Below are 115,343 nucleotides of genomic sequence, written 5' to 3'. Positions count from 1 at the left end.
TTCATTAATGGATGAGCCGTTAAAAAAGGCTATTCAGGAAAATAAGGCCCCTGCCCTAGCCTTCTTTTTAAAAAACGGCCAATATAGTAAGAATTTAGTGAGTTCCTTTCCAACGATGTCAGTAACGATCGACAGTTCTTTAATAACTGGTACATACCCTAATCAGCATAAAATCCCGGGACTCGTTTGGTTTGATGATGATAAGAAGCAGATCATTACTTATGGAAATGGTTTTTTTGAAATCCTGAAGCTCGGGTTTTCTAATTTTGCTGAAAATATTATGCACCGATATAATAATGTGGACCTGAATCCAAAAGTAAAGACCATTCATGAAGATTTAGCCCAGGACAAAAGGAAAACCGCATCCATTAATGCGTTAATTTATCGGGGATATGATCATCATACCCTTAAAGTTCCGAAGCCTATAGCAAAGGTAAGTGTCTTGCCTGAAGAATATGAAACCACTGGGCCCAAGATGCTGTCTTTAGGTGCATTTATTCGCCAGGATCCTAATAATAAACATATTGTAAAACGTTTAGGACTTAACGATGCCTTTGCGGTTCAAGAATTAAAATATCTATTGGAAAAAAATATTCTCCCTGAATTTACAATCATGTATCTAGGTGAAAACGACCATACTGTACATAAAAAAGGTCCAACTACGACAAAAGGGATTGAAAAACTTGATAAACACCTTCAGGAAGTTTTAAATATGTTTCCACAGTGGGAAGATGCTCTTAATAATTACATTTGGGTTATAATTGGGGATAGCTATCAATCATCGGTTAAAAAGGATAAAAAAGAAGCTTTAATTAATTTAAAGGAAATCCTCTCCGATTATAGAGTTTTAAAGCTGGGTAAGGCTGTTTCAAAGGACGATGACATTGTCATTACTGCCAATGAACGGATGGCTTATATTTATAAAATTAATGAAAGTCTTTCTTTAGAAAATATTGCCCAAACATTGCAAACAGATAGTCGGATTGGCTGGATTGCCTGGAAGGTAAATGAAATGATTCATGTGATATCTGGAGCACATGAAGGCTCTCTTATTTATAATTCTGGAGGACCGGATAAAGATGTTTATAATCAAACATGGTCTTTAAAAGGAAATCTCTCTATTCTCGATCTAACAATAAAGAACAAGCAAATTGAATATGGAGATTATCCTGACGGACTGGCAAGGCTATATGGAGCTATACATTCTCAGCAGGGGGAATTCCTAATTGTTGACGCTAAACCCGGGTATGAGTTCATTGGGGAGAGTTCACCTCAGCATTCCGGCGGTGCAGCTCATGGCTCTATGCATAAAGCTGATTCACTGGCACCTTTCATTGTTACCGGCACCAATAAAAGTATCGACGGCCTGCGGATGGTAGATCTTAAAAAATGGATTTTGGATATTTTGAATTAGAATCCATAATAGCTGGCATTATTATCCTTGCCATTATAAAAACCCACATTAAATGTGGGCTTTTATAATCTATTTGTTGTTGTTGTTTAATGGATTTTTGTTTAATGGATTGTTGTTTAACGGATTTTTATTTGGAGTCAATTCCTCCGCAAACTCTGTTAAACCAGCCATATTAGGTTTCTGAAAGTTTCCCATTCGAGTATTGTTCATTAAATTTTGAAGAGGGCGAGCCATATTTCTGTTACGGTTTCTGGTTAAACCATAAGCAGCTGCACTTAAGCCCAGGCTTAATAAAGATCCCCATAACATTCCCCTATTATTTCTTCTTTTTCTTCTTCCAAACATATTTAAAAAAGGCTGCATTCTCCCTGTCATTCTTCCTGTATTAAAAAGCGCATTTATCCAGTTATTCAAGGTCTAGCACTCCCCTTAATAGTAATAAGAAAGTAAGGTTTTTCACCTTCCGTTTATTAATTTGTACTTTAAGGGAAACGAATATGCTGGCAATATTTTTGTCTGATTTGTAAATAATATTTGCGGATATCCTCAAATTTTTTTGTGTTTTTCTAGAATGTTCTTCCACTTTGAAAAGACTTTGAAGAATAAAAAAACCTTGCTTATATTTGATGGCAAGGTTTTTTTATTGCATTAAGAAATTTCATGAAACGTAATTTCTGGGCGGCTCCCAATACGGATATTCACCCCCGTTTGTCCGAGTCCTTCACTTATATAGAACGGTTTTCCACCATGATAATGAAGACCTTTGACCATTTTCATTCGCACAAGCTTCCCCATTTTAATCAAATGGTATGGCCTCGGCCAATGAATTTGTCCCCCGTGAAAATGACCGGACAATAAGTAATCAAATGGAACATTCTCCATCTCAAGGACAACATTTGGATCATGGGTTAATACTAAATTGTAACCATCAGGTACACCTTTATAGGCCTTTTTTACATCGCTGTGTTTTGTACTGTGATTATCAATTCCAATGATATTTAAATTTTGCTCATTAATCTGAATAGTAACATGCTCATTTTGAAGAGTTATACATCCATTTTTTTCTAAAGTTTTTTTCAATGACTCAAAGTTCTTTCCTTTTAAGACATAATCATGATTTCCAAACACAGCATACATCCCATACTTAGGATTTGTATTTTTCAACACCTCAAGATAGGCTGCCAATTTCGGAATGCTGCGTTTCCGGTCGAGAAAATCCCCAGTAAGAGCAATTAGGTCAACCGGCTGTTTTGAAATCATCGCGTATAATTCTGCCGGATTGATTGATATATTTTCAAGGTGCATATCAGATAAATGAAGAATTCTTAAATTATCTCCCGAAACTGTAATGTTTGGACGGGCAACTGAAATCTTATTTATTGTGACTTTCTTTGTGTTCTTATACGCTGAAAATAAAATAAAAGTGAAAATAACGGATAATGTTAGAATAAAAAATAATAACATAGTCACATCCCCTCCCTTCTTAAAATTATAAGAGGAATGAGGGGATAGTCCTAGTGGGAGTTAGAGGAAACTAACTAACTCGGTTGTTTGTACTTCTCAATCAGCTTTTCTTTAGACATCATTAAGTATACTGTACGATGTCTTTTCACATTAGCAACTGAAATTTTTGAACATGATAAAAGAAAAATGGGTAATTGGAACGTTTTTTTAAACCAGCAATAGAGTTTGTTTTCAGGGAGTATACATTCAAATCCAAGTGGGCTGAATCCCTTGTTAATCAATGTTATTCCGATAATCCCTTTTATCTTAGCTTCTTCTGGATGTTTAAGAATAAAAGTAGTCAATACAGGCATAGATTCTTTAACTCGTTTAAAAATACCTCTCCCTTTTGATAATTCACTTTTAATGTTATTGAATTCATTTAGCAGCTTCACATTATGTAAATGAATTTTAAGTAAAAGATCGTTTTTACGAATAATAATCCCGTCTGATAGTTCTAAGTCCTTTCCCTTGTATTTTGTTAATCTTACACGAAAAACTCCCTCTCTTTCTTGATCTGATGCAGGATATTGCAAACGGGTAAATGGAAAATAGATTGGATCCAAATATCCCCATACTATTAATAAAATTGAACGTAACATCATTTTTAGGTTTTTCTCCTTTCATTAAGCTCTATAAATAGGATGTTAAATTTATGCCCATTTTAGAAATGGAAATGAACGGATTTAATAGTGGGAATGGAATATAAAATGAATACAAATACTAAGAAGAAATGTGGGTTCTAGAAAGAATGTAGTTTATTTCTAATTTGAAAATACCTTTAAGCAACAACTAAGGTAGACTTGAAAAGTTTTTTAGTAAAGCTTTCTTTAAATTACCATTAAGAAAAACACATAAACAAAAAATCAAAAGTAATACTACATGTGTAGTTTAAATTACAAAGAGAGAAGGAATGAATGAAATGACAGTTGGAACTCAGGTTAAGCAAACGATAGCAGGTTTAAAAAGTGCTCAAGCGAGCTTTGAAACTTTTGCATTGGGAACAGAGAATCAAAATGCAAAGCAGCTTTATCAAAATGCTGCACAGCAAACACAAACGATTATTGATAGCATTGAGCCTCGCCTGCAGGAAATTCAGAAAGAAGAGCCACAATACAACCAATAATTTTTTTCGGCTGGCTCCCTGCCAGCCCCTTATTTATTGTGAAAATAATTTTGATTGGGCGGATGTTAGAATGACTGTTGCTTCAAATGTAAATCAATGTCTGGCAACTATACGTGCGATTGAGGCACAACTATCAAGTCTGGCTTTAACTTCTCTCGATGAGGAATCTAAACGGTTATTTCATGAAACCATGCTTGAAATTGGAAACATAAAGAAAGATCTTCAAACGAGGAAAATAGAGCTGGAATTTGAAGAGCCGCAATATAAACCGAACTAATATTTTGGAGGTGAATATATGCCTGAATGGGTAGAAGTGGGTTTTCGTTCGATTTTATTTGTCGTAGTCTTGTTTGCCGTTACAAAATTAATTGGGAAAAAACAAATATCTGAGCTTTCCTTTTTCGAATATGTTGCGGGTATAACAATCGGAAGTATTGCCGGTGAGATTATTATGGGCCTTAATAATCATTGGGGAAGCGGTATTCTTTCCATCATGATATTTGGCCTTGTTACCTTTTTTGCAGATATACTTTCCCTTAAAAGTAAAAACTTTCGAAACTTTTTCGAGGGAAGAGGCACAGTTTTAATTAAAGATGGAAAAATTCAAGAGGATAATCTTAAGAAGGAAAGATATTCGATAGATGATTTAAATGCATTGCTAAGGCAAAGGAATGTCTTTAAAGCAGCTGATGTAGAATTCGCCGTGCTGGAACCAAGAGGAGACCTCAGCGTTATGCTGAAAAAAGAAAACCAGCCGCTGACCCCAAAAGATATTAATCTAAAGGTTGCACAGGAGAAAGAACCTCAAACCGTTATTATGGATGGAAATATCTTAAATGACCCATTGGCTGAATCCGGAAAAACAAGAAAATGGCTAAATATGGAGCTAGAAAAACTGGGGGTAACACTTGATAATGTGTTTGTAGGTCAGGTTGATTCATACGGGGAATTAACAATAGACATATATGATGATAAAATAAAGGTCCCATCTCCTCAGCAAAGGCCCCTTTTAATGGCTATGATGAAACAATGTGCAGCTGACTTGGAAGTATTTGCTTTGCAAACAGATTCTAAAAAAGCCCAAAAAATGTACAATAAAAACTCTGAAAAATTAAACCAATTAATACTAAAACTAAGTCCTTATTTAAAATGATGATTTGGCATAAAAATGCAACAATTTATTTAGAATATTTATTTGTTACTGGGACTACTCTACATATGGTCCCAGAAATTTTATATAAAAAGTGTTGAAAACTACTGTTCTTCCTCCCTTCTTCGTTACTTGATTTCTTGCCCCTTGCTTTACACCCATTTTTTATGCCAAAAATAAAATTTTCATATTGAACTAAAGAATTATCTGAAAACCTAAAGAATTTAAAAGAAGAAATTTAGAAAGATTCCAATTTTTGTGAATTCCCAAAGTTATCAAGAGTTCTGGCCTTTCTATTTAACCCAGCATAGCAATCCTCCACACGTGCCTGCCATTTTGTTGGGACTAGTTTTGTGTTTGATTTTATAGTGTTTTCATTATTGTCTTAAACTTTTAGCCATCCTTATGTCTCTTCTTGATTTCAGAATGAACGTTTAATCCTCTTTGCGACAGCTGCAGATTGAGTTAAATAAACAATTTAAATGCTAAAAGGAAGGAAAAACAAAAAACCAGATGACTCTGGTTTTTTGTTTTTCCTTTTTTAACCCTTCTGGCCTCCATTCTTCCAAACCTTCTTCTGCATAATTACTGCTACGATTGCTATTATAGCCACAAAAATTAAACTGACGAAGAAACCAAACCTAATCGATTTCTCAAGCAATGTCCCGCTCACAGCAGCCAAAATCAGTGCCAATCCAAGGAAGGCCATCAGTTTCCCGAAAACCTTAATCTCCAGAATACGAAGAGCAGAGATGATAATGAAAGACCAGTTAAATAAGATCAATATTCCAGCAGCGGTTGTGATATACTCATAAATTTTTCCGGGCAGCAGCAAAGCTGTGACAATCGAAGCTATTAACCCAGCTGTGGCCAACCCCAGAGATGGAAGCGGCAGGTCCTTCCACTTCTTGATTTTCTTTGAGAAAACTGCCGGGGCATCCCCATCGTCAGCCAGCGTAACAAGCAAAGCCGTTACACCAAACAGGGACGCTGTCATAGTAGAAAAACCGGCAATAATGATCGCCGCATTAAATACATGCGGAAAAAAGTCCAAATTGTATTTATCCATCGCAGTGACAAATGGGCTCTCCTTTTCGTTAAACGCTCCATGTGAGGCCATATAGACAGCTAAACTAAGTGAAATAACATAAATGATCACAAGCACGATTAGCATAATAATGCCTGCTTTTGGGGCATCCTCCTTCTGCTTTAGCCTGGTTGCCATAAGCCCGATTACTTCAATGCCCCCATAAGCATAAAAGGCATAAATTAAGGAAGACCAAAAGCCTTTCCACCCTTCAGGAAACAACTCACCTGCTGAACCGGGAAAACCAGGATGTTTGGCATTGCCATCTATTACCCCAGCCAGAGCTGCTATCGCCAAAATAATAAACATTATAATGGCAGCCGTTTTAATAATGGCAAATAGGTCCTCTACCTTGTCAAAGCCTTTGTTGCCTGTTAGCACAACAATAATGGAAAGGATTGCGTATCCAGAAGCAAAAATCCACAGAGGGACATGCGGAAACCAGAACCTTGTTAAAATGGATAGTGCCGTTAATTGACTTCCCATGATAAGAATGTTTGAACTCCAATAATTCCATCCGCAGCTAAAGCCTGCCCACTTTCCATATGCTTTATTGGCATAATAGCAAAACGATCCCTCCTGAGGGTCTTCAGCTGTCATCTTGGCTAACAGGTTATAGACAATATAAGTTCCGATTGCCGCCAGGACAAATGAAAAGACAATAGAGGGCCCGGTGATTTTGATGCCGATAGCAGACCCAAGAAAAAAACCGGTACCGATTGTACATCCGACACCTATTAAAGATAATTGCCACCATTTTAAATCACCGGATTCACTTCCTTTTGAAGAATTGCCGCTGGGAAGAAAAAAATCCATGATGTTCCTCCTTTTCTCGAAAAGTTTCCAACTTGATTCCGATTTCTGTCCGTTTAAGTAAGAGTATGACGCCTCTTCCACCCAAATAAATAAGCCGATTCCTGATGGTGATCGGCTCGGTTTCGAATCTGCAAAGGACTTGTTCCAAAGCGTCTATTTGTTTTTCTCTGCGCTTTCGCTTTTTAACCCAGTAACCGACCGGAACAGCTGGGTATTCATGCTGCCCTGGACAATATCCTCAAGGAAGAACTCCTCTATAAGCTTTTTATATTCTTCATCTTCAAACATCTTTTTATTTTGGAGCTCCATTTCTGCAAGGCCCTCATAAGTACATAAAAAAGCATAAGTATGGTCAGCTCCTGATATAGGAGACAAAAGTTCTATCTTATGTTCATAGTTTTCATTTCTATAGCTTTGAATCATTCTCAGGTTCTTTAATGCTTCCACAAATTTATCCTGTTTTACTTCAAAGGTTTGGTATACGAAAACAGACATACTAATCCCCTTCCCATAAGCTCTCAGAATGTATTTCTAGACTCCCTGACATTTAGGGAGTCTAGTTCCTAACTCTTTGCCTTACTCCTCATCATCTTGCCTTACTCCTCATCATCGCTTCTAACGTCCGGCCTAACAGGTGTCAAATCTTCAGAAGCTTCCGTGTTATATTGCAAGTTCCCCTGGTTCACTATGCCTGTTTCTGTACTTGCCTCGGTCATGTTTCTAACTAGATAACCATGGAAAAAGTACTCAAATAAAGCAACACCAGCAGCTGCAACTAAAGACATAAAGAGGTTATCTCCATATGTTAAAATCGAGCTTAAAAACCAAATAAGCACAAATGCCAATCCAAAATCAGCCACTGTGGCAACAGTGTTGCTGCTCCTCGGCAAAATTAGCATATCGCCTAATATATAGGAAACGATTCCTAATAGGGCGGTTATGATGAATACATTTCCAAAACTCATACCATAAATAAGGCCAAGAATGACAAAAAGAAGAACAAGACTGGCTATGAACTTAATAGCTAATGCCTTACTATGCTGCATATTACTCCTCCTTTTATGGTTAGTGTGTATATTTGAATGTGAATTATTCTTTATATAACTGTACATCCATTAATGTAACCGTAAGAGATCAATTTTCTCTTGGGATTTTTTGTATATTAAGGCTCCAAATTCAACCTGAGTTTGATTATCAAGGCATTTACACCCACTAATAGAAAAAAAACAGCCCGTGAGACCGGGCTGTTTTCATATGGTTAAACCATAACTTTGCAAATATCATTCGTAAATTCTACAGGATCGCTGATCGGAAGACCTTCAATTAACAGGGATTGATTATAAAGAAGGTTTGTATAAAGGCTTAGCTTTTCTTTATCTTTCTCCAATGCCTGTTTTAATGACTGGAAGACTTCGTGGTTTGGATTGATTTCCAATACCTTATTTGCTTTTACATTTTGGTTGTCAGGCATAGAGCTGAGGACTTTTTCCATTTCGATGGTTACTTCTCCATCAGCAGACAAGCAGACCGGATGGCTTTTAAGCCTTTTTGAAATCCTGACATCCGAAACTTTTCCTGCTAAAATCTCCTTCATGCTGTCAAAAAGCTCTTTATATTCTTTTTCTTCAGCTTCGGATGTTTTTTCTTTATCTTCCTCAATGCCAAGGTCGCTGCTTGAAACAGACTTAAATTCCTTTTCTTTATAGGACTTTAGCATCTTAATGGCAAACTCATCAATGTCCTCTGTGAAATAAAGGATTTCATAGCCTTTATCTGCGACCAGCTCTGTTTGTGGAAGTTTTTCAATTCTTTCATAAGACTCCCCAGAAGCAAAATAAATATATTTCTGGTCTTCCTTCATTCGTGATACATATTCTTCAAGTGTAACCATTTTCTTCTCTTTTGAAGAATAGAACATCAGTAAATCCTGCAGTGTTTCTTTATGGGTGCCGAAATCGCTGTACACCCCATACTTTAACTGTCTGCCAAATGACTTATAGAATTGTTCATACTTTTCCCTTTCGTTTTTCATCAGGCTTTGCAGTTCGTTTTTAATCTTTTTGCTGATATTTTTGGCGATAAGTTTCAGCTGGCGGTCATGCTGCAGCATTTCCCTCGAAATGTTAAGGGATAGATCCTCGGAATCCACCATGCCTTTCATAAAGCTGAAATAATCAGGCAGCAAATCTGCACATTTGTCCATGATTAACACGCCATTTGAATAAAGCTCAAGCCCTTTTTCATATTCCTTCGAATAATAATCGAAGGGAATGTTTTCAGGAATAAAAAGAATTGCATTATAGCGGATGGTGCCGTCAACACTGATATGGATATGCTTTAGCGGCTTATCAAAGCCATAATGCTTCTCCTGATAAAACTTCTCGTAATCTTCGTCAGTAAGCTCGTTTTTATTTTTTCTCCAAATCGGAACCATACTATTAATAATTTGTTCTTCTGTAACTTCTTCAAATTCGTCCTTAATGCCTTCTTTTGGTTTTCTGTTCTTACTATCCATTTTAATAGGATAGCGGATGAAATCAGAGTACTTTTTGATTATGGATTTTAAGCGGTATTCCTCTAAATACTCATCAAAGTTCTCTTCTTCTGTATTTTCTTTAATCTTAAGAGTAATATCGGTACCGACTGTATCTTTCTTATATGGCGTGATTGTGTAGCCGTCTGCTCCCTCGGATTCCCATTTATAGGCTTCTTCGCTGCCAAGTGCTTTACTGATCACCGTTACAACATCGGCTACCATGAAAGCTGCGTAGAAACCTACACCGAATTGGCCGATAATATCATGTCCATCTCTGATTTCATTTTCTTTTTTAAACGCCAATGAACCGCTCTTTGCGATAATGCCAAGATTATTTTCCAGCTCTTCTTTTGTCATGCCGATTCCGGTATCTCTGATTGTTAAAGTTCTGTTTTCTTTATTAGGTATTATCTTTATGTAATAGCTATCTTTATCAAAGGCTAAACCATCATCTGTCAGTGCTTTGTAGTAAATTTTATCGATTGCATCGCTGCTGTTGGAAATCAGCTCCCTTAAAAACACCTCTCTTTGAGAGTAAATGGAGTTGATCATCATTTCTAATAATCTCTTGGATTCTGCTTGAAACTGTTTCTTTTCCATATCAACCTCTCCTTTAAGAAATAAAATATTTAATTTTGCAATTTAGCACTCTGCTTTCTGGAGTGCTAACCCAATAATTTTAATATCATATTATTTTTCTGCTGTCAATAATGGAGAGAAATGCAATAAAAATGAAAAAACCTATAGCAATACGCTATAGGTTCAAGGTAGATGGGTAAACTCATAACCATTCCTTCGTGTTTCAGCAATTAAATCAGGAAGAGCTTCAACGGTCTGAGACAACTCATGCAGGAGAATGATTGCGCCGTCTTCGAGATTATCTGTCACATTTGTGATGATCTGTTCAGGCCTGTCCTTTAGCTCCCAATCCATTGACGAGATTCTCCACATAACAGGAGTTAACCCGAGCTTTTTTGCTGCAGAAAGTGTATCGTTGTTGTATTGTCCGAATGGCGGGCGGAAGTACTTCACTTCCTGGCCGGTAATGGATTCAATCTTTGATTGGCTGTACAGCAAATCTTGATGCTGTTCATTTAACTGCAAATTTACCAGGTTGTTATGTTTGGCAGAATGTGTGCCAATCATATGCCCTTCGTCTAATACCCTCTTCCAGGGCCGTTTAGGATATAAAAGCCTGGCTTGCCAGAAGAAGGCTGCCGGCACTTTTTCTTCTTTCAGGATATCGAGGATTTCCGGCAGAACTCTTCCAGGACCATCGTCAAAGGTTAATACTACTGTTTTCTTGGAAGTTGCCAGTTTATTATATACCATAACATTGGGATCATTCGAATCGTACACGACGTTCGAGCTATCGACCACTCATGGACAGTTTGCCATCAATTTTCCTCCTCCGCCTAGGTAGTAAGTGTGTAGGGCCTTTCGCTATAACCAGAAGCATCATACGTATGGACATACATGTCATCTGTAAATTGTTCAGGTTTGCCATCAAAGATGACTTCCCCTTCTTTCAATGCAATAATGCGGGTGGCATAACGTTTTGCCAATTGAACATCATGGACATTTATGATTGTCTGCAATTTATGCCGATGGTGCATTTCTTTTAACAAACTAAAGATCCGGTCTGAAGTACCTGGATCGAGGCTGGCAACAGGCTCGTCTCCAAGCAGAACACGAGGCTGCTGCAGCAATGCCCGGGCAATGCCGACTCTTTGCTTCTGCCCGCCGCTTAAATGCTCGACTCTCCGATCCATGAAGTCTGTTAGGCCAACCTCCTGAATCACTTGCTTTGCCAGGGATTTCTCTTCAGATGTAAACCAGCCAATCAAGTTTTTAAAGCTGCTTCTGTAACCGAACATGCCTGTAAGCACATTTTGGAAAACAGTCAGTCTGGGAACCAGGTTAAAATGCTGAAAAATCATTCCCATTTCCCTGCGGACCTTTTGGAGCTGTTCTTCATGAAGAGTGGATAAAGGAAGGCCATCCCAGACAATCTCACCTGATGCTGGTTTCTGCAAGCCATTAAGACAGCGTATCAATGTTGACTTCCCCGCACCGCTTTTACCCAGAACACAAATGAAATCTCCTTCATGGAAAGTGAGGTTTATAGAGTTTAATGCATTATCCTTCATACTAGGATAACGGACTGTTACATTTCGAATCTCTAGCATCTGCCTGGCCTCCATTTAGATTACTCTGTTCCTTACATAGCTTCCAAAAAAGTCAACAAGAATAACGATGATCATAATAACAAGAACATCAAGTGAAACAGCTGTATATTGAAAAGTTTTAAAGTCATTAAAAAGCCTTTGGCCGATTCCCCCGCCGCCAATAAAACCAAGTACAAGCGAAGTCCTGATCGCAACCTCAAATCGGTAGAAATAGTTGGATAAAACATTAGGCCAAATTTGCGGCAGTATACTGAAAAGAGAAGCAAACCAGTTCTTTGCTCCTACTGCTTTCATGGCCTCCTGCGGCCCCGGATCGGATGCTTCTATGAGTTCCGAGATTAATTTTCCCAATACACCAATATTGTGAAACATGATAGCCAATACAGCCGGGAAAGGGCCCAGCCCAAGTGCTGTTAATAAAATCAAGCCAAATACAATTTCAGGAATGGATCGTACAAAGCTAAGACCAACACGGGTTAAATGATAAACAAACGGTGCACCGGCTGTATTTTTGGCAGCCATAAAGCTTAAAGGCAAACCGATGAGAAGACCGAAAAAACTTCCCAAAAAGGCCATGGCCAGTGTTTCCAAACTGTCTTCCAAAATCTTCGGAAGAAGAGAGAAATCCATAGGGAACCAATGGGACAGGAAATCAATCATGTTACGGAAGTCTCTGAATTTGGATAAATCAAACTCTGTCAGCTTCATACTTAAATAAACGAATAAAGCCAATAGAGTATATGTGATAATGCTGCGTCTTTTAAACCACAATCTAATCAGCCCTATTCTTTAATGATTCCCTCTTTAAGGGCTGCCTGGCGGATGCTTTCGTAATCTTCGTTGCTGGCTTCTGTAAAACCGCTTGCCCCGAATGCATCAAGGATTTCTGGATCTTCAATAGCTAGAAAAGCCTCTTTAAGAGCGGTAATTGTTTTCTCGTCCGTATCCTTATGAACAGCCCATGGATATTGGAACAGCTTCTCTGATTCCCAAATGGTTTTTATTTGGTCGCCATCTATTTTTCCTGAATCGGCTAATTGGTTGTAAATTGCGCTGTCAATGGCACCTGCATCGACTTGTTTATTTTGGACAGCCAATGCCGTCGCATCATGGGAACCTGTAAATCTTACAGAGTTAAAGCTATGTGTATCTTCAGATTCGTAAACTTTCCGGTCCTTCAGCTCAATCGAAGGAATTAAAGATCCGGAGGTAGAGTTAATGTCACCAAAAGCAAAGTCGATTTCACCGCTCTTTTCGAGCAATTCATCAAGCGAATTCCATGGATTGTCCTTGTGGGTAATGATATAAGAGTAATAAAATGGTTCTCCATCAATCAGCTGTGTAATGATGGCTTTGGCACCGCTTTTTTCATGGGCAACCACATAAGTTAATGGCCCAAAGTAAGCCATGTCAATCTTATCGTAGTTCATGGCTTCAACCACACCGTTATAGTCCGGATACACTTCAACCGCTACCTCGCGATCAAGCTTTTCAGACAGTGTTGACTGTAATTTCTCCATTGCACCTTCCATGGATCCCTCAGTTTGAACAGGAATCACACCAATGGTAAAAGCTTCACCTGTTTCTTCTTTATTTTCTTTTGTACCCTCTGATTGATTTCCACCACAGGCGGTCAAAAGCATCAATAATAAAATAGTCATAAACAATAGCATTTTTTTCATGTTTTCCACTTCCCTATTTTAGATGTAAAAAATTAGTGTACATTTAGGAAAAATTACGATAAAAAGGACCCTTTGCGAGTCCTTTTTATCAGATAACAGTAATGCAGCCAGGCTGTTCGTCTGTCACTTTTCCAATAATGGCAGCTGACTGTACTCCTTTTTCATGAAGCTCTTTGAGGAGTGATTCAGCTTCTGCCTCCGGAACAGTTATAAGCAGGCCTCCGGATGTGATCGCATCGCATAGAATCCATTGGTCTACTTCGTCGATATTCTCATAGTGAATCCGTCCGGACAGCCACTTATGGTTCTTTTTTGAACCGCCAGGGATGATGTTCTGTTCGGCAAGATCCCGTGTCTTAGGAAGGATAGGAACTGTTTTGCTGTCGATAGTAATGCCTGTGCAGCTGCCTTCTGCTATCTCCATGGCATGGCCAAGCAATCCAAAGCCAGTAATATCTGTGCAGGCATTAACATGGTAGTGGTCCATTGCTTCGGCTGCTTCTTTATTTAGTGCAGCCATTACGTCCATAACACGGTCAATGCTTTCCTGGTCAAGCATGTCTCTCTTAATAGCTTGTGTAAGGATTCCAACACCGATAGGCTTGGTTAAAATCAGGCTGTCACCCGGTTTGGCAGCGGCATTCGTTCTTACCCGCTCAGGATGGACCGTTCCTGTTACAGATAAGCCGAACTTAGGCTCCTGGTCATCAATCGAATGGCCTCCTACTAAAACAGCACCTGATTCTCTCACTTTATCTGATGCGCCGGCCAATATGTCAGCCAAAATGCTCTTATCCAATTTATTAATCGGGAAGCCTACAATATTCATAACTGTTATTGGCTTACCGCCCATTGCGTATATATCGCTCAAGGAATTGGCGGCAGCAATTTGTCCAAACATATATGGGTCATCAACGATAGGAGTAAAGAAATCAAGTGTCTGCACAAGTGCAGTATCATCGTTAATTTTATAAACGCCTGCATCATCCGAAGTATCCAGCCCTACAAGCAGGTTGGGATCAGGTACAGACTTTGGCAAATGGCGCAGAACCTGCGCCAGGTCTTCAGGACCAATTTTGCATCCTCAGCCGCCTTTGGTAGATAAAGAAGTTAGTTTAATGATTTCTTCTTTAGACATGTTTCTCTCTCCTTGCTGAATTATTTTTATTTTTCACGTGAAGAAGAAGGGATCGTGCCGGACTCATCTAAAATACTCTCATAGATTTTCTGCAATGTTTTTGCTTCATATTCAGAAGAATGATTGCACTCTACATAGAATTTAGCAGCACGTCCAATTTTTATCCTCATTTCGTTATTATTGACTAGTTTCTCTGCATAATCAAGAAATTCGACCGGATTAGTATAGATTAAACCGGTAATTTGATGTGTGATGATATTTCTGTTCCCTAAATTATTGGATGCCAGCACGGGCAGGCTGTATTCCATGGCTTCTAAAATGGCGGCAGGCTGCCCTTCAGAATGGGAGGTATTTAAAACCGCGTCTGCCTGTTTGTACACCTCTCCCATAAATTGATGAGGAATCTGCCCAAGATATTGAAGCCATTCCTTATGCTTTTCTGCCAGTTCCATTATCATCCGACCTTCATCTTCTTCAATGATAGGACCCACCAGCCATAGTCGGATATTTTTTTGGTTCTTAAAAATATGTTTGAGGTTTTCGATGGCGAAAGGAATATTTTTTACCTTGCGGATTCCTGCCGGAAGAACAAATAAAAAGGTGCCAGGCTCCTTATTGAAAGCAGGTGCAGTTTCAGGGAATGCAACAGTTCCTTGAGGAATCACGATGATCTTTGCCTGAATGCCTGAAATTTCATTGCCCAGTATCTGCTTTGCTTCTTCGTCAAACACGTGAATAGCTTTTGCCTCTGTCAATGTCCGAATGACATTTTGTCTTTTCATTTTATCGAAAAGATCCACATTTAAATCAGTGCCGGTCATTGTAACCAAGTAGTTTTTCGGCTTTATATTAAGTTTTTCAATAAATTTTCCAAACCGGTAAGCATGAAAACCATGAACGATATCAGCGTCGGGTAAGTTTGCAGGCTTGCTGTCGTCTTTCATATTAATAATTTCAGTTTCAATGCCGAGTTTTTTTAGGCAGTCTGATATCCGTTGAACAGTTACGGTATTGCCTCTTGCCTGGTGAAAGTTCGGGCTAGCTAGAAGTACTTTCATGATTTCATCCTCTGTCATTAAAATTCTATAAAAAAGTCTTTCATCTAAAAGTCTGCATCAATTATTGCAGGAATATTTCTTTCTGTCCATTATTTGTATGTCAGCATCTGAATTGTTTGATAGAAAAAAGCCTGCTTCCTATCAACCTGGAAGCAGGCCTGTTTAAATACTTATAGCTCTCCGAATTCCTCTACTAGCTCACGGAATTCTTTTAGTGAGTTTTCAATCGGATACGGGGTAGTCAAATCAACACCAGTTTTCTTCAATAGTTCCAGCGGATAATCGGAACTGCCGCTTTTCAGAAACTCAAGATAGCTATTAAGCGTTTCTTTGTCTCCCTCAAGAATTTTTGTCGCCAAGTGAATGGCTGAAGCAAAGCCTGTTGCATATTTGTAAACATAAAAAGGACGATAAAAATGGGGGATTCTCGACCAGCCGTATTTGACTTCTTCATCAAAAATGATTTCATTGCCATTATATTCACGGAATAAGCGCTCATAAATTTGGTTAAAGACGTCGGCATTAAGCGGCTGCCCTTTTTCTGCCATTTCATGTGTCCTCATTTCGAATTCGGCAAACATGACTTGAGTAAAAAAGGTTCCCTTAAATTGATCAATAAAATGGTTAAGCAGATGTTTGCGGACTTCTTCGTCTTTTTCATTGTTTAATAAATAGTTAATTAGCAATACTTCATTTACGGTTGATGCCACTTCAGCGACAAAGATACTGTAGCGGGCGGTGATTTGCGGCTGATGCTGTGAGCTTAGTTTGCTGTGTACGCCATGGCCGCATTCATGCGCTAGCGTAAATAAGCTGTCGAGGTCATCGCGGTGGTTCAGCAAAATATATGGATGAACTCCATAAATGCCCAAGTTATAAGCCCCTGATCGTTTGCCTGGCGTTTCGCGTACATCAATGTAGCGTAAGGTTTTAAACTCCTTTAAGGTGCTGATATAATCTTCTCCTAAAGGAGATAAAGCTTTGCACATAGTCTCATAGGCTTCTTCATAAGTAATAACGGGCTTAACGCCCTTTACTAAAGGAACATTCATGTCATATTGGCGCAATTCCTCAAGGCCAAGCTTATCCTTGCGGATTCTGATATATTGATGCATTGGCCCGATATTGTTTTTTGTCGTTTCAATCAGGTTTTCATAAACCTCCTTTGGCACCTTGTCTCCAAATAACCCCTTTTCAAGAGCGGATGGATAGTTTCGGATTTTAGCCATTGTTACATTATTTTTGATTGCTGCTGATAGGGTAGACGCAATGGAGTTTTTTAGCTGTACGTATGGCTGGTAGTAGGCCTTATATGCCTCCTTCCTCTTTGAACGGTCTTCGTCTTCCATGATTTTTGCGTACATTCCACGGGTTAGTTCTACCCTATCCCCATCTTCTCCTGTTACTTCACCAAACTTAATATCTGCATTATTAATCATTCCAAACGTGTGGCTTGGAGCTGAAAGTGCTTCACCCAGGTGCGATAAAACCTCTTCTTTGTCTTTATTAAGGACATGAGGTTTGTAGCGGAAGGATTCAAGCAGGTCTTCCTCGAAGTATTTCAGCCCTTTTTCTTCTGCAACATACCCCTTTAATGTATCCTCCGCCAAGCTTAAAAGATAGGGCATGAAAAAAGACGTGGATGAACTGATTTTTACACTTAACTGTTTCGCTCTGTCCACATAAGATTGTGATTCAGTTACCCTCGTATCTTCGTCTGTTTTGAGCATGGCATAGGCATAAAGCTTATTAAATAGGTAAGATAGTTTTTCTTTTTGTTCAAGATATTGAAACAGAGAAGATCCATCTGTAATATGGCCATCATATTCCTTCAGCTTTTCAGCTATTTGCTCAATGTGCCGGTAGTCTTCCTCCCATTTTTCTAAACTTGGATAAATATCATTTAGATTCCATTTTTCATTTTCAGGCACTTCATTTCTGCTTTTGTATGTATTCACCTTTTAAACTCCTTTATACCATAGCTTTAATTCTAGTATTAACTATATTCAAAAGTTATCTGCAAAACCCTTCATCTTTTTTGATTTTATCTTCTTTGACCATTAAAATGTTCATGAAAGGATGTGGATGGCTTGGCCATTATACTGCCTCATATAGAAGATGCAAACAAGACGGTATATTTTCCTCCAAAGGGTGAATATGAAACCTTTGAAGATGATGCACACTATGAAGAGAAAGTCAGGGAATGGGGATTATCAACTACAAAGGAAGTTAAGAAAGAATTCTGGTATAAGGAAAAAACACATCAGCGCCTCGTTTCAATCAAGGGTTTTCAGGCTTACGGGAAGTCAGGAGATTACCATACCATTGTTATTGAATTTCAGGACGGAAAACTCAGCTGCATACACCCTGCTTATCTTAAAGAAATGCAGGCTCCGAGCTTTGGAAAAGCAATCATTGCCGATTTTGGTGAAATAGCTTCAGTTTCATCGGAAAAGAAAGCATTAACGGATGATAACGATAAACCTGCGGATGTGCCTAAGAAATCAGAGGAAAACAGAACAAAGAAAAAACCTGATGTCAAAAAGGCAAAGAAAGAAAAGCAGCCAGCTTTGGACCTTCCAACAGAGAAAGTGCATTTTACCGCGAAAGTAAAACAATTTGCTTTAAGCTGGAACCATTTTAATGAAGAAAATGATGAAGTCGTCGTTCTCGAGAATGTCGTCATTCAGCAGGATAATCCAGTTGAAGTAGGCCTTGCATGGTGCTCCCACTCAAAAACCTTGAAGAAGTTCGAATTGGAGACTGGTGAAACACTTGAATTTGATGGGAAAATCGTCAAAAAGAAACTGCCGAAAGGGAAAGAATGTGAAGAGGATTTCATTATTGAAGATCCTGTTCCATATAAAATCAACAACCCTTCAAAAATCAAAAAAAGCTAAAGAGCGCTTTAAAAGCTCTTTAGCTTTTTTGTAAGGTTATGAAAGAATCCTTTTCTCCCCTTCAATTTCCTGGATAGGACTGATATTTTGTGTGAATTCCAGGGTGCCTGCGTAGGAGCCGTTTTTGTCTCTTACGGCAAAATATCGAATATATACATACTTGTCTCTGAACTTGATCCAAAAATCCTCAGAATCTTTACGGCCTGCCTTAAAGTCTTCCAGCAATTCCTCGACAACATGCGCACTCCGTGGCGGGTGGCAATTTTGCACAGTGCGTCCAATAACTGCTTTTGTCCTGGCGAAAATCCTTTCTTTTCCATGTGAAAAATAGCGGACAACATCTTCATGATCAATAAAGGTGATATCAACTGGAAGGTGGTTCAAAAGCAGCTCTAGCTGCTTAAGGGATAATATGCCGGTTTCCATCTTGATATAGCCTTCTGAAATGGCTTTTTCGTCAATCGCTCTCCGTTCTGGCTTCCATTCCGCTTCAGGGCCTGTCAGACAGAAGCCTATCTCGTCGCTTTCATGCGCGATTTTTACCCATTCATCTTCTGTCAGGTTTTTCAGGGCCATTGGAAAAAGGATATGTTCCTCCCTATATATCATGGCACTTACTTCATTAAAGATAAATTGAACCTCTTCGATTACCTTCTGCTTGTCCCCATTGTAATTTGACAGGAGCTGCTTAGCTTCTTTGATGCCATCTCTTATAAAATCGTCAATACTCCACATATTGTTTGTTGGACCGTATATCCCGTATTTCTCCAGGTATGGGAAAAGTAAATTCTCTTTTCGGCTGTAATGCTTATCAAGATCAAGCAAAAGAGTGCAGTCCTCCAAAAGTTTGTATACATTTTCTTCAGTATCAGCATTTTTAAAAGCTTCCAGATGCACCCTGAGTTTTTCCCGAAGATGCTTATCAATCTCCCTGTTTTCCCGAATAAACGTGTGGATAGGATGCCCCGGCTCTTCTTCAGGCTTATTCAGCGGGCGTTCTCTTAGGCCGTTTTGCATAGGATTGCTAAAGTTTTTTTGATTTTCACGGTTATTAATAATCTCGCTCAATGTCCATTACCTCCTGTATACCAAACTTGAATTTTTGTTTTGATAATACTTCTCATTAGCAATGTAACACACGAAGAATGATTATTATGTGATGAACATCATATGTAAGGGGTATTTTAGTTCACAGCGTTCAATGTTAAGAGACTGGTTCAGAATTTAGAGAAGGAAAATAGTTGGTTTTAAGCGCAGAGCCAATAAGTTTGTGCGCGGGTTTGTAACAAATCTGCGCGGAAAAGCCTCAATCATGCGCGGCTGAACGGTTTACGCGCGAGTGTCTAGGTTTTATGAGCAGAGTCAATAGAATTGTGCGCTGTATTTAAATTTTCTGCCCTGAAACAGTAGGTTTGCGCTCGGTTTAACGACTTTTACGCTCACTGATGGAATGTAAGCCTGATATTACCACCCCTTATTCTCTCCTTTTTTGTTACACTTTTAAGGGATGAATAACGGAGGTTAACTTTTAATGAAGATAAAATATAAGATCCTTATTATTGCTATCATTTTTGCGGGAGGTTTTGCGGCAGGATTAATTTTTACAAAAAATAGTGCTCAGCCTGATTCTATAAAACTTGCAAAAAAAGCAGCTCAGTCTGTTAAAAATCCACTTCAAAAAAGTACTCCTGAGTTACCGGATGCACCTTCAAAGGTATTGATTGGTTATGTACAGGATTACCGTGATCCCAATGCTGTTGATTTTTCGAATCTGACGCATGTTATATTTTCATTCGCTCACCCCGAAAAGGATGGCAGCCTTTCTTTTAATGGCGATACGGCAGTGAATAATCTGCGCAGTATGGTTGCGAATGCACACAATCATGATACAAAAGCGATCCTGGCGGTAGGCGGATGGTTCCATAAAAAAGGCGGAGAATCCTATGAATATTTTAAATCAGCGATAGCAAACCCGGCTTCAAGGAACAAGCTGGTGAATGAACTTGTTAGTGTAGCTGACAGGGAAAAACTTGATGGCATAGATATTGATTTTGAGCATCCTCGTTCACAGAATGACGCGCAATATCTTTCTGCTTTTATAAATGATCTTGGTAAAAAGCTCCATGCTGGCAATAAAGAGCTCTCGACTGCTGTCCATTCAAAGATTCATAGTGTTACAGGCACTGAAACCGGCTATGTGGTTTACGATCCTTCCATGTTTCAGCATGTAGATTATGTTAATATCATGGCCTATGATGGACAATGGGATGGCGGCTATAATGCAGCCAATTTGTCTCCCTATCCTTTTACAGAGAATATCGTAAACTATTGGGCAAATCTCTTTGATAATCTCAGTATTTCAAAGGAAAAGCTTGTACTTGGGGTTCCCTTCTATGCACAGCCGGAAGACCCCGCAATTAAGCAAGTATCGTACGACGCTATTATAAACCGCAATCCGGAAAATGCAGGCAAGGACATCATTAGCATGAACGGGACAACTTACTATTATAACGGTGAATCCACCATGCAAAAGAAAACAAATCTAGCTTTAAACAACGGGTTTGGAGGGATGATGATTTGGGAGGTTGGCCTTGATGCAAAAGGGCCTTACAGCCTTACTGGAGCGATTGCGGAGGTTCTTAAAGACTTGGAAACAAAATCAGTGAAATACTATTCAGTAAAAAATTCTAATTAAATTTACTAGAACCAGAAGAAGAGCATGGTGTTTCCCATGCTCTTCTTCTGGTTCTGCTTTACCTTCCTACTGGCTCTCAATTACCTTAATCAGTTCCCGCAAATAATCCGGTAAATCTGGAGGACGGCGGCTTGAGACGAGGTGTCCGTCAACGATGACTGGCTCATCATACCAATTGGCACCGGCATTCTCCATATCGTCCTTAATCCCTGGGGTGCTTGTTACCTTTTTACCCTCTAATACTTTTGCCGATATGAGCACCCAACCCGCATGGCAAATTTGCCCGATTGGTTTTTTATTTTCCTCCATGTGCTTAATAAGGGACAGCACCTCCGGAAAACGGCGGATTTTGTCCGGTGCCCAGCCGCCAGGTACAAGGATGGCATCATAATCCTCCCCCTTCACCTCACTATAAGAATAATGGGAAGTTGCAGGCACTCCGTATGTATTTCTCGTTTGCATGCTCGCCGGTCAAATGGACATCTGCACCTTCTTCCTGCAGCCTGAGTATCGGATACCATAGTTCCAGATCTTCAAAGTCATAATCCACTAAACTTAATATTTTTCTTCCTTTTAAACGCATGGATCGATTTCCCCTCTTTTATTCGTTTTGATAACTCTTACCTTACAGTTGTATACCCTATTTTACAAATGATCCAATTCAGGAGAGCAAAAATTCCTTGATCTCCTCTCTCCTGTCCTTAAAAACCTTCTCTCCAAGCTTAATCAATTCATCCACAAACCGGATATCATCAAAAGGCATTTCTTCGCCAAGCTCTTCATTTAAGCGCAAATAATTGTCTGCCAACAGATGCTGGCAATGATATGTAACTGATTCAGATGACAGGTGAAGAGCAAGATCAAGCAGTTTTGGCATGACTTTCATGGATGGAAGCTGGAGCGGAAGCCAATGCCTCACTCCCCAGTATTTATTATGATCAATGGTAAAATCTATTTTCTGTAAACCAGTTCCTAGTGAAAGGATTTTAATGTTTTTCAAATCCTCTTTAAAATGATGCATCGCTTCTGTAATGCATACAAGCGACGGGTTATTGGCCCACAACCCGCCATCAATGGATAAGTAACTGTTATTAATATTGTTGGGAGGAAAGTATATTGGCGCTGAGCAGGAGGATAGTACAGCATCCCAAAGCTTCATGGATAAGCTTTCATTGCCCGGATGGCCATAGTTGGAACGGTGCACAAAAGGCTTGCCATGTGTGACGTCCACAGCAGGAATCAAAAGGGGCTTTTGAATTTCGGAAAGCGCTGTTTCCCCTAAGGCTTTCCGAAAAAAACGGCGTAAGTATTTATCGCTGTAGACGCTTTTAAAAAGACCAACTTTCGCCTGCTTTACAAAAATTTTCTTTCCATACGATTCATACCCTTTTAATACATTGGCCATATCCTTTTTTAAGGTTAGGGAAGATGCTATAATCGATCCGGTGCTGGTTCCTGCAATCATATCGAAAAAATCGCCTGCAGGCTGCTGAAGTTCGTCCTCCAAGGCTTTTAAAATACTTACAGCAAAAACACCCCGTATCCCTCCGCCATCTATACATAATATTTTCATATTCTCACCTGTTTTTTCTGATCCTTTTTGTATATAAAAAAGAGAAGGAATGATCCCTTCTCTTCTATTCTTCCTCAATCATGTTATCAAATACAGCAGAGACCTTGTTAAATTCCTCTTCACTCTCAATTGGAGTAAAGTCTCCATCTTCATCAAGCTTTAAGAAGAACACATCAATATCCTCTTCCGTGTCTTCCTCCAGATCTTCAACAAAGCTGACTGCAGCATAACTAATTCCCTCAACTTCGGCAGAGGCAAGAACCTCCACATCCATTTCCTGTCCGCTTTCGTCACTAATCGTAAAAACTTCGCCGACTTGGATCTTGTCCATGTTTTCCATCTCCTCTCCAAATTGTGTTCATTCTTTATTTTCCCATTTACAAGGGGTTTCATGCTTAAAAATAAAAAATGGACCGGCTCATTAAGCCGATCCTAACTCCGTTTTAAGTTTATTTAACAGCAGCAGCCTCTTTATTTTCAACTTTTACACTCCAGCCGAACGGGTCCGGCTCAGTGCCTTTTTGGATACCTGTTAATGTATCATAAATATTCTTGGATAATGAACCTGTCACACCATCGTTGACCACAATTTTTTTATTATCCCAGAAGAATTCGCCAATTGGTGAAATGACAGCGGCAGTGCCTGTTCCGAAGGCTTCTTCCAGTTGGCCGTCTGCATGTGCCTGATAAATCTCTTCAATCGAAATCCTTCGCTCAGATACTGGGATGTTCCAGTGTTTTAGTAGTTCAAGAACAGAATTTCGTGTAATTCCTTCTAAGATACTTCCGTTAAGGGCAGGTGTAACAACTTCCCCATTTATTTTAAAGAAAATGTTCATGCTGCCTACTTCTTCAATATACTTATTTTCTTTGCCATCAAGCCATAATACTTGCGAGTATCCTGTTGAACCTGCAAGCTCCTGTGCCTTTAAGCTGGCTGCATAGTTTCCGCCTGTTTTCGCCGTACCAGTTCCGCCGGCTACAGCGCGTACGTATTCGCTTTGTACGGCAATCTTGACTGGGTTGATGCCTTCTTTATAGTAGGCTCCAACAGGAGATAGGATAATAATAAACTTATATCTCTTAGAAGGTGCAACCCCCAGGTAAGGTTCAGTAGAGATAACAAACGGGCGGATATAAAGAGAAGTTCCTTCAACATTCGGAATCCATTCCCGGTCAAGCGCAATCAGCTCTTTTAACGCGTAAAGGGCAAGCTCTTCATCAATTGCCGGGATACATAACCGCGAATTAGAACGGTTTAATCTTTCCATGTTTTTTTCAGGCCTGAATAGCAAAACTTCATTATCGTTTGTAAGGTATGCTTTTAATCCTTCGAAGACACTCTGGCCATAATGGAAAATCATTGCTGCGGGATCCAGAGTTAGCGGCTGGTAAGGAATGATTCTTGGATCATGCCAGCCTTGGCCGGCAGTATAATCCATTACAAACATATGGTCTGTAAAGTTCTTGCCAAACTCCAGGTTGTCGAATTGAGGTTTTTGTTTTTTCTCTGGTGTGCGATTGATTTCAATTTTAAATTCTGTCATTGTGATTACTCCCCATCTGTAGATGATTTAAAAACCTAATGCCTGCTGTTCCTGCTGCTCTTAAGAGGGTAAATAAAAATGCCCAGTCATCCTCCGAGCGTGGACGAAAGGGCTTGCTTCCCGGCAACAACCAATATGGATGTTAAACAGTTTAAAAATCCAGCAGTGGCTTTTACAAGTTAAAGGACTTTAATGCTGTTTTCTCTTAGGAATGATAAGGTTTGCCTTTCGCTCTTTCTACTTCAAGGCAGTAGTGCAGTTATCCGTTAAAGTTTTTATAAGTTTTTCTAATATTATGATATTCTAATGATTAAATGTCAATAAGAATTGACAATAAATTTTGAATTAATCCGAAATGTTGAAAATTCTGTTCGCAATTACCGTTTCTATTAGATGAAATAGCTGGGATTTGAAACTATAATATATATATCAACCCATAAGGAGAAATATGATGAATCAAAAAGAGCTGGAAGAAAAAATTATTCAAAACTATCAGGGCGAAGAAAAAATGATGATTCTTGTTTTTGCCCAGTGGTGCGTAAATCATGATTTGAACCCTGAGGAAATTTATTTAAGAGCCTATCCCGGCCAGGCAAAGAATCAGGCTTTACAAGAAGCAATTGAGCTCACAGTCCCTAAGGAAGAAGCAGGTGATGTGCCTGACCAGACACTGCTTGGAGTCCTTTCCATGTTCGGCAATGATGATCTTGCTTTTGTTGTCATGGAAGAAATGAAAGAAATGAAAGAAATGAAAGAAATGAAAGAAATGAAAGAAATGAAAAAGGACGGCAAGGCCTAATAGGCTGCCATCCTTTTTTACAAATATCCCTTTTTATTTAAACCACCCCTTCTCCTTGGATTGAGTAATAGCTTCTATCCTGTTCGTTACTTCAAGTTTATCGAGAATGGCAGATATATAGTTCCGTACAGTCCCTGTTTTAATGCTGAGCTTATCAGCGATCTCCTTTGTGTTTTTGCCATCTGCTATGAGCTCAAGCACTTCTTTTTCACGGTCAGTCAAAGGGTTTTCTTCTCCATAGACATCGTCCATTAACTCGGGTGCATAGATGCGCTTGCCTGTCATTACGCTTCTGATGGAACTCGCCAGCTCCTCGCTCGGGCTATCCTTCAATAAATATCCCCTTACGCCTGCCTTCAATGCCCGCTGAAAATAACCAGACCTTGCAAAGGTTGTTAAAATAATGACCTTGCAACCTATCCCCTTAAGTTCTTCTGCTGCTTCCAGACCGCTTTTTTCCGGCATTTCTATATCCATTATGCATACATCGGGCTTAAGTTTTTTTACAAGTGAAATGGCTTCTTCGCCATTTGATGCCTTGCCGACAACCTCCATATCATCTTCAAGGCTTAGCAGGGATCCTAAAGCCCCCAGCATCATCCGTTGATCTTCAGCAATGACAATCCGTATCATGGACGCTCCTCCTTATCTGCTTGCTTTACGACTGTTGGCACTTTCATTATAATAGTTGTTCCGTTATTGGTAATAATATCAAGGCTTCCGTTAACAAAATCGAGGCGCTCGCCTAATCCCAGCAGTCCTGAACCCTTGCCGATATCCTCTGAGGGATCCATTCCGACGCCATTGTCCTGTACTGTGATCCTGACTTCATTCCAGGTTTGTTCAATGCTAATGCGGCACTCGGTCGCTTTACTGTGTTTGACGACATTGGTAACAGCTTCTTTCATGCACATGCTTAAAATATTCTCAAGAAATAATGAAACATTGTTTAATTTGATCTCTTCTTCACCGATGAAGTCGATCGAAGCGGCTTTCAGTATTTGTTTAACAAGAATAATTTCATCTTTAAGCCTGATGCCCCTCATCTGCGAAACCATTTTTCTTACTTCGTTCAAAGCCGTTCTTGCGGTTTGCTGGACGTCCACAAGTTCTTCCTTAGCCTGTTCGGGATCCTTGCTTATCAGCTTTCTCGCAAGGTCGCTTTTCAGGCCGATAAGAGATAGCTTTTGGCCAAGCGTATCGTGCAGATCGCGGGCAATCCGCTGCCTCTCCTCCTGCTTTACGAGGTCAGCAATTCTTTTATTGGCATCTTCAAGCTGTTCCTCAAGCCTCTCCTGCTTTTTCCTATTGTGTATGTTAAAAGGCAGTAAAATAACACTGATCCAGATGATGATAATAAAGGGCAATTGCTCTAAAAATAAGGGTTCAGGTGTAACGAAATTATAGTTGATTGAGATCGTGGTAGCGACCAAATGAATGACATAAAGGGTTAAAAAAGCAATTCTGTTTGTTATATGGCCATTATAATATGCGATATAAAACGCGAAATAAACAAACTGAAAAAGTATCGCCATCGTAATGGAAATGCTAATTAAAATGCCAGTCCAAAGATAGACCGGCCATTGCCGCGAGAGAAACGCAAAACGCAATGAAATAAAAAATAGGATTGTCAGTATAATCCCTACGGCAATTTCAATTTTAGAGGTGGATCTGAATATGAAATAAAACGGCAATATGCTAAAAACACTCCAAATATATGGAGAGATGCCTGAGCTTTTTAAATTGTTAAAGAATTTTTTGAACATAATGAGGACCTCTTTTGCTTTTCTTAATGGCAATGTTAAAGCCAATTGTTGATTTTTGTACTCTGTTGATTGGAGCGGAAGGCGCTAATCCCGCGAAAATGCATTTGCATTTCCTTCGTGCGATGTTTTTTCAAGGATGCTTATTCAAATTCCTGCGGGAGAAGCGTGTCAAAAGGAGACCCCGCTGGCTTAGTGCTTGAGGAGCGTCGGGCCGCCCGCCGTTCGCTGACCTTCTTGAGCGGAAATCAACAGGCAAGGTTAACAGAGCTTTCATAAAAATAAACAGCTCCTTTGTCATCATACCACAAAGGAGCTGTTCTTTAGTAAGTCAGTCTGGTTATTTATCCCATTTATTAACGTTAAGGCTTAACGGATGCAGCTTTCCCCGCTCTGTTTTGCTTTTTGCTGAGGGCTGCTTTTTTAGCAGCCTGATAGCCTGTGAAATTCTGTGAATCCTCATCCCATAGTCGGAATCTTAGAGACTGCAGGCTTGTAGAAAGTGTGATCGTTGGCACATTTTTAAGCTCAGCCGTATTATAATGTGCATCCTCCAGGTTATAGTTAGGCACACGTGGACTTAAATGGTGGATATGATGGAATCCGATGTTTCCTGTAAGCCATTGCATAACCTTTGGAAGCTTGTAAAAAGAGCTTCCTTCCACAGCTGCTTTGACATATTCCCACTTATCATCTTCTTCAAAATAAGAATCTTCAAATGTGTGCTGTACATAAAACAGCCAAATTCCGGCAGCTCCTGAAATTAAAAAGATTGGACCCTGGACCATCAGGAACGCTTCCCAGCCGATTGCCCAGCACATTAACGCGTATAAACCAACAATTGCGGCGTTTATCAGATAAGTGTTAGTACGCTCATTCTTTCTTGCACCTTTGCGGTTAAAGCGATTTTTTAACAGAAAAACATAAATCGGTCCTAATAGAAACATAACTAACGGATTGCGGTACATACGGTAAGCTGCACGAGTCGTAAGTGAAGCAGCCTGATATTCTTTCACTGTCAAAGTCCAAATATCTCCTGTTCCGCGCTTGTCCAAGTTTCCGCTTGTCGCATGGTGGACATTGTGGTCATGCTGCCACTGGTGATAAGGGAAAACTGTAATAATCCCGGTTATCGTTCCAACAATTTTATTGGCAGACCGATTTTTAAAAAAGGAATGGTGACAGCAATCGTGGAAGATGATGAATATTCTTACCAGAAATCCTGCCGCTATTACCGAAATGCCCAGAGTGAGGAAATAGGACACACTCAAGCTTTCAAACGCAAGAAACCAGAGCAGGAAAAATGGTCCAAGAGTATTGACCAACTGCATAATACTCCGTTTTAAATCTGATTTTTCATAAGGTGCCATCTGTTTTTTTAAGTTAAGTTGTTTTTGTTTAGAAGTCATTTTTTAATTCCCTTCATCATGACGTTACCTTTATAATAAAGGGTTTCCAGCATGCTTTGTAGACATAGGTGTCATGTCCAAACCATGATAAATGTCATGGTTGGCCAAATGAATTAGGAGCAGATCCTATAAATAGGCCTTAATTAAAGGTTTTTTCTTTAGAAATATAAAGAATTTTTTTCGATATTTCCAGCAGTTCATTTCCATATACATGGCTTTAAATCTCATAGGACATAATGAAATTGTTAATGATTTATAAAGGAGTGTTTTGAATGCAAGACCAAAATCTATTTAGTAAAAATGGTGCCAATTCTTCTATGCAAGCCTATGTAGAGGAAATATGGCAACAGACCTGCGGTACCTGGGACAACGTAAATGAATCGACAGTACAAGAATTTTTATCGCAATGTGATGAGAAAAACATTGATTCACAGTTCGCAATGAGCTGGGTAGAACAAAACAAAGAAAATATCCCGGATTGGCAAAGTGTTTCCAGGGTATCTCTTGATTGGATGAATCAGCATACATCGACTGGTTCTCCACTTATGGATTAGAAAGCTTGTAAGGTTCATTTTTCAGCTGGTGCAGAAAATGCAATGCAGATCTCTTTATCATCTAACACCGTATATAAGAGATCCCCTTGGTGAATAACCAAGGGGATTTTTTTAATGAGGGATATTATTGTTTGGCATCTGCATCTGTCCTTGAGCGGGACCATATGCATTTAACATTTGCTGCATATCTTGCTGTGTAAACTGTGGTACCTGATAGTAATGATTTTTATTTTGATAAATTGAAAGTTCATAAGCCATTTCGATGCAATTTGGGACTGAGTCAGCCAATACACGTCGAACAACAGGGTTTGTTGCTTCAAGGGCAGCCATTGCCTTCATGGATGCTGAAGATTTCATAGCTCCCAGCAGGCAGCCGGAGACTGTTTCTTCATTCATTTCCGAAACAGATTGAATTGGTTTTTTTGGCTGAGAAGGTTTTAAACCATAAATAAAGTCATTACCCTGGTTCATTTTATAGCTTTGTGTTGGCATAGATGGGTCTTGGCCTGTCTTAAAGCACTCAAGTGTAATGTTATACTCCTGCTGCATGAACTTATACTGGCGATCCATGATATCTGCCAGCTCCTGGTCCTGTACATGCTGACGCAGCAGAGAATACATGTTTAGATTCCCGACTGCCCCAGATAAAACCTCATGAACATCAAGCACTTCATGGGCACCATGATTAAGCTGTTGGGGGATATTTCCTGTATGCATATTTTGGTGCATTTGATTAGACTGATTTTCCATTTTGAATTCCTCCTTTTTGTATTCAACAAATTTTATGATGCAGAATTTCACAAAGAAATATTCCTTCATTTTATAAAAATAAAAAAACGGATCAATTTTCGACCCGCTTTTTTAGAAATTTATTATATACTCTTAATCTCTGCTTCAACTGTTTCCACCAAATGAAACAAATACCTGTAAATTAAAAGATACGCATTACCAATGGTCAGATCTTCTCTAAAGCCCTGTATATTATCCAAAGCAAAATTGAGATCCCATAACCCATCTTGCTGGTTGAACATGAGATCAAATGTGGGTGAATCGCCTTGTAACGTTCTTTCCATATATGACCTAATAGCTGCCTCCTTCTTTTTAGGCAGCTTTAAACCAAGCATAACATCGTAGGTACGGAACAAGTCATCCACTTCAAAAGAGATTGCGTCTGCACCAATTATATCGAACCAGTCTGATTCAAGGTACATAAATTCATTTATGTGTCTTTTAAAGTAATCGATTGGTTCATTCAAAAAATCAGCTGTTTCACTTCCGAGAACTTCTTCTGTTTCCTTGTTCCCTCGCTCAATATAAGCTTCTGTAAAACGGGTATCAGGGTCCTTTACTTCAAATGCATCAGCTTCAGATATTAACTGATGCTTTTCTGCATATTCTTTTTCTTCTATATAGATATTGTTTCCTTGCTCCTTTAGGTGTTTTGCGATCCGTTCTTTGAACATGGTGCACTTCCTCCTTTAAAAATGATTACCTTCCGCGCCTTTTTGAAGTATTTCTCACAGGCTTGGCAGCTTCAGTCCTCTTTTTTCCCTGTGACGTTCTGCGGCCTGTCCTAGTGGAACCTGATGTCTCCGATCGCTTGCTTTGCCCTGGCCTGCTTTTCTTATCAGGACCTCTGCTGTCTGTATCTTTCCTAGTTGCTTCTTCTCTGCTTCCTCTCTTTCCTCTTCGTTTTTGCGTTTGGCCGCTTTTTTCTGCAGTTCTGGAAGGTTTTCTATTTTCTCTATTATCTTCATTTTTGCTGGTATTTCCCAGGTTCTGTTTAGGGATCTTTATATTGAGCCCTTTTTCGATTGTCTCAAGAAGAGGCTTGTCCGCAGATGAATAAAAGGTAATAGCCAATCCTTTCGTCCCTGCTCGTCCTGTTCTTCCGATACGGTGAACATAGCTTTCTGGATCAAGAGGAATATCATAATTGAATACATGGGTGACTCCTTCGACATCAAGGCCTCTTGCAGCCACATCTGTAGCAATTAATAATTGGATTTCAGCATCTCTGAACCTTTTCATCACTTGTTCCCGTTTTGCCTGCGATAAGTCGCCGTGCAGCTCATCACATTGAAATCCATTCGATTTGAGCACCTCGTATAACTTGCTTACCCTGCGTTTAGTCCGGCAGAATATGACAGCTAAAAAGGGTCTGTGTGTTTGAACCAACTGCATGATCGTTGCCTGCTTGGCACGGTCTGTTATATGTATGGCTAACTGCTTTACTGAATGGGCAGGCCCTTGCGTTTTTTCAATTTGGATATACTCAGGGTCTTTCATGTGTTTTTTTGCCAGTTTTCTAATTTCTGCTGGAATGGTTGCTGAAAACAGCATGGTCTGCCTTTCAGGTGGTGTTTCTTTTATAATATCTTCTACTTCATCCAGAAAACCGATATGAAGCATTTGATCGGCTTCATCCAATACTAAAAAATTGGTGCTGGACAAATCAATTGTCTCCCTTTTAATATGATCCAGCAATCGGCCGGGAGTTCCGACAACGATATGGACATTTTTTTTGAGCTTTTTCAGCTGTTTATCCACATCCTGGCCTCCGTATACTGCCAAAACATCTATAGCATCATTGTCTGAAGTAAGCTTTAGAACCTCGTCTGTTATTTGTAAAGCCAATTCCCTGGTGGGCGTTACAATTAAAGCTTGGATATAAGTTGCAGATGGGTCTATCTTTTCCAGAATCGGCAGAATAAAGGCAAATGTTTTGCCCGTTCCAGTTTGCGCTTGGGCAATTAAATCTTTGCCCTCCATAACAGCTGGAATTGCCTGCTCCTGAATTGGAGTAGGTTTTCCGATGCCATGGCTCAGCAATGTTTTTGAGAGCTGTTTTGAAATGCCTAATGTTAAAAATTCCTGCAAATAAAACCCTACTTTCTTTTCCTGGCGTATTTTTTTGATGGCTCTGTTAAATTTGCCTGTTGATTTCCGCTCCAGGTACTCAGCGAACCGCGGCGGTCCGACGCTCCTCGGCGCATTCGCACCTGTGGGGTCTCCCGTTAACACGCTTCTCCCGCAGGACATTGAATAAGCTTCCTCGAATAAACACCGCACGAAGGAAATGTGTCAGCATTTTCCGAGGATCTCGCACCTTCCACTCCAATCAACAGGGTGCTAAAATCAACAATAAGCTTTAACACAGCTTTTTTGAAAGATATCTTTTAGGATATTATGCCCTTATCTATATTGTGTGTTTGCAGAAAAAATAGCAAGCATTCTACTATGATTTAGTACAAATAAACCTGTCCACATTCATTGATAACACCAATTAGATGAAAAATCCCAATCCAGACTTATATAAGTCTAAATTGGGATCTTCTAACCCTATTTCTTTTTAAAGTGAAGTTCATAATTTCCATATGACCGGGCTGAACCCCCTGAAAATGATGCCAATGACTTCATTCATTTTTTTAGCTTCCCCTGCACTCATATTTTTTCGCTATATTTGGAGAATTAGATCAAGCTCAAAACATTCCACATCTACTTGATCTCAATAAGGAATAGCGCTGCTTCTCAGCGGCGTTTCCCTATCTGAACAGAATGGACAAAAACAAAAGCCTGTGCCATTTTCATCAATTTATATAAAGAGATGCAAAGATTCATTCTTTTAATGGATCTTTTTCTTCCCCTGCTTCCATCCCGTAAGCGAGTCTTGGATTCATGGCCGATTCGCTCCGCTTTTTCACCTGGCTGACTTCCATTCTGTTTAACAGATAGCGGTGGACAAACACTTCTGAAAGTGTGATGATCCCAGCTGCAATAACACTCCCCCATGCAATCTGCAAATAACTGTTAAGCATTACACTTCCAAAAACCCATACAGCGGCATAAACTAAGAAAAAGTCAGCAATGAGGGCATTGCGATTCCCCAGCCGCGGAAGGATGATTCGATCACCAAGCATGTAGGACATAATCGTGACCAAAAGGCTGAATGAAACGATATCGGTAAAGGCAGCATCGAAAAATAAATCGAGAGCAATTGCAAATGCAATGACACTGGATACAAATTTAATTAATAATATCATCGTATTATTCATCTGTTTTCCTCCTTTATGCCTTAGTTTTTATCACTTGTCATTTTCCCATTCATGAATCGTTTTTCCTTTGTTAAAAGCATTTTCTTTAAAAAAATAAACAACTTGTTCGAAACCTCTCAATATAATGATAATAAAAGGTTTTTAATCTTAAGTTAAAGGTTGTTGAAATAGTGTTATTTCAAAACAAAATACTTAATGTGGTGATAACAGGTGAGTGCTGAATATAAATTTCAAAATCTCCAGGAACGGCATTTGACGTTCGATCAGGTGTTTAACCGTATTTTATTATTTATGAAAAGAAATCCGGACGGAAACTTCCGTTTAATGATCGGAACAGATTCCCAGGTCCATTGCAACCGCACAGTGTTCATTACTGGGATTGTGATTCAAAATGAGAGGAAAGGAGCCTGGGCCTGTATAAGAAAAACCATTATTCCAAGAAAAATGCTGCATCTGCATGAAAGAATTTCATATGAAACCTCGTTAACGGAAGAAGTGGTTTCTTTATTTACAGATGAGCGGAAGGATAGGATGTTTGATATTGTTCTGCCATTTATTTATAAAGGAGGATCCTTTTCGATGGAGGGGCATATGGACATCGGATCCGGCAAAAGAAATAAAACGAGGGAATTTGTGAAGGAAATGGTGTCCAGGATCGAATCCATTGGCTTGGAGCCAAAAATAAAGCCGGAAGCGTTCGTAGCCTCCAGCTATGCCAATCGGTATACGAAATAAGGGTTAAAAAAAGAACTCAAAAAATGAGTTCTTTTCACTGCTTGATTAAAATCCTGCAACTAAACGCCTGCATGCTCCTTATATTCCTGTTCCAGCTTTGCCGCGACGGCTTCTGTCAGCTCTGCTGTAATTTCTGGAAGAGATGTATTAAGCAAGGAATTTGCTACTTTAGCCATCATCCCCTCTGCCTTAATGTCCAGAGCACCAGTCATCAAGTTTCTATTATTGCTGCCTTTGGCTGCCAGAAAATATCCATGCCCTGTAAACCTCTCATTTAGCCCGGTTAAATTAAACGTTACCTTAGTCGGCTCCTGCCAGCTTGTGATGTCCACTTTTAATTCAATTTTTTTCTTCAGGATCCCCATATCGCTTTTAAAGCTCCATGTTGATTCTTTGTCACTAAGTACTTCATGTGTAATATAGCCGGGTACTAAGGGAGCCCAATTTCCAATATCACTGACAAAATTCCATATTTCGCCGATCGGCACATTCACTCCTGCCTGATGTGTACAGCTTGGCATTTTTACCGCCCCTTTGATGTTTTTCATAGTTGGTTTCCATGAATATGTATTCAAAATAGGCGGGCGAGATGCATCATTTTTATATTTAGCTCAGTACTTCTTCGGCTATTAGTTCGTATGAACGCAAGCGGTCCTCATAACGGTGAACAATCGTTACAATCATGATCTCATCCGCTTGGTACCGGTGCTGCATATCTCTAAGCTCCTGGGCAACATTCTTAGGATTACCTATAATTAAGCTGGATTTTTTATTAAAAGGGTCCTGATTTACATTGCGAAAAAAATAGCTTTTTGCTTCTTCAATCGAAGGGATTCCATGATTGCCTTCGCCTTTATCTGTTTTCATCCTCCACAGCATGCTGCTGAGAGCTAGCTCTTTTGCTTCCTCCGCCGTTTCTGCACAAATAGCGGATACTGTTAAAACCACTTTGGGCTGCTGCAGGCTTCCTCTAACTTTGAAATTTTTTCTGTATTGCCTTATGATTTCCTCTCCATCTTTTTCGCTCATAAATTGGCCAAATGCATAGGCTGCTCCATTTTCGGCTGCCATAAGGGCACTTTTGCAGCTGGTTCCCAATATCCATGGTTCTGGGCTGACTTTTGGAACAGGCGAAGCGGATATCCTGGAAAACATATGATCTTCCGGAAAGTCTTTATTTAAAAATTGAAGCAGGTCCTTCACTGTTTCAGGCATTTTCCGGACACCTTCCAAAAACTGATCGGAAAGTGCCATCGCTGCTTCAGCCGATCCGCCTGGTGCCCTTCCAATCCCCAGATCAATTCGATCAGGAAACAAAGTAGCTAGCATATTGAACAATTCTGCAATCTTGTATGGTTTATAGTGCGGGAGTAATATGGCACCAGCGCCGATTCGAATTTTCTCTGTTTTGGCACCAATATAACTTAACATAATTTCAGGAGCGGAGCAGGCTAAACCAGATAAATCATGATGCTCTGCAATCCAATACCTGGTATATCCCAGCCTTTCTCCAGCTTGTGCAAGTCCGGCGGAAGCCTCTAATGCTTCCTTTGGTGTATATCCTGAAGAAATGGGTGCCTGATCCAGAATACTTATTTTCAAGGTTTCCCCCTCTTTCAAAAGTTAATAATTTCCCGTGCCAAGCGGGAATCCTTCAGGATAGGAAGTATGATCAAACAGCTTCACAGGCATCTCTCCATCATAGATGATGGCTGTACGGCTGTATTTTAACCCTCTGGCTGCTCCCGCTTCTGCTTCCTGCAGGGTGCCGAAACGGCCTATATGCAGAACCTCTGCGCTTTGGTTATATAGTTTGACAATAAACATTCTATTTCCCTCCATGTTAAATAATACAAATCGAATAATTAACAGCAAACAGGCGAAACTTATATATTGAAAATAATTTTGCCAGTAAGCTTCCTTATTACATTGGCTCTGTTAAAGCTTATTGTTGTTTTTTAGCACCCTGTTGATTGGAGCGGAAGGCACGAACTCCTCGAAAATGCATTCGCATTTTCTTCGTGCGGTGTTTATTCGAGGATGCTTATTCAACGTCCTGCGGGGGTGCGGATCAAAGGGAGACCCCACAGGAGCAAAGCGAAGAGGAGCGTCGGACCGCCCGTGGAAAGGGAGTGCCTCGTGCTGAAACCAACAGGCAAATTTAACAGAGCCATTACATTAAAAAAATGCTTTCACAAAGTATAGCAAAACCAAACCCCTTTTTCATTTCATTGGACTGAATTAGGGCCAACAACCAAAATGGAGTGTTAGATATGAAGGCAGTCACTTATCAGGGGCCCAATCGTGTAGCTGTTACGAATGCGGATGACCCGAAGCTCGAAAAAAAAGATGATATTATCGTTAAAATAACGTCCACAGCGATCTGCGGGTCGGATTTACACTTATATCAGGGGAATATGCCTCTTCCTGAAGGCTATATTATCGGCCATGAACCTATGGGCATTGTTGAAGAAACAGGCCCTGAGGTGACAAAAGTGAAAAAAGGCGATAGAGTTGTCATACCATTTAATGTATCTTGCGGACAGTGTGTTTATTGCCAGCAGGATCAAACCAGCCAATGCGATAACTCCAATCCGCATTATGATTCGGGAGGTTATTTTGGATACACTGAAAAATTTGGAAATCACCCTGGAGGGCAGGCGGAATATTTAAAAGTTCCTTTCGGCAATTACACACCATTTCTCGTTCCGGAATCGTGTGAACTGGAGGATGAGTCCCTGTTATTTATATCTGACGTCCTTCCAACTGCCTACTGGAGTGTTGTAAATGCAGGCGTTAAAAAAGGTGATACTGTCATTGTCCTGGGCTGTGGTCCCGTTGGTTTAATGGCGCAGAAATTTGCATGGATGGAAGGCGCCGAGCGGGTCATCGCGGTTGATTATCTCGATTACCGGATAAACCATGCCAAGGCAACGAATAAGGTGGAAGTATATGAGTTCACAAAGTATCCGGATATGGGAGAGCATTTAAAGGAAATAACTCATGGCGGGGCTGATGTTGTGATTGATTGTGTCGGCATGGACGGGAAAAAGTCACCTCTTGAGTTTATAGAGCAAAAATTAAAGCTTCAAGGCGGTACTTTGGGGCCCATTCAAATTGCGACAAAAGCTGTCAGAAAAACAGGAACTGTCCAAATTACCGGGGTATATGGCGCAAATTATAATATGTTCCCGCTGGGTGCCTTCTTCACCAGAAATATTACGCTTAAAATGGGACAGGCACCTGTCATCCCATTTATGCCTAAGCTATATGAGAAAATCGTAAACAAAGAATTTGATCCTAAGGACATTATCACGCACAAGATGAACCTTGAGGATGCAAGCCATGGGTATAAAATTTTTAATGGGCATGAAGATGATTGCATTAAAGTGGTTTTAAAGCCTTAATCATGAAAAGCCTGCTGTTTTACCAGCAGGCTTTTTCAAATTGTATCGGAGCTATTACCCCATTTTTTTATAAGAAGCGCTACCTCATCTGCATGTTTAACCCCTTCATCAGACGGTGTCTCCAGAATAAAAGGCAGCTTTTTAAATGGCTCTGCTTTTACGAACTCATCAAACTGTTCTTCGGTTATATGTCCTGTGTTGAGTATATTGGCGTGCCTGTCCTTTCCCGAACCCGCCGGATATTTGGAGTTATTAAAATGAATAGCTTTTAAATGCTCAAAATAGTTCAGTTCTTCTCCTTTTTGAAGAAAATCTTCAAGGTTGTCCCCATTCCAAAGGTCGCTTGCGAAGGCATGGCAGGTATCCAGGCAGAAGCCAATGGTCCGGGTAATCACATAAGCTGCGGACCTGAACAAGTTCTTCTATTGTCGTTCCCATTGACCCTGGCTGGCCAGCAGTGTTTTCAAGCAGGATTAGACACGGTTCGTCCCACTGGCAAAGCACTTTATTCAGTATCTTTATCATTAATTGATAGCCTGCAAGCGGATCACTGCTTCTTATTGGGCTGCCGAAATGCACGACAACTCCAGCAGAACCACAGACATTAGCAATTTCAAGGTCATTCAGCAGAGACTTAATAGTAGGATCTTGTTTCTCCGGCTGCGGAGTCAGGCTTGTCGGATAGGGGGTGTGTGCAATAGAAAAAATCCCATGCTCTTCGCAAAAATCCCTGCAAAACTCAGCGTCCTCCTGATTAAAATTCTTCACAGTTAGGCTCCTCGGGTTTTTGGGGAAATACTGATAGGCGGAAGCATTCATTCTTTGAGCAGCTTTTGCAGCCCCTAAATAGCCTTCTCTAATGCTTAAATGGCAGCCAAATAACATTCTGATCGCATCCAATCATTTCTGGATTGTTTACCTTCTATAATAACTATATCTCTTGGAGCGGGTAGTATGGCAGGCATCACAAATTTGAAACTCATGTTCCCAAGGCAGCTTTTTGCCGCATCTTCGGCATTTTCTTGAGAGCTCTTTTATGTCTGTTTTCAGCCTTTCATGAACATGGTCGCTTATTTCTTCCCTTAACCTTTCCCAATATAATGCTTCGGTTCTCTGTTCAAGACGGTAAAGAAACAGAAGGTGCAGGCCAATAGCTTTGTATGTGAGTTCCAATTCCTCCAGGTTGCGGTTCTTGATCCGCGGCTCGGGCAGCTCAACACCTTCAATTATGGCATACATGGTCTCTTCCCATTGCCGTACAAGATCATGCTCTTTTTTTGAGAACGGAAGATGGAGAAAGCCGTAAAGATCCATAATGCCAAGCTTAGCTTCTATTTCAGTTCCGCGGATCCGCTCGTATAAATCTCTTTCCTCTGTTAGAGCCGCTTTTTTCGTACCTTTAGGGCTTTCAAACTTATCCCATAGCTCAAAAAAAGTGCCCAAATCACGATAATACCTTTGAAACCTTTCAAATACAGTATTTGTCGGGGCAATCGCAAAGGTATGGACAGGTTCATCTTCCATTTCAAGCAATGCCTTCATTCTTTTAATATCTTTCGTAAACGCTACTTTACCAATATTGTATAAGCCTTTGCGGCCGGCTCTCCCAGCAATTTGCTTAACCTCCTGTGAAGTAAGGATCCGCCTCTTTGTGCCGTCAAACTTCTCATTTTCGAGAAAAACGATTCTGCGGATTGGCAGATTAAGTCCCATCCCAATGGCATCAGTTGAAACGATCACGGAAGTTTCGCCATTAATAAAGCGCAGTACCTGTTTCTTTCTTGTTTCAGGCGGCATGGAGCCGTAGATCATACTAACCGAGTGGCCTTCCTGCTGAAGCCTTGAGGCTGTTTCCAGCACCCTTTTCCTGGAAAAACAGATAAGCGCGTCCCCTTTCCTAACATGCTTGAACTTAAATTCTTTCGCTTCCACTTCCAGAGGAATATCGCGGCTATATTCATTCAGCACGATGTCAGCATCACCAAGAAGCTGGAGCATCATGCTTTTTGCACTTCGGCTGCCGATAATATGCACTTCATTGGCATTTGCTTTTGTGATGGCTTTATACCAGGAGAAACCACGATCTTTATCCGTAATCATCTGGGCTTCATCAATAACAATCACATCAAAAAAATCTTTTTCATGGAACATTTCAACCGTACATGAGAGATGCTGCGAACCGGATACCAATTTTTCTTCTTCCCCTGTTTTTAACGAACAAGGTACATCGTCACGATTTAACTTATCGTATACTTCCAGAGCAAGGAGCCTAAGCGGGGCCAGATACATACCGCTGCTAGCCAGCTTCATTCCTTCAAGAGCGTGATGGGTCTTCCCTGTATTGGTTTCCCCAATGTGGAGAACATATCGTTTTGCCCGTTCCAGTGAAGGACTGTATTCCTGTCCGAAAACATACTCCAGCATGCGGGCCTCTTCTTCTTTTTTCCGCTGGTGTTCTGCCAGTTCCTCTGCTTTTTGTCGCTCTCTGTCTTCAAGGTCTTTCTCAAATAACTCTTTATGGATAGAGGGGTCAAAAGGGATGTCAGCGAGCTTTAGCAGATCTTCAACATATTCTTCCTGAATGCTTTCAAAAAAGCTCTCATTGATATCATGAAGAGTATGGGCAATCAGCTTTTTAACCGCCTTCCCAGTTAGCGGCTTACCGTAAGTTTCTTCATACTCCTCGAACAGCTCTTCCGGAAGGTTTCGCAGGGCAAGGGTTTGCAGTGTATCGGAAAGGTATCCGGAAATATTGTTCTTATACACATAGTAATAGGTTTCGTATTCAAAATAGCCCTTGCCCCAGTGGAAGGTTTTATGGATATTTCCAGTCAGTTCGCCAAGGAAATCAGCCATAGCATTATACGCGTCAGAATTAAAGCCTCCTGCTTCCTCAAGTTTTTCTTCCAGTGCAAAGGTATCAACCTGACAGTATCTTGTTTTGTTTTTAAAATCCGATGTCAATTGCTTTGCTGTCATATGTCTTATATATAAATAAAGAAGGCTATACTCCTGTTCAATGATCTCATCAATTTTCTCTTCAATCGTTTCGCGGATTAGATACTTTTTTCGCTGCAGCCTTTCTTCTTCAGCTTTTTGAAGAAAATGTGCTCTCGCTTTCTTATAGCGGTCAACCCATTCCTCATTTTTGCTTTCGAACCTATCATTAAGCCATTCTGAGGTATTAAAAGGCTGATAATCCCTCATTTCAGTTCTAAATAAATGATTGATCAATTTCCTGTCCACATTCTCTGTTTCGTATCCTTTGTCGCTTAAATACTTCTTTTTTTCGTGCTTTGAAATTTTAGTGGTAATTTTATTCAGCCAGACATTTACACAGATTTGGTCGATATAATGGAACCTTTCAGATAGGTATTCCTTATAAGTCGGCATGGCCTCTTGGCTCCCAAGATAGCGGTCGACATCTTCCAGTATTTTTATTTTCGTATGCTCTGCAGCATTATCGTAAATTTGATCAAGTTGATTCATGTTCCGTTCCCCTTTAAACATCACAATTAGTATGTGCTGTAATCATTATGTATTAGGTTATGTATCATAACGAAAAATTAAGTAGTCTTCATTTTACCATCTTTTGAAAAAATATCATTGACAGAAAACTGAAACGGTCATATAATTTATTTAGAATTAAAATATCTCGAATTAAAAACAAATGAATTCAAACAAATGGAGGAGAAAATAATGGCAAAAACAAAATGGGCTGTTGATCCAGCACACAGCAGTGTTGATTTTTCAATCAAACATATGATGATTGCAAATGTGAAAGGAAGCTTTAATAGCTTTGATGCAGAAATCGAAGCAGATCCTGCCGATTTAACGACAGCTGACATTCAATTTAATGTGGCTCTTACAAGTATTGATACACGCAATGAAGACCGAGATAATCATCTGCGTTCAGCTGACTTCTTTGATGTAGAACAACACGCGAAAATGACGTTCAAATCAACAAGCATCGCAAGCAAAGGTGACGATGAGTATGATGTAACAGGGGATCTAACGATTCATGGAGTAACAAGACCTGAAACGTTTACGGTTACTTATGAGGGTTCTGGAAAAGATCCTTGGGGAAATGAAAAAGTGGGCTTCAGTGCTGCAGGCGTAATAAAGCGCAGCGACTACGGTTTAACATGGAACTCTGCCCTTGAAACTGGCGGTGTCCTTGTTGGCGATAAAGTGAAAATTGATCTGCAAATTCAGGCTGCCAAAGCTGAATAATTCAGGAAAAGAGCAGGAATCCGAAATGGAGTCCTGCTCTTTTTATTTTGCTCTTTATTGGTCAGCTAATAATTTGGCAATTTGGTCTTCAATTAATTTTCCTTGAGAACCGTTCGTTAAGTTATTTAGTACAATGGAGAAGATTAGCTCTTCTCCGGTAGTTGTTGTGACATACCCTGATAATGAACTGACTGTCGAGATTGAACCGGTTTTTGCTTTAACATTTCCAACAGCATTAGAGTTTTTCATTCGATTCCTAAGAGTTCCCCCCTCCATGCGGTTTGTGTTCCCGGCGATCGGCAAGGAACTTAAATAGGAAGGGAACCATATTTTACCTTGTACTTCGAAAAGCAGCTTTGAAATTTCATTTGCCGGAATTAAGTTTACATGTGAAATGCCTGAACCGTCACGAAGTACTAGAGTTTCTTTATCCATGCCAAAAGTCTTGACCTTTTCCTCTAAAACCTCCAAGCCTTTCTCCCAGCTGCCTTCCCCTTTTTCGACCTTGCCCATTTCCTTGATGAGTGTTTCGGCATGTCCGTTATTGCTTAGTTTCATAAATGGAATAAGCAGTTTTGATAGGGGCATGGATTGATGCTCTGAAAGTACTTTGGCACCTTCAGGCGAAGCAGACGCCATAATATTTCCCTGCAGCTTGATGCCTTGTTCAGCAAGGGATCGTTTAAAGAGATCCAGTGCATAACCAGTAGGCTCCCAAACAGCAATCCATTCCCTGGAACGGCTTCCGTCAACCGGGATCTCTCCTTCAATGGTTACAGTGTTCGTGCCGTGGTCACGTTCAATGGAAATATCCTTGCTTTCTCCTTCTGCTACTGTCTTTGCTTTATTAACAATCTTTATGTAATCCGTTTCCGGCACCATTTTTACTACTGGCTCTTGTCCAGCTTTTTCTCCAGGATACACCTCTACAATCACAGTTCCTGCATCATAATCTTCGTTTGGAGAAGCAGTCAATGCTGAAACCTGTGCACCGTAATACCAGGATTCATCGCTCCAGGATAGGTCTGTTGAATAGCGCTCATCATCGTACCAGGTGTCATCACCGATCAGGTTGCCATGAATTACTTTGATGCCTGCTTCCTTCACCTTTGCTGCAAATGCATCAAAGTCCTCTTTTAAAAGAGTGGGATCTCCTTTCCCTTTTAAGATCAGATCACCTTGTAGAGTCTGCCCGTTCAGCAAACCTGTATGAAGAAGTTCTGTTTTGAACTTATAATCTTCACCCAAAGTATCCAAAGCTGCAGCTGCAGTCAGAAGCTTCATATTGGAAGCAGGCCGTAAGCGTATATCTCCTATATGGTCATAAATCAATTCTCCTGTTTCTGCATTGCGGATACTGACCCCGGCCAGTGCTCCCTGTAAAATTGGGTCATTGTTAAGGATGTGGTTTAGTTGCTGAACTAGGTCGCTTCCTTCTTCCGTTGCATTTACCTGCGGTGATTCTGTTTGCGAAAAAGGAACAAATGCTAGTACAAGAATCAGCAACATGCTAAAACTTATTTTCAGTGTTTTTTTCATATGTATAAGCCACCTTTCATTTCTAGTTCCTAACCTTTTCTTGTTTGAAAGGTGAGTTCCCTTTATTTCCAGTATGAGGAAAAAGATTCATTTTTCATCTACTTCACTATTTTATTCTCCTCTTTAAAAGTTATGAGGACTGGCTCATCATACCCAGATTTTTTTAAGTGAATTTAATATTGTTATTTAAAATAATTAATCTTAAAAATTTTTTATGAAAAATGGTATGATAGCAATAAGTGAATTTTTTAAGGGGTGGAAAAATGAGTGTACATAAAGCAATATCAGAACATGTTGGCAAACAAAATAAAATCATAAAGAGTTTCGCAGCTCTTGATCAGGAACGTGAAAATTATATTGAACAAGCTTTGGATAACTGTAAAAAGGGATTGCCATTTTCTGTGGATAAGATAAATGAAGTAACCTCAAGGATTAATGAATTATCTAAACAGGGCATTGTACCTGCCAGAAAGTTGGTAACAATTGATATGATTAAGGAATATGCATCAAGAACAAAATAGGTCTTTCTAATTAATGGAAACCCTGTATTTCTTTGGAATACAGGGTTTTTATTGATGATGCCACGTTAATCATTGATTACGAGTGATGGTATAAAGGGTCATATAAATACTCCTGCAAATCCAGTATTCCTTTTGAAGATACATAAATTTCTTCTTTTTCAAGCAGTTCTCTTTGAAGGTTAAAAGAAAGGTCATTTTTAAAGCCTATCTCCCCTTTCCCGTTTACAACCCGATGCCAGGGCAGCTGATGTTTTTCACTTAGGGAGTGAAGGATTCGGACTACCTGCCTTGCACCCCGCGGACTGCCGGCAAGTTTTGCAATTTGTCCATAGGTCATAACTTTTCCCGAAGGGATGTTTTGAATAATCTTAATTGCTTTTACGGTAAACGGCTGCATATTAAGGCTCCTCTGACTAGTTGTTTATAGCGGTATTATAAACGAAAAACCGCCTGAATTCAGGCGGTTTCTCTTATAAGCCAAGCATTTCTTTAGCGCGTTCAGGATAATCAATAAAGGGATTGCGGTTTCCCTGCAGATCCTGGATTGAAGCATTTCTGTGCTTTTCGTATAAAGTCACAGGATTTTCTTCATGCCATTTCAGCAAAAGGTACAGATCCATTTTGGTTTCCATCCTGATCACTTTTTTATATCTTACTGCAAAATAGAATACTGCCCGTGCGGCGATCCCTTTTCCGTATTCAGGTTCAAACTTCTCATTTTCTGCCATTCCGCAGCCATTTCTAATATTCTCTGCTTGGAATTCAGGAACATATGACTCAAAATCATAGTATGGATAGTTGCTTCTCATACTGTTGCATGCCGGTTCACAAGCAAAAAGATGATGAAGGTCCCCTTTCATCGGCTCTTTGCCTCCAAACCAGGATTGGGGCACAACATGCTCAGTATTAAAAATGATCCTCTCGCTGGTGGTAAACCCTTCTTCCTGAATCATTTGCAAGAGCTTTAAATCCTGATCAATTGTTTTGAGGGGATCGAGGCCAGTGCCTGAATATAGGCTCTTAAGCTTACGGTTTTCCTGCAAATCAACCCAAGGATATACATATTGATGCGGTGAATAATCCAATTGATGGGTGTGCGTACGTTCAAGCAGCGAATGGAGTTGTTCTGAAATATTTTCTTTTTCAAAATCCACCTTGCTGTAGTATTCCTCTTGCTTTTTTAAATCCTGCTGTGAATCATAATACGTTTCATTTTGAACACTATCAATATATTTCGTCTGAGCTGTCATCCATGCCTCCGAAATGCTGTTCACTTTAATCATATTGCATTCATAACCATGGTTTTAAAGTTCTGGTCAAAAATGCCGGCCAAATGCTCAGGGACTGTTAGATAGACGAGTCCGTTCCCCTCAAGCTTTGGTGAATTGCCCAGCGGAACAGTCCGCCTGATTAATTGTGCATAGAGCTCAGGTTCTGAAAGTTTTCTTTCAAAATGCCTGTTTGCATAATCTTTAATCAGTGCGAGTGCACCGGAGACATGAGGAGCTGCCATGGAGGTACCGCTAAGGGTTGCATATTTTCCATTTAAATAGGTTGATAGGATGCCTTCACCTGGTGCCACGCAATCAATTTCGTTATGGGAATTTGTGAATTCAGATGAGTCTCTTTCAAGGTTAATCGCTCCAACGCTAATAACCTCATTGTAGCAGCCAGGATAAGCAAACTCATCAGTTGAATCATCGCCATCGCCATCATTGCCTGCAGCGCAAACAACAAGGATATTCTTCTTGACTGCAGCTTTTATGGCATCGTACAGCTCAGGTACATCAGCCGGGCCTCCAAGGGACATAGAGATAATATCCGCGTTTTGTTCGATTGCATAATGGATGCCGTTGATAATCCACTCATATTGTCCGGATCCATTTTTGTTTAAAACCTTTACAATCAGGAGTTCTGCTTCCGGGGCTACTCCGATTACACCTGCATCATTTTCCTGCGCTGCAATTGTACCGGAAACATGAGTGCCGTGGCCGTTATAGTCTGTATAAATATCAGGGTTGCTGCTATCATCGTCTGTAAAATTGCGGCCGCCAATAATACGATCCTTTAAATCAGGATGATTTACATCACAGCCAGTATCCAGGACAGCAACTTTAATGCCTTTTCCTTTGGTTTCGTTCCAAATCTTTGGCGCCTGAATTAATTCGACACCTTTTGGCACCTCTTTAACTTCCTCTTCCTGCTGAATCACCTTGTAAGGAATAACGCGAACATATTGCTCCATTTCTTTCCCTCCTTAAGAGATTAAATTGAAGCTGGTTCTTGGTGTTATCTCTATTTTAACAATTCTGAATCTTTTATGACAGTATCGTTTGTAGGGGAATTTCCTAGACTTGGGTTAGAAAAAAGGAAGAATTTGTGCTAATTGCACTAGGTGCAGGGTTAGAAGAGTAGTTTTAAAAAAATTGTTTATCCTTTTTCCTTGTAAAGTGTTGGCTTTATATAGGGATTTGAAATAGACTCAAGGGTCCGTGAAATGGTCGTTAATTGAGAGGAATAACGCCCATGTTCCTAGGTTGGCGAGTGAAATAGTCGTTAATCGAGAGGAATAACGCCCATGTTTCCTACATGGCACATGAAATGGTCGTTAATCGAGAGGAATAACGCCCATGTTCCTAGGTTGGCACATGAAATGGTCGTTAATCGAGAGAAATAACGCCCATGTTCCTAGGTTGGCAAATGAAATGGTCGTTAATCGAGAGGAATAACGACCATGTTCCTAGGTTGGCACATGAAATGGTCGTTAATCGAGAGGAATAACGCCCATGTTCCTAGGTTGGCAAATGAAATGGTCGTTAATCAAGAGAAATAACGCCCATGTTCCTAGGTTGGCGAGTGAAATAGTCGTTAATCGAGAGGACTAACACCCATGTTTCCTACTTGGCAAGAAATAGGGGCGCTAATCAGGAGGAATACGGCCTTATACTCCCTGCCAGGATCGAAAGATAGTCATTAATCGGCAGGAGTAACAGAGACCCAATCTTCTTAGCCAGTAAAAATAATAAACTTTGTTTTGCTTACACCAAGGCTGCAAACTCACTTTAATGATGTTAATAACTTAGGAATCTCGGCATAGATTTGAATAATTTCATCAATTTTCATTCTGACTAGTCCTGAGGAAGATGGGGCCACAAAATCAATGGTCCCGGGCACCACCAATTCGTCCTGGATTCCCCAGGGGAGCTTTTTTTTGCGGCTGTATTCCTGGTATACTCCTTTTCCAACAAAACAAACAACCTTGGGCTTGTAGGCACAAATTTTTTTAATCAGCTCTTTTCTTCCTTCTTTATATTCTTCTTTGGTTATTTCCTCCGCTGCTTTGGTGGGCCTGGGCACGATATTAGTCATGCCGTAGCCTAATTCAAGTAATTTGTAATCTTCAGTGGAATCAAATTTCCTTGGTGTTAATCCCGACTCATGGAGGATTTTCCAAAAGCGATTATTGGGATTGGCAAAATGGTGCCCTGTCTCTCCTGAGCGAATGCTTGGATTAAAGCCAACAAACAGCAAATCAAGATTTTCCTTTAAATGGTCTTTGATCGGCTCCATTAAGCGATCATTCCTTTCATTTACGCTGGTATTGACTATTGTACATAACTTTAAATAGGAAATAAAAATAAAAAGGATAATTGAGGTGAATGAAGAAGCAGGGCGTCCTGCAATTGACAATGCCAGGACGCCGGATAAAGAGGAAGCTTACAATCCACGATTATTGCAGTAAGTATCAACGATTTCTTCAATTTTGTCATTTTCTGGAAACTTTCCAGTAAATTTAAATGAAATTTCTTCTATGAACTTTCCATTCTGATATACATGGATAGCCCCATTTTGGTTGATTACACTGAATTCCGGCTCAAAACGATAGCCGCTTCTTTCTATGGCGCCCATTTTCGTCATCTCCTTATGTATAACGCTATCTTTAGTATGAGAAATAACGCAATAGGCTATTTGCGAAAAAGCAAAAAAGAGCCATTGCGGCTCTTTTTTGTGTTAAACAAATTATCCTTCTAAAACTTCTACTTTCTCCATAACATCGCCATTTCTCATCGCTTTTACTGCTTCCATGCCAGAAGTAACTTTTCCGAAAACAGTGTGAACGCCATTTAAATGCGGCTGTGGTTCATGAACGATAAAGAACTGGCTTCCCCCTGTATTACGGCCAGCGTGAGCCATTGAAAGGGAACCTTCCTCATGTTTATGAGGGTTGCCTTCTGTTTCGCAGTTGATTGTGTAGCCAGGACCGCCTGTACCTGTTCCGTTCGGGCATCCCCCTTGGCTTACAAAACCAGGGATTACACGGTGGAAATTTAGACCGTTATAGAAACCTTCGTTCGCAAGCTTTTTAAAGTTTTCAACAGTGCCTGGAGCTGCTTCCGGGTATAATTCGAATTCTACCTTTTCACCATTTTTCAATAATATGTATCCTTTTTCTGCCATTCTAATCATCTCCTTATGTGAAAATCAAATTAATAATACCATTAATCTCTTCAGGAATAAAATTAAAAGGCGTATTTTTCATTGATTGAACATAAAAAAGAAAGGGTATTGCTAATAGAGCACTAATAAAAGAATTCATCTTAGAAAGAAATGCAATGACGGGAGGTTTAAAAGGATGAAAAAGTGGGCTTTTGTATCTGATTTTGATGGAACGATCTCGAAAAGGGATTTTTATTTAATTATGATGGATAAATATTATCCAGAGGGCAGGGAACTTATGCCAAAGTGGAAAGCAGGTGAAATGAGGGATATCGATTTTTTAAATAAGGTCTTTACCTCGATAGATCAGGAGGAAGATCAAATTATTGAGGATATTCTTTCGATTCCCATTGATGAAGATGTGCCAGAATTTATAAAAACTATCCAAGAAAACGGCGGGGATTTTTATATTTTGAGTGCCGGCACAGACTATTATATTCACCACATTCTAAAAAAGTATGGGATTAAAGATGTACAGGTTTTTTCCAATGAGGGCTATTATCGTGAAAAGAATGTCCATATGAATATAGATAAAAATCACCGGCATTATTCTGAAAGGTATGGAATTGATAAATCAAAGGTTATTCAGGACCTTAAGAATGAGTATGAAACGGTATTCTTTATTGGCGACAGTGAACCAGATTCACACCCAGCAGAGCATGCTGACACCACATTTGCAAAAAATGGCCTGCAGGATCTTCTTCGCAAAAAGAACGTACCATTTATACCAGTTGAGGATTTTAAAGAAGTTGAAAGATATATGATGGATAAGGGTTTGCTTTCTTAAGATTAGGGTCGGCTCCAGAGCCTGCTCCTAGCCTGCTCTGGAGTGTGGATTTAATATGTATGCAATCCATTCGCAATTAACTAAATAGCTCAATAAAAAGTATAAGTATAAAAATGATTAGTGCATAAAATGATAGATGCAGGAATACGGTTGTTAATGCAAATTTAAATTCTTCCACATTAAATGTTTGCTGTTTTCGGCTTCTTGCACGCACTTTACCATCACCTTCCTACTAAAATATGATCAAAATTTTAACTATTTTGACAATGTTTTACCTCCCTGCTAATAGTATTCTGCTTACTATGTGCGCTTCCCTTCTTTCGCAGGCTCGGAAAATAATGAACTGATTTCCTGGGGAAGCGCATAATAAGACAGAATACTTGTTTATTCCTCATTTTTTCTGCAAAAATTCATCAATTTTTTCATCGAGGATCTGCAGGCTTTTCATCGCCCTTTTAAAATCAAGTTCACGATAATGATGAGCGCCTCCTGGTTCTTCATCCTTTTCATCTGCCAGTTTGACAATGGATTGCAGCGGTGTTCTCACAACCTCTCCGCCTGGCAGAAAAGAATCTGTATGAAAGAGAATAGCCAAAGCTATTTCTTTCGCTTTTACTGGGTTTTCTCCAAGACGAATTAAGAGTTTATGTGCTCGCTCTGCCCCTTTAATGGCATGAATATCATTTTGCCTGTAAAGATCATAATCCCATTTACCATTTTTATACCAGGTGTAATGACCAATGTCATGCATAAAACCGGCTTTTGCAGCCGAGTCGACATCTTCATCTTGATTCTTGGCAAGCTGGAAAGCATGATAGGAAACAGCTATTGCATGAGCGATACCGGACCGGGTGATATATTTTTGGGCAATCCGGTGCTGAAAAATATCTGTTAATTTTACATCCCTCATAAAAATTCCTCCAATACTCCCATAAAAAATGAATCTGCTAAAATTTTTTATTCAGCTTTTTCTGCTTATTCATTACTTCATATGATTTTTCTATAATATCGGTTAATACATCGCCTTTATAAATTCTGCCAAGCTTCGTGTTTTCCTGATAGTATTCAACAATCTCATCCAGCTTATTAGATGTGTCTTTTGAAATGCGAACATTAAGCTGTATGCGGGTTTCTCCACTCATTAAAAAATCCTCCTAGCGAATAATATCTAATTGCTAGCTTTTCGCTAGCGAATGCTGTCGAAGTGTTAGGGGCTGCTATAAATACTTAGGTTACACTGTTTTTTGGAATTATTCCAGTATAAAGGTTAAAGAAAATTAAAAAAGAGAACAGCAGATGCCATTCTCCTTTTTATAATTAGCTTTTGTAAACTTGGGTGTTGATTTTCGCTCAAGCAGCTCAGCGACCCAGGGCGGTCCAGGAGACACTTCGGCGCGATTCACCTGGGGGTCTCCCTTCAACCTGCATTTTCCCGCAGGATATCGAACCATCATCCTCGAATAAACAGCGCACGAAGGAAAAGCGTATACATTTTCGAGGAGTCGCGCCTTCCGCTCCAATCAACATCATGCCAAAATCAACAATGAGCCTTATATAGCTTCATGATTAATTACTAAACTGGTCCCATTTTTCTTTGAGGAATTTACCGAATTCCTCAAGTTCCTGCTTGCCTTCTTTTAATTTTTCTTTCCATACAGGAAGGTCATCTCTTAGCTTGCCTTCTATCTTTTCTGCTTGATCTTTAATGGTCTGCTCTATTTCTGCTGTTAACTCTTTCTTGGCCAGCTTTTCATTTACAGATTTAGTAGAAAACTGATCCTCTTCCATATATGGAAGGCTTTCTTCCATAATCGCTCTGAACACAGGTACAGCTGTTTCAGAACTGCTTTTTGATAAATAATGCTCCCTGTCAGTCTGGTCATACCCCAGCCAGACTGCTCCTACCAGATTGGGTGTATAGCCTACGAACCATTGGTCTTTTGTTCCGTTAATGTCATTGTATGGAAGCTGGGTTGAACCAGTTTTGCCGGCAAGCTGGACTCCTTCAATTTTCGTGGCACTTCCGGTGCCAGATTCAACTACATTCAGAAGCATGGAAGTCATTTGGTTTGAAATGGTTTTAGTTGTTACTTTAACGGTTTTTCGTTCCCGTTCAGCAATTATGCTTCCTGTCGGCCCGACTATTTTAGTAATTAAGTGGGCATCATGTCTTTTTCCGCCATTTGGGAAAGTGGCGTATGCCTCTGCCAGTTTCAGCGGTGAAATTCCTTTTCTCATGCCGCCGAGTGCAATACCTAAATATTCATCCTCTTTTTCAAGCGGGATGCCAAATCGGTCAAGGGCATCCAGCCCTTTATCCAATCCAATTTCGTTAAGGAGCCAGACCGCCGGAACATTGATTGATTCTTCTACTGCCTTATACATGGACACCTCACCGGAATATTTCCCTGAAGCATTAGCTGGTGTGTAATCTCCATATGTTACAGGCTCATCTTTTAACATAGAAGTAGGTGAGTACCCTTCCTCTAAGGCTGGTGTGTAAACAGCCAGCGGCTTTAAAGTCGATCCTGGCTGGGCTTTTATATGTGTAGCCCTGTTAAAGCCTCTGAAAACATGCTCGCCCCGGCCACCAACAAGCCCTCTGACTCCCCCGGTTTGCGGATCCATAAGGACTGCACCGCTTTGAACGATTTCGCCATTCATGCCAGGCGGGAAAATAGAGTCCCTATCATATACATTTTCCAGGCTTGATTGAAGGTTCTGGTCCATTTCCGTGTAAATTTTATATCCTCTTGTAAAAATCTCTTCCTGTGTTAAGCCGAATTTATTAATTGCTTCATCAAGAACGGCATCTACATAGTATGGATATTTCCTTTCCTGCTTGCTTCTTGTGCCTTCCTTCAGCACTATTTTTTCATTTATAGCATCCTTATACTCCTGCTCTGATATCATCTTATGTTCCTTCATTTTTCCAAGGACTACATTCCTTCTTTCCATCGCCCTCTCATAATGGTTATAGGGATCAAGTGCGGAAGGAGATTGCAGCAGCCCTGCAAGCAATGCGCTTTCACTGATGGTTATTTCCTGAGGTGTTTTGCTAAAGTACTTGTTGGCTGCCTGTTCAATTCCCCAGGCGCCGCTGCCAAAATACACCTGATTTAAATACATTTGCAGGATATCATGTTTTTTATAATTTTTTTCGATCTCGACTGCCAGGAACAGCTCTTCGGCTTTCCGTTTATAAGTTTGCTCAGGTGAAAGCAAAGCATTTTTGGCCAGCTGCTGAGTAATGGTACTGCCTCCGCCGGTAATTCTTCCTGCAAATAAATTGCTGAAAAATGCCCGCGCAATTCCTTTAATATCGAAACCGTTATGTTTATAAAAACGTTCATCTTCAATAGCCACAACAGCATTGCCGACATAATCCGGCAATTCTTCAATATTAGCACCCTCTGCCCTGTTAGCTGCCAGGCTTGCGGCAGCATCGCCATCTTTATCATAAATGACGGTGGATTGCCTTAAACCTTCTTTAAGTGTCTCAACGTTTGCCGTAGCGGCCAGAAATGCGAAAAAAAGGATCGTCAAAAGTATGATGGTCAGTAATAAAAGAAGCAGTATTTGTGTTAAATGTTTTTTTCGCCAAAACCTCACAAAAGCTTCCTTGAAAATTTGAAATTTATCCATGGTGACTCCTTCTTATTCTCTGTTTTGTTTCAATTAAATAGTTTCCTCTTATTATATATTAAACGAACAAACTCTATAAAAAGTTTCTATATAAAGGTTTCCTTTATATAGAAAGGGACGAACATTCATGTTCATCCCTCATATATCCTATGGGCTTTTTGTATTAAGCGGCTTTATTCTGGCCTCGATTTGTTCTCGCTGACCTTCAAAGTATGGAGGCAGCGCCAGCTTTTCACCTAAATGTTCGAAGGGTTCATCACCTTCAAATCCAGGTCCGTCTGTTGCAAGCTCAAACAGAATCCCGTTCGGTTCACGGAAGTACAATGATTTGAAATAATATCTTTCTACGAATCCAGAACTCGCAATCCGCTGTTCCTTTAGCTTTTGAATCCATCTCCTTAATTCTTCTTCATCTTCTACACGGAAGGCAACATGGTGGACACTGCCGCGGCCTGGCCGCTGTTGGGCCAAGTCCGGACGTTCGATTATATGGATCTCTGCCCCGTTTCCGCCCTCGCCTGTTTCGTAGACGTGGACTGTATTTTCTCCATTGACTTCCAGTCTGTATGGTCCTTTTTTTCGAAAACCCATTACCTCTGTAAGCATTTCTTCTGTCGGTCCCAAATCGGAGACTGTCAGCATAACCGGTCCAAGCCCTATAATTCCATGTTCTTGAGGAACAGGACTCCGAGCCCACGGACTCCCCCCTTTTACCCCTCCATTACCCTGATCGGAAATAAGGGCAAGAAGCTGGCCTTCAAAATCTTCAAAAAATAGTACCATTCTAGTGCCTCCTTTACGGATATCTTCATGAGAAACGCCATGGTCCTCCAGTCTTTTTTTCCAGTAAAGCAGTGAATCATCGGTTGGAACACGCAGAAACGTACAGGTAATACTGTCAGTTCCCCGATAGGTGCGGCCAGCATTTGGTATCTCGAAAAAAGTTAAGTCAGTTCCGGGATTTCCTCTTTCATCAGCATAAAATAAATGGTACATGGAAGTGTCGTCCTGATTGACTGTTTTTTTTACGAGACGCATTCCAAGGGTGTTTGTATAAAATTCATAGTTCTTTTGGGCATTTGCTGTTATGGCAGAAACATGATGCTGACCCTTTAATGGTTTCAGATTCAAATGATCACAACCCCAGTTTTTAGTTTAATTATATTTTGAATGAACTGCTGGAGGATTGCAATGGAGCGCACTCCAAGTAAAAAAGTCTTGTGTCCTTTCAATAATAGTGTTATATTAGTAAAGCGATGAGCTAATTGCATAAGACGACAGACAGCCTTAATTGGCAATGCACTATGTGGAGTGCAGTCGGGTCGCCGCAATACGTAGAAAAAGACGTCCTTATGGGCGTCTTTTTTATTATCTCTGTTTGAATTGTGAAGTAAGATAGGTGCCTGCAACCGCAGAATCCAGCCTTGCAGCTACATACGGCGGTTTTGCCCTTTTATGCGTCTCTGCAGGCATGCCAAGCCATAATATTTGTCCATCAATTAATAGGAATGGAAACGGAAAACTATGCGGAACTACTTCGTCAGCCTGAATGGCTGGTATGGGATTCTGAGCAAGTAAAACCAGCTTCGTTCTTTTTTGTCTCATTGAAAGGGCTTTAGACCATTCCTCTCCAAGTTTTTCAGAATTCGGCATTGAAATAACGATCTCCCTATGTGCTGAATGAATATCCTCTATGACTTTGTCCAATTTTCGTGCATGCATCCATTGAAGGCGTGCATGCTGGTTTTTGATCCATTTGCCTATTTTATCCGGATGGACTGCCTGTCCGTTTTGCAGCTGATGGTCAGCCAGCCGGCGCCATGTTTTATTCCTGTATACTTGTTTCTGGATAAAGTTCAGATCACAGATGTGGATGAACTTTCCTTTCGTCCTCGTTATGGCTACGTTTAAAAGCCTCTCGCTTTCTTTCCCGATCAATAGCATTCCAGCTCTTTCATGTGGAAAGGAATCAACCGTATCGAAGATCATCACTTCCCGCTCGCTGCCCTGAAAACGATGGACAGTTGCCGCAATGATATCCGCTTCGGTCAGTTCTTTTTCATACAATTCTCCAAGCAATTGTTCCATTAATACAGCCTGAGCCCGGTATGGAGTTACATATCCGATCGAACGGCTCCCTCCTAAATAGGATTCGTGAATCAGCTGAAAAGACAGCAGCAGCTCCCACAAATTAATTCTCGAATTCGTGTTCCCGTCTTTAATGCCATATTCTCCTGAGCCCGCAGTATTAAGCAGAATGGACGCTTTGCCTGAAAAGGGTGTGCAAGCGGCAATATCGGATCTTGCTGCAAGAACATCGGGATGGTCACCCACCAGGGAATGGTAAATATGCTTATTGGAAAAAGCAGAAATTTCAGGGTGCATCCGGCGCTGCTCTTTTAACAGAAAAAGATGGGGATGCAAATATCCATCCTTCACTGCCTCAGACACTCCTGAGTGGTGAAAGATATCTTCCCTCAGCCATTTTTCAGCCATTTTATGGCGTGCGGCAGCAATTGGCGGAAGCTGCTTAAAATCCCCGCATATGATTACTCTTTTACCAAGAGAAGCTGCAAATGCTGCCTGTGGAACATAGGCCATGCTGGCTTCATCCAGAATAACTAGATCAAAATTCTTCTCATAAATAGCCGGATCACTCGCAGCTTTAGCCAATGTGGTACTTATTACAGATGCGCTTTTGATAAACTCTATTTCCTTCTGTCTGATTTTTTCTAGGATTCCTGAAAGCTTCTTTTCGACGTCAATAAGCTGATCGGAATCCCTTTTACTGAAGGAACGGGATAAATCATGCTTTAGCAATCGCCGCTCTTCAAATAAAGAGTCTTTCTTTTCAGCAAGATTGGAATGGTGTTTTTTTAAAAGGTAGTTCGCAGTCAGTGAAGGATGATCTGATAAGGCAGACCCAATCTGCGAACCATATCTGAGCAAATCTCCGTCCGGAACTTTCCGTTTATTTGCTGCAAAAGCTGAGATTTCGGCCATCAAAACATCTATGGCCTGATTGCTGTGGGCAAGGATCAGGACGCTTTGTCCTTTAAAATACTTATTGGCAGCCACACGGGCAAGTGTATAGGTCTTTCCAGTTCCAGGAGGGCCCCATACATACGTAACCGGATTATACTTGGAACGTAAAATCAGCTCGTGTGTGCTTGTTTTTATTTTATCTTCGGGATGTTTAGCTGGCATGGAAGGGTCCATCAGTTTTTTTATTCTGGCACTTTTCCTTTTGCTTTCCTTTATGTCTTCTAAGCGCTGGTAAAGCTGATCTAAAAGCTCCCAAGGATCGTGAAGCAAATAAGTCTCCGACAAATCCATCCCTATATTCTCATCCAAGGCAAGGATTACATTATTGCCTTCCGATGAAAGGATGCGGCCCTCAACCTTCTTGCTTCCCCATTCAATTTTTATAGAAGATCCTGTTGGAACTTTAATGGTTGAAGGTGTATCGAAAAAATAGGTATATGAATCCGATTTTGAAAGCAGCCGCCCATTAAGCATTAAGTAACGGGTACTGCCGTATTTTTTTAAATGTATAATTTCAGCCAGGATCGCTTTTTGCCAATCTCTTATATAAGTGAGTGTTGCAGTCATTTCTCTCTTCCTTTATTTAGTTCGATATAAATATTCAATTAGATTAATATATCATGTACTTGCCGATATGCAAAAGAAAAGATGGAGGCTGCTTGCTTCCATCCTTTCCGTTTATTGGTTATAAAGCTTCATTTAGCAGAAATAGAGGGTTAATTCCCACGAAGTATGAGATAATGGATTAATAACACTTTTTAATAATGGTGTATAGAAAGCAGGGATAGTATTGAAACGCAGAAATAAATTTGAACAAAATGATACCGTAATTTTAATTAACACGGGCGAGAAGGTTACAATCAATAAATCATGCTATGTGGCTAAAATGAAAAAATACACATATACAATCAAAGAAAATCCGAAAATGTTCTACTTTGAAGAGGAAATGAAAGAGATTATTTAAGTTCTTGCCTTTTCAACTGTGAAATTTTTATCAGCAAAAGCCCAATTTTGCGGGAAAGGCAAACTTAATTGCCAATAAGTCATCCCCATAAGGCTATACTGATCAATTAATTTATATTTTTCAGTGATGCTTCTAATATCTTCAAACCAGATAAGATGCTCTTCTGCCCCTCTCCAGTATTTAAACCATGGAGAGGCAGCATAAGAATCGTACTGAATGTTGGCCCCCGTGCTTAAGGCCATGTTCTGAATGGCTAGCATGGAGTACGCGCGAGTTAGATTGTCTGCTGTCCTCCAATCATAGCCATATAAAGGCAGAGCAATTTGAAGCTTCTCCGGTCTGATTTTGGTGACGGAATATTTAATAACCTCTTCTACCCACCATACAGGAGCTACCGGATCAGGGGGACCAGTCGGGTAGCCGTAATCCATGGTCATGACTGCCACAATATCAGCAGCCTCCCCAATTGCTTTATAATCATAAGCCCCAATAATTCGGTTCGTAGGCATATCCTCTGTCTTGGCATGGACATTGACATGGAGAACAAGTGAGCCAAGAGCATTTTTTAATTCTCTTAAAAATAAGCTGAAGTCCTGGCGCCTCGGCGGAGGAATGAATTCAAAATCCAGACTGACGCCTCCATAGCCCTTTTGATTCATAAAATTCATCAAGCTTAAAATTAAGTTCCGTCTGTATACTGGATTTTGCAGAACTCCGCCAATTAGTTCAGCATTGAATTCCCCGCCTATCAGATTGCGTATCATTAAAAGCGGAATAACGTTCAGTCGCTTGCTCTCAGCAATGATTCTTGTATCTTCAAGTTCTGCATATGCATAGCCTTCCTTTGTTAAGGAGTAGGCTGATATGGCAATATATGTCAGGCTTCTTGCTGTCTGCCTAAAAATGGGTAAGAAAGCATCAGGAGAATATGGGACAATGAAACCCAAAGTTTGCATGCTTAATCTAACGGGAGAAGGAATGTTTAGTTTTTGTCCGATATACAGCCATTCTGGCCTGATTCCCGGATTAGCTGAAAGGATTACATTTACACTTGTTTGGAAGCGCTGGGCAATTCTCGAAAGAGTATCCCCCGGCTTAACGATATAAGATCTGATTACAGCCCCGCCTTCTGGAATGTAGAGAGCCAATCCAGGAATAATTCTTGGTGCACTTTCCAGGCCGTTTGCAGTTATAATACTTTGAATAGATATATTGTATTTTTGTGAAATTGCCCATAAACTATCACCTGATTGAATCACATGAATCCCCATCTTTACACCTCTTTTCCCCTATCCTTTAATTAGTTTATGGCGGAGGCATGCTTGAATAGTACCAAAGATAGAATGCAATCCGATAGGCAAAAGAAAGCTATTTGTTAAATAAGAAAAGCCTACTCCATTGGGAATAGGCTTTTCCTTTGATGGCGGCAACACTGAATAAGGTGTCTGACGGTCTTTTTTATGCTGGTTTTTTATTCTTTTTACTGAGAAATAGAGTCAAAAGGTCTGAATGATACCACTTCTCTTAGTTATTGCGGAAGAAAATGCATCAAAAAGCAGTAAGAAACCATTTAAATTAGAATATTAAAGAAGTGGCATCAAAGAGAAGCCACTTCCTTATACTTAATCAGGAGAATTTTAACATACTCATGCTAAAGACGTCGGATACAGCCCTTACTGATAATCAGCCTCATGTCCGCTCAAGGTATCCATGTGGCTGGCAATCATGGCGATGATCGTGCTTGCTTCTTCTTTGCTGAAGATAAAATGGTCTTCATCTTTAATCATTTCTTCTTCATCTGTCCAAATGCGATTAACCCGTCGAAGCACACCATCGCCAGTTTCCTGGACCACTCCAAACTGGTAGGAAACTTCCACTTCATCTTCTTTGAAAAAAGCAGTTACTTCAGGTGTTTCCCATTCCACATCTACTTCTTCAAAAATATCTCCATCTTCATCTTCCACAACTTCATATTCATCCGCGATAACATAATCTCCATCTTCAGAGGCAAAAATTACATCGTCCTCTTCAGCAGTTTCAAATTCATAATAGTCATCATCTTCACCATTCATGTAATCATGGAGGCTTTCATGGACTGTATCAATAATGTCTTCGATATCAAAAAGCATGGTTTTAGATGTATGGCCAAGCTCAAAATCAAAGTCTTCAACATAGAACTCTTCGTTATGGGGATCAAAGAAGAGGGTGCAAAAATACTCTCTATCGTTATCCTCTGTTTCAATAAAAAATTCCATTCTGGGATGCTTGGCACCCCTGTCAATAGACATCTGTCCAATCTGATCATATTTACTGCAAATTGATTCCAAATGATCCTGTAATTCACCGCTTACCCTGTCAAACCATTCAAGTGACATGCTGCATCCCTTCCTCTCAAGGTTTTTCAAACCTATTGTTCCCTTTCATTTCTTTTTAAGTATGGGAGTATTAACCAATGATTAGTTACACGGCAAGCCCTTTTGTCGTTTCAGTGGCATTAAAGAGGTTGGTTAGTTCCGATGGCAAGCCGTTTTGTCGTTACAGTGGTACTAAAGAGGTTGATTAGTTCCGTTGGCAGACCATTTTGTCGGTTTCGGTGTCATTAATGATAGGGATTGTTCATTTGCCTTTGCCATATTCCTGTTAATACGGGCCTTAATTAAAGGCTGTTTTCGTAAAGTTTGTTGTTTTTGATGGATCACTTAGTATAACCAACTGAGTTGATTGTAGCGGAGGGCACTTGACTCCAGCGGGAAGGGAGGGAAGTGGGAAACCCCACAGGCGAAGCCGAGGAGGCTCCCATTCCGCCCCGCGGGTTCGCTGAGTGCCCGCAGCGGAAATCAACGGGCAGAATTCATAAGCAAAAACAACAATCTATGAGAAAAGAACCTAATTAAAAAATCTATTCAACAAAAAAGGTACCCTACCTAATGGGTACCTAAGCGTTATTAAACCTGCAAACCATAGTTTCGGCAAAGGGCCGCTAGCCCGCCTGAAAAACCGCTTCCGATGGCATTGAATTTCCAGTCATTTCCGTGGCGGTATAATTCGCAGAATACAACTGCTGTTTCAATTGAAAAGTCTTCGCCAAGGTCGAAACGGAGTAATTCCTGATTGTTTGATTCATCCACAAGCCTTACAAAAGCATTGGAAACTTGGCCGAAATTCTGCTGTCTTACTTCAGCATCATGAATCGTGACCGTTATTCCAATCCGATGAACATGGGCAGGGATTTTTGTGAAATCTACAACAAGCTGTTCATCATCGCCGTCTCCTTCGCCAGTCCGGTTGTCCCCGGTATGCACAACTGCCCCGCTTGGATGCTGCAAATTGTTGTAAAATATAAAATCATGATCATTCACACATTTGCTATTTTGATCAGCAAGAAATGCAGAAGCATCCAAATCAAAATCTTGTCCGCCGCTATACTTGTTTGTATCCCAGCCCAATCCGATAACTGCTTTGGTTAATCCTGGATTCGTTTTTGTCAGGTCAATTCTTTGTCCTTTTGATAATTGAATACCCAAATTAGTCCCTCCTTTAAAAAAATCACTTATTTAAAAAAGCCAGGAAAAGCAGCTGCTCTCCTGGCTAATGGAATTTATCCTACCTGCAATCCGAAGTCAGTTGCAATTCGGGCAAGCCCGCCTTGGTATCCTGAACCGACAGCAGAGAATTTCCATTCGCCATTATGGCGGTATAGTTCGCCCACAACAATAGCTGTTTCAATGGAGAAATCTTCCCCAAGATCATAGCGGATGATTTCTTCATTTGTTTCTTCGTTTACGATTCTTGCGAATGCATTTGAAACCTGTCCAAAGTTTTGTCCGCGGCTCTCACCATCATGAATGGTGATGACAAAGGAGATTTTTTCAATGTTTGCAGGAACGGCTCCAAGGTTTACCTTTACCTGCTCGTCGTCACCGTCTCCTTCCCCTGTCCGATTATCGCCTGTATGGACGACTGAACCATTGCCGCCTTCAAGCTGGTTATAGAAAATAAAATCTTTATCAGATGCGCATTTTCCGTTTGCATCCAATAAAAACACACTCGCATCCAGGTCAAAGTCCAGACCGCCATCATATTTATTTGTATCCCAGCCAAGTCCAACGATAACCTTCGACAATCCAGGATTTGTTTTTGTTAAATCAATCTTTTGTCCTTTTGATAGAGAAATACCCATTGTTTATTCATCCTTTCAATTTAAAAATATAAAGGTAAAACAGATGCAGGAAGCAATGCCTTAAGGATAAAGCGATTGCAAAATATGTACTCTTTAAGTGTAAACGTTTAAAAAGAAATCGTAAACCGATATGGTACAAAGCTGGGAAAAAAGATGTATATCTTCACATTGAATAGTTTTAGCAACTCTTGCGATATCCATGTTTGTACAGTAATTTCTCCATCAAATTATCCCTTTCCAGTTAAATGGATAATTCTGTTCCTTCCTTATTAACTATTTTTCCTATATAATAGTTTGTTGGACAAGAAAAAGGGGTGATGGATGAATGGCAGAGTTAAAGCAGCTGGTTTTCTTTGATTTTGAAATGCTATGCAACCAAAAAGGAATGCTCTTTGAAGATATGGAAGCAATCCGCCTTGGTGCGGTTAAATATGAGCTTGAAACAGGGAAAGTCACTGGGTTTGACCAGTACATCCGTCCTCAGGAGCAATCCCCTTTAAGTGCGTTTTGCAAAGAACTGACTGGGATCAAAGATTCGGATATTAGAGGAGCGGATGACTTTCCAGAAGTTTTCAAAGAATTTCTTTACTGGGTTGGGGGCGTCAAAAAGACACGGTTCTTTTCGTGGTCAACAAGTGACCTCTTAAGATTAAAAGCTGACGCAATCAGACATCAGCTGCATGAGGCCACAATTGAAAAAATAACGAAAAGATATGTAGATTTCCAGGCTATTTTTACAAAAAGGGCCGCACGTAAATCCCCTTCTGTGGAAAAGGCATTATCGTTTTATGGTCTTGAGTTTATCGGAGAGCCCCACCATCCAATGTATGATGCTTATAATACATTCCGAATTTACCAGGCATTTGAAGAACAATTTGTAAAAACTGATTTAATTATGCTGCAGCAATTTGTTTTTCAAGAGAGTGAACTTCCATCCATTGACATGATCGACCAGGAACTCAAAAAAATCTTACAAAAAGACTTACTTGAATTTTTTGTTGAACTGAACGATGCGATAAGGATGAAGGACGCCTGGAAATTGGTTAAAAAAACAAGAAAGCTTGTAGAGAAATATGAAAATATTCTTCTCAACCGTTCAGGGCTTTTTGATGCAGACCTGATTTCGAATATTAGGGAACTAATTGATTTTTATCATGAACTGCAATTCACTTATGAAGAGCACCGTTCCTTTACTTCAAAAATTATGATATTGCATGAACAAATGGTGGAGCCGCTTCAGAAAATTTGTGTATAAAAAGGAGATGACAAAATAGTCATCTCCTTTTTATGTAGCCATTCTTAGAAAATTGTAAAATGCTCTTCTCACCCAATAGTTCATTTGGTTTTTTATATAGCCGTTTCTGGTTATCACGGAGCCGGCAAGGATTAATAAAATAATATTAAATATTTTTATCATGAGCTTATCCATTCTGTAACCTCCTATCTTTATTCATTAATTTGCCGTCCGACGCCAAAAATATAAGCGTATATTCTTTCCAATAGAATTTAGGTATTGACTGTACCAATTATATGAAATTGCCGTTGTCTAGGTTGGAAAATGAGTTATCGTTTTTTCGCGCTATGAGCAGAGAAAACCGGTTATGTGCAGAGAAAACGTTCTATGCGCAAAGAAACACTGGATATGTCCTGAGAAAAAATTTATACGCATAGAAATGTAATCTATGGCAGGATTATAAATGTAAAATATATAGGACTGGCTTTTTTCTTATCGCAAATTCATTCAATGTTAAATAAATAAAATAATAAAATGAACTAGACTGGATAAAAAGACGAATAATTTGGTTTTATGTACAATTTCAGAGATAATAACAATGCAAAAAACAATCAAGGAGCTGAACAGTTTGGAAAGAGTACAGATGGCAGAGGATTTGTCATTTTCACGGATTATTCATGGGTTATGGAGATTAGCCGATTGGAATTATTCTGATAAGGAAGTTATCGGTATAATTGAACATTGCCTTGAGCTGGGAATTACGACATTCGACCATGCGGACATTTATGGCAGCTATACGTGTGAGGCTCTCTTTGGAAAGGCTCTTCAGCAAAAACCGGAGCTTCGTGACAGGATGGAGATTGTTACAAAATGCGGTATTGTGCTTGAGTCGCCGAATCGGCCGGATCATAAATCGCACCACTACAATACAAGCAAAAAACATATCATCTCCTCTGCAGAAATGTCGTTGAGGAATCTGCAAACTGAATACATAGATACCTTGTTGATTCATCGCCCTGACCCATTTATGGATCCTGCCGAAGTTGCAGAGGCTTTTACAGAGTTAAAGACTTCCGGCAAGGTTAAGCATTTTGGAGTCTCAAATTTTAAAAGCCATCAATTTACGATGCTGCAATCTTATTTGGACTTCAAATTGATTACGAATCAAATTGAGCTTTCTGCTTATCATCTTGAGAACTTTGAGGATGGCACATTAAACCTATGCCAGGAAAAAAGAATCCCCCCTATGGCTTGGTCTCCTTTAGCCGGAGGGAAAATCTTCAGACGAGATAGTGGAAAATCGGAACGTTTAAAAAATACACTTACTAAGGTTGCTGAAAAAATCGGTGCAAGTGACATTGATGAAGTCCTTTATGCCTGGCTATTAAATCATCCTGCACGCATTATGCCAATTGTTGGTTCAGGCAAAAAAGAACGAATTGAACGAGCGGTTGATGCATTGAAGCACCATCTTAACAGAGATCATTGGTTCGAAATTCTGCAGAGCTCGATGGGCCATGATATTCCTTAGGAATGTAGCAGAGTAATATAAAAGTATTCCTCCCGGAAAAAAGGTAAGAGTGCTTTTCCGGCATTCTATACATAGGTTTAAACTAAAAAAGGATGGCCCGAAGGACTTCGGGAACCATCCTTTTTTAGTTTAATGGAAAACGCTGTTGAAGACTGGAGCAGAGAGCTCGACATCTTCGAAAACTTTCGTCATTGTATTAATGTATTCTTCTTTGAATGGCTCTGCTTCCGCCATTTCTTCAGAACCAGCTTTTAAAAGCTCAGCCTTTTTAGCATAGTATTGAGATAAGCTTTCAACCGAAGCTTCGATATCCTGTGCGTAGTCACTTAATTCTTCTGGAACAGATACTGCTTTTGCATCCTTTTCAAATGCCGCTGCTACCTCTGCTGCATCCTGATCTTCTGCCGTAATGCTTGCTTCTGTGTTTCTAATTACTTTAGTCACTTCCCCTTGGTAGCTAAGAAGGGCTGAGCGCACTTCTTTCGATTCATCAGCTGCTTCTGTTTTTGCAGCTGCTGCATCTTCCTTGTTTTCTTCCCCTTTAGAAGCTTCTTCGTTAGAGCATGCTCCTAAAACGACCATCAGCAATATGGCTGAAAGTAAGAATAATAAATTTTTCATTTTTTTGTCCTCTCCTTCTTTTTGTTTTAGAGGTAGTATTGGTTGACTCCCTATGTAGCCAAGCAAATTCGCTATTCCCAATTGACTGACAATTACCAATTTAACTATTTTTCGAGTTTTTGCAACAGTTTTATTACAAATGTCGAAACTTTTTTGTTTATTATTAAACTTTATTTTAAACTACTCAGCACATTTTAAAGAAATTAAAAAAGACCCCTGATACTTCAAGGGTCAGCTTGGGTCTGCCTCATCAAGGGATAAAGTAGTAACTGATGTGTATTCTCCCTTCTCCACTTCTTCTTCCGAGGCCTTTTGGTTCAGCTCTTCATAATCGTCTATCCCAGGTGCAATAGTAGGCTCGTTCTTTAGTTTATTCTTTTTCAGCATAACTTCCCTCCTCCTTTTAATTAACGTTTCCTTGCAAAAAGGGTTATATGCCCAAAAGAACCCTTTAAACTGATTATTTAGCCCTTACTTGGGAGAGTGCCCATTCATTTAAAGCTAATAGGCATAGCATATAGCAAAGAAATCCGAAAAATGAGGAGTGTTTCTATGTCCTTTTCTGTAAATCAAAAAGGGAACCCGAAGCTTTTCCTAGGTCAATCGGAGAAAGCTTCAAATCAGAATACTTACCGCCTTAATTATCTGCAGGAAATAATAAAAGAGCAGCAAAAGATTAATAACTGTTTGACAGAGAGTTACGGAGATATGCAAACCCAGCTGGAAGTATCCTTTTCGGATATGAATAAGCTTGTAAAGAGAGCTGCTGGCATGCAGAATCATCATTTTGAGAATCTGGTATCCAAAATTGAAAAGCAGGATGACTTTATAGCAAGATTTGTTGATGTTATAAATCATCGTGAAAAAGAAAATGAATTGCTGCTTGAGAGATTGACTTCATTGGAAGAAATAAATAAAACAATCATGGAAGCACTAGAGAAAGAAGGGCCTGTCCATCAGAAAATCCTTGAACAGGTGTCCTGTCAGGATGCGGCCACTCAAGCGCTTTCCAGAAAATTTGATAAGTTCGAAGCCTTTTCAGAGGAAGCTTCAGCACAGTTTAATACACAAGAGAAAATCATAGAAGAAATATCCAAAAAGCTGGATGTTCAGGAGATGTTCCATAACACGGTAATGGAGCGGCTGGACCAACAGGAAGCAATCACCCAAAAAATAACAAGACAATTGGATAATCTTAAATCAATTGTTTATGAACGGGCTTCCCACCTTTCCGAAAGGTTTGAAAAAAGATTTAAACAGCTGGCAAAACCGGTACACAGTTTTTTGGTTAACCAGGAAGAAAAATAAAATAAGTGAGTAAAGAAAAGGAAGGCTCCTAAAGAGGTGCCTTCCTTTTCTTTTATTCTATTAATCAAGAATTGTAACTTTAACTGTTTGTCTTCCGAAGTTTATGGCATCCTCTTTGGAAGGTATAAAGATATCAATCTTATTTCCTTTAATGGCTCCGCCGGTATCCCCTGCAATTGCTTCCCCATAGCCTTCTACATGGACTTTTGTTCCTAATGGAATAACATTCGGGTCAACAGAGATTACCTTTTGATTTGGATTTTCCTTCAGGTTAATACCTGTAGCCGTGATCCCTGAGCAGCCTTCACAATTAGCCGTATAAGCTGTAGCCTCCATAGTAAGTACTTGTTGAGCTGTTTCTTCTTTTGCAGCTTCAGCCGGTTTTTCAGTGACTGCAGGCTTTGCAGTTTCAGCAGCGGGTTTAGATTCCGCAGCAGGCTTAGTTGTTTCAGCAGCTGGTTTGGATTCTAAAGCAGGTTTAGCTGACTCAGCAGCAGGTTTTGTTTCTTCAACTTGCTGTGCCGGTGTCGGTTTTTCAGCAGGCTGTTTTTGCTCTGCGGCCGGCTTTGCGTCTGCCTTATCATTTGAAACTTTAGGAGCAGATGCTTTAGCTGGTGTAACAGAAACAGCTTTTACTGCCTTTGCATTTGGATATAGAGTAAATTCCTCGTCTGGAAAAATGAGGTCAGACTTTATGTTGTTCCATTCCTTGATCGCGTCTACCGTTACATTATGTTCTCTTGCAATATCCCATAAAGTATCGCCTTTTGATACTATGTATTTCTCTTCTGGATATACTTCAAGTGTGTCTTCAGGATGGATGATGTGAGAAGATAAACCATTCCATTCTTTAATCATGTCAACTGGTGTATTATATTGCTGGGAAAATCCCCATAAAGTATCTCCCTTTTTAACTGTTACTTCTTCCGCTTGTACATTTGCGCCTGCTGTTCCTGTAATTGCAGCAGCGGCTACAAAAGATAGTAAAGATTTCTTCATGTTGTTAAAACCTCCTGTATAGCTTGTCTTGAGCTAACGAGATTAATAATAACATGGATTTTTTTCTATAAAAGAACAAAGAGATAATAAACGCGTTACGGATATAACAGGAATATAACAGGAATGTATCAAAATATCAGACTATTTTATAATTAGATTTTTTATTTTCCTCTTATTATTTTATAGATACTGTTATATCAAGATTTCTTTCTGAAATAGTGAAACACGTTGAATTTAATAAAGATTTTAATTAAATAGGAGTAGGTTGACAATCAAGGTTAAAATTGGAATTGAATTTCCCCAAAAGAAAAGAGCTATTTTCAAAATAGCCCATTGTTAATTGCAATTTTTATTAGTTAGTTTTTTGTTTATCTGCAGGAACTATATTTACTGCGCAAGCTTTGAACTCGGCGGTACCGGAAATAGGATCGTATTCATTAATTGTAAGGACATTGGTTAGTACCTCGTGCCAGTGGAAGCTCATGAAAACAAGTCCTGGAACAACTTGTTCTGTTACTTTCACTTTAACCTCAAGTGACCCTCTCCTAGAAGATACCTTTACTGTATCTCCATTGACAATACCAAGCGCAGATGCATCTTCCGGGTGCATATCCAACGTTTCTTCAGGCTGTTTTATTTTTACTCCTTCAGCATAAAAGCGGGTTTGGGTATGAGTATTATAGGTCTCATACCTTCTGCCTGTTGTTAATGTAAAAGGGTAGTCATTATCCGGCAATTCAATTGGCGGTGTATAGCTTACCGGCACAAAAGGCGATTTTCTGGAATCAGCCCGGTTTTGGTCGTGAAGATGCTGATGCAATACAAGTGTGCCTGGGTGGTTTTCATCTGGGCAAGGATAATGGATAGCATACTCATTATCCAGCCTACTGTATGAAATGCCCCCGTACATTTCCTTTGCGAGCCTTCTGACCTCATCCCAAATCTCCTCACTATTTTGATAAAACATTGGATAATCCATTTTAGCGGAAAGCTCACAAAGGATTTCCCAGTCTTCCTTCACCTGAGGGTGTGATTCTACTGCTATCCTCGCTCTTTGAATTCTTCTGTCTGTATTCGTATAAGTTCCGTCCGATTCTCCCCAGGATCTTGCAGGAAGTACAACATCAGCAAGCTTCGCCGTCTCAGTAAGAAAGATATCCTGCACAACTAACAAGTCCAGTTGATTGAATAAAGTACGGGTGTGGTTTAAATTTACATCTGCCAGTAAAGGATTTTCTCCTATAATATAGAGACCCTTTATTTCACCGTTTTCCATCTTTTCAAATGTCCGTGTCTGAGTGCTTCCTACATGGGGATTTAATGAAACTCCCCATTCTTTCTCAAATCTCCTCCGGTATGTTTCATCAGTAAGGCTCCTGGACCCTGGAAGTAAATTAGGAAGGCATCCCATGTCTCCAGCACCCTGAACATTATTTTGTCCTCTTAGCGGCATGATACCATTGCCTCTCTTGCCGATATGGCCGGTTAAAAGAGCCAAATTGGCGATATCGAAAACATTGTTTACTCCACAATGATGCTCAGTTATTCCTAAGGTATATGCAATCATGCTATTGCTGGCACTTGCATACTCCCTCGCTGTTTCAATTATCTCTTCTGGTTTCAAACCGGTAATTTCAGCAGCTTTCTCTGGCGTATATTGGCTAACCTGCTGTTTCAATAAATCGAAATCGATGGTATTGGCTTTAATAAATTCATCGTCATATAGCCCTTCTTTAATGATGGTATTTATTAATGAATTGATGAGCGCTATATCCGATCCGATATTTATTTGTAGATGACGGTGAGCAAATTTCACCATATCAATTTTTCTTGGATCAGCCACAATGATTTTAAGCCCGTTTTTCACAGCCTTTTTCATGCGGTTGGCAATGATAGGATGTGCTTCAGTTGTATTGGAGCCCATAAGCAGCAGAACCTCTGCCTGATCGAAATCGTCTAACGTGTTTGTAGGGAAACCGCTTCCAAAAACAGTCGCCAGACCGGCGACGGATGGAGCATGTCAGGTTCGGTTGCAGCCATCGATATTGTTGCTGCCAATAACGGCTCTCATAAATTTTTGGGTAATATAGTTGGACTCGTTTGTGGAACGGGCACATGCAAACATGGAAATGGCGTCAGGTCCCCAATCGAATTTTATCTTAGTGAGCTTTTTCGCGATTACAGTTAATGCTTCCTCCCATGTTGATTCGACAAGCTGTCCTGCCCTGCGGATTAACGGAGATGTTAAACGGTCTTTTGAATGGACGTACTTATAGGCAAAAGCTCCTTTTACACAGGTTTGTCCTTTGTTTACGGGTGCGTCTTTATCTCCCCTGATTTTAGTAATCTGATTATCCTTTACTTCAACCAAAAGTCCGCATCCGGTACCGCAATATCCGCATACGGTTTTAACGGGCTTCGCTGTCTCCATAAAATTACCCCCTTTTCGGTTTTTCCAATTAGCCCTACATTCATAATTCGCAGTCACTAGATTTGGATCGACTATTCAGCATCCGTGAAACGACCTTCTATTTTTATTCTAAATGCTGCCGTTAATAAATAGACCAAATAATTAAGAATTTTTAGTGAATTTTAATCAAAAAAAAGCCAACCCCAGTGGGATTGGCTACGCAGATTTTGCAGGCAATAGAATATTAAATGTAGTTCCTTTGTTTAATTCACTTTCAATATAAACCTTGCCGTTGTGGCTTTCAATGATTTTAAAGCTAACCATTAGCCCGAGGCCATTTCCATTTTTCTTTGTTGTATAAAAAGGTTCACCAATATTTTTCAGCTTTTCTTCAGGAATCCCTACTCCTGTATCTTGAATGGCTATTTGAACTTGGTTGTTTATAATGCTTGCACGGACTGTAATATCTCCTCCGTCCGGCATTGCTTCGATTCCATTTTTTACAAAGTTCAGGAATACCTGTTTCAGACGATTTTCATCACATTCGATTTGAATGATGTCCTTTTCATATTCAAAATGAATTTTCACCTTTCTTTTACGTGCATCAAATTCTACTAATGAAAGAACATTTTTAATAACAGGAATGATATTCTTTTCTTTCAGCTCCACGGCCTTCGGCTTGGCCAGAACCATAAAGTCCTCAACGATATTATTCACTCGTTCAATTTCATCCAGGATGATATTTAAGAACTCTTGTCGCTCTTCATTTGTTTCATCCAGCTGAAGGAATTCTGTATATCCTTTCATGGATGTCAAAGGATTGCGTATTTCGTGTGCAACACCGGCTGCCAGCTGTCCAACTGCGGCAAGCTTATCCTGGCGGTGGAGCACTTCCTCCGTTTTCTTGCGTTCCGTAATATCATTTCGGATCGCAAGGTATTGATAAGGCTTTCCCTTATCATTTAAAAACGGAACGATTGTAGTATGAACCCAGTAATAAGTGCCGTCTTTTGCTTTATTCCGAATTTCGCCTTTCCACACATCACCCTGGCCAATTGTTTTCCATAGGTCCTTGAAAAATTCCCTGGAATGAAATCCGGAATTTAAGATAGAGTGATTTTGGCCGATCAACTCTTCTCTGCTGTATTTGGAGATCTCACAGAACTTGTCATTTACATTTGTAATGAGGCCTTTTTCATCTGTAAAGGCAATAATGGATGATTGATCAAGTGCAAACTTTATATCATTGACTTCCTTTAATGAGTCTTTGAGGTTTGCTTCAGCAGATTTTAAAGCGGAAATATCAGTCCGGATGGAAACATATTGATAAGGTTTATTCTTTTTATTAAGAAACGGAACAATTGTAGTCTCCACCCAGTAGTAGCTTCCGTCCTTTGCTTTATTCCGAATTTCCCCCCGCCATATTTTCCCCGAACCAATTGTTTTCCAAAGTTCACGGAAAAATTCAGGTGGATGGTACCCGGAATTTAAGATATTGTGATTCTTTCCTAACAGTTCTTTTTCTTCGTATTTCGAGATTTCAACAAATTTATCATTTACATAAGTGATGATTCCTTTAGGATCTGTAATGGCCACAATAGATGATTCATCAAGTGCAGCCTGAATATCTCTTAAATGAGAGTCGCTGGCATCCAAACGCTTGCTGATTAATGTACTGGAAGCAATAAGGCCACTCAGGATAAGAATGGCTGCAAAAAACACAAGGTATATAAGAAAGGTTTCAGGCGCCGCTCCTTCTTTGTCTATTCCGCCATTTGAATAAAAAGAAGACGAGCGTATAAGAAGAAAATATCCTTCAACGATTGCTCCAGTAATGATAAGTGCACTTAATGGTTTTATCCAGACATGCTTGGAATACGCAAGATTTTTTGAGTAAAAAAGCATCCAAAGTGAAAAGAAAAATGAGACGAATATCAGCAATGTTGATATGAAAAAAACAACAGGATCGAATTGGACATTCATACCCATGGCATACATCCCTGTAACATGGATGGAAAGAACTGCCATTGTTAAATAGAAGCTTCCCGTCACAAGGTAGCTTGTTTTTGGCTGTCGGTCAATCACGGTATTAAAGGCCATGCCTGTAAATGAAATGCCAAAAACGACGGATAATACCGTAAGCGGAATATTATAATTGCCTGACGCGTTGATATTGATTGCGACCATTCCAATAAAATTCATGATCCAAATGCCGATACCCAGCGAAAAAGTACCGCCCAGAAACAAAAATCTTTGATTTTTGTCAGAGGATTTAATTAAAGTAAAAAGATCCAATGCTGTATAAGAAGCCATAATGGTTAAAATAACGGCTATAAATATTAATATAGGATTAAAAGATACAACAATTTCAGTCATTACGGGCTATCAGCCTCCTCATCCTAAACAGTTTCAAATTTGATTGTAATGGAAACTTTACAGCCATGGAAGAGGTAAAAGGAAAATTAAATAAAGAATTGTTTAACTCAGATTATTCGCTCCCTGCCTATTTTGCCCTAATTTAGTTTAATCTTTCTGTATCGTCCTTTCAAAATCAGGTATACTCCATACAGAAATAGGCCAAAGGCTACAACTCCAAGCAAAACCTGCCCGAATGGCTGGGCTGAAATCTTGGCAAGTGCTCCATCCATTCCAATTGTATTATCCGGATCAGATGTAATGGCTGTCAGTATAACAAAGTACCCAATAATAAACATTACGACTGCTCTGGCTGTAAGGCCTATTTTGCCTGCTTTGACAGCAATCCCGATTTCTTTTTTACTCATCTTCCATTCTCGGAATTCCGCCTTATACTTTCCACTATATGCATTATATATTTCATAAAATCCATACCCGATAATAATTATGCCTGCAATGCCGGCAAGCCAGTGTCCAAAAGGCTGCTGAAGAAGTTTTGCAGAAAGGGTCTTCTCATTGCTGCTGCCGCTGGCTGCATGAATGGCTATCGCGAACGCCTCGTAGGATATGCTGGCATAAATGATGCCGCTTAAAAGGTAGGATATTTTTGCAGCGATGCCTTTTATTCCAAATCCTTTCTTTTCAGGATCGTTAATAATTAAAATAATTCTCCAAAGAACATAGCCAGATAAACTGAAGGCTACGCCCCATAAGAGTGCCTCACCAAATGGCACAGTGGCAACTGACTGCATAGCTCCTCCAGTATCTGTTTTGCTCCCTCCTGCCCCTGCTGCAGCCATCATAGCCAATATCCCGACGATCATATATACAAAGCCTCTGGCCATATAGCCAAGGCGTGCGAACCTTCTTATCCAGGGAATCGTTTCCGTACCCATTTTATCTATATGGTTCCTGTTTTTTTGCTGGCTCTGCTGTATATCCACCAGTAACCCCCCTCACTACTATCTGATACCTTTGTATACCCATTGTCCTATATTGAAAAAACCATCAGCATTTTCCTTTTTTGCAAGTTAAAAAAATTTTAAAAAAATTTAGGCAAAGGACTACACATTTGAAAAAAAACAGTATATACTGTACTACAACAGAAGATAATAAAATAAACTGTATTATAAAAAGGAGGAAAAAATCATGATTAAAAGTCCAGTTGAATTTTTCAGAAACCTTCCTAAAAAGGTATGTCCGGAGTGCGGGCAAACAGTCAAGGAACAGGCTGAATCTTATTTAATGGAATGTGACCGCTGCCTTTCAAAGAAAATGGAATAGTGTACAAGAAACGGAAGGATTGGGGTCCTTCCGTTTTTTTTATGGTCTGTGTGTGCCCTGTTTTTTAAGCCATTTTTGGGGACCATGTTTTTCTTTCTCAGGAAAAGTATTGTCCTGATAAATGCTCTATGAAATCCATATCCCTCTCTATAAGAAGAGAATCGTCGTCATGAACGGTCTATGACACCAAAGTTCCTCTCTCTTTGAAGTGAATCGTCGCCATGAACGTTCTATGACGCCCAAATTCCTCTCTCTGAGAAGAGAATCGTCGTCATGAACGGTCTATGACGCCCAAGTTCCTCTCTCTGAGAAGAGAATCGCCGTCATGAACGGTCTATGACGCCCATGTTCCTCTCTCTTTGAAAAAAAATCAGCGTCATGGCCGCTCACCTATTCCTTATTTGATGAAAAACCCACATACACACATCTTCCCCATTTTAATATCCTCTTCCATCTGTTGTATTACAGAAAAAAATTTGCATTTATTAAATGTTAGAAAAATATATAAAATTATAAATTCTTCCTGTATAATTGTCTGATAATCTCATTATTTAGAGAGTCGAAATAGGAGGGAAACCATATGGTTCAAGCAGTTGTGACAAGATTAAAACGCTTCGAGGTACCTGAAGATCTTACGTGGAATGTAGAGGACTTATTTGCCACTGGGGAAGGTTGGCAAAAAGAAATGGAGAGCATTGAAGAGGACCTTTCTATTTTTAAACAGTTTAAAGGCAAGCTTCATGAAGGGCCGCAAGTTTTCATTAACTGTCTTTCCGCTCAGGAGAAACTTTCAGTCCGCCTTGTCCAGGCGGGTACATACGCTATGCTGCGCCAATCGGAAGATGGAACAAACCCTGTTAATCAAGCGAATTCATCCAAGCTTGCTTCCCTGAGAGCTAAAGCTGCATCTGCTCTTTCTTTTATTGAATCTGAGATTTTAGCCTTGCCGAATGGTACGGTTGAAAAATACATAGAAGAAGAAATTGAACTTGTGGCTTATAAAAACCAGCTTACTGATTTGATGAAAACAAAGGAGCACAGGCTATCTCCGGAAACAGAGGAAGCCATTGCGGCATTAGGGGAAGTTCTAGGAGCTCCATATAATGTTTATCAGGCTGGAAAACTGGCTGACATGCCCTTTTCTTCTTTTCATGACAGTGAAGGCAATGAGCTTCCAAACTCTTTTGCCCTATATGAGGATCGCTACGAGTTTTCACCTGACATAACCATTCGCAGAAATGCGTATTCTTCCTTTACTGATTCACTGGAAAACTATAATAACACCTTTGCTTCCGCTTATTCTGCTGAAGTCAAAAAGCAAGTCACTTTTTCCAAATTAAGAAAATACAACTCTGTTACACAGATGCTGTTGGATTCACAGCAGGTAACAGAGGAAATGTACCATAATCAGCTTGATATAATCCAAAAAGAGCTTGCTCCCCATATGCGCAGATTTGCACAGCTGAAGAAAAAGGTTTTAGGGTTGGATAAAATGCTATTTTGTGATTTAAAGGCTCCTTTAGATTCCGAATTCAATCCTGTAACTACATATGAAGATGCATCGAAGGTTATTTTGGAAGCTCTTAAGGTGATGGGGCCGGAGTATTTAGAAATAATGGAAAAAGGGTTGACTGAACGCTGGGTGGATCTTGCGGATAATGTAGGGAAATCGACAGGCGCCTTTTGTTCAAGCCCTTATGGTTCGCACCCATTTATCTTGATTACATGGACGGATACGATGCGCGGCGCTTTTGTTCTAGCGCACGAGCTTGGACATGCGGGTCACTTTTATCTGGCGAATAAATATCAGCGCATTATGAATACGCGCCCTTCCACCTACTTTGTAGAAGCACCATCCACGCTTAATGAATTGCTTTTGGGACAGCATTTAATGGATGGAACTGACGATAAAAGAATGAAGCGTTGGATAATCCTCCAGCTTCTTGGAACCTACTACCACAATTTTGTTACTCACCTTCTAGAAGGTGAATATCAACGCAGAGTTTATAACTTGGCAGAACAAGGTGTGCCTTTGACTGCAAAAACACTATCAGATCAAAAATATGACACACTTAGCGCGTTCTGGGGTGATTCGGTTGAACTTGATGAAAAAGCAGCTTTAACCTGGATGAGACAGCCGCATTACTATATGGGACTGTATCCATACACCTATTCCGCAGGATTAACGGCCTCTACAGCGATGGCACAAAGCATCAAAGAAGAAGGTCAGCCTGCTGTTGACCGCTGGCTAAATGTCCTGAAAGCGGGCGGAACTAAAAAACCGCTTGAACTATTAAAGAGTGCAGGCATCGATATGTCCAAGCCGGATGCTATCCGCAAAGCTGTGAGCTATGTAGGTGCTTTAGTCGATGAATTGGAAAACAGCTATGAATAAAAGAAAAACCCCTCCGATTCGGAGGGGTTTTTCGGTTAACATCTTAGGGGACCCAACCATGCACATCAGCTTTTTTGAACCCATTTTCGAGAACTGATAATCTGGCAGCTGATGGAGTGTTTGTTCCGTGTAATTAGTTCATTCTTACTGAACCATCTTTTTCTGGAAAAACACTTTTGTGAGACTCATTTTTTTGCTGAAAACAAATTCCTTGTAGAAAGGTTTGGTCAAGTCAAATTTAACTTTAGAATAACAGGTTTTTGAGTACAAGAAGGAAATCTTCTGGCAATGGATAAGAGAAATCGTCACTATCTTCCCTGAATAGAGTCTATTCTCTTACATGGATACACTTATTAAGTTCCCAGCCCTCCATCCTCGAAAGGCCTTTAGTTTAAATGATCCTGTTCTGTGTAAGCCCTATTCCATTTGGAGCATTAGACAGAAGTTTTTCATTTAATCTGGTGGAAATAATTTATGGATCCTTTTTTATGCTTAGCTCTGTTTAGCTGCGTGTTGATTTTCGCTCCAATCAACAGTGAGTTTTAACTAATTCTTTTGCTTAAATCATCCTGTTAACTAAAGTTATTTACCTCCCTAGTTTGTTTTTCTGCTGTAAAGGATTTTTTAGCTTTCGTTCACTGACAGCCGGAACGAACACTATATGGCTGAGTCTCCTAAGATGTTAAGGAGTTTTTGTATTTCCTTTACATCTATATTATACCACCCTCATTCACTGCCATACAGGTTCAGTGGTGTCTGTTTTGTGAACGTTTTCACAGATAACTTTGGATATAAGAAAGCTGAATAAATTATGTGATTTGGGCTGGTAATGAAATAGGCTTTAGCGCCCTCGTCTTCTCGATATAAATAAACCCATCATACCGGCGGGAAATCTGTGTAGGTACGTAATTCGCATACTGCTCATATTCTGGATTGTATACTACTCCAATAGCCCGGTGGCCGATGAATTCACCAAAAAGGTCCCGGTTTTTATCTGTAAATAACAATATTTTATTGCCGTCCCCAGCTTTTTGGAGGGCATCCTCCCAGCTTCCCGGTTGTGCTGGCGGCACTTTCATTACTTGGATATCATCGCCTCACTTTTCCGCGGCTACAACCGTCCCGGAGTGTGTTCCAAATCCAAGTGCAAAAACCTGGTCTTCTCCGTATTTTTCACGGAGGATTTGTCCTACGTTGACAAGGCCTTCTTCTTGCATATCCGTTGCTCTTGCATCGCCAATATGGGTATTATGTTCCCAAACAATCAGCTTAGTGTCTTGGCTGTAATGTTTGGAAATTTCCTCCATAGCACTTACCATATGGTGGTCTCTTATATTCCAATCATCTGGACCGCCTTTTACCATGGCGCGGTAATAGTTTTCGGCATTTACCGTAACAAGGCTATTTATCGAAAGGTTTAGGGAGGTTTCTTCTTGATCCCTTGCTGTATCCCATTTGTTTTTAATTTTAAGAAGAAGTTCAGCAACTTCCTTTTCACAGCCTTCACCATAAAAAGCCGCAGACACGGCATAGTTTTCTGGGGTCCGATGGAATGGCTCAAAAGCATGCAAATGCTTTTTTCGCCGCCTCCAATTCAGTTGACCCGTTCTTTTCAAGCAGTTTAATGATTTCCTCCATTGATTCCCACAAGCTGTACACATCAATACCATAAAAACCGGCCTTTTGGCTTCTCCTATCAGTACATTGATTAAAGTCATGGAGCCACTCAGTGAGGTGCCTGATTTCTTCGTTAGCCCACATCCAAGTAGGCCATCTGTTAAAATCTTGCAGGGCCTCATGGGAACTCATTTGCTCATAACCCTTAACATACCGGTTAACGTTGAAACATGAAGGCCAGTCCCCTTCCACTGCAATACAATTAAAACCTTTTTGTTCGATCAGCTTTTTGGATAGCTCAGTTCTGACAGTATAAAATTCAGATGTCCCATGAGAAGCCTCACCTAATAAAACAAATTTTGCATCACCGATAGAATCAATAATTCGGTCCAGATCAGATGATGTATTGTATGAATAGGCTTCATTCTGAATTGCTTTAATCAGTTCTCTAGTTTTATCCACTATTTTGGCACCTCTGCTTTGATCAGAATTCTTAAAATTAATTTACCCATTAAATCAAGGATTAATATGGTTGCATATTGCATCGGCGGTGAGAGAAAACTTAAAAGACAGCCCAATGAATATCAGGGTCCAAAAGGAGTTTTAATGATGAATACAAAAGATGAAAAGTATTTAACACAGGCGCCAAAAGAGGAAGTGGTAACAGTTGAAACGGATGGAAGATTTCCAAATTTGAAAAATGCTGTTGGGGATTCAGTTGATGGACATGAACAGCAGGAAAAGGCAAATGCTATTATTGGTGCCAAGGAAATTGGACAGCAAAACGAAAACCTGTAAATTATAGTCCAGTCTATACGGTAGGAGTGAATTAGGATGGAAACAATCGATCCAAAGAATGTAAAAGCAGGAGATGAGGTTTTTGTCATTTATCACAACCCTCACACTCCAAGCGTGGCAAACGTGCGTCCTGCCGAAATTGTGCCTCATCCCAAAGATCCTAACGCAGTTGCCCTGTTTCTTAATGAATCATTCCATTTAATCGAAGAGGATGATGCGTTGTTTACGTCTGAAAAAGATGCAGAACAAGCCTTTCAAGAATTGTACAGCGACATTTAGTACTAATAAGAAAGACTGTTATCATTCTGACAACAGTCTTTTTCCAGTTAGGCTATATGAAGGCTTATTGTTGATGTTTGCACTCTGTTAATTGGAGCGGAAGGCGGGAGCACCTTAATATTGCTATCGCATTTTCTTCGTGCGATGTTTATTCACGGATGCCTATTTCCATATCCTGCGGTAAAATCGTACCCGAGGAGGCTCCCTGACCGCCTGCGGTTCACTGCCCTTGAGCGTAAATCAACAGACAGGTTTAATAATAGAGCTTTCGGTTAAAGAACTATTGAATTTGCGGCAATTCCCTCATCTCAACTGTTGTTTCATCACCGCATAATGGACATTTTAAATCTGAAGAGGCAAAATCTTTTCTCATCCATCCATTGCAGCTATTGCATGAATATACCTCTGTGTCCATGAGTACTACTTCCGGCTTGTCGTCTTGTCCTTTTTTATTGAAAAAAATAGGAAACGCCCCCTTTTTTTCTTAGTATGGACAATAAAGTCATTTTTTATAGAAAAACTTTCATTTATGGATGAAATTACAATTACAATGATAGGAGGAAAGAATGTGAGTAGCCCAAATCAGAAGAAGAATCTCACTATTGCCGGGACAGATATTGATGAAGTAAAAAGGCTGAATAGCCAATCGGGGCTTTCTTATAATGAAGTAAAGAGATTGCTCGCGGAAAATTTAATTAACAAAAATAAGTAATCTAAAACGGGTTACTTATTCTTTAGTTTAAGTAACCCGTTTTAATGGCCAGAAAAAAGCATGTTTTTGCGGGGAGTAATGTAAAATGGGTTGCCCTTGAAAGTATTCTCGTGGCAAAAAAGATGCCATTGAATTATGCTGAATATGACAAGATGCCTCGTGGAGCTGCCACTTCGTATGGTGGATATCGCCCCGGAAGACCCTGTTCCCTTTTGTAACCCAAAGGCAATAACGTTCAGTCAGCCATGCATCAAATGTACCTGGTTCCGAATTATAGGGATTGGATGAAGCCTTATAGGAAGCAAAAAAATGACCTCTATCCGAATTGCCGCTTTTTCGCCTGCTTTCATAAATTACCTTTCCTTCTGAGTGTGTAACATTCATTTCCGCATCCATATAAGGAAGAAAATACAGCATTCTAGCTCCGGTTACGGCTAAAGGATTGTTTGCATCCAGACTGAAAAAATAAACCCCTTTCCTTCCCTCGTATTCTACATAAGTTCTTACATTCAGTTCATTCATTGAATTCATAAAAGGCATTGGCGGAAAACCGCGGACCCGCATTTTGCTGATCCAAAAAGGCACAATTCCGATCCAGGCTGTTCCGTTATACGTGTCTAATTTCAGCTGGGGAGGGATATGTTTTTCCATCACTTCTGCTGGTACAGGCCAATGTAAAAATAGGATATCATTCCATATTTGTTCCATTATCCATGGTAAATTTGGCATTGGAAAGGGTCTGTGGCCTGTTATCTTGATTTCTTTCTTCATTACTGGTTCCGCCTTTCAGCATGTTTACTTACGATTATTCCTCAAATTGACTTTTGTAAACTTAAAGTGGCCTAAAGGCAATGAATCTCGCATTTTAATAAGGTTCTAACTTGACCTATCCCATTATATTTATGAATAGAGGTGATGGGCTATTGAAAAAAGATTTTATCATTCCCTATTTAAAAACATTAAGTCTTGATCCGGAAAACCAGGAGTCTCCCATTCATTTTCTGGACAGATGGAAAACGCCAAAAGACTATTTCTATTTACGAAACCACTTTGCCTATCCACAAATCATTCCTCAGCCGTTCTATTTGACCATTCAAGGAAATGTGAAAAAACCAGTAAAAATAACAATGAATGATCTACACCACCTCCCTTCCAAAACAATCATGTTACCATTGGAATGCGCTGGCAATAATCGGGCGAAATTTAAGCCGAAGGTATATGGAGAGCAATGGGAGGAAGGAGCTGTCAGCCAGGCGAAATGGAAAGGTGTCCCCCTAAGGGAACTTTTAAATCGGGCGGGTCTTTTGGATGGAAGTAAAGAAGCTGTATTTGTGGGAATGGATTTTGGCGAACGAAAAGACTTGGAGGAAACTTTTTACTATGGCAGAAGCCTTCCTATTGAGAAAGCACTTCACGAAAATACTATTGTTGCCTATGAATATAACGGAAAGCCAATACCTTATAAGCACGGGTTTCCTTTTCGGCTAATTGTTCCACAATGGTATGCGATGGCTTCGGTTAAATGGCTGCAGAATATTTTTATTATCAAGCATGAATTTAATGGCCCCTTTCAAACAAAAGACTATGTTTATTATCCATATAAAGACAGCGACAAGGATAAAAGGCCGGTGACTACGATTAATGTCAACAGTACAATCCAGCAGCCAATGAATAATTCCATAATTGAGGAAGGACCACAAATGATTAAGGGGATCGCCTGGTGCGGTACAGGGACTATAAAAGAAGTCGAAATTAGTTTTGATTATGGCATTAGCTGGAGAAAAGCTTCTCTTAAATGGAAGGAAAGCGAGAAATACGCATGGGTAAAATGGCAGTTTGAATGGCAGGCTGTTAAGGGAGAACATACTATTCTCGTTCGAGCTCATGATACGGAAGGCCATGTACAGCCTTTAAGGCCTTTTTGGAATAGAAAAGGATATGGGTATAATGCTGTTCAAAAAGCAAATATTAAAGTAGAATAATTTATTTGAATATTCGATTTTTAAAGGGTTTTCCCTTTTTTTACGGAATTATGAGCATAAGAACGATTCAGGAGGGTTTACATGCTCGAAGTTGAATCTATTAATGGTACATCCTTGGAGGAAACACACCTTCTTCCATCCTACCGATCTGATCTGCGTGAATTCACTGAAAAGCAATTTAATAAATTCGTTAAATTGAACACAGTAAATGATTGGTCTCAGCTAACATGGAAAGATGTAGGTAAGCCATATGCAGTCACTTCATATGCCAAAGAAAAGTTAAATTGAGAAAAAGAGCATGATGATGCATTGCCTGCACACACATCATGGACGATGTTCAATAAATCGTTCCATGAATGGTTTATAAAAGATGTGCCTGCCGAGATGGAAAAATCAAAAAAAGAATTCTTCCATTCCCTTTCGCGGTTTAAGCCTTTGGGGGCCAAACAGGCACTTGGGGTTGCCCTAAGAATAAGGTTATGGAACTATGTACACCGTATTCAGGATGGCATTTGGGATCCACGCGGAAAAAGAGCTTTATTTGAAGGTCTGGATGTGCAGGCCCCACGGATTTTATTTTTAGGTGCTGCCGAGGGTTATGAAGCCATGCAGCTTTCTGCCATGTATCCGGGCGGGGAAATTGTCATGGTTGATTATGACCCCTTTTGTAAAGAACCCGCTTCGCAGAATTCCCTGATTCTTACCCTTTTCTTGGTGAAAGTGTCCGGACAGGGGGAAAACGGATATATTATAAACGGGATTTTAATATTGAATATCTTGTTCAAGATATTCGCACCCTCCCATTTGGGAAGGAATTTGATGTTGGCCTGCTCGAGCATTTTCCAGATGAATTAAAGCCTGAGGTCATTGAATGGCATCGCAAGTTTTTAAAGCCATCCGGTTATATCGTTATGACAACTCCACGATCACAACTTAGGTCAAAGATCTATTATGAAATCATGTCCGATGTGATGAATCATACTTACAGAGAACTGATGACAGTTGAGCAAATGGGATTATACATGTATGAGAATGGCCTGAATATCAAAAGACATGGCTATATTAAGGTCCACAATGGAATCATTACAAAGGCCAAATAAAAAAGAGGAGCCTGAAGCGGCTTCTCTTTCTTATATTTAATTTAGTTCATCTGATCTCTTGCCGCCTTCAGGTTCTCCAGGCGTCTGGTTGCCTGTTGTGGCCTGGTATCCTACCCGATAGGAGGAAGTCTTTTTTTGCTGCAGTGCTTTCGGCATTTTATATTGGCTCATATCATCTTGTGCTTCTTTTGGCGCCATTTATGAACCCTCTTTTCCTATTTTCTTATTCATCATAGCCCTTGCGGGGAATGGAGATATCCACTCCGACAACATCTTCGATTACTGTATCCACCTGGCCTTCCATATATGCGTCGCTTACTTGTTCATGTGTAGTTGCCAAACCTGATGAAAGCTGATCGTTGCGTGTATAATCTTCTGATTCATAATATCTTCCTGCTATGTTTGCACTGTCCTTCTTGTCCTTCTTATCCATGTAAGAAACCCTCCTTTCAAAATAAGAACTATCCTTATTTTGGACATAATGCCGATTACCATACTGCCGCATTTCATTTCTGCGTGTAGACAAATAAAAAATCTGCCCAAAACCTGGACAGATTTTTCTTTCCGCATATCTGTTTTCATGCGGATTTTTAACCTTTTGGTCCTCAAGAGTAATTTTTAGTAACTCCAAAAAGACGCACCAACGATAATTAAAAGAATAAACAGGACAACGATTAATGCAAAACCGCCGCCGTAACCTGAACCTGCGCCCATCATAACACCTCCTGACATCTAGTTACAGTCTATGAAAAAAAGGTTTGTCCCGAATGGGCATATATAAGCGCCTAGAATTTTTTATTGAAAAATTAATTGGAAAAATGCCGGAAGAATTAGGCTCCTGAATAAAGAATAGGAATTTAAAGCCAAACGTATCCGCTGTTTGCCAGGAAACCTAATCCTGAAAGGACAGCAATAAAGGTTGTGGCATCCAAAGTTTTTATTGGAGAACTTGTTTTCTCGGATATAACTCCCCATAAGGGAGTTAAAGCCCCATTTATTAATTGAGGATTATTAAGCTGAGTTAATGTGACAAAAATTTGAAGACTAAAAAACAAATTTAATTTAGTATAAAAAAACTCTTTACTGTAAACGGATTCATGTTAAAATGGACATGTAAACAAGTTAGATGTCTGACGTCTACTCACCTGCCTCTATATTAAGGGGTTTAAATTTTGACGTTTCATAAAAACGTTTTCATGAATCTAAATACAACAAAAGAGGTGTCCAACATGAGTTTTATCTGGGGTCTATTGGGGATTGCCACTGTATTGGGGATTGCCCTTCTTCTTTCATCAAACCGAAAGGCAATTAATTTAAGAACGATTCTTGGCGGGCTGGCCATCCAGTTTGGTTTCGCATTTGCAGTTCTTAAATGGGATTTAGGTAAAAAAGCTTTAGAAAAGCTGACTTTAGGTGTAAACAATATTGTCAATTATGCAAATGAAGGCATTAATTTCTTATTCGGAGGATTATTTCAGGAAGGTTCAGGTGTAGGCTTTGTATTTGCTTTCCAAGTACTGACTACTGTTATTTTCTTTTCTTCTCTTATTTCTGTGCTTTATTACACTGGAATCATGCAAATTATTATTAAGGTTATTGGTGGCGGTCTATCCAGGCTTCTTGGCACGAGCAAAGCAGAGTCCATGTCTGCAGCAGCCAATATTTTTGTTGGACAAACTGAAGCACCATTAATTGTCCGCCCTTTCTTAAATAAGATGACAAAATCTGAGCTTTTTGCTGTTATGACTGGCGGTTTAGCGTCAGTGGCCGGCTCGGTTCTAATTGGTTATTCATTGCTTGGTGTACCGCTTGAATACCTTCTTGCTGCCAGCTTTATGGCTGCTCCAGCCGGGCTAATAATGGCTAAGATCATGATACCCGAAACAGAAACGTCTGAGACCACTGATGAAATTACAATTGAAAAAGATACGGAATCTGTTAACGTTGTGGATGCAGCCGCGCGCGGTGCGAGTACCGGATTGCAGCTTGCTTTGAATATCGGGGCCATGCTTCTTGCCTTTATCGCTTTAGTTGCTCTTATTAATGGAATTATTGGTTTTGCAGGCGGAATCTTTGGATTTGAAAATCTTACGCTTGAAACCATTCTTGGCTTTATATTTGCACCTATCGCATTTGCCGTTGGTGTCCCTTGGGCAGAAGCTGTACAGGCTGGAGGATATATAGGCCAAAAGCTTGTCTTGAATGAGTTTGTTGCCTATTCTTCTTTTGCTCCGGAAATCAGCAGCCTGTCTCCTAAGACCGTTGCAGTAATAAGTTTTGCGCTTTGCGGTTTTGCCAACATTTCGTCCATGGCCATTCTTCTCGGCGGCCTCGGAAACCTGGCTCCCGATCGCAGAAGCGATATTGCGAAGCTTGGTGTTCGCGCTGTAATTGCTGGTGCTTTGGCATCTCTCTTAAGTGCTGCTATTGCAGGAATGTTACTTTAATTAATGAAAAGCATACCGGTTTTTCCGGTATGCTTTTTTTGTAGAGTATTAAAGTCCAAAACAGAAGCTAATTCTGCTCCTCGTTTTCTATGATTAATCCTTCAACATGTTTCCGGTTCAAAAGCTTACTCTTATTTCTGTTTTCCTTCGTTTCAAAAATAATGTCAAAATCATAATCTTCTGGGTATAATTCATCCGCGGATATATACAGTTTTAATCTTTTATGATTAATAATCACTCTTTCCCCTTTTATTTGCACAGAAAAATTCCCTCTCGCATCCGGCCCTTTTTGGATAATGCCAATCTCATTCTGTGGGCTTACCAGGACGTTATCTCCTTGTTTCAAAACTTGAATGGCCTGATCCAGCTTCTTTTCTCCTTTCGATCTTTTTATATGCCGGTTAACAATTATTTGCTTTTCTAATTCAATCTTTAATTTGTGTTCATTACTATAAGGGAGATAGGTCCTTTCTTCTTTATAAGTGATTTGGTGAGCTCTTTCTATGATTTTGGGATGCATCCCAAGTTTTAGTGCTATAGCAAAAGCCTGGCTTTCTCCTCCTTTTCCTATAATAAGTTTGTAAGTAGGCTTTAAGGTATTCAAATCGAATTCCATTGCTCCATTTAAAAAACCTTCATGGTCTTCGGCAAATCCTTTAATTTCACTATAATGTGTAGTAGCCATTATTGTTGGCCCTTTTTTGAACATTTGTTCCAGTATCGCTGTAGCAAGGCCCATTCCCTCAGCAGGATCTGTTCCAGAGCCAAGTTCATCCAGCAATACAAGTGTCCGGTCATTCGTTTCTTGTAAAATTTCAATTATGTTCTTAATCCTTGAACTAAAAGTACTTAAGTTATGTTCAATGCTTTGTCCATCCCCTATGTCTAAAAGAATTTGCTGGAATATGGCAATTGAGGAGCCCTTCTGAACAGGCAGCAGCATCCCTGATTGAGCCATTAAGGTAAGCAGTCCAACCGTTTTAATTGTTACCGTTTTTCCGCCGGTGTTAGGGCCTGTGATAACAAGTGCATGCTGGCCGTTGCTGCCTAACTCTAATGTTAGCGGCACTGCATTACTCTCCAGTAAAGGGTGTTTAGCGCAAATAAGTTTTATATGATAAGATTCATTTAGAACCGGCTTTTGTGCTTCGGTGGATCTTGCATACTTTGCTTTCGCAAACAATACATCATAATGGATCATAGTCTCAACGGCCACTTTAATCTCTTTTTCATTAGCCTCCACCAGGCCGGTTAAGAGAAGGAGAACTTGCTGGACCTCAGCTTCTTCTTCAGCTATCAGCCAGTTCAATTGTTCTTGAGAGGCCGCAATTTCCTCCGGCTCAATAAAGTAAGTGGAGCCAGAAGCTGATGTATCGAGAACAGAGCCTTTAATTTTATTTTTATATTCTTTTTTTACCGGAATCACATATCTGCCGCTGCGCTGGCTAATGACCATTTCCTGAAGATAATTTTTATACTTGCTGGACTTAATAAGCTGCTGGAGCTTTTCCTTCAGCCTTTCTTCCTGAAGCGATATTTGCTTCCTTACTTTTAGAAGATCCTTGCTTGCATAGTCGTCCACTTTTCCGTTTCTGATGCACCGGATAATTTCCTCCGCTAAAGAAGGCAATTCTTCAATCGATTGGACATAAGAAGCTACTCGTGGTGCCAGGACTTCTTTGTCTTTCATAAACCTGCGAATTTTCCTGCAGCAATCCAAAAAATCGTAAAGCTTCATTAGCTGTTCAGGCCTTAAAGCAATCCCCTTGTTAAAGTTGTTCAATACTGATTCAATTCCTTCCAGGCCATGAACGGGAATACTGGCACTCTTCTCCAGTATTTTAACCGCTTCTTCTGTTTCATCCAGCCAGGACTTAATTTGTTTGAGGTTTTCTGACGGAACCATCCCAAGCAATTTCTTTTTTCCTGCTTTTGATAAAGCAAATTGTGAAACCCTCTCTTTTATGATGTCATAATCCAATAGGGTAAAAGTATTTGTGTTCAATGTTTTTTCCTCCTAAATCTCCGTATTAAATTGGCTATACAAAAAAAGACCGCAATGAACAATGTTCATCACGGTCTGTTAGACAGAGAATTCTCTCTCAATAGGACATATATATTTAGACAAAATAAAAAGCTGTGTAAAAGAACACAGCTGCTATGCCAAAATATATTGCCACGCTATGCAGTGATATTGTTCTTAACTTTCATTCTGAAGGCATGCTTAAATAAACCATAAGCCGAGCAATTATTTGCTCGTATTGCCTTGGAATGACCGTATAAAATTAACGGATTAGTTAAGAACGACACCTAACATATAACATTCTCCTCTGCCAAATGGCACGAATTTCTTTTCCTTATTATCATATTCAGTCCATTAATATTTGTCAAACTATTTTTGATATTCAAGGGACGTTCAAAAAATGTCGAATATTATCAGAAAATTATTTTAATTCAGAGTTGATTTTATAGTTTTAATAGTGTTAACATACCTATGTAAACGTTACCATAAGTGTTCTTCTAAATTTTAACATCAAGAAATACATAAAATACTATTTTAAGGAGGAATTATATGAGTCAACTAACTGTAGGTTTAAAAGCAAAGGTAGAAAAGTTTTTAAGCGGAAAGAAAAAGTTATATATCAATGGTGAATTTGTAGAAAGCAAATCACAAAAAACTTTCGATACGTATAATCCGGCAACAGGTGAAGTACTTGCTGCTGTTTATGAAGCCGGTGCAGAAGATATAGATTTGGCTGTTAAGGCTGCACGCAAAGCTTTTGATGAAGGCAAATGGTCAAAAATGAGCGCTTCTAAGCGCAGCCGCCTGATGTATAAGCTTGCTGATTTAATGGAAGAAAACAGTGAAGAATTGGCGCAACTTGAAACTTTGGATAACGGTAAGCCTATCCGCGAAACAACTAATGCAGATATACCTCTTGCTATCGAGCATATGCGCTATTATGCTGGCTGGTCTACGAAAATTGTCGGCCAAACAATTCCTGTTAACGGACCTTTCTTCAACTATACTCGCCATGAAGCTGTTGGTGTAGTGGGACAAATTATCCCTTGGAACTTCCCTCTTCTTATGGCGATGTGGAAACTTGGAGCTGCCCTTGCAACTGGATGTACAGTGGTACTAAAACCAGCAGAGCAGACACCTTTATCTGCATTATACCTTGCAGAATTAATGGAAGAAGCAGGCTTCCCTCCAGGGGTTGTAAATATCGTTCCTGGCTTTGGCGAAACAGCTGGCCAGCCGCTTGTAGACCATCCTTTAGTAGATAAGATTGCTTTCACAGGTTCTACTGAAGTTGGAAAACTGATCATGTCCAATGCTTCCAAGACATTAAAGCGCGTTACGCTTGAGCTTGGCGGCAAGTCACCGAACATCATCCTGCCTGATGCTGATTTAACTAAAGCAATTCCGGGTGCGCTAAACGGGGTTATGTTCAATCAGGGCCAGGTTTGCTGTGCAGGTTCGCGCGTGTTCATTCAGAAAAAGCAGTTTGATAATGTTGTAGCTGACATGGCTTCACATGCGAAAAAGATTAAACAGGGTGCCGGAATTCATGCTGACACAGAAATTGGCCCGCTCGTTTCTGCAGAGCAGCAAAATCGTGTCCTAGGCTATATTGAAAAGGGCCTAAGCGAAGGTGCACAGCTTGTAGCAGGCGGTGACAAGCCACAAGAGCAAGGTTACTTCGTCTCCCCTACCATCTTTGCAGATGTTCGCGATGAAATGACAATCGCCAAGGAAGAAATCTTTGGACCGGTCATCTCTGCAATGCCATATGACGATTTAGATGAATTAATAAATCGTGCAAATAATAGTGAGTATGGATTGGCAGCTGGCGTTTGGACTCGCGATGTTGCAAATGCCCACTATGTAGCCAATAAGCTGCGTGCCGGAACAGTTTGGGTGAACTGCTACAATGCGTTTGATGCAGCTTCTCCATTCGGCGGATATAAGCAGTCCGGCATCGGCCGTGAAATGGGATCATATGCTCTTGACAACTATACAGAAGTGAAGAGTGTTTGGATTTCAATGAAGTAAATTCGATTATATAATACAGAAAAGGAACCTTGCGGGGTTCCTTTTTTCAATCCCTTCCATTCTATTTACTGTGTAAAAGTTCTTTTATTGCTTGAATATAAAAATGAGACCTACTGTTTTTAGTGTAAACATTTTTAATACATTATAAATCCCCTGTGATCATACAAATTATCTTTTTAGCACGGTGTTGATTGTAGTGGAAGGCGCGAGATCCTCGAAAATGCATTCGCATTTCCTTCGTGTGTTTATTCGGGGATGCTTAATCAACGTCCAGTGGGAGGAGCGTGTCAAAGGGAGACCCCGCAGGCGACAGATACGTCCAGGAGGCTCCCGGACCGCCCGCTGTTCGCTGAGTGCCTGCAACGGAAATCAACACACAAGTCAAAAGGGTCACCCTTTTTTATAAGATTTTCCCCCTATTTAAATATGTTCACATATTATCCATAGGATTTTCATGCGATATTATTTATCTTTATATTGGGAGGGAAAATAATGAAAAAGGTTTATATTATAAGCACGCTCATTGTAATCATAGGCATTGCTGCCGGCATTTCTTTCTTTATCATACGTGACATGACCGCAAAGATTCCGGATAATATTACACTAGTAACTGCTAATGACGAGGTATATGATTTTGCTGAGTCTGAAAAAAAACTGAAGCTCGTCGAATTTATTTATACGCATTGCCCGGATATCTGCCCTACAACAACACAAAGAATGAATATGCTCAAAAAGGACCTTGAAGAAGAAGGCGCATATGGGGATAAAGTACAATTTGTGACGGTGACCATTGACCCCTACAGGGATACAACAGAGGTACTCAGAAAATATATGAATACTTTTGACATTGAAAATGACGGTAATTGGATTTTGCTCACAGCAGATCCGGATAACTTAAAGCAGGATCAATATGAAATCCAGGAGCTGGCTAACACGTTCCAATTCCAGTACCGCGATCCTGGCGATGGATTTTATGTTCACAGCACTTTTGTTTATTTATTGGATGAGAATAATAAATTTATAAAGAAATTCCCCATGGGCGAAGAGTTTGATAAAAATGATGTTTTTAAGAAAATTATGAAGGAAATTTAAGTTCGTATATTGGAGTTATAACTTTATTAATATCTATGAATTAAAAAATGGCGGATGCATGATCCGCCATTTTTTTTACCTAATTCGTGGAAGAAGATAAATTTTTGTTTTGGTTGATGAGTATTAAAGTTTTTGATCTTGGCTTGGAAAAGCTTACTTTAATACCGGATTGCTTTAATCGGTTAACTAAATCAACGAGCTGCTTTTTAGCCATTAAAAAAACTCCTTTTTCCTGCCTGTATGGTTATATTGTACATGAAATTTATGAAAAAACTATGAACAAATAGGAACATTTTATAACTATTTTTCGACTTTGTATGAGCCTTAATGGGTGCGTCTTATGGCTTTAAAACGAGCTGATTTTTGCTGCTCTGTTCATCGAGTCTAGTCTGATGATAGTTTCCCTCCGCCCAGTCATTCAATTGGTCATGGTACCAGCGGCTTAGCGGGTGTCCTGATTGGCCCGGCCCCACTAAGTGGAATGCTGTATGCATGTTAGAAGTATCAATCACAAATCTCCAGGATCCCCCATGGTTTACAGTGCCATCATCTTTATTGGCTGCAGCCTGTACGGTTACAGAACTGCCTCCTACGGGAATCCTGCCTTTCCTGTTAAACAAATAATTCAGTGGTTCTACACTTGATAGAGGGTGGGAAAATGCGAGCTGATGATAGTCTCCCCACTTCCAGTTTGACATGTTTTTCCCTTGAAGAGCTTCAGCTTCTTTTACTGATAAAAATAAGGACTTATGAAGAACTTCCTCAAGTCCTCCCTTCTCTGCTATCCATTCGCTTTCTGTGCCTTCTGCAGCTCTTCTCATCATTTCGTCCACAGCCTGCTTCTGCCCTTTAAAAAGCTTCCTCATCTCAGATGGAATTTGGCCTTCAAAAAGTACATCATATAAATTTTTCATCCATAGGTTAAAAATCAAAGGCGCAGCTTCATCTTTATGATCGATGAAATTCCAATTTTTTAAAAGATCAATGGCTTCTTTTTCCTGAACAGCTGTAGGTTTGTCCAGTACTGACAGAAAGATCGGATTAAACTCCTGTGCCTGCAAATTCTTTTGATCCATTTGCAGAGACATCATATCGTCTGGAGTCAGTTTTTCATTTGTTTTCAGAAATTCTTGAATGCGCATCTGTCTGTATGGCTGTGCCCAATCATGGCTGATGTGGTAAGGATAGTTATCGCCGATTACCTTGTTGTTGGCAGTGGAGATAAACGCATCCTTTGGATTCACTATCCTTGGCAGCTCTTCATAAGGAATATAATCTTTCCAGCCGTATTCATCTGTCCAGCCAGGGACTGGCAAAAGACCGTTCCCTTTTTTTCTAAAGGGTATTTTTCCGTTGGCTTTGTAAGCAATTGTTCCATCAGGCGAAGCGAATACAAAATTTTGGGCAGGAGTATGAAATAGTTCCAACGCCTGTTCAAATTGATCCCAGTCTGCTGCCTTATTCATCTTTAGGATAGCTTCGAGTTCTTTTGATGGTTCGAGGGCTGTCCATTGCAGAGAAAGTACGGTTCCCTCGCCGCTGTCTGCAGCAAACTCTGATACAACGGGTCCATGGCGTGTAACTGTCACTTCATAATTAATGATTCCTTTGCCTTTTACTTTTATTGGTTCTTCAATTACTTCTGCCTTTTCCCATTTTTCATTAAATAGAAACTCATATTTATTGTCAGGATTCCTCTTTTCTATATTAAGTCCTGAACATCTGGTCCGGCATTGGTTACTCCCCATGCAATAAGTTCGTTGTGTCCGAGGATAATGCCGGGAATGCCGGCAAAAATCACACCGCTGACATTCATTTCCGGGGATTCCAGGTGCATTTGATACCAAATAGATGGTGTGCCGAGAGATAAATGTGGATCATCAGCCAGGATTGATTTCCCGGAGGCTGTTTTGTTGCCGGCGACAACCCAGTTATTGCTGCCGTTAAATTCAGGTGGTGTTGTAACAGATGCAAAACTTTTTTCTATATCCAAGTTACTTTTAGCTATTATGTAGGGAGCTTCTTCCGGATACGAGGGGAATAAGTCGTAAGCTTTTTCTTCCGGGAAGTTTTGGAGCAGATAATAACGGAAAGCCTGGCTCTCCCAATGTCCGCCAAGATCATATGCCATATATTTTCCTATAGTTAAAGAGTCAACAGGTGTCCATTCCTCAGGCTGATAGCCTAGTATTTTAAATTCGACCGGCCACTTTCCATTTTCTTTTAGCTCTTTAATGTAAATATTAACGCTTTCCGCAAACCAGCCAAGAACCTCTTTTGCTTCTGGTGAGTATGATTGATAAGAAGCATCCGCTGCCCTTCTCAATCCAAGCGTTCGAAAATATTTATCATTCTCTACAGTTGCATCACCAATTACCTCGCTCAATCTGCCTGATGCCTGCCGCCTGCTTAAATCCATTTGAAAAAGCCTGTCCTGTGCCTGAATATATCCTTGTGCAATAAATAAGTCACGTTCATTAGAGGCATTGATGTGCGGAATCCCGTTGCTGTCTCTGTTTACCATAACTTGTGCAGAAATAGATCCAATTTCTGTTACGCCTTCTGTCATGGGTAGTGAGCGGGATATATAAACTTATAAAGTGATAAAGACAAAAAGCAACAAAGCAATTATGATTGCACCGGCCCATAGGGCAAATCTTTTCCATCCCATTTTTCGCCATAATTGGACTCCAGCATTTCCCTCCATTGAAAACCGCCCTTAATTTTAAATTTTCACTTGAAACTTACCTGATAACTTCAACTCTCCTTTTTCATTTTTAACAAACACTTCTCCTGCTAGTCTCTTCTCTCCTTCTTCCACTATTTCTTTAGTCACTTTGCCTTCGATTGCCAGCTTTTCGCCGGGACGGGTCATTTTGCTAAAGCGAACCTTGAACATTCTTAAGTCTTTTCTTGGAAACCAAGTGCCTAATGCTTCTCCTGCCATCCCCATAATAAGCATCCCATGGGCAATCACTCCGCCCAAACCCGCTTTTTCGCCGACTGGGACAACTGTATGAATCGGATTAAAATCTCCAGATGCTCCCGCATACCTGACTAACTGCGTATGGGTAATCTCCGGTTTTTTGAGTGCTTTTAATTCAGTCATTTAATGGACCCTCCTCTTTCAATAATGGTTGATTCTGAATAGAGAACCAGTTCTCCATTGCTGTTTTTATAAGTTATGCCTATAGTAAAGAAACGTAAATTTCTTTTCTCAAATGCTGAAATTAATTTAGGAAAGGCAGTTACTGTATCCCCGGCGTATAACTCGCCTATATAGCGGTATTCCTGGCCGCCGTGAAGCACTTTAAGAGGGTCCAGGTCAAGAAGATCGATTAGGGTTTCAAAATCCAATCCACCCCACATTTCAATCGCTGTTGGAAATGTAGGCGGAACGGGGATATCCCGGTATCCCATCTTTCTTGCAGTTTTTACATCATAATAAATAGGATTCGGGTCTCCTATCGCCATAACAAATTCCTTGATTTTACCCCGTTCAATTTCAAAACTGAAGGGTTCTATCTTTATTTCCTCTACTAAAAGAGATTCCATGAATTGATACACTTCCTTCCTGACGATTTGGCAAAATTTCACTCTCTTATATATTCAATTTTTTCAAACTACATCCTTTTATTTATCGAAAATTTTTGCATTTTAGGGTTAGATGTAAAAATAGCATGAAGAAGAGTTCGCGATTAAGCGTTGGAAGTGTTATAATTTTAAGGATTATGTATTTGGAGGAATAAAAATAATATGATAACAGTCAGTAATGTAGGTCTTCGATATGGTGATCGCAAACTATTTGAAGATGTTAATATTAAATTCACACCCGGCAATTGCTACGGCTTGATCGGTGCAAACGGTGCCGGTAAATCAACTTTCCTAAAAATCCTATCCGGAGAAATCGAAGCACAATCCGGGAGTGTTCATTTAGGTCCTGATGAACGTCTTGCCGTCTTAAAGCAGAACCATTTTGAGTATGAAGAATTTGAGGTCCTAAAAGTTGTTATTATGGGACATGCACGGCTTTATGAAGTAATGCAGGAAAAAGATGCTATTTATATGAAAGCGGATTTCACTGACGAAGACGGTATGAAGGCTGCAGAACTTGAAGGTGAATTCGCTGAGTTGAACGGCTGGGAAGCAGAGTCTGAAGCAGCTATTTTGCTGAAAGGTTTAGGAATTGAAGAAGCGCTCCATACGAAAAAGATGGCTGACCTTTCTGGATCAGAAAAAGTTAAAGTATTGCTTGCGCAAGCTCTTTTCGGCAAGCCGGATGTTCTTTTGCTGGATGAGCCGACAAACCACTTGGATATTAAAGCAATCCAATGGCTTGAGGAATTCCTGATTAACTTTGAAAATACAGTAATTGTCGTATCCCATGACCGCCACTTCTTAAATAAGGTTTGTACTCATATTGCTGATCTTGACTTTGGAAAAATTCAAATCTATGTTGGAAACTATGACTTCTGGTATGAATCCAGCCAGCTTGCCTCAAAGATGGCGCAGGATGCAAATAAGAAGAAGGAAGAAAAAATCAAGGAACTGCAAAGCTTTATTGCGCGGTTTAGTGCGAATGCATCCAAATCCAAACAAGCAACTTCACGTAAAAAGCTGCTTGATAAGATTTCATTGGATGACATCAAGCCTTCGTCTAGAAAATATCCATATGTCGGCTTTACCCCTGACCGTGAAATTGGCAATGATTTGCTTCGTGTCGATGGAATCAGCAAAACCATTGATGGTGTGAAGGTTCTAAATAATGTCAGCTTTATCATGAATAAGGATGATAAAATTGCGCTAGTTGGCGCAAGCGAGCTTGCTAAAACGACTTTATTTAAAATTTTGACTGGTGAAATGGAACCGGATGAAGGAACCTATAAATGGGGTGTTACAACATCTCAGTCTTATTTCCCGAAAGATAACTCCGAGTTCTTCGAAAACTCCGACCTGAATCTTGTTGACTGGCTGCGCCAGTTCTCGCCTGCTGATGACAGCGAGAGCTTCTTAAGGGGCTTCCTTGGAAGAATGCTATTCTCCGGAGAAGAAGTATTAAAGAAAGCAAGTGTGTTATCAGGTGGAGAAAAAGTCCGCTGCATGCTATCAAAAATGATGCTTAGCGGGGCCAATGTTCTGCTGCTTGATGAACCGACAAACCATCTTGATTTGGAATCCATCACAGCACTGAATAATGGATTAATTAACTTTAAAGGCTCTTTAATCTTTGCTTCACACGATCATCAGTTTATTCAAACGATCGCCAACCGCATCATTGAAATTACACCGGCTGGCATTGTGGATAAGCAAATGACATATGATGAGTATCTGGAAGATGCTGCGATCCAAAAACAAGTCGCAGAAATGTATAGCTAAATGGAAAAAAGCAGGAGGTGCAGCCTTCCTGCTTTTTATTATGCTTTAAACATCCTGTTTCTTATTTTTATGGCGTGCAGAAGAAGCGGTTCTGCTTCCTGTTTCCATGTTGGTTGTTCCTTGCCCTTCTACGTTCGGTGAGCTTAAACCGGCCTTGGAAGGATCCTTTTTGCGTTTACCCATTTTCAACACCTCCTTCCTTACTTTTTCGTGATTGGCGTGTTTTTATCCATGGAATAAAAATGGAGCAAAAAAGCCAATCTATCAACGGAGGAGGTGTTAAGAATGACGAAAAGAGTAGCGGTTGAACAATCCTTAACAAATGTATCCGAAGCGCTTCGCCAAAAAGGTTATGAAGTAGTTGATTTGAAATCTGCCCATGATGCAGAGAATTGCTCTTGCTGTGTAGTAAGCGGAGTAGATTCGAACGTAATGGGCATGCAGGATGCTTCTACAAAAGCACCAGTAATTGAAGCAAGCGGCCTGTCTGCAGACGAAGTATGCCGCCAGGTTGAGCAAAGAATGCAATAAGGTATGGTCAAAGACTAAAGTTAATTACTTTAGTCTTTTTTAATGCAAGCCATCCTCTGATTTCTTCATTAATCGGCACATTGCCACGTTTTTCTCTGCGTATAAAACTTTTTCTGTGCACATAACCAACATTCTCTGCTTTTAAAATCGTTCTCTGCTTATAGTTTTTAACCGCCTCTATACTCACCCAACGATATTAAATTCAAAAAAACGGGCATTACACCCGTCTTCTCCTTCTTGCTCTTGCTTTAAGATTTTTCCTTAAAAAAAGGATAAATACAGCAAACAAAAATAGTGTTAAACCGATTTTCCCGTAGTAACCGGTTGTTTCTTTTCTAGGTTCCTCTTCCTGTTGAAGCCGGCTTGATACAACTTCATCTTCTTTATCCTCAACAAGCTGAAGAGTTTGAATGACCTTTCCGTTATCATCCTCGATGATCAGCTTTCCTGTTGAAGTTACATTCTCATTGTATGAGCCTTTTGGTAAGGTAATCGGAACATTTTTTCCACCAGTCGTAAAGGTTTTTCCCTCTGCTGGGAAAACCTCAGTGCTGCTGAGAGCTGAGGTTTCGTAATTCCGGAAGCCAAAGTTAAATAGGTTTTTTGTATCTTTGTATATATCCCTCTTAAAATCTGCCTTTAATACAATTGCTGTAAGTTTTATTGATTCATTTTCAGCGGTTGTTGCAAGCGTTTGCTTTGCTTCATTTACAAAACCTGTTTTTCCGCCTGTAACACCTTTAAAAGGAACCTCCCCTTTAAGCATCTGGTGATGGGTAAAGATTGTTGTTTCCCAAGACTTCCCTGACCATTTTAATTCCTTTGTTCCAAATATCTCTTTAAAGGTTTCATTTTTTAGGGCATAGTTTGTTAATTTGGCAAGATCCGCTGCTGTTGTATAATGATTTTCATCATGCAGGCCATGGGGATTTACAAAGTGAGTGTTTTCTAAGTGGACCTTCTCTTTAAGATAGCTATTAAGATTTTCCGAATAGTTATCCATATTTTGATCCAGGTGTTCGGCTATCGCCCATGCTGCATCATTACCGGAGTTTATCAGCATCCCTTGCACCAGCTTTTTTAGGGGAACCTCTTCCCCTTCCTCCAGGTAAACCCTTGTGCCATCAACCTCCATCGCATCTTTGCTTATGGTTACGATTTCACTTAGGTCTCCGTTCTCGATTGCATAAATAGCAGTAGCAATCTTTGTTAAGCTGGCTGGAAACATTTTTTCCTCTGCATTTTTTTTATATAAAATTGCCCCTGATTCCGAATCTGAAAGGACTGCTGCTTCACTTATAATTTCAGGTTCTGTTATTTCATCGGCACTTGCAATCGTATTTGGGAACGAGCAAATGAGCAGCATCGAAAGAACCAATTTTCTCATAAATACACATCCAATTCGAGCCAATAATCATCCAACTTCGATTGTACCAAAGAATTAAACCAGTGAGATATTATAAATATAAATTGTTACACAATTGAAAATTTACTGCCGGAATTTGAAAGTACTGATAATCATAGGAAAACTCTTGCTAATATTGTAACCAAGTCATTACATAATTAAGGATAAAAAAATAAGCAATCCGATGTGGATTGCTTATTTTAGCTGCTGCAGCCTCCCCCGCAGCTTGAACAGCTGGAGCCCCCGCCGGAGTCATGTCCTCCGCCGGAATCATGATCAGATGGGCTGCTGCAAGCATAGCCCGAGCACGAAACGCCACCAGCAGCCCCGTCTTTTGCCAGTTCCCGGGGGAGAAGTTCATTCATATAATTATCAAAGCTTTCTGATTCATAAACCGAATAGTAAACCGCTGGCAGCAGCAAATATGAATATTGGTAAACTGAGCTCGGTTTTGCAAACTCAAGCGGTTTATTTCCCAGCTTAATGGCATCAGCCTCTGAAATTTCTCTTTTTAATTTTGCGATGAGTTCCTTCTTGATGCTTAGCCAATCGCTGCTGCCTCTGAAATATTTTGCCAATAGCTCCTCTTCATTCAAGGTTCTGAAGTCCTCAAGAATACCCTTTTTTATCGGGTTCTTTAAAAAGCCTCCCCAAATTCTCCGGCTATTATGGCTAGTTTCAAAAAGGCTTAAATACACCCAGTCAAAAAAGGCTCTCTCCCCTGGAATGGGTGTGCTGTCCATATTAGGAGAATGATGCAGATACTCTCCAAAAAATTTCTGTGAGAATTGGGCATAGTCACGGGTAAACATAAGCATCTCATGCCATATGTTATCCACTTTTTCGCTAAACATTGGAACAGTTTTCAAGAGGCTATTCAGGATAAAATATCGTTCTAGTTCAAAAAATGCCCACTCATATTCATGATCCTTCCATCTGGGGTGGTCTTTTAACACCCGGTTTTTAATATTTTCTCTATATCCATGCGACAGTGATTTTTCAAGACGATGGATAATTGGCAGCAGGTTTTCTGACTGTATGCCAAGGCTTTCGGGAATCTGTTCATTGTTTATGAAAGAAGCCCTTTTAGATCCGGTAAAAAGGATTTTAATAAATACAGCGAAAAATATAATGCCAAAAAAAACCATTAATAATTCCATAAGACCTCTCCTTACATTTGTACTATCTCCATTATATATGATATTTGCATATTTTTTACAGAATGGGTGCATATTTCAGTTAAACCAAAAGAAAAACCGCCAGGACGGCGGTTTTAATGCTTCATTTTCATATAAAAGTCTTTTAAAAAGTCTACATAAATATCATCGCGGACAAGCCAAGCCATATAGTTTCTCTTAATAAAATTTTCGGCAGCTTGAAATTCCTCAAAGGGTTCCTGAATAGCCTTTCCATTCATTTCAAGAATCCATTTGTTCTCGTTCTTGGCAAAAATGAAGAACTTATCACCCTTTTTATTTTCGTACAGAGCGCCTTGGGGTGAATTTTTATTGTTGTATCTATTCTTGAATGCATCCTGCCTCATGGGATCCAAGGGGAATATATCATCGACGAATAGCTGAAAAGCTTGCTTGCCCATAGAGCATCCGGATGCTTTTGCATGTCCGCCCCCTCCAAACTGGCCGGCAATGGCTGAAACATCCACATGATCATGAATTGTTCTGAAACTGATTTTTTTGCCGCCAAGGTTTAAAATAGCGATATAATCCAAATGAGGGTTGTCCTTCCCCAGTTCGTTTCCCAGCTCAGAATGATACGATTCTGCATGGACAATCCCTGCACAATAATCACCGATAAAGGTTTGGACTATTTCCCGCTTTTTCCTTCTTACGTATCGTTCAATTTTCTCTTCTTCCATCTCGAGCAGCTTCTGTTCAAAATCATCAAATTCAAAATGCTCGGCGTTTAAAATCCGTTCTGTCATTTTTTCTTCAAACTCATCAATCGATACCATGAAAAATAAATCATTGAGATTTTTAGCTTTGATATTTTCGTTTTGGTCCCATTCCCAAGTATCATACTGGCGGACAAGTTCAACAAATTCATCCAGCGCCTGGGATGGATGAATAAGCTCATGTTCTAGCAGATATTCATAAAGTAAAGAAGTGGCAGCAGTGAGCCTTCCATCTTCATAATTGACCTTTACTCTTCCCCAGCTGTATTCATTAAAATGCAAAGCTGTTTTATGATGGTCGATTAATCTAACCTTCCCGCCGCTTTTTGCAAGATCATCAAGCCTAATCGTATTCTCTTCATTCACAGATAAGTCCGTGATAAAAAGAAAGTCATCCTTTAGTTTTTTTTCTTGTTCAAAAAGCCTTTCGATTTGGTGGTCCAGCCCCATCACGGAGTTGTAGCGGACCTCCACTTCTTTACCGAAAGCAATTTTGGCAACAATGCCGCACCCGACCCCATCCAGGTCATTATGTGTGTACAGCCTGTACAAAATGCATCACCTGCTATCCTTAGACTCTTTAATTATTATTTACAATATCCTTTACTAGTTTGTTTGTATAGGGAAATTATATGCGAAAAATCCCCGCTGCATAAGCGGGGACTAAGGTATTAAAACAGTAAAAACGCGATTGGAGATGCAAGTAATATCGTTAAAATCGTTCTCTCCACCCAGATGGCAAGCAGCTGTAGAATAGAGATTGGAATATCCGTTGATAAAATGCAAGGTACAAGGGCTGAGAAAAAGATGATCGCTGAAACAGAAACGACACCGATAACAAATTTAGTAACCAACGCTGCCTCCGCTACAAGAAGGGCTGGCAAAAACATTTCCGCTATGCCTACTGCACTTGCTTTTGCTGCTAATAATGGCTCTGGAAGCTGCACAAGTGCAGTAAAAGGATAAAAGATATAACCAATCCAGTCAAAAACAGTTGTAAATTCAGCAAGTACTAAGCCCAGCAATCCAACGGACATGATGGATGGCAAAATGGACATGGTCATGACAAAGCCATCTTTTAAATTAATGCTGATATTTTTCCATAGTGCCGGTGAATGCTCCGCTGTATCCATCGCCTCTTTCCAGGCTGCATGCAGGCGGCTTCCTGAGAAAGATTCCTTCGGCGGTTCCTGGCCATCGTAATAATCTTCGCTCATGGATCGCAAAGGCCAGATCCGGACAGTGATCGCCGTAACAATAAAGGTTACAGCCAATGTGGTCCAGAAATACGTGTTCCAGATTTCCATCAATCCAAGTGTTTTGGCAACGACAATCATAAAGGTAGCCGATACAGTTGAAAAGCCTGTCGCAATAATGGCCGCTTCCTTTATACTGTATTTCCCTTCTTTAAATACTCGATTGGTTATTAAAAGCCCGATGGAATAGCTGCCGACAAAGGAAGCGACAGCATCAATGGCAGATCTTCCCGGTGTCTTCCAAATCGGCTTCATGACAGGCTGCAGCAATACTCCGATAAACTCAAGCAAACCATAACCTACAAGCAATGCCAGGAATACCGATCCAATCGGAACAAGCAAGCCGACAGATATGACCAGTTTTTCAAACAGGAATGGCCCCATGCTTGGATCGAATAGCCATGCAGGACCGAACCCGAAAACAATCATAACAGCAACAGCCGCCCCGATGATTTTAAAAATGGAAAAGACCAAATTCACTTTATCTTTGTTCCACGTTTTTGTGTAGAAAGGATAGATTGCACCCAACAGAATAACAAGCAAGGCGTAATAAGGAACGAGTGCAGGTACGGCGGTTTGGATAGCAGTTACGGTATGATCAAGCATGATGGAGGATTTTTCATTCATGGTGACGGGGATAAAAAACATAAAAATGCCAATTGCACTGAAAAGAAAGAACTTTACCATATTTTTTGAAGAAGAATTTGGACTGCTTACATGCGGCTGATGTGGTGATGGATTAATCATCGTTTCTTTTTCCATTCTCTTTCCCCCTTAATTTATAGTAAGGAGCAAAATGCCCCTCACTGTTATCTATTCATTAAAGCTGTTAAAAAGGTTAAAAATGTGTAGGTGCCCGCCTTTACAGTTGGCTGTGCCTGATGGTCCCTGGTTGGGTCAAGGCAAACAATATCCATCGCAGCTGTTTTGGTAGAAAGCCCAGCAGAATAGACGGCATCGAAAAGTTCATCTGTCCTCATCCCTCCTGGTGTTGAGGCAGGGACACCCGGAGCAAAGCCGATATCCAATACATCCATGTCGATTGTGACATAGATGGTGTCTACCTTTTTCTCCAACTGCGAAAGGGCTTCTTTAACCGTTTCCGTTAACCCCCGTTTTCTCGCTTCCTTCAATGTAATGCAATTAACTTTATGCTCACGGGCATATTGGATGAGCGACTGGCCGTTAAAGAAACCATGGAGTCCAATATTGTAAACATTTTCCCCTTTGATCACCCCATTCTGAATCAAGTTGCGGATGGGTGTGCCATTAGTCGGCCCGTGGTCATCAAGGCTCCGTAAATCAAGATGTGTATCAAATTGGAGAATCCCAATCTCTTTATCCGGTTCCAGTTCGTTCAGGCCGCTTACAAGCATTGCGGTGATGGAGTGATCCCCTCCGATGGCAATTGGAAAGGAATTAGGGAACTGCTTTCTGACATCTATTATTGTTTGTTTTATATTGGAATGACATTGCGGGATGTCGGTAAAATGCATTTTTACATCACCAAGGTCTGCTACTTTCAGCTGCTGAAGATCTTTTTGAAAATCTAGATTATAAGTGGAAAAACCTTTCCAGGAACGGCGGAAGGCCTCTGGAAACTCTGAAGCTCCCGAGGCGCTAATAGATGACCGGGAAAGCGGAACGCCGAAGACAACGGCATCCCAGTTTTTTTTGCTGAATTCCTCTGGGCTTTGCAGCTGGCGGATCCATTCATGGACCTTAACATCTGTTCCTAATTCAGTACGTGGCCAAAAAAAACCTGAAGGAGTCAGCGTTGGCAGCATAAGCTCCCTCCCTTGACGACAATTTCCCCATTTTTAATGACAGTGTCTGTATGGTTCATGCCGTAGTGGTATTGCATTTGCATATAGTTCGGGACATTAAGCAGCAAGAGATCGGCCTTCTTGCCTTGTTCAATGCTGCCGATTTCTTTTGCGCGATTGATTGCATGTGCGGCATTAATGGTAGCCGCTGTTATCGCTTCTGCAGGTGTCAACCCCATATGCATACAAGCAAGGTTCATCATGAATGGCATAGAGCATGTTGGCGAAGAGCCTGGATTGCAATCCGTTGAAAGGGCTACAGGAACTCCTTTATCGATCATTCTTCGGCCCCTGGCGGCTTCCGCCATCAAAAAGAAAGCTGTGCCTGGTAGCAGGACCCCGATTACCCCTTTTTCAGCCATCATCTCCATGCCATTATCAGAAGCTCTTAACAGGTGGTCAGCAGAAATGGCGCCAACTTCAGCAGCAAGTTCAGCTCCTTCATAAGGTTCAATTTCATCTGCATGGATTTTTGGCGTCAAACCGAATTTCTTCCCTGCTTCCAGTAGCTTTCTGGACTGCTCCGGAGTGAACACTCCTCTTTCGCAGAAAATATCATTAAATTCAGCCAGCTTTTCTTCCGCCACTTTTGGCAGCATTTCTTCAATAACCAAATCAATGAAGGCGTCCGGATTCTCTTTGTATTCGGCTGGAACGGCATGTGCTCCCATAAAAGTAGGGACAACATCTATCGGGTGAAGCTTATCAGCTTTTTTGGCTGCCAGCAGCTGCTTGTGTTCAGTATCCCAATCAAGTCCATAACCGCTTTTTGCTTCCACGGTTGTAACTCCATGTTTAAGAAAGCAATCAAGTCGGATCAGGCTCTCTTGAACCAATTCCTCTTCTGACGCTTTCCTTGTCATTGATGTGGTGGCATGGATTCCGCCGCCATTATTCATAATATCCATATAAGTAGCACCGTTCAGGCGCATATTGAATTCTTCTTCCCGGCTGCCTGCGTAGACTAGATGCGTATGTGGATCGACAAGTCCTGGCAGCAGGATTTTACCTGAAGCATCAATGATTTCAGCTTCTTCCAGTCTGCTTTGGTATTGGGCTGCTAGATCAGCTGTTTTTCCAGTAGCTTTAATTAAGCCATCTTCTACCCAAACTGCTCCATCTTCAATGATGTGCAGGTCGCTCATTTTTTCTCTTGCCAGCGGCTGCTGGGAGCTTCCTTTTAGGGTAATCACCTGATTCGCATGCTTAATAAAGATAGGTTTTGGGTACATTTTTTGTTCCTCCTTAAAAAATGGAATCTCCAATCCATGCTTTTCCACGAATTGGAGGGTTCCTTTTAGAAGTTTCTTATAGAAATAGGTCGTTTTTCGATTGGCATAAGATTTATTAGCAAGTTTCAGCGGTTTCTTCGATAAATTTTCAGTTTTATTCGCTAATTTTATTGATTTGTTCGCAAATTTTGGTTATTCTTCGCTAGTTTTCTAGTTTTATTCGCAAAGTTCACAACTCTATTAAATTTTAGGCGGTAAATACTATTCCATCATTGGAATGTTTACGCCTTTTTCCTTAGCCGTTTTGATTGCCAGATCATAGCCGGCATCAACGTGACGGACAATTCCCATTCCCGGGTCAGATGTGAGTACGCGTTCAAGGCGCTGTTCTGCTTCCTTCGTGCCATCTGCGACGATAACCATGCCGGCATGAAGGGAATATCCCATTCCTACTCCGCCTCCGTGATGGACGGATACCCAGCTCGCTCCGCCAACTGCATTGATCAGTGCATTCAGGATTGGCCAGTCTGCAACAGCATCACTGCCGTCCTTCATGCCTTCTGTTTCACGGTTAGGGGAAGCAACGGAACCTGAATCAAGGTGATCACGCCCGATAACGATAGGCGCTTTCAGTTCACCTTTAGCGACCATATCATTGATGATTTTTCCGAATTTGGCGCGTTCTCCATATCCAAGCCAGCAAATTCTTGATGGAAGCCCCTGGAATTGGATTTTTTCCTGTGCCATCTTAATCCATTTGCAAAGGTGCTCATTATCTGCAAACTCGCGCAGGATTACCTCATCTGTTTTATAAATATCTTCCGGATCGCCGGATAATGCTACCCAGCGGAAAGGTCCTTTGCCTTCACAGAACAATGGGCGAATATAAGCCGGTACGAAACCAGGGAATTCAAAGGCATTTTCAACACCCTCATCTTTGGCAACCTGGCGGATATTGTTTCCATAATCGAACGTAATTGCACCTTTCTGCTGCATGTCAAGCATCGCCTGGACATGTGCAGCCATGCTGGCTTTGGATTTTTTTACATATTCAGCCGCATTCTCTTTTCTTAAAGCTGCACCCTCTTCAAGTGTGTAACCAACAGGAACATAACCATTTAATGGGTCATGCGCAGAAGTCTGGTCAGTGAGAACATCGGGAATGAAGTTCATTTCAAGCATTTTTGGCAGGATTTCTGCTGCGTTGCCCAGAAGTCCGATTGAAAGCGGACGGCCTTCCTGCTTTGCTTCTTTTGCCAGTGAAATAGCTTCTTCAATGGTGTGAACCTTTGTATCCAAATATTTTGTTTCAAGTCTGCGGTCAATGCGGTGCTCATCCACATCGACGGCGATGCAGACACCTTCATTCATTGTTACAGCTAATGGCTGGGCGCCGCCCATTCCGCCAAGGCCAGCAGTTAAAGTAATGGTTTGCTTTAATGAACCGGAAAAATGCTGTCTTCCTAGTTCCGCGAAAGTCTCATAGGTTCCCTGGACAATCCCCTGGCTTCCGATGTAGATCCAGCTTCCAGCAGTCATCTGGCCATACATCATAAGCCCCTTCTTATCAAGTTCATGAAATGTATCCCAGTTAGCCCAGGCAGGTACAAGATTCGAATTGGCGATCAGTACCTTTGGTGCATCCTTGTGCGACTTGAATACAGCAACCGGTTTACCGGATTGGACAAGCAGGGTTTCATCATCTTCAAGCTCATGCAGTGTTTTCACAATGGCATCATAGCAATCCCAATTGCGTGCAGCCTTGCCAATGCCGCCGTATACCACAAGCTCTTCTGGAATTTCTGCTACTTCTTTGTCTAGGTTGTTCATTAGCATCCTCAGTGCTGCTTCCTGGATCCAGCCCTTTGCATGCAGTTCGCTGCCATGGTAATTTTTCACTTCTCTTTTAGTATCCGCTTTCATCTCTATCCCTCCAATATTCACTATAGTTAAATTGTAGAACGATAAGTGTCAGAAAAGTATAATAATAACATTTGATTATTTGTGATTTTATTAGTTTTTTTACTGATAATACTGGCGGTTTTATAAAAATATTTGTTGTTTTATAATTTTTATCTATAAAAAAAGCCCCCGTTTAAACGGAGGCTTTCTGCATACTTTTTCTAAATTGATTCGGTGGCATTCCCTTCAATTTGCTGAAAACTTTATTGAAATATTGCTGGTTGCTGAATCCGCAAATAGATGCGATCTCCTTTATGCTCATTTCCGATTCAAGCAGCAGCTTAGCTGATTGCCGGATTCTAGTTTCATTCAGGAGTTCACGAAATGATTTTCCGCATTTTTTTGCCAGTACGGAGCTAATATAGTTTGCATTTCGATCAGCATATTCTGCTGCTTTTTCAAGGCTGACAGTTGGGTCCCAATAATTCGTTTCAAGGAAAAATAGTACTCGCTCCGCCAAGTCCAGCTTTAGCTTTTTATCTGAGCGAATGGTTTCAAATATAAATGAAATAAATCGGATCATTTCTTTAATCATCCGGTAAATCAAGGGTGAATACAGGATGGTCTGAAATAAACGAAGATATTCTTTTTCGATCTTTTCGCCTGAAAGCCTGAACGTCTTCATATGCCTGCGGATTTGAGCCAATATGCTTGTCAGCCTGATCCTTATTAGTCCTGGATCGGGATAGGGCTCGGCCAAAATAAGAAACTCTTGATGAAACCAATCCTTTATACCTTCTATATCGGATTGGTTTAGGAAATCAATCCAGGTGCTTTGCTCGTCCGGTGTTAAAAAGGGGTCGATAGAAAGCCACTTTGGAAGTGAATTTCCCTCTAGAACCTGATTAAACCCTGCATAAAAGGTTAATTCCATTAGCTTTCGGTTTGCAAGATAATGGCTCCTGATTGTGCTGTATCCCTCTTGTCCGGTATATATGCTTATGGCAATTTGCACGGTTGATGTTTCCTGCCAGTCCCGCATGAAGCGGATACTTTCTTCTTTCCACGCAAAGCTTGTTTGTTCGGCAACAAGAAAAACCATATCACTCAAAATAAAAGAGCGGACTGCTTTTTGAAAAGAATAGCCCTTTAAAAAAGAAAATAGTTTTGGAAGTTCACTTGGGTTCTCTGCTTTAATGCCAATCGTAACAAAGGATTTGGCAGAAGCAGGGCTCTCTAAAAATAGATCCTGGTAATGGCAGCCTTCTTCAGCCTCCATCTTTGGTTTCTGTTCAGAAAATCGCCCATTCAGCTGGGCCAGCCTGTGGATCCTTCTGGCTGACTTAAGCAAAGTATCTGCCGAGATCGGTTTTAAAATTAAATCCGCTACACCCAAATCGATTGCTCTTTTAGCCTGTGAAAAGGTTGCTTCCATTGTAAGAGCAATCAGATCAGGACGAATAATTTGAATGGTTTTTATAAAAGAGCCGTAACTGCTTTCATCTATCATATCAAGCTCGAGAATCAAGAGATCGGGCTGGAATGATTCAAGCTTCTCAATCATTTTCGTTTCACCTTCGGCTGTTTCCACCTGCCACGAAGGCATGGATGATCTTAAGAGCCATTCAATGCCTTTCGTATCATACTCATCCCGATTGGCCACAAGTACCTTGTACATGCTGCCACATCCTTTTTTAACTCTATTATGGAATAATATTTTAAGGTATGTAAAGAAATAATCAGAAAAATCATTGAAAAATAGACAAGTTCCCATGCCCTTCCTGCATATTATATATGGACAAACATTTAGGAAGGAGTTACGCCATGCCTTTTCTTGTTTTGAAAAAAAGGAGCCTCATTGCATTCTTCATAATTTTTATGGTCATTGCCTCGGCATCGGTCTGGTTTTATACACAATCAGATAGTTTGACAGTATTTAATCAGGCGGATAATGAAACTGTCCGCGAGATTCATATGGTTACCGGTGAATTCAAATCCAAGCTGCCGGACGGGAAGGAAATAGAGGCGTATCGCTGGGATCCGGGAACCATTTTTCTTGAAAAAGATGAAAAGGTCAACCTTAAGATTCTTGGAGTGAATGGAGACGAGCACCCTTATATCATAGAGGGAACCGACTTAAAAGGGATTGTAAAAAAAGGCGAGGAAACGGTTGTTCCCCTCCAGTTTGACAAAGAAGGTGTGTACCGCTTAATTTGCCTTACCCATCCGGATAAAGAGAACAGCGGCCCGATGATAGCCTATATAGTAGTTGACTAAATCGGCAAAAGAAAAGAAGCACCGAATGCCCGGTGCTTCTTTTCTTATCGTCCAATAAACATTTGTGTCCAATAATGGCCGTAATATCCGCCTTGTGTATATCCAACACCGATTTCAGTGTAATTGGCTGAAAGGATATTTTTGCGGTGGCCTTCGCTATTCATCCATGCCTTGACAACTTCTTGAGGTGTTTTTTGCCCTGCGGCAATGTTTTCTCCTGCAGTTCTGTAAGTAATGCCAAAGCTTTTCATCATATCGAATGGGCTTCCGTATGTAGGAGAATTATGATCGAAATATCTCTTATTAATCATATCCTGAGACTTATATCTCGCAACTCTCGCAAGCTCCCAATTCGATTTTAGAGGCTTTAATCCGTATTTCGCTCTTTCCTGGTTTACAAGTTGAACGACCTGCTCTTCTACACTTACTGTAGTTTTAGATAAAGTAGGAATGTTCACTTTTTGGCCAGGATAAATGAAATTTGGATTTGAAATCTGGCGGTTGGCATTGATGATTTCATGAACCCCAACTTGATATTTCAGGGCTATTTTCCACATTGTGTCCCCTGATTGGACGGTATGTACGGTTGACGCTTTTGCATCGTAATGGAATCCAAAGACTAGTGCGACAGACAACATAAGAATGAATGATAATTTTGATAGTGTTTTCATACTTATATTTAATCAGAATATAGTAATCTATTAAACCGGTAATTGTTACCGCTGATTCAAGGAATTTCTTTTCTTCCCCTTCTCCCTCTCTCTTCAGTGGAAATTAAAATCAATACACCATATATACAAATATTGCGGAGTTTACAGAGTATTTCCAGTGTTAGTATAGTATCAACCTTCTAAAATAAATGGATTAGATCCAATATCTATAACAGCCTCTTATAGAAATTTTTATTATAATACAGTTTTCGAGATTGATATTTCATTCTGAGGAATAATCATTGGTAAGTTAATATTCACAATACAGCCACAATGTTTGTGATTCGTTTCACATACGATCTGTTATACTGAATGTATAGTAAAGTTGTAGCAACTGTTATACAAGCTTTACATTAAAACAATAAATATTGAGGTGGATTTCCATGGAAAAATGGAATGGCTTTAAAAAAGGTAAATGGACAAATGAAATTGATGTCAGGGATTTTATATTAAAAAATTTCTCACCGTTTGAAGGTGATGAGTTATTTTTGGCAGGACCAACTGAAGCGACCACATTATTATGGGATCAAGTAATGGAGCTTACGAAGCAAGAACGTGAAAATGGCGGAATGCTTGATATGGATACGGAAATTGTTTCAACCATTACCTCCCATGGACCAGGCTATCTGGATCAGCAAAAAGAAAAAATAGTCGGTGTTCAGACGGATCGCCCTTTCAAGCGCTCCCTTCAGCCGTTTGGCGGAGTCCGGATGGCAGTGGCAGCGTGTGAAGCATACGGCTATGAAGCAAGCAAGGAAATGGAAAAGATTTTTACTGATTACCGCAAGACACATAATCAGGGGGTGTTTGATGCCTATACCGATGAAATAAAACTTGCCCGCAAAGCTGGCATTATTACCGGCCTTCCTGATGCATACGGCCGCGGACGGATTATTGGAGATTACCGCCGGGTTGCCCTTTATGGTGCTGACCGTCTGATAGAAGCCAAGAAAGAAGACCTGAAAGCAACAAGCCGTGTTATGACAGAAGAAAATATTCGTTTACGCGAAGAAATTTCAGAACAAATTCGTGCACTGCAGGAATTAAAGCAGCTGGCGGAGAGCTACGGATTTAATATTTCAAGTCCTGCCGGAAATGCTGTAGAAGCTTTCCAATGGCTGTACTTTGGCTACCTCGCTGCCATTAAAGAACAAAACGGGGCCGCTATGAGTCTGGGGCGTGTTTCCACTTTCCTTGATATTTTCATAGAAAGAGATATTCAAAATGGTGTATTGACTGAACAGGAAGCACAGGAGCTTGTCGACCATTTTGTGATGAAGCTTCGCCTCGTAAAATTTGCGAGAACGCCTGATTATAATGAATTATTCAGCGGCGACCCTACTTGGGTAACAGAATCAATTGGCGGCATGGCGCTTGACGGCCGTCCGCTTGTAACGAAAAGCTCATTCCGGTTCCTTCATACTTTAAGGAATTTGGGGCCAGCTCCGGAACCGAATTTAACGGTGCTATGGTCCGCTAAATTGCCTGATAACTTTAAAAAATATTGTGCAAAGATGTCCATTGAAACTAGCTCTATCCAATATGAAAACGACGACATCATGCTGCCTGAATATGGAGATGATTACGGAATTGCCTGCTGTGTATCTGCCATGGAAATCGGAAAACAAATGCAATTTTTCGGAGCAAGGGCAAACCTTGCAAAAGCCCTCCTGTACAGCATCAATGGCGGCAAGGATGAAAAACTGAATATCCAGGTAGGCCCTGATTATTCCCCTATCACATCAGAAATTCTTGATTATGGAGAAGTAATGGCTAAGTTTGACCTTATGATGGATTGGCTGGCAGATCTGTATATTAATTCATTGAATATCATTCACTATATGCATGACAAATACAGCTACGAGAGGATTGAAATGGCCCTTCATGATTCCGAAATAGTAAGGACGATGGCGACTGGAATTGCCGGTCTAAGTGTGGCGGCAGATTCATTGAGCGCTATTAAATACGCTAATGTAAAGGTGGTCCGCGATGAAAACGGATTGGCAGTTGATTTCATTACAGAAGGTGACTTCCCGAAATACGGCAATAATGACGACCGTGTTGACAACATGGCTGTTGACCTTGTCGAGCGGTTTATGAAAAAGCTTCGCAAGCATCAGACCTACCGGAACTCCAAGCATACGATGTCCATTTTGACGATTACTTCCAATGTTGTTTATGGCAAAAAAACCGGCAACACACCTGATGGCCGCCGTGCCGGTGAACCTTTTGCCCCAGGAGCCAATCCAATGCATGGCAGAGATACAAAAGGTACGCTCGCTTCCCTTTCTTCAGTGGCGAAATTGCCTTACGAATATGCGCTGGATGGGATTAGCAACACCTTCTCCATTGTGCCTAAAGCCCTTGGGAAAGATGATGAGAGCCGGATCCGCAATCTTGTATCGATCCTTGACGGCTATGCGATTAAATCCGGCCATCACCTGAATGTAAATGTATTTAATAGAGAAACTTTGCTGGATGCCATGGAGCACCCGGAAGAATATCCGCAATTAACCATCAGGGTGTCAGGGTATGCGGTAAACTTTATTAAATTAACAAGAGAGCAGCAGCTTGATGTAATAAATCGAACATTCCATGAAACAATGTAACTTTAATTGGCGGGCCTCCCCTAAGGAGGTCCTCCCTTAAACTTAGGAAGCTTCGGGTGCTGCCAAGGCGCTCCGTGCTTATTGAAAGGAAGATCATCATGTACGGGAACATTCATTCAATTGAGACATTTGGGACGGTTGACGGACCGGGTATCCGTTATGTCATATTTACGCAGGGCTGCCTTCTTCGCTGCCAATTCTGCCATAATGCTGATACATGGGAGATTGGGACAGGGAAACAAATGTCTGTTTCGGAAATCATGGATGACCTCCAATCCTACCTCCCCTTTATAGAAGCATCTGGGGGCGGGATTACAGTGAGCGGCGGTGAACCATTATTGCAAATTCCCTTCCTTATCGAGCTTTTTAAAGAATGTAAAAAACTAGGTATTCATACAGCTATTGATTCATCTGGCGGCTGTTATTCCAGCTCCCCTCTTTTCCAAAGTCAGCTGAAAGAATTGATGGGATATACCGATTTAGTGCTGCTGGACCTGAAACACATTGATAAAGAAAAACATAAAAAACTGACAGGCCTTACAAATGAACATATTCTGCAATTTGCCAACTATCTATCTGACAGCCATGTTCCAGTATGGATTCGGCACGTGCTGGTCCCAACAATATCCGATGTAGAGAAAGATCTTGAAAGGCTCGGACAATTTATTAAAGGTTTAGAAAACGTAAAAAAAATTGATGTTCTTCCCTACCATAAACTCGGAGTGTATAAATGGGAAGCTCTTGGGCTGGAATATCCATTAAAGGATATTGAGCCTCCGAGTGAAGCAAAAGCAGAATGGGCTTACCAGCTTCTATCAGGTCAATAAAAAAATGCAGTTCCATGGCATGGGACTGCATTTTTTCATAAGCTCGCTTTCCTTGGTGGTCCGGAAGACTTCCCGGCGCATGAAGCGCCTGCGGTGTCCCTTTTGACTCGGTTCCTGCAGGACTTGGAAGAGCTCATTAAAGAAACACCGCACGAAGGAAATTTCGAATGCATTTTCGAAATCTTGTGTCTTCCGCTCCAATCAACATAGTGAAATATCAGCAATGAGCTTTAACAAAGAAAAGATAAAAAGGAAAATCCCGCTTAAGGGATTTTCCTTTTTGGTTTTCTTATTTCCACCAGTCATCATGCATGGATGCCGGCATTCTGCGCTTATGTTCAGAGAACAGGTAGCGTTTTTCAATTTTTTCAGCAGCCTCTTGGCTTACTTCTTTTCCTTCAAGATAATCATCAAGTTCATCATAGGAAATACCTAATTCAGTTTCATCGGCTTGTCCAGGCTTTTGGTCAAGCAGATCAGCAGTAGGCACTTTTAGATACAGCCTTTCTTCTGCGCCAAGCTCTTTAAGAAGTGCTTTACCTTGTCGCTTTGTCAGGCCGGACAGCGGAAGAACATCAGCACCGCCGTCGCCATACTTCGTGAAAAACCCAGTTACTGCTTCAGCAGCATGGTCGGTACCAATAACAAGCAAGCCATTTTGTCCCCCGATTGCGTACTGGGCAATCATTCTCATACGTGCCTTTACGTTTCCTTTATGGTAATCCTTTAAAGGATCTTCCGGGAAGATTCGGTCATATTCTTTCTTAACCTGATCAACCGGATCTTTTACATTGAATACATATTCTCGATCTGCTTGAATAAAGGATAGAGCCAGCTGGGCATCATCCTCATCCCTTTGTACACCATATGGCAAACGGACTGCTATGAAAGTTCCTTCCTTTCCTTCCTTTCTCAGTTCCTCAACCGCAAGCTGGGCAAGGCGTCCTGCCAGGGTAGAGTCCTGCCCGCCGCTGATGCCAAGGACGTAACCTTTTGAATTGCTTTTAACGAGATAATTCTTTAAAAAGCCAATTCTTTTTTTGATTTCTTCTTTCGGATCAATTTCTGGATTAACACTTAATGCCTGCATGATTTCTTTCTGTAATTTCATTTCAGGTTCCTCCCTCTCTTACCGAATATTGCTTTTTACTTTTTCTTTAACTTGCTGAATCATGTTCATTTTATTATCCCAACATTCCTGGCTCAAGTCGACGGGGTATTCTTCAGGGTTTAAAGAACGGCGGTACTCATCCCATAATACATTGAGATTTTCCTTTGCAAAGCTTTGCATCTCTTTTAAGGATGGAACTTGATAGACAAGCTCACCCTCTTTAAAAATCTCTTTATGAAGCTCTCTCGCTTCGAAATTTGTGACAAACTTGCTGACAAAAGTATGGACTGGATGGAACATTTTCAGCCTTTGTTCCTGCTGGGGATTTTCATGTTCCAGCGCGATATAGTCCCCTTCAGATTTATGATTATCCTTATTGATAATGCGGTAAACTCTTTTTAGTCCCGGTGTGGTAACTTTTTCCGGGTTTCCGCTAATTTTAATGGTGTCTGCCATTTTACCCGTTTCATCCTCGATTGAAACGAGTTTGTAGACAGCCCCAAGCGCTGCCTGCTCAAAAGCAGTGATTAACTTTGTACCCACTCCCCAAATATCAATCTTTGCGCCCTGTGCTTTCAGGTTTATAATCGTATATTCGTCCAGGTCATTGGAAGCGACTATTTTTGCATCAGGGAAACCTGCTTCATCAAGCATTCTTCGTGCTTCTTTTGATAGGTATGCCAGGTCGCCGCTATCAAGCCTAATGCCTTTAAAATTAATCTTGTCAGCCAATTCTTTCGCTACTTTGATTGCATTAGGGACACCGGATTTCAGGGTATCATACGTATCTACAAGGAAAACACAATCTTTATGGGCAGTTGCATATTTCTTAAAAGCTGTGTATTCATCACGATAAGCCTGAACAAATGAATGCGCATGTGTTCCTGCAACCGGGATGCCGAATTTCTTGCCTGCCCTCACATTTGAAGTCGCATCAAAGCCTCCAATGTATGCTGCCCTTGTACCCCAGATGGCTGCATCCATTTCATGTGCCCTTCTAGATCCAAATTCCATGGCAGTTCCATCACCAATCACTTCTTTTATGCGTCTTGCTTTGGTGGCAATCAATGTTTGATAGTTAATGATATTCAATAAAGCTGTTTCAACAATTTGAGCTTCTGCCAAAGGAGCTTCCACTCTCATGATCGGTTCATTGCCAAAAACCAGCTCGCCCTCTTCCATTGATTTGATCGTGCCGGAAAACCTCATGCTTTTTAAATAATCAAGAAAATCATCCTTATAATGAAGTTCATTTTTTAAATACATAAGATCGCTTTCAGTGAAGCGGAAATTCTCAATATACTCGATCACTCTTTCAAGGCCGGCAAAAATCCCATACCCGTTGCCAAACGGAAGCTTCCTGAAAAAGACCTCGAAAACAGCTTTTTTATTATGTATGTTATCTTCCCAATAGGTTTGGGCCATATTAATTTGATATAAATCAGTGTGCAAAGTTAAACTGTCATCCGCAAATTCATTACGCATTAACGCAACCTCCTGTGTAAATCTTCTCTTAAATCACCTTTGCGTTCATTGAGCTTTTAAAATGTTCCAGAGCCCAGCGATGGCCAATTTGATTAAAGCTAGCAGTGGCATTTTCGTAAACAACAATTTTAAATCCTCTGTTATAGGCATCCACAGCGGTATGCAATACACAAATATCTGTGCAGACACCTACAAGATGCACTTCAGTTATGCCTCGCTCCCTTAATTTCAATTCAAGGTCTGTACCCGCAAAGGCACTATATCTGGTTTTGTCCATCCAATAAACATTTTCCTTATGAGCGTTTAACTGATAGACCTTGCTCAATCCACCATATAATTCGCGTCCCTTAGTATCCTTAATGTTATGGGGCGGATAAAGGGCTGTTTCAGGGTGATAGGGGTCATCCGGAAAATGGAGATCAATCGCAAAGATTGTGAACGCCCCCTCTTCAATAAACTTAGCCGTAATCGTTGCTATTTCTTTTTCTATATCAATAGCGGGCTGTCCGCAAGGCAATGCTCCAGTGACAAAATCAATCGTATAATCAATATTTAAAAGTGCTTTTGTCATCTAATATCCCCCATTAATTTTTTTCCATCTCACTTGGATGAAAATTTTGGCTATTAATTAGATACTAAGTGAAAATTAGCACATTAATCAAATTTTTCATCCCGACAGCTTATGTCTATTTGAAATCTACCCGCAAATAGGTTGATTTACTCCTCTGCAAAAAAACCTGCTTTGATGACGTGTTCGTTATAATGAACAACGAAGTTATTTGATAATAATAATACATGAATTATTTCCCGTCGGGTGATTTGGGGAGGTTTTTTTAAATAACAATCTGCTTAAATCTGTTTTGTTTTTTGCTGAAACAGTTCGTTTTTATACTAGCGATACATACAGTAATCCGTATTGGTTAGGGGGGATGTTCATTAATATATATATATGGTTATACATGCAAGGGTATATTTTGTACCCGTACCCCTATTCAAGTGAGTTGTGGATAATTATCGTAAGATGTGGATAATGAGTGTGAACCTGAAGTTTCCATCAATATTGTTTTCAACTTATATGGAGGACAAGTGCTCAAGGTACGTCCAGAGTTTTAACAAAGAAAAACAGTACGCCGTGCAAGGCTAGTTCTGTTTTTTCCTATCACCTGTTTTGAATTGACAATCATTTCATATAATAATATAGTTGTCTTGTTAACCTGGTGGTTTATTAAGTTTACATATTTAAGGGGGAGATTTTATATGACTAAAGATCAGCTGAAGTTGAGATCCATGATTGTAACTGCTTTATTTGCTGCCATCATCGGGGTAATGGCACAAATTACAATTCCCCTCCCACTTGTACCGATTACCGGCCAAACATTGGCAATTGGACTGGCAGCCACAATACTGGGAGCGCGCTATGGAACACTTTCCGTGATCTTATATTTAGTTATTGGGTCAGCAGGAGTTCCAGTATTTGCTGAATTCTCCGGGGGAATATCCAAATTAGTCGGACCTACAGGTGGTTATTTGGTTGGTTTTATCCCGGCAGCGTTTATCATCGGATGGTATATGGAGAAAACATCTTTCTCTTTCAAAAATGCGATGATCGCCAATACGATTGGCATGCTGGTGACATTGGCATTCGGAACAGCCTGGCTAAAAATTGCGGCAGAACTGACATGGGCAGCCGCCATTACCGGCGGGGCAACACCGTTTATTATCGTTGGATTAATAAAAGCTGCCCTTGCTTCGTGGATTGGCATTATTGTCAGAAAAAGACTTCAATCCGCAAAACTCCTTTTCCCTGCAAAAGGGAAAATAAATGAATCCGTTTGAATTAGTGAAAGAGCCGATACTAAAGGGATCGGCTCTTTTTTCTTTATAAGGAGCTCTATATTTCTTTTTCTTTTAAATAAGGTACCTTCAGACCTAATCCCGTCCATTGGGCAAGTCAACTAGCTTTTGGTAGCCAAAAGGTTGATTAACGACGAAAAGGCTCCTTCCCAAAGGAGAATGGTAGTTAATCGGGATGATTAACGACGAAAAGGCTTCTTCC

Annotated in this window: 110 protein-coding genes and 3 pseudogenes (1 of these 113 only partly in view); 35 read left to right on the top strand and 78 right to left on the bottom strand. The window is 40.3% G+C overall.

What is annotated here, in order from left to right:
* Positions 1-1,414 carry the 3' portion of an alkaline phosphatase family protein gene (locus IQ19_RS12620; RefSeq protein WP_144542746.1) on the top strand. Its footprint begins 152 nt before the window's first position, so 1,414 of the gene's 1,566 nt are visible here — the last part of the coding sequence; the start codon falls outside the window, past its left edge; it ends in the stop codon at positions 1,412-1,414.
* A 69-nt stretch (positions 1,415-1,483) separates the two neighbouring features.
* Here the strand turns inward: IQ19_RS12620 and IQ19_RS12615 are convergent, their stop codons facing one another.
* The 3 genes from IQ19_RS12615 to IQ19_RS12605 form a co-directional block, all read right to left on the bottom strand.
* On the bottom strand, positions 1,484-1,777 hold the full coding sequence (locus tag IQ19_RS12615) for a hypothetical protein (protein ID WP_242020984.1): 294 nt from the start codon (positions 1,775-1,777) through the stop codon (positions 1,484-1,486).
* A 285-nt stretch (positions 1,778-2,062) separates the two neighbouring features.
* Positions 2,063-2,878, bottom strand: coding sequence for a metallophosphoesterase (locus IQ19_RS12610; RefSeq protein ID WP_199749461.1), 816 nt, complete (start codon positions 2,876-2,878; stop codon positions 2,063-2,065).
* 74 nt (positions 2,879-2,952) lie between these two features.
* On the bottom strand, positions 2,953-3,522 hold the full coding sequence (locus tag IQ19_RS12605) for a YkoP family protein (RefSeq protein ID WP_242020983.1): 570 nt from the start codon (positions 3,520-3,522) through the stop codon (positions 2,953-2,955).
* A gap of 317 nt (positions 3,523-3,839) precedes the next feature.
* On the opposite strand from IQ19_RS12605, the gene IQ19_RS12600 reads away from it, so the two are divergent.
* The 3 genes from IQ19_RS12600 (at position 3,840) to IQ19_RS12590 (ending at position 5,196) form a co-directional block, all read left to right on the top strand.
* Entirely contained in the window at positions 3,840-4,043 is a 204-nt protein-coding gene (locus tag IQ19_RS12600) for a DUF1657 domain-containing protein (protein WP_144542841.1), read from the top strand.
* A 70-nt stretch (positions 4,044-4,113) separates the two neighbouring features.
* Positions 4,114-4,320: a DUF1657 domain-containing protein gene (locus tag IQ19_RS12595; RefSeq protein ID WP_144542743.1), complete on the top strand. Its 207-nt coding sequence runs from the start codon at positions 4,114-4,116 to the stop codon at positions 4,318-4,320.
* Positions 4,321-4,338: 18 nt separating this feature from the next.
* Complete coding sequence (locus tag IQ19_RS12590) at positions 4,339-5,196, top strand: DUF421 domain-containing protein (protein ID WP_144542742.1); 858 nt, start codon at positions 4,339-4,341, stop codon at positions 5,194-5,196.
* A gap of 538 nt (positions 5,197-5,734) precedes the next feature.
* Here IQ19_RS12590 and IQ19_RS12585 read toward each other — a convergent pair.
* The 11 genes from IQ19_RS12585 to pepF (IQ19_RS12535) all read right to left on the bottom strand — a co-directional run bounded on the left by IQ19_RS12585 (position 5,735) and on the right by pepF (IQ19_RS12535) (position 17,657).
* Positions 5,735-7,096 carry an amino acid permease gene (locus IQ19_RS12585; protein ID WP_144542741.1) on the bottom strand — a complete coding sequence of 454 codons (1,362 nt, stop codon included), beginning with the start codon at positions 7,094-7,096 and terminating at the stop codon, positions 5,735-5,737.
* A 153-nt stretch (positions 7,097-7,249) separates the two neighbouring features.
* Positions 7,250-7,591 (bottom strand): hypothetical protein, encoded by a 342-nt coding sequence (locus tag IQ19_RS12580; protein WP_144542740.1) that lies wholly within the window; start codon positions 7,589-7,591, stop codon positions 7,250-7,252.
* A gap of 101 nt (positions 7,592-7,692) precedes the next feature.
* Positions 7,693-8,142 (bottom strand): YndM family protein, encoded by a 450-nt coding sequence (locus tag IQ19_RS12575; RefSeq protein WP_144542739.1) that lies wholly within the window; start codon positions 8,140-8,142, stop codon positions 7,693-7,695.
* 212 nt (positions 8,143-8,354) lie between these two features.
* Positions 8,355-10,232 (bottom strand): molecular chaperone HtpG, encoded by a 1,878-nt coding sequence (htpG, locus tag IQ19_RS12570; RefSeq protein ID WP_144542738.1) that lies wholly within the window; start codon positions 10,230-10,232, stop codon positions 8,355-8,357.
* Positions 10,233-10,394: 162 nt separating this feature from the next.
* Positions 10,395-10,964 carry a polysaccharide deacetylase family protein gene (locus tag IQ19_RS12565; RefSeq protein ID WP_144542737.1) on the bottom strand — a complete coding sequence of 190 codons (570 nt, stop codon included), beginning with the start codon at positions 10,962-10,964 and terminating at the stop codon, positions 10,395-10,397.
* Between the two features lie 83 nt (positions 10,965-11,047).
* A complete protein-coding gene (gene phnC, locus IQ19_RS12560; protein ID WP_144542736.1) occupies positions 11,048-11,821 on the bottom strand; it encodes a phosphonate ABC transporter ATP-binding protein in 774 nt (257 codons plus the stop codon).
* A 15-nt stretch (positions 11,822-11,836) separates the two neighbouring features.
* Positions 11,837-12,592, bottom strand: coding sequence for a phosphonate ABC transporter, permease protein PhnE (gene phnE / locus IQ19_RS12555; protein ID WP_110066539.1), 756 nt, complete (start codon positions 12,590-12,592; stop codon positions 11,837-11,839).
* 11 nt (positions 12,593-12,603) lie between these two features.
* The gene (gene phnD / locus IQ19_RS12550; RefSeq protein ID WP_144542735.1) at positions 12,604-13,503 is read right to left on the bottom strand and encodes a phosphate/phosphite/phosphonate ABC transporter substrate-binding protein; all 900 of its coding nucleotides are present in this window, start codon (positions 13,501-13,503) and stop codon (positions 12,604-12,606) included.
* Between the two features lie 88 nt (positions 13,504-13,591).
* Positions 13,592-14,641 carry a selenide, water dikinase SelD gene (selD, locus tag IQ19_RS12545; protein WP_199749460.1) on the bottom strand — a complete coding sequence of 350 codons (1,050 nt, stop codon included), beginning with the start codon at positions 14,639-14,641 and terminating at the stop codon, positions 13,592-13,594.
* Positions 14,642-14,667: 26 nt separating this feature from the next.
* A complete protein-coding gene (locus tag IQ19_RS12540; RefSeq protein ID WP_199749459.1) occupies positions 14,668-15,699 on the bottom strand; it encodes a glycosyltransferase in 1,032 nt (343 codons plus the stop codon).
* Between the two features lie 170 nt (positions 15,700-15,869).
* Positions 15,870-17,657, bottom strand: coding sequence for an oligoendopeptidase F (gene pepF / locus IQ19_RS12535; RefSeq protein ID WP_144542733.1), 1,788 nt, complete (start codon positions 17,655-17,657; stop codon positions 15,870-15,872).
* 132 nt (positions 17,658-17,789) lie between these two features.
* Here pepF (IQ19_RS12535) and IQ19_RS12530 point away from each other — a divergent pair, with 132 nt between their 5' ends.
* Positions 17,790-18,599, top strand: coding sequence for a hypothetical protein (locus IQ19_RS12530; protein ID WP_144542732.1), 810 nt, complete (start codon positions 17,790-17,792; stop codon positions 18,597-18,599).
* A gap of 36 nt (positions 18,600-18,635) precedes the next feature.
* Here IQ19_RS12530 and IQ19_RS12525 read toward each other — a convergent pair whose 3' ends face one another.
* Entirely contained in the window at positions 18,636-19,616 is a 981-nt protein-coding gene (locus tag IQ19_RS12525) for a DUF438 domain-containing protein (protein ID WP_242020990.1), read from the bottom strand.
* Positions 19,617-20,130: 514 nt separating this feature from the next.
* Between IQ19_RS12525 and IQ19_RS12520 the strand changes: the two genes are divergently transcribed.
* The gene (locus tag IQ19_RS12520) at positions 20,131-21,294 is read left to right on the top strand and encodes a glycoside hydrolase family 18 protein (RefSeq protein WP_144542730.1); all 1,164 of its coding nucleotides are present in this window, start codon (positions 20,131-20,133) and stop codon (positions 21,292-21,294) included.
* Between the two features lie 66 nt (positions 21,295-21,360).
* Here IQ19_RS12520 and IQ19_RS12515 read toward each other — a convergent pair.
* The 4 genes and pseudogenes from IQ19_RS12515 to IQ19_RS12500 form a co-directional block, all read right to left on the bottom strand.
* A pseudogene (locus tag IQ19_RS12515) lies at positions 21,361-21,877 on the bottom strand (type 1 glutamine amidotransferase domain-containing protein).
* A gap of 78 nt (positions 21,878-21,955) precedes the next feature.
* A complete protein-coding gene (locus IQ19_RS12510; protein WP_144542729.1) occupies positions 21,956-22,867 on the bottom strand; it encodes a CBASS cGAMP-activated phospholipase in 912 nt (303 codons plus the stop codon).
* Between the two features lie 64 nt (positions 22,868-22,931).
* On the bottom strand, positions 22,932-23,198 hold the full coding sequence (locus IQ19_RS12505; RefSeq protein WP_144542728.1) for a DUF1292 domain-containing protein: 267 nt from the start codon (positions 23,196-23,198) through the stop codon (positions 22,932-22,934).
* 118 nt (positions 23,199-23,316) lie between these two features.
* Positions 23,317-24,414, bottom strand: coding sequence for a branched-chain amino acid aminotransferase (locus IQ19_RS12500; RefSeq protein WP_144542727.1), 1,098 nt, complete (start codon positions 24,412-24,414; stop codon positions 23,317-23,319).
* A 451-nt stretch (positions 24,415-24,865) separates the two neighbouring features.
* On the opposite strand from IQ19_RS12500, the gene IQ19_RS12495 reads away from it, so the two are divergent.
* Positions 24,866-25,213 (top strand): hypothetical protein, encoded by a 348-nt coding sequence (locus IQ19_RS12495; protein WP_144542840.1) that lies wholly within the window; start codon positions 24,866-24,868, stop codon positions 25,211-25,213.
* Between the two features lie 33 nt (positions 25,214-25,246).
* Here the strand turns inward: IQ19_RS12495 and IQ19_RS12490 are convergent, their stop codons facing one another.
* The 3 genes from IQ19_RS12490 to desA all read right to left on the bottom strand — a co-directional run bounded on the left by IQ19_RS12490 (position 25,247) and on the right by desA (position 28,385).
* On the bottom strand, positions 25,247-25,846 hold the full coding sequence (locus tag IQ19_RS12490) for a response regulator transcription factor (protein ID WP_144542726.1): 600 nt from the start codon (positions 25,844-25,846) through the stop codon (positions 25,247-25,249).
* Positions 25,843-26,979, bottom strand: a complete 1,137-nt coding sequence (locus IQ19_RS12485) for a sensor histidine kinase (protein ID WP_144542725.1) — start codon at positions 26,977-26,979, stop codon at positions 25,843-25,845. The genes IQ19_RS12490 and IQ19_RS12485 overlap by 4 nt, the downstream gene beginning before the upstream one ends.
* A 359-nt stretch (positions 26,980-27,338) precedes the next feature.
* Positions 27,339-28,385 (bottom strand): Delta(5) desaturase DesA, encoded by a 1,047-nt coding sequence (gene desA / locus IQ19_RS12480; protein ID WP_144542724.1) that lies wholly within the window; start codon positions 28,383-28,385, stop codon positions 27,339-27,341.
* 272 nt (positions 28,386-28,657) lie between these two features.
* Here desA and IQ19_RS12475 point away from each other — a divergent pair, with 272 nt between their 5' ends.
* The gene (locus IQ19_RS12475) at positions 28,658-28,939 is read left to right on the top strand and encodes a hypothetical protein (RefSeq protein ID WP_144542723.1); all 282 of its coding nucleotides are present in this window, start codon (positions 28,658-28,660) and stop codon (positions 28,937-28,939) included.
* A 111-nt stretch (positions 28,940-29,050) separates the two neighbouring features.
* On the opposite strand, the gene IQ19_RS12470 is transcribed toward IQ19_RS12475, so the two are convergent.
* From IQ19_RS12470 to IQ19_RS12455, 4 genes are all read right to left on the bottom strand, one after another.
* Positions 29,051-29,689: a spore coat protein gene (locus IQ19_RS12470; protein ID WP_144542722.1), complete on the bottom strand. Its 639-nt coding sequence runs from the start codon at positions 29,687-29,689 to the stop codon at positions 29,051-29,053.
* A 122-nt stretch (positions 29,690-29,811) separates the two neighbouring features.
* Positions 29,812-30,402 carry a branched-chain amino acid aminotransferase gene (locus tag IQ19_RS12465; protein WP_144542721.1) on the bottom strand — a complete coding sequence of 197 codons (591 nt, stop codon included), beginning with the start codon at positions 30,400-30,402 and terminating at the stop codon, positions 29,812-29,814.
* Between the two features lie 25 nt (positions 30,403-30,427).
* Positions 30,428-31,819, bottom strand: a complete 1,392-nt coding sequence (locus IQ19_RS12460; protein ID WP_144542839.1) for a DEAD/DEAH box helicase — start codon at positions 31,817-31,819, stop codon at positions 30,428-30,430.
* A gap of 737 nt (positions 31,820-32,556) precedes the next feature.
* A complete protein-coding gene (locus tag IQ19_RS12455) occupies positions 32,557-32,994 on the bottom strand; it encodes a YndM family protein (protein ID WP_144542720.1) in 438 nt (145 codons plus the stop codon).
* 210 nt (positions 32,995-33,204) lie between these two features.
* Here IQ19_RS12455 and IQ19_RS12450 point away from each other — a divergent pair, with 210 nt between their 5' ends.
* The gene (locus tag IQ19_RS12450) at positions 33,205-33,729 is read left to right on the top strand and encodes a ribonuclease H-like YkuK family protein (protein ID WP_144542719.1); all 525 of its coding nucleotides are present in this window, start codon (positions 33,205-33,207) and stop codon (positions 33,727-33,729) included.
* Between the two features lie 59 nt (positions 33,730-33,788).
* Here the strand turns inward: IQ19_RS12450 and IQ19_RS12445 are convergent, their stop codons facing one another.
* Genes IQ19_RS12445 through IQ19_RS12435 form a run of 3 tightly spaced genes read right to left on the bottom strand, consistent with a single transcriptional unit; the run spans position 33,789 to position 35,556 of the window.
* Complete coding sequence (locus IQ19_RS12445) at positions 33,789-34,277, bottom strand: SRPBCC family protein (RefSeq protein ID WP_394138127.1); 489 nt, start codon at positions 34,275-34,277, stop codon at positions 33,789-33,791.
* Between the two features lie 58 nt (positions 34,278-34,335).
* Positions 34,336-35,331, bottom strand: coding sequence for an LLM class flavin-dependent oxidoreductase (locus IQ19_RS12440; RefSeq protein ID WP_144542718.1), 996 nt, complete (start codon positions 35,329-35,331; stop codon positions 34,336-34,338).
* A gap of 21 nt (positions 35,332-35,352) precedes the next feature.
* Entirely contained in the window at positions 35,353-35,556 is a 204-nt protein-coding gene (locus tag IQ19_RS12435) for a hypothetical protein (protein WP_144542717.1), read from the bottom strand.
* 446 nt (positions 35,557-36,002) lie between these two features.
* Between IQ19_RS12435 and IQ19_RS12430 the strand changes: the two genes are divergently transcribed.
* Complete coding sequence (locus tag IQ19_RS12430) at positions 36,003-37,136, top strand: zinc-dependent alcohol dehydrogenase (protein WP_144542716.1); 1,134 nt, start codon at positions 36,003-36,005, stop codon at positions 37,134-37,136.
* A gap of 35 nt (positions 37,137-37,171) precedes the next feature.
* On the opposite strand, the gene IQ19_RS29120 is transcribed toward IQ19_RS12430, so the two are convergent.
* The 3 genes from IQ19_RS29120 to IQ19_RS12420 all read right to left on the bottom strand — a co-directional run bounded on the left by IQ19_RS29120 (position 37,172) and on the right by IQ19_RS12420 (position 40,625).
* Positions 37,172-37,531: a TIM barrel protein gene (locus IQ19_RS29120; RefSeq protein WP_338422653.1), complete on the bottom strand. Its 360-nt coding sequence runs from the start codon at positions 37,529-37,531 to the stop codon at positions 37,172-37,174.
* A complete protein-coding gene (locus IQ19_RS29115) occupies positions 37,452-37,955 on the bottom strand; it encodes a TIM barrel protein (RefSeq protein WP_338422655.1) in 504 nt (167 codons plus the stop codon). Before IQ19_RS29115 ends, IQ19_RS29120 begins: the two co-directional genes overlap by 80 nt.
* Before the next feature lie 96 nt (positions 37,956-38,051).
* Positions 38,052-40,625, bottom strand: coding sequence for a DEAD/DEAH box helicase (locus IQ19_RS12420; protein WP_144542715.1), 2,574 nt, complete (start codon positions 40,623-40,625; stop codon positions 38,052-38,054).
* 210 nt (positions 40,626-40,835) lie between these two features.
* On the opposite strand from IQ19_RS12420, the gene IQ19_RS12415 reads away from it, so the two are divergent.
* A complete protein-coding gene (locus IQ19_RS12415) occupies positions 40,836-41,369 on the top strand; it encodes a YceI family protein (RefSeq protein WP_144542714.1) in 534 nt (177 codons plus the stop codon).
* Positions 41,370-41,423: 54 nt separating this feature from the next.
* Here IQ19_RS12415 and dacB read toward each other — a convergent pair whose 3' ends face one another.
* Positions 41,424-42,908, bottom strand: coding sequence for a D-alanyl-D-alanine carboxypeptidase/D-alanyl-D-alanine endopeptidase (gene dacB / locus IQ19_RS12410; RefSeq protein ID WP_144542713.1), 1,485 nt, complete (start codon positions 42,906-42,908; stop codon positions 41,424-41,426).
* A gap of 263 nt (positions 42,909-43,171) precedes the next feature.
* Here dacB and IQ19_RS12405 point away from each other — a divergent pair, with 263 nt between their 5' ends.
* Positions 43,172-43,429 (top strand): YpbS family protein, encoded by a 258-nt coding sequence (locus IQ19_RS12405; protein ID WP_144542712.1) that lies wholly within the window; start codon positions 43,172-43,174, stop codon positions 43,427-43,429.
* A gap of 76 nt (positions 43,430-43,505) precedes the next feature.
* Here the strand turns inward: IQ19_RS12405 and IQ19_RS12400 are convergent, their stop codons facing one another.
* The 6 genes from IQ19_RS12400 to IQ19_RS12375 form a co-directional block, all read right to left on the bottom strand.
* Positions 43,506-43,826 (bottom strand): MGMT family protein, encoded by a 321-nt coding sequence (locus tag IQ19_RS12400; protein ID WP_144542711.1) that lies wholly within the window; start codon positions 43,824-43,826, stop codon positions 43,506-43,508.
* A gap of 73 nt (positions 43,827-43,899) precedes the next feature.
* On the bottom strand, positions 43,900-44,712 hold the full coding sequence (locus tag IQ19_RS12395; RefSeq protein ID WP_144542710.1) for an endonuclease I family protein: 813 nt from the start codon (positions 44,710-44,712) through the stop codon (positions 43,900-43,902).
* A complete protein-coding gene (locus IQ19_RS12390; protein WP_144542709.1) occupies positions 44,709-45,674 on the bottom strand; it encodes a S8 family peptidase in 966 nt (321 codons plus the stop codon). The genes IQ19_RS12395 and IQ19_RS12390 overlap by 4 nt, the downstream gene beginning before the upstream one ends.
* An 812-nt stretch (positions 45,675-46,486) precedes the next feature.
* Positions 46,487-46,999 (bottom strand): mismatch-specific DNA-glycosylase, encoded by a 513-nt coding sequence (locus IQ19_RS12385; RefSeq protein WP_144542708.1) that lies wholly within the window; start codon positions 46,997-46,999, stop codon positions 46,487-46,489.
* Positions 47,000-47,146: 147 nt separating this feature from the next.
* Entirely contained in the window at positions 47,147-47,338 is a 192-nt protein-coding gene (locus tag IQ19_RS12380; protein ID WP_144542707.1) for a YbxH family protein, read from the bottom strand.
* A gap of 111 nt (positions 47,339-47,449) precedes the next feature.
* On the bottom strand, positions 47,450-47,887 hold the full coding sequence (locus tag IQ19_RS12375; protein ID WP_144542706.1) for a peptidylprolyl isomerase: 438 nt from the start codon (positions 47,885-47,887) through the stop codon (positions 47,450-47,452).
* A gap of 175 nt (positions 47,888-48,062) precedes the next feature.
* Between IQ19_RS12375 and IQ19_RS12370 the strand changes: the two genes are divergently transcribed.
* Positions 48,063-48,713 carry an MtnX-like HAD-IB family phosphatase gene (locus IQ19_RS12370; protein WP_144542705.1) on the top strand — a complete coding sequence of 217 codons (651 nt, stop codon included), beginning with the start codon at positions 48,063-48,065 and terminating at the stop codon, positions 48,711-48,713.
* 391 nt (positions 48,714-49,104) lie between these two features.
* On the opposite strand, the gene IQ19_RS12365 is transcribed toward IQ19_RS12370, so the two are convergent.
* From IQ19_RS12365 to IQ19_RS12345, 5 genes are all read right to left on the bottom strand, one after another.
* Positions 49,105-49,623, bottom strand: coding sequence for an HD domain-containing protein (locus IQ19_RS12365; protein ID WP_144542704.1), 519 nt, complete (start codon positions 49,621-49,623; stop codon positions 49,105-49,107).
* A gap of 37 nt (positions 49,624-49,660) precedes the next feature.
* Positions 49,661-49,855 (bottom strand): hypothetical protein, encoded by a 195-nt coding sequence (locus IQ19_RS12360; protein WP_144542703.1) that lies wholly within the window; start codon positions 49,853-49,855, stop codon positions 49,661-49,663.
* Positions 49,856-50,279: 424 nt separating this feature from the next.
* Positions 50,280-52,358, bottom strand: coding sequence for a transglycosylase domain-containing protein (locus IQ19_RS12355; protein WP_144542702.1), 2,079 nt, complete (start codon positions 52,356-52,358; stop codon positions 50,280-50,282).
* 147 nt (positions 52,359-52,505) lie between these two features.
* On the bottom strand, positions 52,506-53,489 hold the full coding sequence (locus tag IQ19_RS12350; RefSeq protein ID WP_144542701.1) for a ring-cleaving dioxygenase: 984 nt from the start codon (positions 53,487-53,489) through the stop codon (positions 52,506-52,508).
* A gap of 237 nt (positions 53,490-53,726) precedes the next feature.
* Positions 53,727-55,970: a DEAD/DEAH box helicase gene (locus IQ19_RS12345; protein ID WP_144542700.1), complete on the bottom strand. Its 2,244-nt coding sequence runs from the start codon at positions 55,968-55,970 to the stop codon at positions 53,727-53,729.
* Between the two features lie 223 nt (positions 55,971-56,193).
* Between IQ19_RS12345 and IQ19_RS28100 the strand changes: the two genes are divergently transcribed.
* Positions 56,194-56,367 carry a hypothetical protein gene (locus IQ19_RS28100; RefSeq protein ID WP_181396072.1) on the top strand — a complete coding sequence of 58 codons (174 nt, stop codon included), beginning with the start codon at positions 56,194-56,196 and terminating at the stop codon, positions 56,365-56,367.
* Here IQ19_RS28100 and IQ19_RS12340 read toward each other — a convergent pair.
* The 4 genes from IQ19_RS12340 to IQ19_RS12325 form a co-directional block, all read right to left on the bottom strand.
* Positions 56,364-57,638 (bottom strand): LysM peptidoglycan-binding domain-containing protein, encoded by a 1,275-nt coding sequence (locus IQ19_RS12340; RefSeq protein ID WP_144542699.1) that lies wholly within the window; start codon positions 57,636-57,638, stop codon positions 56,364-56,366. The two genes, IQ19_RS28100 and IQ19_RS12340, sit on opposite strands and share 4 nt — an antisense overlap.
* Before the next feature lie 402 nt (positions 57,639-58,040).
* Complete coding sequence (locus IQ19_RS12335; RefSeq protein WP_144542698.1) at positions 58,041-58,742, bottom strand: hypothetical protein; 702 nt, start codon at positions 58,740-58,742, stop codon at positions 58,041-58,043.
* A gap of 570 nt (positions 58,743-59,312) precedes the next feature.
* Positions 59,313-59,891 carry a TerD family protein gene (locus tag IQ19_RS12330; protein WP_144542697.1) on the bottom strand — a complete coding sequence of 193 codons (579 nt, stop codon included), beginning with the start codon at positions 59,889-59,891 and terminating at the stop codon, positions 59,313-59,315.
* 74 nt (positions 59,892-59,965) lie between these two features.
* Positions 59,966-60,547 (bottom strand): TerD family protein, encoded by a 582-nt coding sequence (locus IQ19_RS12325; protein ID WP_144542696.1) that lies wholly within the window; start codon positions 60,545-60,547, stop codon positions 59,966-59,968.
* A gap of 325 nt (positions 60,548-60,872) precedes the next feature.
* Between IQ19_RS12325 and IQ19_RS12320 the strand changes: the two genes are divergently transcribed.
* Entirely contained in the window at positions 60,873-61,802 is a 930-nt protein-coding gene (locus IQ19_RS12320; protein ID WP_144542695.1) for a 3'-5' exonuclease, read from the top strand.
* A gap of 30 nt (positions 61,803-61,832) precedes the next feature.
* Here IQ19_RS12320 and IQ19_RS27740 read toward each other — a convergent pair whose 3' ends face one another.
* Positions 61,833-61,976, bottom strand: coding sequence for a hypothetical protein (locus IQ19_RS27740; RefSeq protein ID WP_158638765.1), 144 nt, complete (start codon positions 61,974-61,976; stop codon positions 61,833-61,835).
* Between the two features lie 433 nt (positions 61,977-62,409).
* Here IQ19_RS27740 and IQ19_RS12315 point away from each other — a divergent pair, with 433 nt between their 5' ends.
* Entirely contained in the window at positions 62,410-63,312 is a 903-nt protein-coding gene (locus IQ19_RS12315; RefSeq protein ID WP_144542694.1) for an aldo/keto reductase, read from the top strand.
* Positions 63,313-63,441: 129 nt separating this feature from the next.
* Here IQ19_RS12315 and IQ19_RS12310 read toward each other — a convergent pair whose 3' ends face one another.
* Positions 63,442-63,933, bottom strand: coding sequence for a hypothetical protein (locus IQ19_RS12310; RefSeq protein ID WP_144542693.1), 492 nt, complete (start codon positions 63,931-63,933; stop codon positions 63,442-63,444).
* 231 nt (positions 63,934-64,164) lie between these two features.
* The gene (locus tag IQ19_RS28095; RefSeq protein ID WP_181396074.1) at positions 64,165-64,320 is read right to left on the bottom strand and encodes a hypothetical protein; all 156 of its coding nucleotides are present in this window, start codon (positions 64,318-64,320) and stop codon (positions 64,165-64,167) included.
* A 165-nt stretch (positions 64,321-64,485) separates the two neighbouring features.
* Between IQ19_RS28095 and IQ19_RS12305 the strand changes: the two genes are divergently transcribed.
* Entirely contained in the window at positions 64,486-65,241 is a 756-nt protein-coding gene (locus IQ19_RS12305) for a hypothetical protein (RefSeq protein WP_144542692.1), read from the top strand.
* Positions 65,242-65,301: 60 nt separating this feature from the next.
* On the opposite strand, the gene IQ19_RS12300 is transcribed toward IQ19_RS12305, so the two are convergent.
* The 4 genes from IQ19_RS12300 to IQ19_RS12285 all read right to left on the bottom strand — a co-directional run bounded on the left by IQ19_RS12300 (position 65,302) and on the right by IQ19_RS12285 (position 72,009).
* A complete protein-coding gene (locus IQ19_RS12300) occupies positions 65,302-66,240 on the bottom strand; it encodes a 3D domain-containing protein (RefSeq protein ID WP_144542691.1) in 939 nt (312 codons plus the stop codon).
* 352 nt (positions 66,241-66,592) lie between these two features.
* Positions 66,593-68,671: a formate dehydrogenase subunit alpha gene (fdhF, locus tag IQ19_RS28500; RefSeq protein ID WP_144542690.1), complete on the bottom strand. Its 2,079-nt coding sequence runs from the start codon at positions 68,669-68,671 to the stop codon at positions 66,593-66,595.
* Between the two features lie 195 nt (positions 68,672-68,866).
* Positions 68,867-71,026 carry a PAS domain S-box protein gene (locus IQ19_RS12290; RefSeq protein WP_144542689.1) on the bottom strand — a complete coding sequence of 720 codons (2,160 nt, stop codon included), beginning with the start codon at positions 71,024-71,026 and terminating at the stop codon, positions 68,867-68,869.
* Positions 71,027-71,163: 137 nt separating this feature from the next.
* Entirely contained in the window at positions 71,164-72,009 is an 846-nt protein-coding gene (locus IQ19_RS12285) for a DUF1206 domain-containing protein (RefSeq protein ID WP_242020980.1), read from the bottom strand.
* A 205-nt stretch (positions 72,010-72,214) separates the two neighbouring features.
* Here IQ19_RS12285 and yhfH point away from each other — a divergent pair, with 205 nt between their 5' ends.
* Positions 72,215-72,349 (top strand): protein YhfH, encoded by a 135-nt coding sequence (yhfH, locus tag IQ19_RS12280; protein ID WP_110066586.1) that lies wholly within the window; start codon positions 72,215-72,217, stop codon positions 72,347-72,349.
* 580 nt (positions 72,350-72,929) lie between these two features.
* Positions 72,930-74,744, top strand: a complete 1,815-nt coding sequence (gene pepF / locus IQ19_RS12275; protein ID WP_144542688.1) for an oligoendopeptidase F — start codon at positions 72,930-72,932, stop codon at positions 74,742-74,744.
* Between the two features lie 809 nt (positions 74,745-75,553).
* Here the strand turns inward: pepF (IQ19_RS12275) and IQ19_RS12270 are convergent.
* A pseudogene (locus IQ19_RS12270) lies at positions 75,554-76,823 on the bottom strand (erythromycin esterase family protein).
* 147 nt (positions 76,824-76,970) lie between these two features.
* Here IQ19_RS12270 and IQ19_RS12265 point away from each other — a divergent pair.
* Both IQ19_RS12265 and IQ19_RS12260 read left to right on the top strand, forming a co-directional pair.
* Positions 76,971-77,159 carry a hypothetical protein gene (locus tag IQ19_RS12265; protein ID WP_144542836.1) on the top strand — a complete coding sequence of 63 codons (189 nt, stop codon included), beginning with the start codon at positions 76,971-76,973 and terminating at the stop codon, positions 77,157-77,159.
* 36 nt (positions 77,160-77,195) lie between these two features.
* Entirely contained in the window at positions 77,196-77,438 is a 243-nt protein-coding gene (locus tag IQ19_RS12260) for a transcriptional regulator SplA domain-containing protein (protein WP_144542687.1), read from the top strand.
* 280 nt (positions 77,439-77,718) lie between these two features.
* Here the strand turns inward: IQ19_RS12260 and IQ19_RS12255 are convergent, their stop codons facing one another.
* A complete protein-coding gene (locus IQ19_RS12255; RefSeq protein ID WP_144542835.1) occupies positions 77,719-77,901 on the bottom strand; it encodes a cold-inducible protein YdjO-related protein in 183 nt (60 codons plus the stop codon).
* Positions 77,902-78,006: 105 nt separating this feature from the next.
* Between IQ19_RS12255 and IQ19_RS12250 the strand changes: the two genes are divergently transcribed.
* Positions 78,007-78,150 (top strand): hypothetical protein, encoded by a 144-nt coding sequence (locus IQ19_RS12250; RefSeq protein WP_199749469.1) that lies wholly within the window; start codon positions 78,007-78,009, stop codon positions 78,148-78,150.
* A gap of 27 nt (positions 78,151-78,177) precedes the next feature.
* On the opposite strand, the gene IQ19_RS12245 is transcribed toward IQ19_RS12250, so the two are convergent.
* Positions 78,178-78,921 (bottom strand): YqjF family protein, encoded by a 744-nt coding sequence (locus IQ19_RS12245; protein ID WP_144542685.1) that lies wholly within the window; start codon positions 78,919-78,921, stop codon positions 78,178-78,180.
* A gap of 131 nt (positions 78,922-79,052) precedes the next feature.
* On the opposite strand from IQ19_RS12245, the gene IQ19_RS12240 reads away from it, so the two are divergent.
* The 4 genes from IQ19_RS12240 to IQ19_RS28485 all read left to right on the top strand — a co-directional run bounded on the left by IQ19_RS12240 (position 79,053) and on the right by IQ19_RS28485 (position 81,232).
* Positions 79,053-80,132: a sulfite oxidase gene (locus tag IQ19_RS12240; protein ID WP_144542834.1), complete on the top strand. Its 1,080-nt coding sequence runs from the start codon at positions 79,053-79,055 to the stop codon at positions 80,130-80,132.
* Between the two features lie 81 nt (positions 80,133-80,213).
* The gene (locus tag IQ19_RS28495) at positions 80,214-80,420 is read left to right on the top strand and encodes a hypothetical protein (protein WP_242020977.1); all 207 of its coding nucleotides are present in this window, start codon (positions 80,214-80,216) and stop codon (positions 80,418-80,420) included.
* Between the two features lie 21 nt (positions 80,421-80,441).
* Positions 80,442-80,987, top strand: a complete 546-nt coding sequence (locus tag IQ19_RS28490; RefSeq protein WP_242020976.1) for a hypothetical protein — start codon at positions 80,442-80,444, stop codon at positions 80,985-80,987.
* A 56-nt stretch (positions 80,988-81,043) separates the two neighbouring features.
* Entirely contained in the window at positions 81,044-81,232 is a 189-nt protein-coding gene (locus IQ19_RS28485; protein ID WP_242020975.1) for a hypothetical protein, read from the top strand.
* Between the two features lie 36 nt (positions 81,233-81,268).
* Here IQ19_RS28485 and IQ19_RS28085 read toward each other — a convergent pair whose 3' ends face one another.
* The 3 genes from IQ19_RS28085 to IQ19_RS12225 all read right to left on the bottom strand — a co-directional run bounded on the left by IQ19_RS28085 (position 81,269) and on the right by IQ19_RS12225 (position 81,946).
* Positions 81,269-81,430 (bottom strand): hypothetical protein, encoded by a 162-nt coding sequence (locus tag IQ19_RS28085; protein WP_199749457.1) that lies wholly within the window; start codon positions 81,428-81,430, stop codon positions 81,269-81,271.
* 25 nt (positions 81,431-81,455) lie between these two features.
* Positions 81,456-81,665: a YozQ family protein gene (locus IQ19_RS12230; RefSeq protein ID WP_144542684.1), complete on the bottom strand. Its 210-nt coding sequence runs from the start codon at positions 81,663-81,665 to the stop codon at positions 81,456-81,458.
* A 185-nt stretch (positions 81,666-81,850) separates the two neighbouring features.
* On the bottom strand, positions 81,851-81,946 hold the full coding sequence (locus tag IQ19_RS12225) for a YjcZ family sporulation protein (protein WP_144542833.1): 96 nt from the start codon (positions 81,944-81,946) through the stop codon (positions 81,851-81,853).
* Positions 81,947-82,461: 515 nt separating this feature from the next.
* Here IQ19_RS12225 and IQ19_RS12220 point away from each other — a divergent pair.
* Entirely contained in the window at positions 82,462-83,679 is a 1,218-nt protein-coding gene (locus tag IQ19_RS12220; RefSeq protein ID WP_144542683.1) for a NupC/NupG family nucleoside CNT transporter, read from the top strand.
* A gap of 67 nt (positions 83,680-83,746) precedes the next feature.
* Here IQ19_RS12220 and IQ19_RS12215 read toward each other — a convergent pair whose 3' ends face one another.
* Positions 83,747-85,684, bottom strand: a complete 1,938-nt coding sequence (locus IQ19_RS12215; protein ID WP_144542682.1) for an endonuclease MutS2 — start codon at positions 85,682-85,684, stop codon at positions 83,747-83,749.
* A 567-nt stretch (positions 85,685-86,251) separates the two neighbouring features.
* Here IQ19_RS12215 and IQ19_RS12210 point away from each other — a divergent pair.
* Complete coding sequence (locus IQ19_RS12210; protein ID WP_144542681.1) at positions 86,252-87,736, top strand: aldehyde dehydrogenase family protein; 1,485 nt, start codon at positions 86,252-86,254, stop codon at positions 87,734-87,736.
* A 492-nt stretch (positions 87,737-88,228) separates the two neighbouring features.
* On the top strand, positions 88,229-88,828 hold the full coding sequence (locus IQ19_RS12205) for an SCO family protein (protein WP_144542680.1): 600 nt from the start codon (positions 88,229-88,231) through the stop codon (positions 88,826-88,828).
* 338 nt (positions 88,829-89,166) lie between these two features.
* On the opposite strand, the pseudogene IQ19_RS12200 reads toward IQ19_RS12205, so the two are convergent.
* From IQ19_RS12200 to IQ19_RS12190, 3 genes and pseudogenes are all read right to left on the bottom strand, one after another.
* Positions 89,167-91,415 (bottom strand): annotated as a pseudogene (locus tag IQ19_RS12200) (penicillin acylase family protein).
* A 138-nt stretch (positions 91,416-91,553) separates the two neighbouring features.
* Positions 91,554-91,937 carry a MaoC/PaaZ C-terminal domain-containing protein gene (locus IQ19_RS12195; RefSeq protein WP_144542679.1) on the bottom strand — a complete coding sequence of 128 codons (384 nt, stop codon included), beginning with the start codon at positions 91,935-91,937 and terminating at the stop codon, positions 91,554-91,556.
* Positions 91,934-92,383, bottom strand: a complete 450-nt coding sequence (locus IQ19_RS12190) for an FAS1-like dehydratase domain-containing protein (RefSeq protein ID WP_144542678.1) — start codon at positions 92,381-92,383, stop codon at positions 91,934-91,936. Before IQ19_RS12190 ends, IQ19_RS12195 begins: the two co-directional genes overlap by 4 nt.
* 201 nt (positions 92,384-92,584) lie before the next feature.
* Between IQ19_RS12190 and IQ19_RS12185 the strand changes: the two genes are divergently transcribed.
* The gene (locus IQ19_RS12185) at positions 92,585-94,204 is read left to right on the top strand and encodes an ABC-F family ATP-binding cassette domain-containing protein (RefSeq protein WP_144542677.1); all 1,620 of its coding nucleotides are present in this window, start codon (positions 92,585-92,587) and stop codon (positions 94,202-94,204) included.
* 45 nt (positions 94,205-94,249) lie between these two features.
* Here IQ19_RS12185 and IQ19_RS12180 read toward each other — a convergent pair whose 3' ends face one another.
* Positions 94,250-94,387 (bottom strand): YuzL family protein, encoded by a 138-nt coding sequence (locus tag IQ19_RS12180; protein ID WP_110062759.1) that lies wholly within the window; start codon positions 94,385-94,387, stop codon positions 94,250-94,252.
* 102 nt (positions 94,388-94,489) lie between these two features.
* Between IQ19_RS12180 and IQ19_RS12175 the strand changes: the two genes are divergently transcribed.
* On the top strand, positions 94,490-94,735 hold the full coding sequence (locus IQ19_RS12175; protein WP_144542676.1) for a YkuS family protein: 246 nt from the start codon (positions 94,490-94,492) through the stop codon (positions 94,733-94,735).
* Positions 94,736-94,952: 217 nt separating this feature from the next.
* On the opposite strand, the gene IQ19_RS12170 is transcribed toward IQ19_RS12175, so the two are convergent.
* From IQ19_RS12170 to IQ19_RS12135, 8 genes are all read right to left on the bottom strand, one after another.
* A complete protein-coding gene (locus IQ19_RS12170) occupies positions 94,953-96,122 on the bottom strand; it encodes a D-alanyl-D-alanine carboxypeptidase family protein (RefSeq protein ID WP_144542675.1) in 1,170 nt (389 codons plus the stop codon).
* Positions 96,123-96,340: 218 nt separating this feature from the next.
* Positions 96,341-97,300: a glycine-rich domain-containing protein gene (locus IQ19_RS12165; protein ID WP_144542674.1), complete on the bottom strand. Its 960-nt coding sequence runs from the start codon at positions 97,298-97,300 to the stop codon at positions 96,341-96,343.
* Positions 97,301-97,413: 113 nt separating this feature from the next.
* Positions 97,414-98,604 (bottom strand): DHH family phosphoesterase, encoded by a 1,191-nt coding sequence (locus tag IQ19_RS12160; RefSeq protein ID WP_144542673.1) that lies wholly within the window; start codon positions 98,602-98,604, stop codon positions 97,414-97,416.
* A gap of 119 nt (positions 98,605-98,723) precedes the next feature.
* Entirely contained in the window at positions 98,724-100,070 is a 1,347-nt protein-coding gene (locus IQ19_RS12155; RefSeq protein ID WP_144542672.1) for a YjiH family protein, read from the bottom strand.
* Positions 100,071-100,117: 47 nt separating this feature from the next.
* Positions 100,118-101,095: an agmatinase family protein gene (locus tag IQ19_RS12150; protein WP_144542671.1), complete on the bottom strand. Its 978-nt coding sequence runs from the start codon at positions 101,093-101,095 to the stop codon at positions 100,118-100,120.
* Entirely contained in the window at positions 101,080-102,366 is a 1,287-nt protein-coding gene (gene hutI, locus IQ19_RS12145) for an imidazolonepropionase (protein ID WP_144542670.1), read from the bottom strand. Before hutI ends, IQ19_RS12150 begins: the two co-directional genes overlap by 16 nt.
* Positions 102,367-102,627: 261 nt before the next feature.
* Positions 102,628-104,289: a urocanate hydratase gene (hutU, locus tag IQ19_RS12140; RefSeq protein ID WP_144542669.1), complete on the bottom strand. Its 1,662-nt coding sequence runs from the start codon at positions 104,287-104,289 to the stop codon at positions 102,628-102,630.
* Between the two features lie 172 nt (positions 104,290-104,461).
* Positions 104,462-105,946 (bottom strand): helix-turn-helix domain-containing protein, encoded by a 1,485-nt coding sequence (locus IQ19_RS12135; RefSeq protein WP_144542668.1) that lies wholly within the window; start codon positions 105,944-105,946, stop codon positions 104,462-104,464.
* Between the two features lie 146 nt (positions 105,947-106,092).
* Here IQ19_RS12135 and IQ19_RS12130 point away from each other — a divergent pair, with 146 nt between their 5' ends.
* Positions 106,093-106,545 (top strand): cupredoxin domain-containing protein, encoded by a 453-nt coding sequence (locus tag IQ19_RS12130; RefSeq protein WP_144542667.1) that lies wholly within the window; start codon positions 106,093-106,095, stop codon positions 106,543-106,545.
* Between the two features lie 44 nt (positions 106,546-106,589).
* Here IQ19_RS12130 and safA read toward each other — a convergent pair whose 3' ends face one another.
* Entirely contained in the window at positions 106,590-107,216 is a 627-nt protein-coding gene (gene safA, locus IQ19_RS12125) for a SafA/ExsA family spore coat assembly protein (RefSeq protein ID WP_144542666.1), read from the bottom strand.
* 422 nt (positions 107,217-107,638) lie between these two features.
* Here safA and pflB point away from each other — a divergent pair, with 422 nt between their 5' ends.
* Both pflB and pflA read left to right on the top strand, forming a co-directional pair.
* Positions 107,639-109,864 carry a formate C-acetyltransferase gene (gene pflB, locus IQ19_RS12120; RefSeq protein ID WP_144542665.1) on the top strand — a complete coding sequence of 742 codons (2,226 nt, stop codon included), beginning with the start codon at positions 107,639-107,641 and terminating at the stop codon, positions 109,862-109,864.
* A 98-nt stretch (positions 109,865-109,962) separates the two neighbouring features.
* Positions 109,963-110,691 carry a pyruvate formate-lyase-activating protein gene (gene pflA / locus IQ19_RS12115; RefSeq protein WP_144542664.1) on the top strand — a complete coding sequence of 243 codons (729 nt, stop codon included), beginning with the start codon at positions 109,963-109,965 and terminating at the stop codon, positions 110,689-110,691.
* Positions 110,692-110,980: 289 nt separating this feature from the next.
* On the opposite strand, the gene nadE is transcribed toward pflA, so the two are convergent.
* Genes nadE through IQ19_RS12100 form a run of 3 tightly spaced genes read right to left on the bottom strand, consistent with a single transcriptional unit; the run spans position 110,981 to position 113,858 of the window.
* A complete protein-coding gene (gene nadE, locus IQ19_RS12110) occupies positions 110,981-111,802 on the bottom strand; it encodes an ammonia-dependent NAD(+) synthetase (protein ID WP_144542663.1) in 822 nt (273 codons plus the stop codon).
* An 18-nt stretch (positions 111,803-111,820) separates the two neighbouring features.
* Complete coding sequence (locus IQ19_RS12105) at positions 111,821-113,287, bottom strand: nicotinate phosphoribosyltransferase (RefSeq protein ID WP_144542662.1); 1,467 nt, start codon at positions 113,285-113,287, stop codon at positions 111,821-111,823.
* A gap of 28 nt (positions 113,288-113,315) precedes the next feature.
* Positions 113,316-113,858, bottom strand: a complete 543-nt coding sequence (locus IQ19_RS12100) for a cysteine hydrolase family protein (protein WP_144542661.1) — start codon at positions 113,856-113,858, stop codon at positions 113,316-113,318.
* A gap of 686 nt (positions 113,859-114,544) precedes the next feature.
* Between IQ19_RS12100 and IQ19_RS12095 the strand changes: the two genes are divergently transcribed.
* The gene (locus IQ19_RS12095) at positions 114,545-115,123 is read left to right on the top strand and encodes a biotin transporter BioY (RefSeq protein WP_144542660.1); all 579 of its coding nucleotides are present in this window, start codon (positions 114,545-114,547) and stop codon (positions 115,121-115,123) included.
* Positions 115,124-115,343: the final 220 nt, after the last annotated feature.

It is taken from the genome of Cytobacillus oceanisediminis, assembly GCF_007830235.1.
GTDB lineage: Bacteria > Bacillota > Bacilli > Bacillales > Cytobacillaceae > Cytobacillus > Cytobacillus oceanisediminis.
Note: the sequence above shows the minus strand (reverse complement) of the source record. Positions and strands in the feature narration are given on the sequence as shown.

Coding starts and splice junctions, on each gene's coding strand:
- IQ19_RS12490 (WP_144542726.1), bottom strand. CDS start 25,846: ATGATACGGATTGTCATTGCTGAAGATCAACGGATGATGCTGGGGGCT.
- IQ19_RS12300 (WP_144542691.1), bottom strand. CDS start 66,240: ATGAAGAAATCTTTACTATCTTTTGTAGCCGCTGCTGCAATTACAGGA.
- IQ19_RS12290 (WP_144542689.1), bottom strand. CDS start 71,026: ATGACTGAAATTGTTGTATCTTTTAATCCTATATTAATATTTATAGCC.
- dacB (WP_144542713.1), bottom strand. CDS start 42,908: ATGAAAAAAACACTGAAAATAAGTTTTAGCATGTTGCTGATTCTTGTA.
- IQ19_RS12435 (WP_144542717.1), bottom strand. CDS start 35,556: ATGTTTATTGTCAAACTATATAACCAAAGCGCAGAGGTTCTGCATATA.
- hutI (WP_144542670.1), bottom strand. CDS start 102,366: ATGTACCCAAAACCTATCTTTATTAAGCATGCGAATCAGGTGATTACC.
- hutU (WP_144542669.1), bottom strand. CDS start 104,289: ATGAAAGCGGATACTAAAAGAGAAGTGAAAAATTACCATGGCAGCGAA.
- IQ19_RS12220 (WP_144542683.1), top strand. CDS start 82,462: ATGAGTTTTATCTGGGGTCTATTGGGGATTGCCACTGTATTGGGGATT.
- IQ19_RS12175 (WP_144542676.1), top strand. CDS start 94,490: ATGACGAAAAGAGTAGCGGTTGAACAATCCTTAACAAATGTATCCGAA.
- IQ19_RS12195 (WP_144542679.1), bottom strand. CDS start 91,937: ATGACTGAATTAAAAGCACTCAAAAAACCGGAGATTACCCATACGCAG.
- IQ19_RS12430 (WP_144542716.1), top strand. CDS start 36,003: ATGAAGGCAGTCACTTATCAGGGGCCCAATCGTGTAGCTGTTACGAAT.
- IQ19_RS12240 (WP_144542834.1), top strand. CDS start 79,053: ATGAATAGAGGTGATGGGCTATTGAAAAAAGATTTTATCATTCCCTAT.
- IQ19_RS12105 (WP_144542662.1), bottom strand. CDS start 113,287: ATGCGTAATGAATTTGCGGATGACAGTTTAACTTTGCACACTGATTTA.
- IQ19_RS12605 (WP_242020983.1), bottom strand. CDS start 3,522: ATGATGTTACGTTCAATTTTATTAATAGTATGGGGATATTTGGATCCA.
- IQ19_RS12580 (WP_144542740.1), bottom strand. CDS start 7,591: ATGTCTGTTTTCGTATACCAAACCTTTGAAGTAAAACAGGATAAATTT.
- pepF (WP_144542688.1), top strand. CDS start 72,930: ATGGTTCAAGCAGTTGTGACAAGATTAAAACGCTTCGAGGTACCTGAA.
- IQ19_RS12190 (WP_144542678.1), bottom strand. CDS start 92,383: ATGGAATCTCTTTTAGTAGAGGAAATAAAGATAGAACCCTTCAGTTTT.
- IQ19_RS12510 (WP_144542729.1), bottom strand. CDS start 22,867: ATGAAAATATTATGTATAGATGGCGGAGGGATACGGGGTGTTTTTGCT.
- IQ19_RS12150 (WP_144542671.1), bottom strand. CDS start 101,095: ATGCTGCCAACGCTGACTCCTTCAGGTTTTTTTTGGCCACGTACTGAA.
- IQ19_RS12610 (WP_199749461.1), bottom strand. CDS start 2,878: ATGTTATTATTTTTTATTCTAACATTATCCGTTATTTTCACTTTTATT.
- phnC (WP_144542736.1), bottom strand. CDS start 11,821: ATGCTAGAGATTCGAAATGTAACAGTCCGTTATCCTAGTATGAAGGAT.
- IQ19_RS27740 (WP_158638765.1), bottom strand. CDS start 61,976: ATGGATAAGCTCATGATAAAAATATTTAATATTATTTTATTAATCCTT.
- IQ19_RS12230 (WP_144542684.1), bottom strand. CDS start 81,665: ATGGATAAGAAGGACAAGAAGGACAGTGCAAACATAGCAGGAAGATAT.
- IQ19_RS12135 (WP_144542668.1), bottom strand. CDS start 105,946: ATGTACAAGGTACTTGTGGCCAATCGGGATGAGTATGATACGAAAGGC.
- nadE (WP_144542663.1), bottom strand. CDS start 111,802: ATGAAATTACAGAAAGAAATCATGCAGGCATTAAGTGTTAATCCAGAA.
- IQ19_RS12180 (WP_110062759.1), bottom strand. CDS start 94,387: ATGGGTAAACGCAAAAAGGATCCTTCCAAGGCCGGTTTAAGCTCACCG.
- desA (WP_144542724.1), bottom strand. CDS start 28,385: ATGACTTCTAAACAAAAACAACTTAACTTAAAAAAACAGATGGCACCT.
- IQ19_RS12575 (WP_144542739.1), bottom strand. CDS start 8,142: ATGCAGCATAGTAAGGCATTAGCTATTAAGTTCATAGCCAGTCTTGTT.
- IQ19_RS12525 (WP_242020990.1), bottom strand. CDS start 19,616: ATGCAAAACGGCCTAAGAGAACGCCCGCTGAATAAGCCTGAAGAAGAG.
- IQ19_RS12100 (WP_144542661.1), bottom strand. CDS start 113,858: ATGACAAAAGCACTTTTAAATATTGATTATACGATTGATTTTGTCACT.
- IQ19_RS12095 (WP_144542660.1), top strand. CDS start 114,545: ATGACTAAAGATCAGCTGAAGTTGAGATCCATGATTGTAACTGCTTTA.
- IQ19_RS12370 (WP_144542705.1), top strand. CDS start 48,063: ATGAAAAAGTGGGCTTTTGTATCTGATTTTGATGGAACGATCTCGAAA.
- IQ19_RS12455 (WP_144542720.1), bottom strand. CDS start 32,994: ATGAATAATACGATGATATTATTAATTAAATTTGTATCCAGTGTCATT.
- IQ19_RS12540 (WP_199749459.1), bottom strand. CDS start 15,699: ATGAAAGTACTTCTAGCTAGCCCGAACTTTCACCAGGCAAGAGGCAAT.
- pflA (WP_144542664.1), top strand. CDS start 109,963: ATGTACGGGAACATTCATTCAATTGAGACATTTGGGACGGTTGACGGA.
- IQ19_RS12395 (WP_144542710.1), bottom strand. CDS start 44,712: ATGATTAAAGTGAACAGCATTTCGGAGGCATGGATGACAGCTCAGACG.
- IQ19_RS12325 (WP_144542696.1), bottom strand. CDS start 60,547: ATGGGTATTTCTCTATCAAAAGGACAAAAGATTGATTTAACAAAAACA.
- IQ19_RS12495 (WP_144542840.1), top strand. CDS start 24,866: ATGAATCAAAAAGAGCTGGAAGAAAAAATTATTCAAAACTATCAGGGC.
- IQ19_RS12420 (WP_144542715.1), bottom strand. CDS start 40,625: ATGAATCAACTTGATCAAATTTACGATAATGCTGCAGAGCATACGAAA.
- IQ19_RS12340 (WP_144542699.1), bottom strand. CDS start 57,638: ATGGGGATTCATGTGATTCAATCAGGTGATAGTTTATGGGCAATTTCA.
- IQ19_RS12485 (WP_144542725.1), bottom strand. CDS start 26,979: ATGTTCAAAAAATTCTTTAACAATTTAAAAAGCTCAGGCATCTCTCCA.
- safA (WP_144542666.1), bottom strand. CDS start 107,216: ATGAAAACACTATCAAAATTATCATTCATTCTTATGTTGTCTGTCGCA.
- IQ19_RS12130 (WP_144542667.1), top strand. CDS start 106,093: ATGCCTTTTCTTGTTTTGAAAAAAAGGAGCCTCATTGCATTCTTCATA.
- IQ19_RS12155 (WP_144542672.1), bottom strand. CDS start 100,070: ATGGAAAAAGAAACGATGATTAATCCATCACCACATCAGCCGCATGTA.
- IQ19_RS12390 (WP_144542709.1), bottom strand. CDS start 45,674: ATGGAGCAATATGTTCGCGTTATTCCTTACAAGGTGATTCAGCAGGAA.
- IQ19_RS12595 (WP_144542743.1), top strand. CDS start 4,114: ATGACTGTTGCTTCAAATGTAAATCAATGTCTGGCAACTATACGTGCG.
- IQ19_RS12345 (WP_144542700.1), bottom strand. CDS start 55,970: ATGACTGCAACACTCACTTATATAAGAGATTGGCAAAAAGCGATCCTG.
- IQ19_RS12590 (WP_144542742.1), top strand. CDS start 4,339: ATGCCTGAATGGGTAGAAGTGGGTTTTCGTTCGATTTTATTTGTCGTA.
- IQ19_RS12470 (WP_144542722.1), bottom strand. CDS start 29,689: ATGGAAAATCAGTCTAATCAAATGCACCAAAATATGCATACAGGAAAT.
- IQ19_RS12205 (WP_144542680.1), top strand. CDS start 88,229: ATGAAAAAGGTTTATATTATAAGCACGCTCATTGTAATCATAGGCATT.
- IQ19_RS29115 (WP_338422655.1), bottom strand. CDS start 37,955: ATGAATGCTTCCGCCTATCAGTATTTCCCCAAAAACCCGAGGAGCCTA.
- phnD (WP_144542735.1), bottom strand. CDS start 13,503: ATGAAAAAAATGCTATTGTTTATGACTATTTTATTATTGATGCTTTTG.
- IQ19_RS12565 (WP_144542737.1), bottom strand. CDS start 10,964: ATGGTATATAATAAACTGGCAACTTCCAAGAAAACAGTAGTATTAACC.
- IQ19_RS12400 (WP_144542711.1), bottom strand. CDS start 43,826: ATGCAGCCGTTTACCGTAAAAGCAATTAAGATTATTCAAAACATCCCT.
- IQ19_RS28495 (WP_242020977.1), top strand. CDS start 80,214: ATGCTCGAAGTTGAATCTATTAATGGTACATCCTTGGAGGAAACACAC.
- IQ19_RS12375 (WP_144542706.1), bottom strand. CDS start 47,887: ATGGCAGAAAAAGGATACATATTATTGAAAAATGGTGAAAAGGTAGAA.
- IQ19_RS12165 (WP_144542674.1), bottom strand. CDS start 97,300: ATGGAATTATTAATGGTTTTTTTTGGCATTATATTTTTCGCTGTATTT.
- IQ19_RS12305 (WP_144542692.1), top strand. CDS start 64,486: ATGTCCTTTTCTGTAAATCAAAAAGGGAACCCGAAGCTTTTCCTAGGT.
- IQ19_RS12415 (WP_144542714.1), top strand. CDS start 40,836: ATGGCAAAAACAAAATGGGCTGTTGATCCAGCACACAGCAGTGTTGAT.
- yhfH (WP_110066586.1), top strand. CDS start 72,215: ATGATTAAAAGTCCAGTTGAATTTTTCAGAAACCTTCCTAAAAAGGTA.
- IQ19_RS12585 (WP_144542741.1), bottom strand. CDS start 7,096: ATGGATTTTTTTCTTCCCAGCGGCAATTCTTCAAAAGGAAGTGAATCC.
- IQ19_RS12225 (WP_144542833.1), bottom strand. CDS start 81,946: ATGGGCGCAGGTTCAGGTTACGGCGGCGGTTTTGCATTAATCGTTGTC.
- IQ19_RS12445 (WP_394138127.1), bottom strand. CDS start 34,277: ATGAAAAACATCAAAGGGGCGGTAAAAATGCCAAGCTGTACACATCAG.
- IQ19_RS12185 (WP_144542677.1), top strand. CDS start 92,585: ATGATAACAGTCAGTAATGTAGGTCTTCGATATGGTGATCGCAAACTA.
- IQ19_RS12505 (WP_144542728.1), bottom strand. CDS start 23,198: ATGGACAAGATCCAAGTCGGCGAAGTTTTTACGATTAGTGACGAAAGC.
- IQ19_RS12475 (WP_144542723.1), top strand. CDS start 28,658: ATGCAAGACCAAAATCTATTTAGTAAAAATGGTGCCAATTCTTCTATG.
- IQ19_RS28085 (WP_199749457.1), bottom strand. CDS start 81,430: ATGGCGCCAAAAGAAGCACAAGATGATATGAGCCAATATAAAATGCCG.
- IQ19_RS12265 (WP_144542836.1), top strand. CDS start 76,971: ATGAATACAAAAGATGAAAAGTATTTAACACAGGCGCCAAAAGAGGAA.
- IQ19_RS12260 (WP_144542687.1), top strand. CDS start 77,196: ATGGAAACAATCGATCCAAAGAATGTAAAAGCAGGAGATGAGGTTTTT.
- IQ19_RS12210 (WP_144542681.1), top strand. CDS start 86,252: ATGAGTCAACTAACTGTAGGTTTAAAAGCAAAGGTAGAAAAGTTTTTA.
- htpG (WP_144542738.1), bottom strand. CDS start 10,232: ATGGAAAAGAAACAGTTTCAAGCAGAATCCAAGAGATTATTAGAAATG.
- IQ19_RS12320 (WP_144542695.1), top strand. CDS start 60,873: ATGGCAGAGTTAAAGCAGCTGGTTTTCTTTGATTTTGAAATGCTATGC.
- IQ19_RS12365 (WP_144542704.1), bottom strand. CDS start 49,623: ATGAGGGATGTAAAATTAACAGATATTTTTCAGCACCGGATTGCCCAA.
- IQ19_RS12170 (WP_144542675.1), bottom strand. CDS start 96,122: ATGAGAAAATTGGTTCTTTCGATGCTGCTCATTTGCTCGTTCCCAAAT.
- IQ19_RS28095 (WP_181396074.1), bottom strand. CDS start 64,320: ATGCTGAAAAAGAATAAACTAAAGAACGAGCCTACTATTGCACCTGGG.
- IQ19_RS12360 (WP_144542703.1), bottom strand. CDS start 49,855: ATGAGTGGAGAAACCCGCATACAGCTTAATGTTCGCATTTCAAAAGAC.
- IQ19_RS12380 (WP_144542707.1), bottom strand. CDS start 47,338: ATGGGCGCCATAGAAAGAAGCGGCTATCGTTTTGAGCCGGAATTCAGT.
- IQ19_RS12385 (WP_144542708.1), bottom strand. CDS start 46,999: ATGGAGCCGATCAAAGACCATTTAAAGGAAAATCTTGATTTGCTGTTT.
- IQ19_RS12600 (WP_144542841.1), top strand. CDS start 3,840: ATGACAGTTGGAACTCAGGTTAAGCAAACGATAGCAGGTTTAAAAAGT.
- IQ19_RS12245 (WP_144542685.1), bottom strand. CDS start 78,921: ATGAAGAAAGAAATCAAGATAACAGGCCACAGACCCTTTCCAATGCCA.
- IQ19_RS12355 (WP_144542702.1), bottom strand. CDS start 52,358: ATGGATAAATTTCAAATTTTCAAGGAAGCTTTTGTGAGGTTTTGGCGA.
- IQ19_RS12520 (WP_144542730.1), top strand. CDS start 20,131: ATGAAGATAAAATATAAGATCCTTATTATTGCTATCATTTTTGCGGGA.
- pflB (WP_144542665.1), top strand. CDS start 107,639: ATGGAAAAATGGAATGGCTTTAAAAAAGGTAAATGGACAAATGAAATT.
- IQ19_RS12405 (WP_144542712.1), top strand. CDS start 43,172: ATGAGTGTACATAAAGCAATATCAGAACATGTTGGCAAACAAAATAAA.
- IQ19_RS12310 (WP_144542693.1), bottom strand. CDS start 63,933: ATGAAAAATTTATTATTCTTACTTTCAGCCATATTGCTGATGGTCGTT.
- IQ19_RS12615 (WP_242020984.1), bottom strand. CDS start 1,777: ATGCAGCCTTTTTTAAATATGTTTGGAAGAAGAAAAAGAAGAAATAAT.
- IQ19_RS28485 (WP_242020975.1), top strand. CDS start 81,044: ATGACAACTCCACGATCACAACTTAGGTCAAAGATCTATTATGAAATC.
- IQ19_RS12465 (WP_144542721.1), bottom strand. CDS start 30,402: ATGTTCAAAGAACGGATCGCAAAACACCTAAAGGAGCAAGGAAACAAT.
- IQ19_RS12335 (WP_144542698.1), bottom strand. CDS start 58,742: ATGTCACTTGAATGGTTTGACAGGGTAAGCGGTGAATTACAGGATCAT.
- IQ19_RS12500 (WP_144542727.1), bottom strand. CDS start 24,414: ATGACAGAATTTAAAATTGAAATCAATCGCACACCAGAGAAAAAACAA.